Below are 115,343 nucleotides of genomic sequence, written 5' to 3' on the forward strand. Positions count from 1 at the left end.
CGGGGTGGCTGGGCCACCGCGAGGGGGTACACACGATGGCCCAGCCGTTGCCACACGCAACGAACCGGCGGTGACACCAGCCGTTGAACGCGTGCGGCAAAAAGAATCTTATCGCGGTGCGACCAACAAAGCACATTGGAGGCGATAACCAACGCCAACCCGTAAACAACCCATCAGCCCCGCCGAATCGACGGCGAGAAAGGAGAAAGCCACACCAACCAGCCAACCCACAACCAAGGAATTGATGCGCGCACGATTGGAGGCAATGGCGCAACCCCGCGATTCCGATAATCCGGCGGTAGCGGAATTGCGCGCAGCCTTGCGCGATCCGGTCCTTATGGCCGGAGTCGTGGACGAGATCGCCGACACTTGGGATTTCACCCCCGAACAACTGGACACGCTCGCCGTCCTGCTCCGGCGACCTAACAGCTACCGGAAGCCCACCACTACCTAGACACAGAAAGCGCGGAACCCCAGCCAATCTATCCGGCTGGGGTTCCGCGCTATTTATAGTCGATCAGGTTTCGCTCTGCTATTGATCAGGTGTTTCGGGTCTGCCGCCTAATCTACGTACACAATATCAAGCTTGTGCTTAGGTTCGATATGAACCCCGTTGGGGTCGAATCCGCTTCCGCGCCGTCCGGTCGGGAGAATGGTTACCGTCAGCAGCCGGTCAATGATGATTCGCTTATTCGCGACCGGGAGAGCCTCAAATGTGGCGATCGGGTCAACAGCGTTAATGATGTAGGCCAGCGGGTCAGACGAAACCGACGCATTCAAGGCTTCATCAATTTCCGCAATACGCGCCATGCCCGCTTTTGTCCCGGCTTGGACCTGACGACGGGTCCGCAGCTTCAATACTTCATCTGCTGCCAACTGGTCGAGCGCGTCACGAATGCCGGTCCGCTCGGAGCGCAACGCGACCGCGTCAATTTCCGGTGCCGGTTCCTGCAACAACTCGTATGCCTTCGGGTGAGTGAACGCAGCGAATAGCCGTGACTGCACGAACCTGTCCGTATGGGCGACATTGCGGGTCAGGTGGTTACGTGCCTTGCAGCAGTAGCGGGGCAGCCTGCCCGCAACCGTGACCTTCATCCTTACCGGCTTATCGGCATCCGGCGCGAATCCCTGCGCGTCAAGAGGTGTGCATTTGCCGCAACGGTAAACGCCGGTCCCCATCCATTTCTCAGCCGGACCGCCCGGATTGGTGACCCGGTCGGGGTCCGTCAGTTTCAGTACTACCGCCTCGAATACTTCACGCGGAATGATCTCCGGCCACACCGCTTTAACGCCGTCGAGGATTTCACCCTGAAACTTCATCAGTCCGGCATTACGCGGCCGGATCAGAATATCTTTCAAGACTTCCGCCGACCATGGCGCACCCGACACCGTGGACACGTCACTGTCTCGCAGTTCTTCGGCCATGCTCGCGAGGCTCACACCTTGCAAAGCGCGGTACGAAAGATCCTCGATAATGTCATACTCGAAATCAATCGGGGTTTCACCAGCGCTACACGTCCGGCCGCCATGAAACGGGCAAACATACAAATCGTGATCCTCGCCGTCCGGAACCTTTGGCGCACCACCGCAGAAACCAAAGGGACGCTTGCCCCCGCCGAACCTGCCCGCTCTCGCCTGCCGCTCTCGCGCATTGGAAACCCGCCGCGCGGTATCCCGCGACGACTTGTTAGCAACCAGCACCCGAATTTCGGCGTCGAAATTGTCGCGCCCCTTTTCCAACCGCAGAGAGCCAGTGACGGACTCGACCCGAATCGGATAGGGCGAATGCTCGACCAAATCAATCAAATCTTGCAAGTCCCGTGAATCACGGAACGCGCGGTCAAGATCGAGCGCGATCAAAACGGTTGCGCGGCCAGCGGCTAAATCGTCCATCGCCTCCCGCAGGTCCGGCCGCCACACCCGATACTCACGCCGACCATCCGGCAACGTGACAAGGCGCGTCTTATACGCCGACAGCCGGGGATTCTTAATAACCTTCCACACAACACAACCCAGTTCATCGGATTTCTGTTCCATCCGGAAAATCTGATCACCCAACGCCGCCGGAATACCCTCGTCCGTCAGGTCGAGATCCTCGCGGTTATCCGACAGCCGACCCAAAAGAATCGACCGCTCACGCCCATCAGCCCCAGTCAGGTACTCCACGGTGCCCATCCTCTCTCACCTACCGCTCAGCCTATGTGCTCTAACCCGGTGTGGGGCAAGACGGCGGTCGGCCTGCACCGCGTCGCGTACCTGCTCTACACCGAGCGCGAGCGGCTCGGCCGCGGCGGCGTCGTGATCGTCGGGCCGAACAAGTCGTTCCTGTCCTACATCCGCAAGGTCCTGCCCGCGCTGGGCGAGGTCGACGTCCGGCAGATCACGATCGACGAGCTGCTGACGCGGCCCGCGGCCGCAACCGACGAGCCGGCCGCCGAGGCGCTGAAGGGCGACGCCCGGATGGCCGACGTACTCCGCCGTGCGCTCTGGTCGTACGTCGGTACACCGACCGCGGGAGTCCTGTACAGCAAGGGATCCCGGCGGTACCGCGTGCACGAGTACGAGGTGGTCGACATCGTGTCGGACCTGCGCGAGTCGACCCGGTACGCGCCCGGCCGGAACGCGCTCGCGCAGCGGATCGCGCACGTCGTACTGGTCCGGATGGAGGAGCGCGCCGAGTCCCCGGACGACCGCGTACAGGACGCGGTGGCCCGGTCGAAGCCGGTGAAGGAGATGCTGGACGCGGTCTGGCCGCGCGTCGTACCGGAGCAGATCCTGCACCGGCTGTTCGCCGACCCGGAGTTTCTGGCCGCGGCCGCGCCGGACCTCACGGACGAGGAGCGTACGGCGCTGCTGTGGCCGAAGCCGGCCCGCTCGTGGAAGTCGGCGAAGTGGTCGTTCGCGGACACGGTCCTGCTCGACGAGCTCGAGGACCTGATCGAGCGCCGTACCGGATCGCTCGGGCATCTGGTCCTGGACGAGGCGCAGGACCTGTCGGCGATGCAGCTGCGGGCGCTCGGCCGCCGGTGCCGGAGCGGGTCCGCGACGGTGCTCGGTGACCTCGCGCAGGCGACGACGGCGTGGGCCGCGGGTCCGTGGGACCGGGTGCTCGGGCATCTCGGCAAGGACGACGGCATGGTCGCCGAGCTGGACCGGGGGTTCCGGGTGCCGGAGCAGATCATCAACTTCGCTGCGAAGCTGCTGCCCGCGATCGCGCCGACGCTGAGCAAGCCCACCGGGGTCCGCACGGTCGCGAACGCGTTGAGCATCGTGCGCGCCGACGGGTCGACGTACCAGGACCAGATCGTCGCCGAGTGCCGGACCGCGCTGGCCGGGGAAGGTTCGGTGGCGCTGATCGCCGCGGACGACCAGGTCGCCGAGCTGCGGGACGCGCTGACCGCGGCCGGGCTGCAGGCCGCGCTGCTCGGCGAGACCGAGGACGAGATCGACACCGTCCGGCTGGTCTGCGTACCGGCGACGCTGGCGAAGGGCCTGGAGTTCGACTCCGTCGTGGTGGCCGAGCCCGCCCACATCGTCGCCGCCGAGCCACGCGGCCTGCACCGGCTGTACGTCGTACTGACCCGGGCGGTCAGCCGCCTGCAGATCGTCCACGCCGAACCGCTGCCGAGTGCCCTCGCCTGATCCTCGCCCAGCGCTAAGGTCCAGGCATGAGCGTCTTGGTCGTCGTCGCGGTGCTCGCGATCGTGCTGGTCGTGGCCGGGGTCGTCTGGGGGATCGTCGCGCTGGTTCGCCGGCAGGCGTACATCCGCTCGATCCGGGAGCGCGGCTGGAACTTCGTGAACACCCCGACGTGGGATTCCGTGGCGCGGTTGAGCAACCCGCCGTTCGGCATCGGCTTCGACCGGAAGCCGGACGACCAGATCAGCGGGGTGACCGCGGCCGGGCGGTCGTTCCAGGTGATCGAGTACAAGTCGCCGTACTGGTCCGGCTGGGTCGGCATGGTGACGCTGTCTCGCCGGCTGCCCGAGCTGTGGATCACCGGCGGCGAGACCACCCCGCGGTACGGCGTCCTCGCGCAGGCGGTGCCCGCGCCGCCGCAGCTCGGACCCGGGTGGCAGGTCGGCACGATGGATCCGGCGTACGCGCAGGAGACGATGTCGCCGCAGTTGTGCCGGCAGCTGACCGCCCTCGCCGCGGGGCAACCCGGCGTGAACCTCAGCATCGACGGCGACCAGGTCGTCGTCCTCGATCCGCCGCGGAAGGACCTCGACCGGCTCGCGCCCTGGCTGGAGCAGCTCGGTGCGATCGCGACCTCGATCGACAGTACGCCGCTGGACCGGTGGATCCAGCCGGAGCCGGCGCGGCGGCTGACGTTCTACCACCACCCGGACTGGAACTGGATCGGCGTCGACGACAGCCTGCTGCAGTTCGCGCCGGTTCAGCGCGGCGGATCCAACCACCGCACCTCGGATGTGGTGCGCGGCCGGGACGGCGACGGGCCGCCGTTCGTCGCGTTCGAGCACCACTGGACGACGACCCGCACGGAGTCGTACACCGACAGCAACGGCAACACGCAGACCCGGACCGTCACCGAGCACCACTCCGAGCCGGTCCTGGGGTTCCAGCTGCCGGTCCGGATGCCGCCGCTGACCGTCGGGCGCAAGGGGCTGAGCAGGGGCATCGAGTTCGAGAGCGCGGCGTTCAACAAGCAGTTCGCGGTCTTCGCGCAGGACGCGAAGTACGCGTACGACGTGATCCACCCGCGGCAGATGGAGTACCTGATGGCGGCGCAGGGCAGGCCGTTCCGGATCGAGCAGGACTGGGTCTGGTTCTCGCCGGGGGAGCACAGCCAGCCGGCGATCGCGCACTGCTCGCTGTACCTGCGCGGCTTCCTCGGCCGGGTGCCGCGATTCGTCTGGCGCAACCTCGGCCTCCCGGACACGCCGTACCCGGCGATCGAGAGCACGCCCGTGGGCTAGCTCGAGTCTCCCGGCGGGAATGCGGTTGCCTTGAACGTGGTTGGATTCCGGCGTGTTGAATCAACGAACCGTCGTCATTTTCGGCGCCAGCGGTGACCTGAGCTCGCGGCTGTTGCTGCCCGGACTGGGCAGCCTGCTCGCCGGGCCGCGCGCCACGAGCGTACGGATCATCGGGACCGGCCGGTCGCCGCTCGCTCCGGACGAGTGGACCGGCAGGGTGCAGGCCGCCTTCGGCCACGACCTCAGCCCGGCTGCGGCCGAGACGCTGGCGACCACGCAGTACGTCGCCGGTGACCCGACGGATCCGGCGCACCTGCGGGCGCTGCTCGAGCTGGCCGGTCCGGCGCCGGTGTTGTACTTCTCGCTGCCGCCGGCCGTGACCACCGCGATCGTGCAGACCCTCCAAGGCATCGACCTGCCCGCCGGTACGGAGCTCGCGTTCGAGAAGCCGTTCGGGACCGACGCCGCGTCCGCCGCCGAGCTGAACAAGCTGGTCGGCACGCTCGTCCCCGAGGAGAACGTGCACCGCGTCGACCACTTCCTCGGCCGGACCGCGGTGCTGAACCTGATCGGCCTCCGGTTCGCGAACCGGCTGTTCGAGCCGGTCTGGAACGCCGAGCACATCGAGAGCATCGAGATCGTGTACGACGAGACCCTCGGGCTCGAAGGCCGCGCGCAGTACTACGACAACGCCGGCGCGCTCGTCGACATGATCCAGAGTCATCTGCTACTGGTTCTCGCGCTGCTCGCGATGGACGCGCCGGCGACGATGGACGCGGTCGAGGTCCGGAGCGAGATGGCTCGCGCGCTCCGGAGCACGCAGCTGTACGGGTCGACGCCGGAGGCGAGCCGGCGGGCGCGGTACACGGCCGGCGGCAGCGTTCCGTCGTACGCCGACGAGGCCGGGGTGGATCCGGGGCGGGAGACCGAGACGCTGGCGGAGGTGACCGTCGAGGTGGACACGAACCGCTGGGCGGGTGTGCCGATCACGCTGCGGTCCGGGAAGGCGCTCGGGGTTGCGCGCAAGGAGATCGTGGTCAAGTTCAAGCCGCTGCGGCATCTGCCGTCCGGCTTGCACGGCAGTCGCGACGGGGAGACGTTGCGGATCGGTCTGAATCCGGGGGAGTTGTCGCTGTCGGTTCCGGCGCTCGGGGTCGACGGGCCGTACACGATGGGTCAGGTGTTCCTGGACGCGACGCTGCCGTCGTCGCCGGTGCTGCCGTACGGCGAAGTACTGAACGGGATCCTGCGGGGAGACCCGCTGCTGTCGGTCCGGGGTGACGTGGCCGAGCGGTGCTGGGAGATCGTGGAGCCGGTGCTGGACGCATGGCGGAGCGGCGAGGTGCCGCTGGAGGAGTACGAGGCGGGCTCGGACGGTCCGTCCCACTGGGCCAGTTTCGCACAGAATATTGACAAGGTTAAGTAATAGTTCCAATATCCTATCCGATTCGGTTCTCCGGTTTCGCCGAGAAGAAGAGGTCACCGCCATGACCAGATCCGTTCGGACCATGATTCGGGGCAGGGTGTTACGAGCCGCGGTTGCGGGGCTCGTGGTCGCCGGGCTGCTGCCGGCAGGTTTGAGTACGTCGTCAGCAGCACCGGCCACCACGACAAACACCACGGCCACCGCGGCTCCGCTGTCCGGGCCTGCGGGGGACAAGGCCGCCAAGCCCTACATGGGCTGGAGCAGCTACAGCATGCAGGTCTTCAACCCGAACGGCAGCAGCTGGATCACCGCCGACCAGCTGATCAAGCAGTCCGACGCGATGCACGCGAAGCTGCAGCCGTACGGGTACAACTACCTCAACATCGACGCCGGCTGGAACGACGGCATCGACGCGTACGGCCGTCCCACACCGAGCAAGAAGCTCTATCCGAACGGCCTGCAGGCGGTCTTCGACCACATCCACGCGAACGGCCAGAAGGTCGGCCTGTACGCGATCCCCGGCGTCAGCAAGTCCGTCATCGACGCCAAGCTGCCGATCTACGGCGCGCCCGGGTGCACCACCGCCGACCTGCCGGTGCAGCCGCTGCAGAAGGCGGACTACTGGGGGATCGGCTACCGCCTCGACTTCTCGAAGCCGTGCGCGCAGAAGTACATCGACTCGATCGCCGACCTGTTCGGCTCCTGGGGTCTCGACTTCCTCAAGTTCGACAGCGTGACGCCGGGTTCCGGGATCAGCGACCTGTCGCTGGACGCGCGGGACGACGTGAAGGCGTGGTCGCAGGCGCTGGCCCGGCACAAGATCTGGTTCGAGCTGTCCTGGGCGCTCGACATCAACTACGCCGACACCTGGAAGCAGTACGCCAACGGCTGGCGGATCGACTGGGACGTCGAGTGCTACTGCACGGGTACGGCGCTGACCGCCTGGCCGAACATCAACCGGCTGTTCCCGAAGCTCGCCGAATGGTGGCGGCACGCGGGGCCGGGCGGCTGGAACGACCTCGACTCGCTCGACGTCGGCAACGGCTCGATGGACGGCATGACCAAGGACGAACGGCGTACGGCGGCAACGCTGTGGGCGGTGTCCGCGGCGCCGATGTCCATCGGCAACGACATGACCAACCTGGACTCGTACGGCCTCAGCCTGCTGACCAACCCCGAGGTGATCGCGGTCGACCAGGGCCGGGCGTCCGGCGCACCCGGTGTCCACGAAGTCCAACCGGCAGGTGTGGTTCGCGCTGAACGCGGACAACTCGTACACCGTGGCCCTGTTCAACCTCGGCCAGACCGACGCCGACATGACGGTGAACTTCGCGGACCTCGGCCTGAACGGCGCCGCGAAGGTCCGCGACCTGTGGGCCCGCAAGGACGTCGGCACGTACGCGTCCAGCTACACGGCGAGCCAGGTACCGATCCACGGCGCGCGGCTGTTCAAGGTCACGCCGCAGAAGAACTCCGCGATCAGCGTGAACGACGACGACCTGCGGGTCACGTACGACGGCGCATGGCAGCGGAACAACAACTACGAAGTACCCGCCGTCTCGCAGGCGCTGACCGTCGGCGTGACGGATTCGAAGACCGCTGCCGCGAAGACGCTCGACCTGCCGACCCGGACGGTGCAGGTCAACAACAACGACCCGGGCATCGTCTACACCGGCAACTGGAACTACAGCTCCGGACGTGGGCTCGGCGACTACCAGGACGACGTGCAGTGGACGGAGACGAACGGCGACGCGTTCTCGTACCAGTTCGTCGGCACCGGGGTGGACTACGTGACCGAGACCGACCCGGGGCAGGGCGACGTCGACATCTACATCGACGGCCAGCTCAAGCAGACCGTGAGTACGTACCTGGATCCGTCGCAGGGGCACAACAAACCCCAGCAGGTCGTGTACAGCGTCTCGGACCTGCCGAACGGCAGCCACACGATCCGGGCTGTGAAGAAGTCCGGCCAGTTCATGCTGCTGGACAAGCTGAACATCCGGCAGGAGAGCCTGCTGAACCCGGACACCGCGGCGTTCGACAAGAACGCGCCGGCCGACGTGAACGTGACCCTCGGGCGGGACCCGGGTGAACTCGACGGCATCGCGAACGCCGGCAAGGATCTCGTGAAGGGCACCGACTACACCGTCAACGGGAACGTCGTCACGATCGGCAAGGCGTACCTCGCGACGCTGCCGGTCGGGAACGCGGCGCTCGACGTACGGTTCCGCGGCGACTACCGCGACGACATCCACGCCACCAAGGACGACGGGGCATCGGTCAGCCTGACGTTCACCGGTACGAGGGTCGACTGGAGTACGGCGCTCGCACCGGATCAGGGTGACGCCGACGTGTACGTCGACGGCAAGCTGGTGCAGCGGGTGAACCTGCACAATGACGTCCGGGTGACGAACCGGACGGTGTTCAGTGCGACCGGGCTCAAGAACGGGCAGCACGTGCTCAAGATCGTCAAGGTGAACGGTGACGTTCTCCGCAACGACGCGATCCGCTACACGATCGCCAAGTAGGTCGCAAGTTCTCGGGGAACAACCGGGGGTCCACCCCGCGACGCCTCCCCGCCCCCGAGCGAAGCGAGGGGGCGGGGCCCCTGGTTGTTCCCTGAGTCACATCGCTCTGACTGACTGATCAGTCAGTCACTTGTTAACCTTGCCGGGGGGATCGAGCGCGCATCCCTGACGACCGAGTGAGGTGCCGCCTATGTCTTTGAGTGATCTGACCATCCCGCGCCGCCGCGGCCGACGACGGGAAGACTCCCGGCTGGCCGACCATGTCGACCGGCTCGGTGAGGAACATCCGCCGATCCCGCTGGGCGGCGTCGACTACACGATGCAGAAGCCGGGCCTGCTGGCTGAGCGGTTCGGCCCGGTGCTGGCCTACATGACCCGCGTCGAGCTCGAGGTCGAGCGGAATGTGCTCGAGCTGAACATCATGCTGCCCGATCCGCCGGAGGTGGATCGGCACTTCTACGCGGACGTGTGGATGCCGCAGGAGACCCGGCACGGGCAGATCCTGGACAAGCTCCAGGACCTGCTCGGCGTCGAGCCGCACGAGCCGAACCTCGACGAGGTGTCGTTCAGCCTCAAGCTGCTGGGCGCGCTCGGCAAGGTGCCGGGAGTCCAGGACATCAGCCGGATGCTGTACTACCTGACCGGACTGGCCACCGAGCGGTCCGCGGTCCTTGCCTACAACAGGTTCCACGCCGGGCTGGTCGACCTCGGCGAGCGCGCCATCGCCGCCACGGTGGTCGCGCCGATCCGCCGCCAGGAGCCCGGCCACTTCGCGTACTACCAGATGGCCTCGCAGCAGCTGTGGGACCAGCTGTCGGGGTGGCAGAAGTGGCTGACGCGCGGGCTGCGGAAGCGTACGTTCGAAGTGGTAGGGGCCTACAACAAGCTTCAGGTCACCCAGTTCGGGGACGTGATGGACAAGCTGAAGATGAGCGACGGCGGCGAGGCGGAGCTGCGCAAGTACGCCGAGCAGGTCGGGCGCGCCGAACACGATCTGTTGTGGGCACACCGCCGCGGGCTGAAGGTGCCGGACTACGTCTTCAAGTCCCTGAAGCGGTCCGCTGTGCTCGCTGCCGAACGGAAAGGCGACGTCTGGCCCGCCCCGCAACCGTCATGACCGCACCGGCGCACCACCACGGTCCCCGTCATCGGACGCGCTCCACCAAGCGGCAGATCATCGTCGAGACCGCCGAGCGGTTGTTCGCGGAGCACGGGTACGACGCGACGTCGACGGCCCGGATCGCCGCCGAGGCCGGCGTACCGTCGGGGCTGGTGTTCTACCACTTCGCGACCAAGCTCGACCTGCTGCTCGCGGTCGTGCAGGAGCGCCCGGCGCCCGGTGAGGTACTGCGGTCCGCGGCGCGCGGCCGGACGGTGCGCCGGCGGCTGCGGGCGATCGTCGAGACGATGGCCGCCGAGCTGGAGAAGGACCGCGCGGCCCGGATCATCGTGTTCCGGGAGGCGCAGGGCCGGCCGGAGATCGCTTCGCGGGCCAGTGAGACGTTCGCCGAGGCGACCGCGACCGTGGCCGACGTACTGGCCGGTGCCGATGACGTGGTCGCCGACCGGGCCCGGGTGCAGGCGGCCGCGGAGCTGGTGGTGAGCCGGGTGTTCCTGGACACGGTCGCGCTCGGCCAGGTGGAGACGGCGACCAAGCGGCACGCGGCGATGATCGACCTGATCGCGGAATCGCTGACCTGCGGCGTGCGCGTCCAGCGCTGAACGCGCACGCCGGGGTTGATCAGGCCCAGAGGTTTCAGGCCCAGAGGTTTCAGGCCCAGAGGTTTCAGGCCCAGGGGTCGAACGGGATCCCGGACGGCTTGGACGCGTTCAGCAGGTTGCGGAACCGATCGTCCTTGTCGGTGATCTTGATCGTGGCCGACCCGAAGTCGGCGGTCATCAGCGTGTCGCGCAACGACGTACTGGGGTAGCCGTTCCAGCCGACGAGCGGTGGGTAGCGCCAGTCGTGGTAGTGGTTCTCCGGCGGCTCGTCGTTGCTGTTGGCGAGCCGGAAGAAGTGCGTGCTGGCGCCGTCCTTGTGGTACACGATCTTCGGGTGCGAGCCGTCGAACCGGACCTGCGAGCGCGTGTAGGTGACCTGGCTGGAGTGCTGCGTGGTGGTCACGTACTCGACCTGGTTGGTGGCCTGGTTGACCCAGGAGATCACGTGCTCCCAGTCGTGCCGGTGACCGCCGAGGCTGCTGCCCGGCAGGGCCTGGTCCTTCTCGAAGTAGCTGGCGTACACGATCGCGCACCAGCCGTTGTTGCACTTCTCGCGGGAGTAGGTCTGTGAGTTGTCGAGGTCGGACTGGTCGCGGCAGTTGCCGTTCACGGCGCCGGTCGGGTTCAGGCCCGGGTTCAGCGTGCCGTCCGGTCCGATCGCGGGGGTGGCGTAGCAGCCGTCGGTGTCGTAGTCGTACGCCGGCGAGAACGACTGCTCGTACCCGTCGGCGTTCTGTGGGAGGTGCTGCGGCGGCTCGGCGTACGCCATCGCGGCCGAGGTGATCATCAGGGCTGCGGTGCCGAGGACGACGCCGAGCGTTCTTCTGGGCATGGTGCTCCTCACTTATTTCAGGGCGGTAAGGAACCTGCACACAGATCTTAGGACGAGTGAGCGGTCCGTGTGCTGAGCACGGCGAAGGCGACGATCGATACGGCGGTGAGGCAGGCGGGGACGAAGAAGACGTGTGGGAGACCGATGGCGGCGACGCCGATGCCGCCGATCGTGCCGCCGATGGCGGAGCCGAGGGGGATGGCGCTGAGGAAGATGCCGGAGGCGGTGCCGACGCCTTCGGGGTAGAGGCGTTGGGCGATCGTGACGCCGAGAGCGCCGACGCAGGCCCAGAGGCCGGCGGTCAGGGCCTGGCCGAGGAACAGGCCGGCGACCGATGTGCTGAGGGCGTACGTGATGTTGCCGGCCAGGCCCAGTACGGCGCCGGCGGTCATCGCGCGCATCGCGCCGTACCGGTCGGCGAGCCGGGCGACGACCGGGAGCAGCAGAAGTTCGAGCAGCGGCTGGATGCCGATGACGGCGCCGCGGACGGCGTCGGAGACGTGCAGCTGGTCGGCCATGTAGATCGGCAGGTAGCCGAACTTGATCGTGTCGCCGGTCATCGCGAGCACGCACACCGCGGTGAAGACCAGCAGCGGCAGCATGTGGTCGATCCGGCGCCGTTCGGTCGAGGTGTCGCGGTGCGGGTCGTCGTACCGCTCGACGCGTTGCCGGCCGAGCGGGAGCACCTGGGCGAACACACAGACAGCCGTTGCCACCAGCAACGGTCGGAGTCCGAAGACACCGCCGAACCAGCTGCCGAACACCGGTCCGAGGATCCAGCCGGTGGTGAAGGCCATCCGGATCGTCGCGATCACCCGGTTCTCGGTGCGGGTCGGGTGCCGGCTGAGTTCGTCCCGGCAGGCCGCGAACAGCTGCGCCATCGAGCCGCCGGCGACGCTCAACGCGAGCGCGCTGATCACGAACGGCATCCACACCTTGGTCGACGCCGCCATCGCGAGCCACCCGGCCGCACCGATCACCGCGCACACCCGGAACCACAGCAGCCGGTCGTGGCTCCGGTCCGACCAGCGGCCGACCAGGAATCCGGCGCGCGGAGCGGCCAGGTTCGTCACGTAGTACAGCCCGGCCACCGGCAGCGGCGTGTGCAGCTCACGGACCAGGAACAACGTCAGCTGAGGTGTCGCCGCCGACACCCCGATACCGGCGACCAGCAACGACAGGAACGCGGAGCGGTAGAACCGCGACCGAAGGACGATGCCCAGCGCGGACTCGGGGCGGTCGTGCATCCATCAGCTCCAGACGGCCTGGCTGACGGCGACGCCGAGGAAGACGCTGCCTAGCCCGGCGACGATGCTGGCGGTGACGTTGGCGACGGCAAGGAACCGCGCCCGGTCCTCGAACAGCCGGATCGTCTCGTAGGAGAACGTCGAGTAGGTCGTCAGCGCACCGCAGAACCCGGTGCCGACGAACAGCTGGACGCCGTGCGGGAACGCGTTCGACGCCCCGGCCAGGAAGCCGAGGACGAGCGAACCGAGGACGTTCACGCTGAACGTGCCCCACGGGAACATCGAGTCGTGCCGGGCCTGGACGGCGCGGTCGGCGACGTACCGCAGCGGTGCGCCGATCAGGCCGCCGGCGATCACCAGCAGGAGCCGGGTCACCGGTTCCTCCAGGTGATCAGGGCCCGCGTCGCACTCACCGTGCAGCGGACCGCGAGCAGCGCGCCGAGGATGGTCGTGGCGAGGTACAGCAGCGCGGTCCCGGCGTGGCTCCCGGTGACGAGCTGCTGGATGTCGACGGCGTACGTCGAGAACGTCGTGAACCCGCCGAGCACCCCGGTGCCGAGGAACGGGCGGAGCAGCCGCCGCTGGGTGAGGACGTCGGTGACGAGCACCATCAGGATCCCGATCAGCCCGCAGCCGGCGATGTTGATCAGCAGCGTGTTCACGGGGAACCCGCCCGGCGGCGTCGGCCAGCCGAGGCCGATCAGGTACCGCGCGGTGGCGCCGAGTGCGCCGCCGATCGCGATGACGCCGAGGATCGCCGGGTCGTGCGCGCGGCCATCGCGGCCGTCTACCCGCAGGTCTACGTCGGAGTCGACGGCGCCGCGCGGCAGCGGGTTCCCAGGGTGGTGCTCCAAGACAGGCCTCTCCAGCTCGGCCAAATCATAACGGGTCTGCAGCCGGTGCCGTTCAGGTGGACCTGGTGACCCGGACGTGCACGTTCTTCATCAGCGGCTGGTCGCTCTGGGTGCTGTAGTCGCTGGCGGCGATCAGGACGTTCATCTCCGGCATGTACCCGGCCGCGTTCCCGCGGGGCATGCCGTAGCGGAGCGCCCGGTACTCACGGAGCACCCGGGTGGAGCCGTCGCGGGCGATGGCGGTGATGTCGACGAGGTCGCCCTGGGCGAGGCCACGGGCCCGCATGTCCTCAGCGTTCATCAGGATCAGCGTGCGGAGGTTCTTGACGCCGCGGTACCGGTCGTTGTCGGAGTAGATCGTGGTGTTCCACTGGTCGTGCGACCGCATGGTCTGCAGGATCAGCACGTCGTCGTCCGCGGGCCGTATATCCGGGAGGTCCGCGGTGGAGAACTCGGCGCGCCCGCTCTCGGTCAGGAAGACGAGCTCGCGGGCGGGCTGCCGGAGCCGGAAGCCGAGCGGGTGCCGGACCCGGCGGTTGAAGTCCTCGAACCCGTCCAGCGCCCGCGCCATGATGTCGCGGATCCGGTCGTAGTCCTCGACGTACGACGACCACGGGGTCCGGGTTTCCGGCAGCGTGGCCTGGGCGATTCCGGCGATGATCGCGGGCTCGGACAGCAGCAACGGCGACGCGGGGCGTTTGCGGCCGATCGACAGGTGCACCATGCTCATCGAGTCCTCGACCGACACCGACTGCGGGCCGGCGGCCTGGACGTCGAGCTCGGTCCGGCCGAGGCACGGCAGGATGAGCGCCTTCCGGCCGTGGACGAGGTGGCTGCGGTTCAGCTTCGTACTGACGTGGGCGGTCAGCTCGCACGAACGCAGGCCTTCGGCGGTCGCGACGGTGTCCGGTGCGGCGAGCGCGAAGTTGCCGCCCATCCCGACGAACACCTTCACCGACCCGTCCCGCATCGCCGCGATCGTCTTGACCGTGTCGAGCCCGTGGTGCCGCGGCGGCGAGATCTCGCAGGCGGCCGCGAGCCGGTCGAGGAACGTCGTACTCGGCCGGTGGTCGATCCCGCAGGTCCGGTTGCCCTGCACGTTGCTGTGCCCGCGGACCGGCGACGGCCCGGCGCCCTCGCGGCCGAGGTTGCCGCGGAGCAGCAGCAGGTTGACGATCTCGCGGACGGTGTCGACGCCGTGCTCGTGCTGCGTGACGCCGAGGCACCAGCTGATCAGCGTCCGGCGGGACCGCGAGTAGATGGTGGCGGCCCGGCGGATGTCCGCCTCGGTCAGCCCGGACTGCTCGACGAGCTCGGCCCAGTCGGTCTCCTCGCAGATCTTCCGGTACGCCGCGAAGCCGTCGGTGTAGCGCTCGAGGAACACCTCGTCGAGCGCTTTCCGGTCGGTCTCGGCCTCCTCGAGCACCGCCTTCGCGATCCCGCGGAGCAGCGCGAGGTCGCCGCCGACCCGGACCTGCAGGTTCAGGGTGCTGGTCGGGGTCGACTTGTTCAGCGCCATGTCGACGAACTCGTGCGGCACGATCGTCCGGCCGGCGGCGGCCTCGACGAGCGGGTTGATGTGCACGATCTGCGCGCCGCGCCGGTACGCGTCGGACAGCGCGGTCAGCATCCGCGGCGCGTTCGACGCCGCGTTCACCCCGATGACGAGGATCGCCTCGGCGGTCTCCCAGTCCTTCAGGTCCGCCGTACCCTTGCCGGTCCCGAGGGCCGCCTGGAGCGCGCGGCCGGACGCCTCGTGGCACATGTTCGAGCAGTCCGGCAGGTTGTTCGTGCCGTACTCACGCGCGAACAGCTGATAGAGGAACGTCGCCTCGTTGCTGAGCCGGCCAGACGTGTAGAACGCCGCCTGGTCGGGGGAGTCCAGCGCCTGGAGCTGCGTGCCGATCAGGTCGAACGCGGCCTGCCAGCTGACCGGTACGTAGTGGTCCGTCGCCGCGTCGTACACCATCGGCTCGGTCAGCCGGCCGACGTCCTCCAGCGCGAAGTCCGTCCAGCTCTCCAACTCGGTGACGGTGTGCGCGGCGAAGAACTCGCGGCCGGCGCGTTTCGGCGTCATCTCCCAGACGACGTGCTTGACACCGTTCTCGCAGAGGTCGAGCTTGAGGCCGTCGATCGCGTCCGGCCAGGCGCACCCGGGGCAGTCGAAGCCGCCGTTCTCGTGGTTCATCTTGAGCATCGCGCGCGGCCCGGAGGTGATCGCGTGCTCCCGGCCGAGAACCTTGGCCACCGACATCGCCGCACCCCAGCCCGCGGACGGGTGGTGGTAGTCCTTCTGGGACCACTCCGCCTCGGTCGTCGGTCCGTCGCCGCCCTGGTCGCTCATCGTCTCCCGCTCCCTCCGTGCTGCGTCTAGAGACGAGTCTGCACCTGCCGGTCGCCGAGGGCCGAGAGGTTGTCGACACCGACAGCGGGTGTCGTGAGTGGCAACAGGCGGACGGCGTACGCCGCGGCGGCCAGCTCGGACGCCTGACGCGGATCGGTCAGTGACCGCCCGGTCAGCTCCTGGAGCCGGCGCAGGCGGTACCGGATCGTGTTCGGGTGGCAGTGCAGGGCGGCACCGGCCGCCTCCGCGGATCCGCCGTGGTCGAGGTGCGCGTCGAAGGTGTCGAGCAGTACGGCGCGGTCCTCGGCCGGCAACGTCAGCACCGGGCCGAACACCTGCTGCGCGATTCGCCGGCCCTCGCGCGGATCCATCGCCATCATCCCGGCCAGCGGGCTGGAGTCGAACACCTGCACCTCGGCCCGGCCGACCGGCAGCGTGACCAGCGCGGTCCGGGCGAGTTGCAGTGCCCGCGGTGTCTCGGACGGCGAGTCGTACGGCGGACTCACCCCGGTCCGCGCCGTCGCCGACCCCTGCAGCAGGCTGAGGATCGACGGGCCGGAGCTGTCCGGGACCGATACCAGGCCGAGCTGCAGGGCCGGTGTCAGCCGCCAGCCGGAGACCACACCGTGCTCGGCGAGCTGCTGCTCGATCCCGGGCAGACTCTCCTCGGCCAGACCCTTGGTCTCGGCGGCGACCACGACCAGTTGGCTGTTCGGAGGGAACCCCAGCAGCGCGGCTGCCTCCCACGGACCTCCCTGCGGGCCGGGCTGACCGCCCAGCAGCGCCTCGACGAGCGCCGACCGCTGGTGCTGCTGGGCGACCAGGATCGCGGCGGTGGTCGCGCGGTACTCCTCGGTGGCGGCGAGCGACTGCTCGTCGCTCAGCCGCCACAGGACGCTGGCTGCGGTCAGGAGCCCGTCGGCTTCGTCAGGCTCCCAGCTGCGCCGCACGTGCCCGACGAGGCGTTCCCAGAGCACTTCGAAGCCGATGCGGAACGCCTGCAGGACCTCAGGCAACGGGACACTCTGCTCGGCGCGCCGCCGGCCGGTGTACTGCGCCGGCCGGATGTCGAGGGACGTGTCGGGACGCCGCAGTACGCCGATGGTCGTGTGGATGTTTCCTTTGACCGATTTGTGGATCTCGGCGTCCGCCACGACATCCGTGTCCCGGTAGAACGGGATCTTCCGGCGGATCGCCGTACACGTTTCGTCGGTCAACTCGTCCAGGTGCGCGTCCGCCCAGTTCGCGAGTGCCTCAAGTCCCGTCCTGCTCATCGATTGCCTCCCTCGGCCCCACCAGCATGCCCCAACACCAACGACGCCGCCCTCCAGACGTCATGCCGGACCCCGTCGCGCCGGATCGGAATCCGGACCGGACCGAAAAGTTGCCGCTATCGTGGTCTTCGTCCCGTTGACACTGATCGGAACCGCGGCCGGCTACCTCGGCTGGACAGCGGTCAGCCGCCGGTCTGCGGCCGCGCTCAAGGTGGTCGTGCCGGTGGTGCTCGTACTGTCGATGATCCCGGACCTGCTGCTGGCCACCAAGTTCATCCCAGCCACCTCCGGGACGGGCGTCGCGGGCCTGATGCTGATGCACGTGGTCGTGACCGCCGTCGCCGTACCGGCGTACTCGCTCACCTCGCGGGCGGGTGCCTGAGGGAGGCGAACAGGTCGTCCAACGGTGCGCCTGGAGTGCGGCCGTGTTCGACGTACCACTCGCGACCGAGCATCGATCGGAAGAGCCAGCGCGGGAGCTTGAGGAGCAGGCCCAGGGTGCGTGCCCCTTCGTCGGCGCTCGCCTGGCTCGCGTGCGCTTCGAACGACGCGCGCTTCTGCCGGGTGTACCGCCGTACGTCGACCCGATGCGTGATCGCGGCGCTGGGGGCGTAGGCGTGGTCGTACGCCGCCGTGGACACCGCGGGCAGGACGCCGGGGATCGCCGTCACGATCCGGATCAGCCGGCGGATCAGCCGCCGGTCGATCGTCGACTCGAGCACCAGCGGGGTCCCCGCCTGCTCAGCGGCGTACGTGCCGACGGTGTACACCTGCCGGTGATCGGGGTGCCCGTAGCCGCCGGCCGGGTCGTAGATCGTCAGCGCGTCGGCCTGCTCCTCCTGCAGGAGCTCGATCAACGGCTGCGCCGCCTCCGCGGCCGGGAGCGTGCTGAAACCGCCCTCCGCGGGCGGGCCCGACGATCCGGAGTCCTTGAACCCGAACCGCACCACCCGCGCACAGCCGAGCGCGGTCGCGGACCGCTCCAGCTCGTCCCGCCGGAACGCCGCCAGCCCGGGACCGGCGCGGTACGACGAAGCCGACGCACCCGCCTCGCCGTCCGTGGCGACCGCGAGCACGACGCGGTGCCCTTCCGCGGCGAGCCGCGCGAGGGTGCCGCCCATCAGCAAGGCCTCGTCGTCCGGGTGTGCGTGGAACGCCACCAGCGTGTAAGGCCTGGCCATGCCTGCGAGCATGACATGCTGGGTAGAGGGTGGGCCAGTTCTTCTCAGCACCCTCTCAGCACGGGAGCGACAGGCTAGGTAATGATGAACGAGCGAGAACGGCTTTCGGGTTGGCGACGGCGGCTGCTGACGTCCGTCCTGAGTGCGCTGGTAACGGGGGCCCTCGTGGTGTTCCTGCCACGAGCGGTCGGGTCGACCTGGCGTGAGGTGGGCAACATCCTCGCACGGGTGTCGGTCGGGTCGCTGATTCTGCTCGCTGTTGTGTGGCTCGCCGGGTTGTGGGCACATTCGTTCGTCCTGGCCGCGTCCTTGCCCGGGCTGTCGAAGCGCCGCGCGCTCACGCTGAGCCTGACCGGCAGCGCGGTGGCAAACGTTCTCCCACTCGGTGGCGCCGTCGGTACGGCGCTGAACTTCACGATGGTCCGGCGCTGGGGTTTCACCCGGAATGCGTTCGGCAGCTACATCACCGTGACGACGCTGCTGAACGTGGTGTCCAAGCTCGGGGTGATCGCGATCGCGCTCGGCCTGGTGCCGATCCTGCACAGTGCTGCGGCGTTCGGGCCGAGCAGCCTGCTCTTCCTGCCGGTGCCGGTCGCCGTCCTGCTGGGCGTCTGGATCCTCGCCGACGAGCGGGCCGCCAAGATCGTCGGCCGCCAGTTGGACAAGGTGTTCCGGCGTTCGCGTCTCGAGGAACGGCTTCCCCGGTTCCGGCGGACGACGCTGCACCTGATGCGCACCGGCTGGCGGCCGATGACCGGCGGGATGGTCGCGTACCTCGCACTGCAGCTGGCGTTGCTGTGGCTGTGCTTCCAGGTGCTGCACGTTCCGCTCGGCCTGGCGGTGCTGTTCACGGCGCTGGCGGTGGAGCGGTTGCTGACCCTCGTGGCGATCACGCCGGGCAGCGCGGGTGTCGTCGAGATCGGTACGACGGCCGCGCTGGTCGCGCTCGGCGGTGACCCCGCAGGCGTTGCTGCGGGGTTGCTGCTGTTCCGCGGTTTCACGTTCCTGATGGAGATCCCGGTGGGCGGTGTGATGCTGGCGATCTGGACCTCCTTGCAGCGCCGGGCACAGGCGGTGGCGGCATGAGGATCGCGTTGGTCAGCGACGTCTACCTGCCGCGGCTCGGTGGTATCGAGCTGCAGGTGCACGATCTCGCCGTACACCTGATCCGGGCCGGTCACGACGTCACGGTCTACACGCTCAACCAGGGGCGCACCTCCGACGTACCCGTGGTCCGGCTGCCGGCGGTGGCCGGCATGCCGTCGCCGTCGGCGGTTGACCGGCTGCGGTCCGAGCTGCCGTCGTTCGACATCGTGCATGCGCACTCGTCGATCGTGTCGCCGCTGGCCTGGCGGGCTGCCCGGCTGGCGCGGGCCGCGCTGATCACCGTGCATTCGTTGCCCGGGCCGACGATGCCGTGGCCGCTGGCGCAGCTCGATCGGTACGTCGGGAACGTCGGATGGACGGCGGTCAGTGGGGCGGTCGCGAATGTGATCCGCCGAGCGCTGCCGGGGCGTGCGGTCGACGTACTGCACAACGGGGTCGACCCGGCCGCCTGGCGTCCGGCGCAGCGTCCGCAGCACCCGTTGACGATCGTGAGCACGATGCGGCTGGCCCGCCGGAAGCGTCCGCTCGCGTTGCTGGACACGCTCGCGGCGATCCGCGACCTCGTACCGTCGAACGTGCCGCTCCGCGGCGTGATCGCCGGGGCCGGGCCGCGTGAGCGCGCACTCGACGCCCGGCGGCGGGACTTCGCCCCGTGGGTGGAGCTTCCCGGCCGGTTGACGCGGTACGAGTTGCAGCAGCTGTACGCCTCCGCCGACGTCTACCTCGCGCCCGCGGAGCTGGAGTCGTTCGGTGTCGCGGCGCTCGAAGCGCGGTGTGCCGGGCTGCCGGTGGTCGCGATGTCGACGGGTGGCGTCGGCGAGTTCATCCGCAACGGCATCGAGGGGTACCTCGTCGACACGGACCAGGAGATGGCCCGGACCACAGCGGCGCTGCTGACGAATCCCGCGGTCCTGCATCGGCTGCAGCAGTACAACCAGCACACTCTGCCGAGCATGACCTGGGAGCGGGTGATCGCTCAGCATGTGTCGGCGTACCAGTCTCAGCTTGTCCGCAGAGAGGGATCCCTAGCCTCGGCATCATGAGGCGGACCTGGGTCGAGCAGGTGATGGGGATGCCCGTCAGCCTGCTGGCCCGGGGAGAGTACGCGGAGTCCGCCGAGGTGGAGGCTGCGGTCAAGGAGCTGTACGTCGAGCTGAGCGACGTCGACCGGGTGTTCTCGACGTACAAGCCGGACAGCGAGGTCAGCCGGCTGGGGCGCGGCGAGGTCGGGTGGGACGAGGTCGACCCCGACGTCCGCGTTGTCGCCGAGCGGTGCGCTGCGGCGCGGGAGCTGACCGGCGGCCTGTTCGACGCGGACCTGCCGGCCGGCGGGTGGGATCCGTCCGGGCTGGTGAAGGGCTGGGCGGTCGAGCGTGTGGGGGGCCTGCTGCGGGCGGTGGACGGCGTCGACTGGTGCCTGAACGCGGGCGGCGACGTCCTCGTGATCTGCCCGAGCGCGGAGCCGTTCACGATCGGCATCCAGGACCCGCACGATCCGGGCCGGGTGGTCGCGAGCCTGGCACGGACCGGGGGAGCGGTCGCGACCAGCGGTACGGCGGCGCGGGGCGCGCACCTGTACGACCCGCGGACCGGTCGCCCGGCGACGAGCCGGTGGCTGTCGGTCTCGGTGAGCGGGGCCTCGCTGGAGTACGCCGACGTCCTCGCCACGGCGGCGTACGTCGCCGGGGACGGCTGGCCCGAGGTCCTGCTGCCTGGGTACGACGGACTCGGAGTGCTTGCTGACGGCAACCTTCAGGCGACGCCCGGGTGGGGCGTGGCGTGAGCGGGCGGATCCTCCTGATCGAGGATGACGCGGACCTGGCCGGCATGCTCGACCGGGTGCTCAGCGACGAGGGGTACGCCGTGAAGCGCGCCGCGGACGGGCATACCGGCCTGCACGTCGCGCTGACCCGGCCGTTCGACGCGATGATCGTCGACCGGGGACTGCCTGCGGTGGAGGGCCTGGACCTGATTGCGCGGTTGCGCAGCCGGGGCGTCGGTACGCCGATCCTCGTGCTGTCGGCGCGGAACAGTGCCGGGGACCGCGTCGACGGGCTCGACGCCGGCGCGGAGGACTACCTGACCAAGCCGTTCGAGCTGACCGAGTTGCTGGCTCGCGTCCGGGCGTTGCTGCGGCGGCACCTCGATCATGCGGTGCAACTCGCCGTACCGGGTGGCCTGCTCGACCTCTCGACGCGCACTGTCCAGCAGGCGTCCGGCGGACGTGTGGAGCTGTCCGAGCGGGAGGCAGCGCTGCTCGGTCTACTGGCGGCCCGTCCCGGAGTCGTGTTCAGCCGGGCGGACCTGCTGGACCGGGTCTTCGACGATGCGGAGTCCGAGACGGTCGTGGACACGTACGTGCACTACTGCCGACGGAAGCTCGGGCAGGGCGTGATCAGTACGGTGCGCGGCCTCGGCTATCGGCTGGGTGGTCCATGAGCGGCCGGCCGATAGGCGACGAGGTCCTGGTACGGCGTGCGGCGCGGGGCGTCGCCGTACAGGCCGCGGCGCTGGTCGCGCTGGCGATGCTGCTGCTGATCGTGCTGGTCACCGTGGTGATGATCCACGGGCAGTCCGTCGCTGCCGACGACCTGCTCAGGGCCGCGCTCGCCAGCGCGGACGACGTGGTCGATCCGCCGGTGGGCACCTGGCTGGTGATGAGCAACTCGGCGTCACCCGGTCTACCGGACGACCTTCGGCCGGACCTGGAGGCGCTGCGGACCGAGGCCGCCAACCACATCCAGGTGACCACGGTCGAGGACGACGACGGCGAGTACCGGATCGCGACCGGGTTGGTGAAGGGCCGTCCGGTGCAGGCGGTGCTCGACCTCGCGTCCCAGCACAAGGAACAGGCCCGCATGCTGCAGGCGATGGGACTGGCCACGGTGCTGGCGCTGCTGCTCGCCGGGTTGCTCGGCGTGCTGGTCGGGCGTCGCGCCGTACGGCCGTTGGCGCAGGCGTTGACGTTGCAGCGTGCGTTCGTGGCGAATGCGGGACATGAGTTGCGGACTCCGCTGACGTTGCTCAGTACGCGGGCTCAGCTGCTCGGGCGGTCGCTGCATCGCGACGGTGCGAGCGAGCAGGTCCTGGACGACGCGGACGGAGTGGTCCGCGACACGCGGCGGTTGACCGAGGTCGTCGACGACCTGCTCGCGGCCGCCGATCCGCGGCGGGCGGAGGAGCCGGAGCCGGTCGACCTGGTCGTCCTCGCGCAGGACGTCGCCGAGGCGGCGAGTGCGCATGCCCAGCAGGTGGGTGTCCGGGTACGGTCGGCTGCGGATCGTGACAGTGCGCCCGCGCTCGGTTCGGCGAGCGCGATCCGGCGGGCGGCGATCGCGCTCGTTGACAACGCGATCGATCACACGCCTAGTGGTGGTGAGGTGCGGATCGCCGTCCGGAGGGAGCGCCGGGACGTGATCGTGTCGGTCAGCGACACCGGGCCCGGGATCGGTCCGGAGGCGGCGCAGCGGGTGCTGCGGCGGTTCGACTCGAGCGGTCAGCGGCGCGGGAGGGCGCACTACGGGCTCGGTCTGGCGCTCGCGCACGACGTCGCGAACCGGTTCGGCGGGCAGTTGCGGCTGGCGCCGAGCGAGGTCGGGGCGACGTTCGAACTGGTGCTTCCGGCGCTCCGCGAGGACGGTCCAAGGAAGAGCTAAGAATCCGCGGGCATCGTCGGGGGCATGACCCACCGCGGAGCCGCTCCTGCGATCAGCAGGCCGCGGATGCCGCACGTACGGCGCCGGACGCCGCGGACGCCGGCGTGGTGGCGGGACGCGGCCGGCATCGCGTGCTGGGCGAGCGTGCTGGTGGTCGTCGCGCTGTGGGTCTCGGGGCGCGGGCTGCAGAGCCTGCTCAGCGGTCCGGCGGACCTGCTGACGTCACTCGGCCGCCTCACCGGGCTGGTGTCGGCCGACCTGTTGCTCGTGCAGGTGATCCTGATGGCCCGGGTGCCGATGATCGAGCGGAGCTACGGGCAGGACGAGCTGGCCCGGCGGCATCGGCTGGTCGGGTTCTGGTCGTTCAACCTGCTACTCGTACACGTAGTGCTGATCCTGGTCGGATACACGCTCCGCGATCACAACGACCTGCTGCACGAGACGTGGACGGTGGTCACGACGTACGGCGGGATGCTGCTCGCGACAGCGGCGGCGATCGCGCTGACGGTGGTCGTGGTGACGTCGATCCGGGCGGCCCGGAAGGTACTGCGGTACGAGTCGTGGCACCTGCTGCACCTGTACGCGTACGTCGGCGTCGGGCTGTCCGTGCCGCATGAGATCTGGACCGGAGCGGACTTCTCGACGTCGCGGCCGGCGCAGGTCTACTGGTGGTCGGCGTACGGCGTCGCGGCCGGGGCGATCGTGCTGTACCGATTGCTGTTGCCGGCCTGGCGGACGGTGCGGTACGGGCTCACGGTGCGTGAGGTGATCCAGGAAGCGCCCGGTGTGGTGACGGTGCTGATCGGCGGGCGCGAGCTGCATCGGATGCCGGTGCGGGCCGGGCAGTACTTCGTATTCCGGTTCCTCGACGGACCGGGATGGTCGCGCGGGAATCCGTACTCGTTGTCGGCGTCGCCGGCTCCGGATCGACTTCGGGTGACGGCGAAGGCGGCCGGTGACGGCAGCGGTCGCCTGGCGCGGCTGCGTCCGGGAACGCGGGTCGCGGTCGAGGGACCGTACGGGCGGCTGACCGCGGAGCGGCGGGTGACGGAGCGAGTCGCGATGTTTGCCTGCGGCATCGGTATCACGCCGCTGCGGGCGTTGCTCGAGGAGCTCGAGTACCGGCCGGGGGAGGCGGTGCTCGTGTATCGCGCGCACAGTGCCGAGGACCTGGTGTTCCGGGACGAGCTGGAACAGCTCGCACGACGGCGGGGGATCGCCGTGCACTACCTGCTCGGACCACGGTTGCGACGGCGCCGGTCGTGGTTGCCGGACGGTGCGGCGACGTGGTCGGACGAGTACGCCGTACGACGGCTGGTGCCGGGGATCACGGCGTACGACGTGTATGTGTGCGGACCCGACCCGTGGATGGACGCGGTCGCGGCTGCGGTGCTGAAGGCCGGGTTGCCGTCGAACCAGCTGCACCAGGAACGCTTCTCGTGGTGAAAGGAGAACGTGCGTGAGGCGCGGGATCAGACTGCTGATGACGGTGGCGACGACGGCGGTTGTCGCGGTGGCGTTCCGCGCCAGCCTGCAACAGCCCACCACAACCACAGGCGCGGCCGCGGTGGTCAGCTCGACGACGCCTCCGGCCAACCATCACGTCCGGCGCTCCACCCCATCACCCAAGACAAAGCCAACCACCCCGGTGAGAAAGTCGGTTGTGGTTGCAGGCGGTGTGGTGAACACGCAGTACGGCCCGGTGCAGGTGGAGGTTTCTGTTGGCGGCGGGAAGATCGCCAAGGCTCACACCCTGCAACATCCGAGCGGTGACGGACGCACCGACCAGATCAACGGGTACGCCGTACCGCAGCTCGACCAGGAGACCATGACCGCGCAGAACGCGCACATCGACACCGTCTCCGGAGCGACCTTCACCTCCGAGGGCTACCGCCAATCGCTCCAGTCCGCCCTCGACGCCGCCCACCGAGCGGGCGCCCTGTGACCGCCCACTCCCAGCGACTCCGCCGCAACCTCCTCGTCGGCGGCAGCACCGGCGTACTGCTCCTTCTCCTCTTCCTCTACCCAACCAGCATCAACCACGTCGACCATCCGGCGACACCGGCAGCCGCACCCGGAGTCGTGAGTACGTCGGCCGGCGACGTGACGGTGAACGGCACCTCGGCCGGCACCCGGTACGGCCCCGTGCAGGTCCGGATCACCGTCCGCGCCGGCCGGCTGACGGCCGTCGACGCGCTCGTCTACCCTTCGTCCGGTGGGCGGGACCGCGAGATCAGCTCGTACGCGCTGCCGCAGCTCGAGCAGGAAGCGCTTGCCGCGCAGAACTCGCACATCGATACGGTGTCCGGGGCAACATTCACGTCCGACGGGTATCGTCGCTCGCTGCAGTCCGCACTGGACGCAGCGCATTTCCGCAGCGCCGGCTGAGGGCCGCCGGAGTTCGCTGACGGTCCAGCGGGCCGCGTGAAACGTGCCAGACCGGGGTGCTACCTGATAGACACGGGGACCGGTACGTGTTGCGGACAGGGAAGCGGCTTCCGATGGTGATGGCATGGCGGTTCGGCGCCGTTGGCGTGGACGCTGTCATGGCCGTGATCCAGGACCCGGCACAGTTCGCGGACTGGATGGTGGCCGTACCGCCGGAGGTGCGCGCCGGACCGAACTGGCCGCAGAAGGGCAGCGTCGTGCAACGGTACGACGGCCGCGAACCACGCATGCGGCACGCCGAGAACCGGCACCTGACGGTGGCCCTGGTCGAACGCTGGCGTCCGGAGGACGAACTGATCCTCCGGCTGCGCAGCGGTCTCGGCGGGTGGGTCCGGATCTGGATCAAGGTGCAACCGCGTCCGGGCGGCGCGCTGATCGAGGTCCGCGCCGAGCCGCTCACCGCGACCGCCCGCCTGCGCTTCACCGGCGCCTCCCGCGGCCGCGCCGAGGAACGCTGCGTCCAGGTCGCCGAGCGCCTCATCGCGCTGGCCACGACCGAAGAACCCGCAGTGGACTGACTCCGCAACCCAGGGGCTGGCTCTGCATGCAGACAGAACCGCCCCGAGCAGGCTGATTGTGGTCCGTGGCGGAGGTTGTGCGTGCGTGCAGGTCCAACCGTCCGCGGATTCACGCTAAGGGACCAGCACGATCCGTCCGAGCACCTCGCCGGCCTGCAGCTTCCGGTGTGCGAGTACGGCGTCGTCGAGTGGCAGTTGTTCGTGGATGACGATCGGGAGCTGCCCGTCGGCCGCGGCGGCGAACTGCTCGGCGCGGACGGTACGACGGTCCGCGGGCGGCACCGTGTCCGCGCTGAACGTTGCGAACGACAAGGACTTCCGGAAGTTCGCCATCAACGCCGTACCGAGCTCGGCGGGCGGCGGTCCGGTGATCGCGCCGACCGCGACCAGCCGACCGTTCGGCCGCAGCATGCCGAGGAACGACGGCACGTCCGGCCCCGCGACGACATCGATGATCACGTCGTACGCCGAGGGAGCGGCTCCGGCACCCGAGGTCGTACTGCGCGCGCCACCCGAGCGATCCGGCGCGTGCGTTGCGCGGCCGGAGCGATCCAGGACGTGTGTGGCGCCGACCTTGCGCAACAGTTCTCCGCGTTCCGCCGACGAGGTCGTCACCGCCACCGCGGACGCACCTCCCTGGGCGGCGAGGTGGACCGTGAGGATGCCGATGCTGCCGGCCGCACCGCGTACCAGGACGGACTCACCGGGACGGAAGTGCGCATGGGCGAGCCCGAAATGCGCGACGACACCGGAACTCCCGAGCGTCACCGAGCCGGCGGCGGACAGCCCGGGCGGCAATGGTACGACGTCCTCGACCGCGGCGGTCGCCTGTTCGGCGTACCCGCCGCCGAGGCCGGTGAACGCCCAGACCCGCTGCCCGATCCAGGTCCGGTCCGTGTCGGGGCCGACGGCAACCACCGTCCCCGCGACCTCCGATCCGGGCACCAGCCCTTCGCGGAATCCCCAGGCGGACAACGAGCCGCTGCGGATCAACGCGTCGACGCCTCCGACGCCGATCGCCTCGACTGCGATCCGGACCTGGCCGGAACCCGGCTCGGGCGCCGGCAACTCGACGACGCTCAGCCCCTCGGGTCCGCCGAACGTCTTGATAGCCACTGCCTTCACTGCTGTCTCCTCTCGACTCCCTCGAGACTAAGTGGACGCAAGCGTCCGTTTGGCTAGAGTGAGAGCTGTGAATGATCGTTTGCCTCGGAAACTGCGTGCCGACGCGGAGGACAACCGCGAGCGGATCCTGGCGGCGGCCCGCACGTTGTTCGCACGCACCGGGCTGACGGTCCCGATGCGGGACATCGCGCGGGAGGCCGGGGTCGGTCCGGCCACGCTGTATCGCAGGTTCCCGACCAAGCAGGACCTGGCGACCGCGGCGTTCGCCGAACAGGAGCAGGCCTGCCGGCGGATCGTCGAGGACGGGCTGGCCGCGGACGACCCGTGGGAGGGGTTCTGCCTGGTGATCGAGCGGATCTGCGAGCTGCATGTGCACAACCGCGGGTTCACCGACGCGTTTCTGGCGACGTACCCGGAGGCGGTGGACAGTAGCGGGAGTCGCGAGCTGACGTTGAAGTCGGTGGGGATCCTGGCGCGGCGTGCGAAGGCGCGGGGCCGGTTGCGTCGCGACTTCGAGTTGGCGGACCTGGTGATCATGCTGACCGCGCACCGTGGGCTGCACGCGTCCACGCCGGCCGCGCGGCTGGCGGCGTCGCGGCGGTTCGCAGCCCTTACCGTGCAGGCTTTTCAGGCAAATGCCTGAGGCGGTCGTGGAACGTGTCCACGACCGCCTCTCAGCTACGGGCTGCGATCAGCCTTCGTTGTTCAGGTTGTTGACCTGGTTCTTCGCGACGTCAACGCCCTTGTCGATCTGGTCGCCGTACTTGCCGCCGGTCTTCTCGTCGACGAACTCGCCGGCCTTGTCCAGGCCCTCGCCGACCTTGTCCTCGTGACCGTCGATCAGGTCCGCGGCCTTGTCCTTCAGGCCTTCGGCCGCGTCCTTGATGTTGTCGAAAACACCCATGCTCTGATCCCCGATCAGTGTCAGTAGTTGTTGTTGTCGTCGTTCGACGAGCCGGAGCCGCCACCCGAACGCTCGTTGTCGTTGCCGCTGCCGTCCGAGCCGTAGCCGCCACCGGACTCCTGACGCTGGCCGTAGCCGCCACCGTTGGAGTCGTTGGAGTCGTTGCCGGAACCGTAGCTGTTGCCACCGTCGTTCGAGTCGTTGCCCGAACCGTAGCTGCTGCCGCCGTCGCGCGAGTCGTTGCCGGAGTCGTTGCCGTGGCTGCTGCCACCGTCCCGGGAGTCGTTGCCCGAGTCGTTGCCGTAGCTGCTGCCCGAGTCATTGCTCGAGTCACGGCCTGAATCATTGCTCGAGTCACGGCCTGAATCATTGCCCGAGTCACGGCCTGAATCGTTGCCCGAGTCGTCGCGCTGGCCGTAGTCGCCGCCCGACTGGTTGCCGGAGCGGTCGGAGTCGCCGCCCTGGTTGTAGTCGTTGCCGCCCTCGTTGCCGCCGCCGTACGAGTTCCCGCCGGATTCCCCTCCGCTGGAATCCCGGCCACCCTGCTCGCCGTACTGGCTCTCGTTGCGCTGGTCTTCGTCGTAAGGATTGCTCATGCGATATCTCCCCGTGAGATATGAGTTGTCGCCCGCCCGAAGGTGTCGATCGAAGTCACTCGGAACGACTGGGGCGGTCGTGAGCCGGATGGCACCCGCCCTTTCCTACCGGAAGGTATGAGGTCGCGCAAGCACTCCGGTCCCGTGTTTTGCGCGCCTTCACGAACCGGCCACCCGAATCCTCAGCCGCCACTCAGCGCGCTCTCAGGCGAGAGGTCCTTGAGGATTCGGCGCAGCCTGTTGGTGGCGCGGAACTGGAGCTGTTTGATGGCGCCGTCGGTGCGATCCATCGCGGTCGCGGTCTCGTTGATCGACAGGCCGGCGAAGAAGCGCAGCAGCAGGCACTCGCGCTGGTCGTCGGGCAGCCGGCCGAGGGCGGCACGCAGTGCCGCCTCGCCGACGGAGGCGAGCGCGGCCGCTTCCGGGCCGATCGCCTCGTCGACCTGCGGGTCGACCTCGTCGGTGACGATCGCCAGCCGGCTCCAGCCGGAGCGGTGATGGTCGATCACCACGTTCCTGGCGATCGTGACCAGCCAGGCCGCGAAGTTCAGGTGCGCTCGTGGCCGGCGGGCGATCGCGCGGAACGCCCGCAGGAACGTCTCGCTGGTCAGGTCCTCGGCCGCACTCCGCGACGAGGTCTTGCTGTAGGTGTACCGGTAGATCGACGGCAGGTACCGGTCGTAGAGCAACCCGAAGGCCGCTCCGTCTCCCGCTTGCGCGAGCCGGACCAGTTCGTCCTCGTCGTCTTCGGTGTGGACGGTGGCGGTGCGTGCAGCCATGTGTATGGACATGTCCGGCTCACGCACCACCCGGTGCGAATTCATCGATGTGCATGCGCTTCCCAAGCCCCGTTCTCAGTCAGCTACGCCGTGAACATCACGAAAAGATTACCGAAAGTCGCCCATCGTGTCACCACCCTTCCGCTGTGTATCCGGATCCGGCGCGAATTTTGTCGCCGGTACCAAGACACTTTGCCTGCAGCAACAGCAGCGGCCGGAAGCTGCATTGGCAGTGACCGGGTGTGGCCGGTCGGTGCAAGATGGGCGCATGGATCTGTCTCTCGCCACGTCGTACGACGCCTCTCCGGAGGAGGTCTTCGCGATGATCACCGACATCACGTTCCAGGAGCAGGTCTTCGAGCAGTTGCGGGCGCAGTCGTACGGCGTGCAGGTGGGCGACGACGGTGACGACGTCGCGGTACAGGTCCACTGGATGGTCTCCGAGGTGCCGGTCGTCGCGCGCCGGTTCGTCGGTCACAAGCTGGAGCTGGCGCAGTCCAAGCGCTGGCATCGTGCGGGCGTGGACGGTGCCCGGGAGGCCGACGTCGACGGCGGCGTCACCGGCACGGCAGGCGTCGCCGGCGCGACTGTGAAGGTGACCGGTACGACGCGCATCCTGCCGGTCGGGCGCCGCACCACGCAGGCCTTCGACCTGCGCATCACGGCCTCGCTCCCGGTCGTCCGCGGCACGCTCGAGCAGCTGGTCGCGGACGCGGTCCGCGCCCGGCTCGAGAACAAGTTCAAGGTCGCCACCCGCTGGCTGTCCGGGTCCCTCTGACGCCGGTCGGCTCAGGTGAAGGCTGACAGGCCGGTGATCGAGCGGCCGACGATCAGGGTGTTCATCTCGCGGGTGCCTTCGTAGGAGTAGATGGCCTCGGCGTCGGCGACGTAACGGCCGACGTTGTGTTCGAGGAGGATGCCGTTGCCGCCGAGGAGTTCGCGGGCGTAACCGACGGTCTCGCGCATGCGGGTGGTGCAGAACGCCTTGGCGAGGGACGCGTGTTCGTCGTAGGCGACGCCGCCGTCCTGCAGCTGGGACAACCGGGCGCAGAGCGTCGCGGACGCGGTGGTGTTGGCGAGCATCCGGACGAGTAGGTCCTGGACGAGCTGGAAGCCGGCGATCGGCCGCCCGAACTGTTCCCGGTCCCGCGCGTACGCGAGCGCATGCCGGTACGCACCGCGCGCACATCCGACCGACATCCACGCGACCCCGGCCCGCGTCATCAGCAGCACCTTGGCCGTGTCCCGGAACGAGTTCGCCCGCGCGAGCCGGTTCGCCTCCGGCACGCGTACGTCGTCCAGCGTGATCAGCGCGTTCTGTACGACGCGGAGCGCCATCTTGTCCTCGAGCTTCGACGTACTGAATCCAGGCGTGTCCTTCTCGACCACGAACCCCTTCACCTGGCCGTCCTCGACGTCCCGCGCCCAGATCACGGTGAGGTCCGCGAACGTCGCGTTCCCGATCCACTTCTTCCGCCCGTTCAGCACCCAGGTGTCGCCGTCGCGCCGGGCCGTGGTCCGCAGTCCGCGGGACGCCCCGGACCCGACCTCGGGCTCGGTCAGCCCGAACGCGCCGATCAGCTCCAGCCGGGCCATCGCCGGCAGCCAGCGCTGCCTCTGCTCCTCGGATCCGCACAGGTAGATCGACCCCATCGACAGCCCGCTGTGTACGCCGAAGAACGTCGCGATCGACGGGTCCGCCGTACTGAGCTCCATCGCGATCAGCCCGTCGAGCAGGAAGCTCCGGCCGGGGCAGCCGTAGCCCTCGTACGGCGTACCGACGATGTGCAGGTCGCGCAGCGCCGGGATCAGCTCGAACGGGAACGCGGCCCGCGTCCAGTAGTCGTTGATGATCGGCGCGACCTGCTTGTCGCCGAACTCGCGGACCGCGTGCAGCCGCTCGCGGTCGTGCTGCTCGAGCAGCATCTCCAAGCCGTAGAAGTCGATCGGGTCGGTGGTCATGCCAGTCTCCTATAAGTTTGGCGCCTCGGAGCGGTCCAGGAAGTCGGTGACGACGGGCACCAGCGCCGGTGCCTCGGTGACGAGCTCGACGTGCCCGCCGCCGTAGATGTGCAGTTCGGCGTTCGGGATCAGGCCGGCCAGGATGCGGCCGTTGACGACCGGGATGATCGGGTCGTCGTCGCCGGTGAGGACGAGCGTCGGCTGCCGGATCAGCGGCAGGAACGGCAGGCTCGTCCAGCACGCGCCGGCCGCCAGCTGGTACAGGTACCCACGCAGCGAGCCCGCCCGCACCTGCTGGCCGAACACTCTGCGGATCTCCTCCGAGTGCCGCCGCGCGCTGCCGCCGTACAGGTAGCCGGCCATCCCCGCCGCGTACGACGGGTCGCCGAAGCGCCGCGGCGTGATCATCTTGAACAGCGTGCTCGGTCGCCCGGGCACCATCAGTACACCGGTCCCGGTGCTGACGAGCACGAGCCGCCGCACCAGCCGCCGATGCTGGAACGCCAGCTGCTGCGCCAGCGCCCCACCCCACGACAGCCCGAGTACGTCGACCTCCCGGAACCCGAGCTCCGCCAGCATCCGCGCGACGATGCACGCGAGCCGCGGAATCCCGTCCGGCAACAACCCCGCCGGCGAACCGCCCACCCCCGGTACGTCGAACCGGATTACGGTCCGATCGAGCTCGTCCACCACCGGCTGCAGCACCTCGAGCCCGGCACCGATCCCGCAACACAGCACCAGTGGGGTACGCCGTGCATCGCCGAGGCGGACGTCGTACCGGATCTGCCGCCCGGCAACGGTCATCAGCTCCACGTCACGACTCCCGCACGTAGCTGCCGGGCGCATCCTCGATCGGATCGAGGCCGGCTCCACCCAGCGACTTGGGCGCGACCTTCGTCCGCCCACTCCGCCCGGACAGCCACCCGACATAGTCCACCCACCAGGACCCCTGCCCGGTAGTTGCCGTCCGCAACCACTCCTCGGGGTCCTGGGGATTCGCGTCGTTCACCTGATAGGTCGCCTTCGGATTCCCCGGCGGGTTGACCATCGACGCGATGTGCCCGGCCGTCGACAGCACGAACCGGCTGTCACTCCCGAGCAGTTGCGTGCTGCGGTAGCACGACTGCCAGGGGCAGATGTGATCGGTGATCCCGGCAACGACGTACGACGGCACGGTCACCTGGCCGAGGTCGACGGGGGAGCCGAGCATCGTCGCCGCACCCGGTTCGGTCAGCGAGTTCGTCATCGCCTGCTCGACGAACCCACGGTGCAGCGCCGCCGTCATCCGCGTCGTGTCGGCATTCCAGAACAGTACGTCGAACGCGGCCGGCGTCCGCCCCTGCAGATAGTTGTTGACCCAGTAGTTCCAGATCAGGTCCGTAGGCCGCAACCAGGCGAACACCTCGGCCAGCGCCCGCCCGTCCAGGAAGCCCTTCGACGCCGACGACGCGATCGCGGCCGCCGCCATCCGCTCGTCGAGCGCGGCCGACGCGAGTCCCGCCCGGCTCTGATCCAGTACCGATACGGCGAGCGTGAACGTCGCGACCCGGTCGAGTTCGCCGCGATCGGCGAGATGCCCGAGCAGCATCGACGCGAGGATCCCGCCCGAGCAGGTCGCGAACAGGTGTGCGGAGCCGGACCGCGTGATCCGCCGTACGGCGTCCATCGCCGCCAGGATCGCGGCGCCGTACGTGTCGAAGTCCCAGTCGCGGTGCCGGGCGTCCGGGTTCCGCCAGGAGATCGTGAACACCTGCTGCCCCTGCTGGACGAAGTACTCGACCATGCTGCGGCCGGGCGCGAGGTCGACGACGTAGTACTTGTTGATCACCGGCGGGACGATCAGCAACGGCACGGTCCGGACCTTCGCGGTCTGCGGCGCATACTGGATCAGCTCCAGCACCTCGTTGCGGAACACCACCGCTCCGGGCGTGACGGCGACCGTCGTGCCGACCTCGAACGCGCCCGGGTCGACCATGCTCGGCACCCGCGGCGCGGTCGACAGGTCGCGGATCAGGTTCCGGGCGCCGGCCACCGTACTCAGGCCGGCGGTGTCGATCAGCGCCTTCCAGGTGGACGGGTTCAGCACCGGGTTGTTGCTCGGGGCAAGCGCTTCGACGAGGTTGTCGACCACGAAGGTCATCCGCTGCTTGTCCTGCCAGTTCAGTTCCGCGTCGCTGGGCAGAGCTTCGGCGGTCTCGGCCGCGGCCAGGTAGGCCTGGACGATCCGGCGCAGTACCGGGTTCTGCGTCCAGGCGGCATCGGTGAACCGGCGGTCCCGGCGGGACGGTGCCCGGTCCGAGTGGCCGAGCGCGATCTGGCCGAGCTCGCCGGCCAGCTGCGTCGCGCGGTGGCCGAGCGTCCGGGGCCGCGCGGCCAGGCCGGTCGCCATCCGGGCCCAGGCGGCGTTCGGGGCGAAGCGGCGCAGCGGCCCGACCGCCGCGCTGGTCAGCAACAGGTCGAGCGGGGCGGCGAGTTCATCCGCTGCGGTGGTCATTGCAGGGTCCCTTCCGGTACGACGACCTCGCGGCGCTGGATCTTGCCCGTCGGGCCTTTCGGCAAGCCGTCGACGATCCAGACCGCCCGCGGGTACTTGTAGGCCGCGATCCGGCCCTTCACGAAGTCGCGCAGTTCCTCGGGCGTCGCCGTCGTACCGTCCTTGAGCGCGACCGCGGCGCCGATCTCCTCGCCGAGCGTCGGGTGCGGGATGCCGACCACGGCCGCCTCGGCGACCGCCGGGTGCTCGTACAGCACCTCCTCGACCTCGCGCGGGTACACGTTGTACCCGCCGCGGATCAGCAGGTCCTTCTTCCGGTCGACGATGTAGAAGTACCCGTCCTCGTCCTGGCGGGCCATGTCGCCGGTGCTCAGCCAGCCGTCGGCGTCGATGGTGGCCGCGGTCTCCGCGGGCTTGTTCCAGTAGGACTTCATCACGTTGTGGCCGCCGATCTGGATCTCGCCGATGTCACCAGGCTGCACCGGCTTGCGCTCCTCGTCGACGACCCGCATCCGGACGCCCTCGATCGGCGTACCGATCGAACCGGGCTTGCGGACCGCGTTCGGGTGGTTGAACGACGCGACCGGCGACGTCTCGGACAGGCCGTAACCCTCCAGGATGATGCAGCCGAACGCCTCCTCGAACCCGCGCAGTACCTCGACCGGCAGCGCTGCGCCGCCGGAGACACAGCATCGCAAGGTCGAGACGTCGTGTCCGGAGTCCCGCAGACCGAGCATCGCGGCGTACATCGTCGGAACGCCCTCGAAGACCGTGACCTTGTCGCGCTGGATGACCTCCAGGGCCTTGGCGGGGGAGAAGCGCGGGATCAGCGTGAGGGTGGCGCCGTTGGCGATCGCGGCGTTCAGGCCGCAGGTCAGGCCGAAGACGTGGAACAGCGGCAGGCAGCCCATCACCACGTCGTCCGGGCCGATCAGGATCAGTGTCCGGGCGGTGACGGCCTGGTTCGTGTTGAGGCCCGCGTGCGTGAGCTCGGCGCCCTTCGGGCGGCCGGTGGTGCCGGAGGTGTAGAGGATGACCGCGGTGTCGTCGGCGTCGCGGGTGGCCGGGTTCGCGAGCGGGCGGCGTTCGGCGACCTGTGCGCGGAACTCGCCCGGCACGACCGGTACGAGCTGGGCGCCGGCGTCGGTCGCCTCGCCGGTGACCTCGTGCCAGGCGAACAGCACCTTCGCGCCGGAGTCGCCGAGGTAGTACTCGACCTCGCGCCGCTTCAGCAACGGATTCATCGGTACGGCGACCGCGCCGGCCCGGAGGATCCCGTAGAAGATCATCGCGAACTCCGGGAGGTTCGGCAGCATCAGCCCGACCCGGTCGCCGGGCTGGACGCCGTACTCCTGCAGGAGCGTGGCGACGCGGGAGGCCGCGTCGTCGAGGGCGGTGTAGGTGAGGACGTCGTCGTCCAGGCGGATCGCGGGGTGGTCCGGGTACATGGCGGCGGACTCGGAAAGGTTCAGGCTGAGGTTGGTCATCGCGTACTCCGGGGTGGTCGGCTTGCGGTACCTCCAAGATCGGGCCGCCCGCGCCCAAAGGCGATGGGGCGGCGACCAACGTCACGGCGCTCCGGGTGTGCGCACGAACAACGACCCTCTTATGCTCCGAAGATGAGTGCACTCGACGGGCTGGTGGACCGGATGAATGTGCGGGCGGGCGAGCTGGTCGAGGCGATGGCGTCCCGGATCGAGGCCGAGATCGAGTTCTACCGGACCGGTGGGCTGGTGCGCGGCGAGGCGTTGCGGGCGTCGTGTGGTGCGAACTTCCGGTACATGCTCGAGTCGCTGGCCGGTGCCAGTTCCGATCCGGTGTCGGCGCGCGAGACGGGGCGGTTGCGAGCGGAGCAGGGGGCGCCGCTCGCGGACGTGATGGCGGCGTACCGGGTCGGCACGCGGTACCTGTGGGACGCGGTGCTCGCCGAGGCGGCATCGGCCGGGCTGACGGATCAGGTCGTCGTGGAGGCGTCGAGCCGGCTGTGGCAGGTGCAGTCGTCGTACACGGACGCGATGACGGACGCGTACCGCGACGTGCAGTCCCGGCGGTTGCTCGCGCAGGACCAGGAACGGTCCGCGCTCGTCGAGGCGCTGCTCGAAGGGCGGATGCCGGGCGGCGGGACTGTCTGGGAGGCGGCCGAGTTGCTGCGGCTGCCGTACAAAGGCCCGTTCGTGGTCGTTGCGGCCGCGGTACCCGAGGTCGGGCGGCAAGCGCTGCCCGCGGCGGAGGAACGGCTGCGCGCGGTCGGTCTGGCGTCGGCGTGGCGGCTGCTGCCCGAGCTGCAGATCGGCGTCGTCGCCGTGCCGACCGGGCGGCTCGGCGTACTCGTCGACCTCCTCGGCAGGTCCGCGACCGGACGGGTGGGCATCAGCCCGCCGTACGACGAACTCGACGGGACCGGCCAGGCCGTGCGGTTCGCCCGGGTGGCGCTGGGGGGACCGAAGACGGTCACGTTGTTCGACGAGTCACCGCTCACGATGGCGGCCGCGGCGGCGCCGGACGTGATGCAGTACTTCGTCCACAAGGTACTCGGCGGGCTCGACGACCTCGCGCCCGACGACCGCGAGGTACTGCTCGAAACCCTGTCGGCGTGGTCGACCCACCACGGCTCGGCGACCGAGACCGGCGAACACCTCTACTGTCACCCGAACACGGTCCGGCACCGCCTGCACCGCATCGAGGAACGCACCGGCCGATCGCTCACGGACCCGCGCGCCGTGGCCGAGCTTCTCCTTGCTCTGGAGGCGTCCAGGGCCAGCTCGTGATCGCCGAGCGCATCAACTGGGCGGCCGTCGACAGGCTGGCGTCCGCGCTCCAGAGGAGGGACAGCGTACGGCGGCACTCCGGGTGGTCGACGGGGATCGCGGCCACGGGGTAGTCGGGGACCGTCCGGCGGGCGAAGTCCGGGTTGAAACCGATGCCGAGACCGGAGCGGATCAGTTCCTGGATGACCGCGGCCTCGTCGCTCTCGCAGACGATCCGCGGCGTCAGCCCGGTCCCCGCGAACAACCGATCGAGCAGCCAGCGCTGCCACTGGCCCTTGCGCGCGATCACGAACGGCTCGTCGGCGAGATCCTCGACCTTGAGGGATTTGCGTTTCGCGAACGGGTGGTTCAGGTGCGTCGCCACCAGCACCTGCTCGTCGAGCAGTACGGCCGACTCCAGCCCGGCGGTCGGGATCGGCTGGGACGCGACGCAGAGGTCGACGTCCTGCGCGCGCAGCCGGCGCGGCATGTCCTCGGCAGGCACCTGCTGCAGCTCGATCTCGATCGTCGGGTGCGCACGTTTGAAGGCCGCGATCGGCCCGGTCAGCGCGAGGAAGGTCTCGGCCGCGAGCCGGACGCTGCCCGTTCCCTGCGCGGTCGCCTCCGCGACGGCGCGCTGTCCGGCGTCAAGCTCGCCGAGCGCGCGTTCGACGTACCCACGGAACAGGGCGCCGGCCGGGTTCAGCCGGAGGCGGTTCGTGCGGTCGAACAACGGCGTACCGAGCTCGCTTTCCAGGCGCGCGATCGTGCGGCTCAGGGAGGGCTGCGCGACGTGCAGCTCGTCGGCCGCCCGGCTGAGGTGTTCGAGGCGGGCGACGACGACGAACTGGCGGAGCGTGGTGAGGTCCGTCATGCGGCTTCGGTCATAACGGGATAGCGATATTGGTCTTGGACGCTCATAACCTCAGAATCATAGTGTCGAGCCATGATCAGTGGGTGGGTTTTACGCGGACTCGTCACCGCACAGCTCGTGGCGATCGTCGGTCAGCCGGTGTTCGCCGGCGTGTATCTGAGCGGCGACTTCGACGGCCTGCGGATGCACGCGATGGGCGCGAACCTGACGACGTCGATCGGCTATCTGCAGGTGATCGCGGCCGTCGTGGTCTGGGTGCGGCTGCGGCAGGTGTGGCCGTTCGTGGCGTCGCTGGGCGTGGTGGCCGCGGAGACCGTGCAGTACTTCGCGGGGCAGGACGGGGCGCTGTGGTTGCACATCCCGCTCGGCGTGCTGACGGTCGCGGCCGTCGCGATGCTGTTCGTCGCGATCTGGCGTCAGCCGGTGAAGGTGGTCGAACATGCCTGAGCGGATGAGTCGCCGGCAGTTGCTCGGCATCGGGGGAGCGCTCGGTGTCGTCGCGGCCGGTGGGTTGTCGGGCGCGGCGGCGCTGTCGCGGCGTCCGTCGATGACGGGTGCCGTGCTGCGGAGCGCCGTACCGCTGCCACCGGCGTACCAGGTTCCGCTGCCCGTTCCGCGGGTGCTCTCCGGCGCCGATCGGTACGACATCGTGCAACGGGAGGTGACGGCCGAGATCCTGCCCGGTGTGACGACCCGGTTGTGGACGTACGGCGGGTCGTTCCCCGGGCCGACCATCGAGTCGCGCCGCGGCCAGCCGATCACGGTTGCCCACCGCAACGAGTTGCCGGTGCCGTCGGTGGTGCACCTGCACGGCGGCCGGACGCCACCCGCGTCCGACGGGTACCCGACCGATCTCGTCGTACCGGCCGGGTGGAACGACATGGGCCACGGGATGCACGACCCGCGGGCGGTGACGAGCACGGTCACCCGGACGTACACGTACCCGTTGGACCAGCGGCCGACGCTGCTCTGGTACCACGATCACCGGATGGACTTCACCGCGCCGGCCGTCTGGCGCGGGCTGGCCGGGATGCAGGTCGTCCGCGACGACGCCGAGGAGGCGCTCGGCCTGCCGTCCGGGGCGTACGAGCTGCCGCTGATGATCGCGGACCGGGCGTTCGCCGCCGACGGATCGTTGGACTACCCGTCGATCGACCCGACGCTGATGATGCAGCCCGGAGTCAAGGAGCCTTATATCGCGGGGGTTCTCGGTGACGTCGTGCTCGTCAACGGCGCGCCGTGGCCGGTGCGCGAGGTGGACACGGTCCGGTACCGGCTGCGGATCCTGAACGCCTCGAACGCGCGGCACTACGACCTCGAAGCGGTTCTGGACGATGGGCGCCGCCTCGACCTGGTCCAGATCGGCGCCGACCAAGGGCTGCTGCACACCCCGGTCACGCACCGGAACCTGCCGATCGCGCCGGCCGAGCGGTACGACGTGATCCTGGACTTCGGCCGGGTCCCGGTCGGCAGCATGGTACGGATCGTGAACCGGCTGGGCTCCGGGCGGACCCGGGACGTGCTGGCGTTCCACGTCGTACGGAAGTCGGCCGATCCGAGCCGGATCCCGGACGTGCTCTCCGACGACCTGCCGGAGTGGAAGCGGTCGGACGCCGTACGGGTGCGGGACTTCTCGTTCCGGGCCGGGCAGATGGGGGACGGGCACGGGTGGCTGATCGGCGGCCGGCCGTTCGCGCCGGACCGCACCGATGTCACGACGCGGCTCGGGGACGTGGAGATCTGGCGGCTGGTGGCGGACGTCCACCATCCCGTCCACCTGCATCTTGCCGGTTTCCGCATCCTGTCGCGCGACGGGGGTGATCCGTTGCCGCACGACGCCGGGCTCAAGGACACCGTGTCGCTACGGCCGGGGGAGTCCGCCGAGCTCATCACCCGGTTCGACGGCTACCGCGGCCGCTACCTGTTCCACTGTCACAACGCCGAGCACGAGGACATGGGCATGATGGCGAACCTCGAGATCACCTGATCACTCGCGCCAACCCGTCAGGTCGAGAGCCTTCGCGGTGTCGACCCGGAAGCCTAGTTTGACGACGGACTCGGCGCCGGGTGCGAGGTCGAGTTTCCAGGTGAGGACGCCGAGGTCGGTGGTCTCGGCCGGCTGCGGGTCGGCGGTGACAGGCTTGACGGTGATCTCGTGGTCGCGGGCCACCGGGAGCTGGTCGAGGACCGTGATCCTGGCCTGCCGGGGCGTGTGGTTCTCGATGCGCGTCTCGTACTCGACCTGCCGGCGGCGGGTCGAGCCGAGCGTCGCCTTGGAAGCTTCGCGGCGTACCAGCTTGCGCTCGACGCGGATGCGGTCGTCGAGGCCGAGCGCGAGTTCGACGTCCTCGCCCGGCGCCCACAGCGGCAGGGCTGCGGAGCCGACGAAGTCCGCTTCGTGGAAGACGGCGGCCTTGCCGGCCGGGAGCGTGTGGTCGGACGAGTTCACCACGGTGGCGCGCAGATGGACGTCGGTGGAGCGGACCGGCGCGGTGATGTAGTCCAGGTCGGCGTCGAGGTCGATCGCGGCGATGGTCGCGCGGTGGCTCGCTCCGTCGGCCGGTACGGCGACGGGCCGCGGCGGGGTGTAGGTCGCCGCGGTCACGCCCTGCTCGACGGCCGCAGTGAGGTCCGCAAACGCAGACTGCTCCTGCACCCAGCCGGACATGTCCGCATCGGTAGCTGCGTTCTCGCGTCGATCGGCCTGCATACCGAAGCTCGCGACCGCACCCGGCGCGCGCGGCGCCGCGCGCACCGGCACCGGTGGGTGGAAGCGGTCGAGGTACCACGGGTCCAGCTCCGGCACCTTCGCGGTCACGGTCGGCCGGGCGGTCGACAGGCTGAGGTCGCACTCGGGCCAGTCTTCGCCGGTGTACTGCGTGATCAGCCCGTACCAGGTCAACGTCAGCCGATCGCCCTGCAGCCGGACGTCGTACGAGCACGCCCACCCTGCCAGCGGAACGACGTACGACAGCTCGATCTGCACCTCCGCCTCGGCGGCCAGCTCCAGCGCGACGGCGGCGGCCTGCCGGTCCGGTGTGCGCTGCTCGCGCAGTGCCGCGAGTCGACGGTCCAGCGCCCCGAACCGCTGCTCGGCCTCGCGGCGTTGTGCGGCCAGCTCCCGGCGCTTCGCCCGTACGGCGGACAACCGGCCGGCCAGCGACTCCGTGAACCCGCCGAGCTCCGCGTCCGACTCGCCCGACGCCAGCGCCCGTGCGAAGCTGCCGCCGGCCCGCTTCGCGAGCTGCCCGAGGAACGTGTCCAGCTGCTCCTGGACGTCGTCCGCGTCCGCGAGCGCGGCCACCGCGTCCTGCGCCTCGTACCACGACCGCTCGACCTCCGCGACCGACTCGTCCGGCGCCTGTGGATGGTGCCGCGTGATCACGTCCACCCCGAGCACGGTCGCGGGGCCACGCCCGGACACCCGCACGCTGTCGGTCTCCAACGACAGCGGCAGCGGCTCGACGTACACGGTCCGGTCCCCGCCCGGCACGGTGATCACACCGCGCCGGGTGATCCGTGCGCGGTCCGGATAGACGGTCACCGCGACGATCGGAGCATCCACCACGAGTTCGCTCATACCGCCGACAGTAGCCGCCGCCTGTGCGGCTCCAGTGCGACTCCGGTGCGGCTCATGGCCGACCTCGGGTGCGCGGAGCGGCGGAGTTGGCGCATACTTGGACTCAAATGGAGTCTTCACGCGGGACGACGCGTCGTCATCTGTCCACGAGTCCCTTCAAGCAGCGGGTGCCCTCCACGCCGAAGACGTTCGAGGTCGGCGACCGGGTCTCCCACGACAAGGAAGGCGTCGGCCGCATCACCGCGGTCGAGGGAGCCGAAGCCGTGGTCGTCGAGTTCGGCGACGGCCGCCTGCTACGAGTCCCGGCGCCTTTCCAGAAACTCCACGTCCTCTGAGTCCTCCTGGCCCTCCTGTCCTCTGAGTTCTCTGGCGAGGACGGGGACACGGAGGGCGACGACGTGGGGCACGGTGCGTCTGGACCCCGGCATGGTCGATGCTGTGTGCAACCGGTGGTTCGGGTCCGGCGGGTTGTCCGCGCGCACCTGATGCCCCTCGCGTCGCACTACCTGGAGGTCCTGTGTCGTCCAAGTCCCCGAATCCTCATCCGCGCCACCCGGCGGTGCTCGCCGTCGAAGCCAAGCGCGCGGCCGACGTGCAGTTGCGCATCGCGGACGCGATCACGGCGTTCGCCGGCTCGATGGGCTTCGTCTACGTGCATGTCGTGCTGTTCGCGGTCTGGATGCTGCTGGTCGAAAAGAACCCTTGGCCCACCCTGACCCTGGTCGTGTCGCTCGAGGCGATCTTCCTGTCCACCTTCGTCATGATCGGCCAGAACCGGCAGTCGGCGTTCCAGCAGGCCAAGGCCGACCACGACTTCAACCAGTCGGAGCTGGAGCTCAAGACGAACACCCAGTTGACCCGCGAGATCCACGCCCTGACCACAGAGCTGCACCGCCGCGTCGTCGACCCGAACAGCCCTGGTCAGGGCTGAGTCGAGGTTGCCAGCTTCTGCTTCGGAACCGCGACCCGGACCTTCGCGGCGGTGGTGTTCGCCGGGACGGTGATGGTGCCGCCCGACACCCATTCGGTGACGTTGGCGATCATCGTCGCGACCGCCTGCTGCGACGCGGCGTCCGGCTCCGGGACCGCCCAGTTCGACGGGCAACGCCGTACCAGGAAGCATCCGTACGCGAAGGTCGACGCGTTGAGGACCCGGGCACCGGACGGGGCCGTGTAGACGGTCGTGTCCATCGGGGCGGCGCGACCGTTCGTGTGACAGGTCGCGGTGCCGCTCACGAGCGTGGTCTGCCCGGGCTGCTTGTAGAGCCCTGGCCAGACGTTGTCGACCTCACCGGCGATGAACCCGGGCAGCTTGGTACCCATCGGCACGCCTTTGAACAGCCAGCTGCCCGTCGTGGTGAGTGTGCCGGCTGTCACCGCACACACGTAGTCCGCACCGAGCAGCGGCTGCGACGCGTACGCATCGCCCTGGTACCGCCAGGTCGTCGAGTTGTAGCCGTCGGTGTACCGGTCGATGTCCCACGACCGCCGGCTCTCGTCGGTGAACGTGATCAAGCGGTACGCCGTGTTCGCGCCGAGGTTCGCAATGTTCACGCCTTGTGCGATCGCCTGGCTGATCGCGGCCCGCATCCGCAGCGAGTAGTACTCGTCGTGGCCGGGCAGGAACAGCGTCCCAGCACGGCTCTTCAGCTGGCCGCCGTACTGGTCGAGGTCGTTGTCGGTCCAGTACGTGACGTCCAGGCCCTTCGACTCGGCCCAGAACACCAGTCCCTGCTCCAGCGCCAGGTACTGCCCGGAGCCCTGGCCCTCGTCGTACGGACGGTCGAATGTCAGGCGGCCTGAGCCGGACGCGAGGCTCGTGTAGAAGCTCCTGCCGCCGAACCCGTTGTAGGCCTGCCAGGTCGCTGTCGCCTGCTGGATCAGGAGATCGTGCTTGGCGCCGGTGTCGTCCCGGACGGTCAGCGGTGCGTACGTCGCCTGCGTGCCGTCGCTGATCTTGATCAGGTACGTGCCGGGCGTCCAGCTCTTGTCGACCGGAATGCTGAGCGTCTTGGTCCAGTTCGCCGCGGACACCATGTTGAGCGGCTTGCCGTCGGGCGTCGTACCGCCGATGGTCTCCTTCGGCTGCGTGACGGTCGGTACGTTGTCCTGCCGCCAGACTTCCCGCGCGCCGAGGCCGGCGTAGTACCCCATCCGGTAGGCGACGACGCTGACGTTGTTGCCACTCGAGACCTTGAGGTCCACGGTGTCGCCGCAGCTGGCCGAGACCTTCGTCAGGTACGCCGTAATCGTGCCGTTCATGGCGGCCGGGATGACCCAGTCGCCGGTGCCGGGCTTGGCGTTCTCGGCGGTGGTGGTCGGCCAGGTCTGTGGGCAGCCGGTGGGGACGCCGGCGAATGCATCCGCCGCGACGGCAGGCATGGCGGCCGGCGGTGCGATGAACGTCCGCGTGGTGGAGCCGGTCGTCAGTACGGTGCCGGTCGAGGTGGTCGCGGAGACGCTGAACGTCATCGTCCCGCCGTACCGCGACAGCTTCACTCCGTTGACCGGAATGCCCAGACGGGCACCGGCCGCGACGTTGAGCGGAGCCTTCGGCTTCCAGGTCGCGTAGCCGGCGCTGACGGTGAGCGTGCCGTTGATCGTCGTGTACGGGCCGGTCGCGTCGGTCGGCAGCTGCATACGGACCGCGGCCAGGGTTCCTGCGCTGGTGACGGTCGCCTGGTAGATCAGGTTCGTCGTCTGCGCGGGGATGGGGTTGGACGCGACGACCGCGACCTGTGGGGTGTAGCTGCGGAGAGGTTGCAGTACGCCGGCGCCGGACGTGATCACCTGGTTCGCCGTACCCATCGACTTGAAGCCGAGGGTCCACGGGCCGCCGGCCGGAAGCCGGATGCCGTACATCGGGATCGCCAGGTGGGCGCCGACAGCCACGTTGGTGACCCGGGTCGGGCGCCAGCGCAGTACGGTCCGGGTCACCGAGCTGACGGTGCCGTTGATGGACGTGATCCTGCCGGTGGTGCCGGCCGGGATCGCTACCGTGATCTCACGGATCGAGCCTGCCTTCAGCACGGTTGCGCGGTAGGTAAGCGTAGTGGTCCCGTTCGTTGCCTGCGCCGCGGTGACCGAGACACCGGCCGCGGCGGCGTCGGCCTTTCGGTCGACGAACACGAACGCGACGACGGCGAGCACGCAGGCAAGAGCTGCCACGAGCAGCTTGCGGAACATGTGTTTCCCCCCAGGGAAGGACGGACGGCGGTTTCCCCCTGGGCGGAACAGTAGGTAATGAACTGTCGTTTGGACCGTTTCGTTGCCAACCAGAAACCTAAACGGTCCAGACCGCAACAGACCGTACTGACGCCACTCCAGAGCGCGCAGGAATCCCCAACGCTGCAAGGAGTTTCAGCAGTTCCGATACTCCCCAAGACCGATAACCCCGCCCGCACTCAGGCGCCGGCTATGCGCGATAGGGGACTGCCGCGACGGCCGCATCGACGTACGCCTGGAGGTACTCCGCGACGTACGAGTGGTGGTGCTCCGCGGGTACGGCCGATGGTGCTGGGCGGGGTACGGCTGATGGTGCTCCACGACGTACGACCTGGGTCCGTCGGCGACCGGATCCCAGGCCGGCCTCCAGTCCGGTGGCTTAGCCGTCGGCGTGGGGACAACGCAGCCAGCCGTCGCCCAAGCTGCCCGCCCCGTTCAAACGCCGCCGCCGAGCCAGATCGGTCGTATGTCGTCCAGTACGCAAGCCGTCGCCCCACCCGGCACCCTCGGACACCGCTGCGGTGGCGCGGTGATGATGGGCGGGATCACGCTCGGTCCGGTGCTCCGGCCAAACCAGCCCGGAAGCCGGCACTGACGCCGATAACCGGTCGCCGAATAGCACATACAGCAACGCGAGCCTGTGCTCGGCCTCACCCTGGCAGGTCTCCGGCGTCCGCGAGATCGGCACGTGGACGCCCCTCGCGCCGTCAGCGTCGCCGCAGCGACTGCTACTCGGCCCGTCCCGCGATCCCGCTGTTCCTCAAGCAGCCACGACCCCCGGGGATAGTCGATCGCGGATTCACCGAAGGCCGATGTGATGGTTTCCCTTGTGAATAAGGCGATTCGCGGCGCTGGCAGTTTGTAGCTGACGCGGCCAGATCGGGCGCAGCAGGTATGAGGGATCATCGTTATCTGGAGTGTCGTTGATGGTCCGAAGCAGTGTTGTCGGTCGAGGTCGCTTACAGTCCCCTGTCATGCAAACCTGCGAATGTGGCGCCTCAGAGGGCTCGCTCGGTCTATGCATCGACTACTACCATGCGATTTTGGCCGAGGAGCAGGGCGATCCCGAGATGTATCGGCTTCACGCACCGGTCGTCTGTACGTATTTCCTGCAACACCCCGATCGCGCAGCCAGTAAGTATCTGGACGGCCAGTTCCGGCAACTCCAACTACTCCTCGATCGCGGCCTTGACGCGCTATTGAAGGTTGCATCGCACCAAGTCGCGCGTAATCGAGCGGGATCCAGCTACGATCTGGCACCGCTCGCGCCCTATCGGCCGTTGCCGACAAGCGGTCATCCAACCGGGTTCCGCTCTGGCTTCCCGGACCTGCCCTGTCCGGGCGGGAGCTTCGTTGCTAACGGCCACGCGCATACCACGGACTAATCCTGGCGCTCGCTGGCGTCACGGTCACGGCCTGGCTCGAAGTCAGCGGCTGATCAACCAGGTCAGATCGCCACATCGAGGTTCGTCGGCACGTCACCTGCTGACCGCGTCCCCGTCGCACACCGTCCACGCCGTCCACGATGCAACTCCCAGGGCGCCCTGAGAGCGTGTGATGTCTCAGGACTTCGGCGACGGTCGGGGTTTGTTGGTGTGAGGTCCGGGTGGCCTGGCGTTGCCGACGTGGGTTGGACGACATCTACAAACCCAGCGCCCCGACCAATGCCTGCCCGGCCGCGTCACACGCGCGGACGGAGCGTGCGCCGGATCGACTACAAGACCCTCGAATGGACCACACCCCGCGGATTCACCTTCCAGGTCGTCCCCACCGGCACCCACCGAGTTCCTCGCGCGGATGGTTCCTCGGATGAGCCTGACCTTGGCTTAGGACTGGTTGTCTGATGAGGCGGTCGCGGGCCGGAACTACCTTCGCGGACAGCAGCACCACGGCGGCCCTTGCATTACAGCGAGGAGCTGTCGGTGGTCGCCCTCATACTCGGATGTATGAAGGATCCGCTCAGTCGTGTCATCGTCTGGTCGCTGACCTTGTTTGCGGTGCTTGCGACAGGTGCGGCCGCGCTTGCGACGACCCAGGCCTGGGCGTCGCGCCATCGGCCGGACAGTCCTCCGCCGGTGTCAAAGGCTGAGGTTGTCAGCGTGCAGCGGTACGCCGGTGCGCCGCCGGTGATTCTGGTCGTCGGGCCAACCGGTTCGGACGTCGAGGTCGGCGGAACGCAAGACCTGAATCAGCCGTACCCGCTGGAAGGTGACTACATGGACGTGGTCTTCCTCGGCTCAGGCGCCGCGGTCGTCCCGGCCGCCGGGCGGCACGATCACACCGGGTCCAGCACGATCCTGATGGTGGGGATCTGGCTGGGTTGGTGCGTGGTGATCGGGGGCTGCCTGCTGGCTGGGCGTTATCTCCGCGACGCCGGCAGGCCATGGTGGCCGCAGAGGCCCGCGCTGCGCTCGGCTAGGGCGCAGGGCGCCGTCACGAAGCTCCACCAGCGGGAGGATCGTGCCGGGATACCTCGTGCTCGCAGGTAGCCATCGCACGGACGCACACCGCACGGACGCACATCGGGCGGACGAGCAGTTGGTGTCAGGCGGCTGTGGGTACTGCTCCGAGCCGCTCCAGCGCGTCGATGAGCGGGGCGACGTCGTGGACATGAAACGTTCCGGTGCTGTAGTCGGTGACCTGGTGCCATTGGTCGCCGATGACGTAATACACGTGCGGGCTCACAGCACCAGGGCTGGTATTGAAGAATTCGGCGGCACACGCGGCGAGCATGCCCAACGCATTGAGCGCCGTCGCGTCGCGCAGCACGTGGACGAGCATCTTGTCACGAGACGGAAGGGCGACAAGGCAGCCGGATGGAGGATTCTCGACGTGCAGTGAGTCGCGCAGCACCGTGTCGAAGACGAGTGCCCTGGACGCGGTGAACATGCCACCCGTGAGAATGCTCAGCTCGGCACCGCCGAGCCGGAGAGTCTCGACCTCGTCGTGGAGGCGGCGTAGATTCGCCAGGCCGATCCGGGTGGCCTCCGCCAACGACACTCCGAGCCTGTCGACATCGAAGTACATCGCGACAGCGCGACCTGCGTACACGGCGGGCGCCGTGACCAGGCCGGGCACGAACTCCGGTGCGTCCTGGACCATGCCGGGATCGTGGGCGGCCGCGCAGACGAGTCTGAGGTAGAGCTGGTTCTCCAGGTCGTCCGGTGGGGTCAGCAGTTGGTCGATCATCGGCATCTGGTCGAAGTGATCGCTGACCTCGGCGTGCCACTGCTGTCGTGGTAGGCCTGCGACCTTGAGCGCAAGGTTCCCCAGGCCGGCGGTGGGCCCGTCGCCGGCCGGCACGAGAGACCCAGCGCCGTCGTACCGCATCGCGATGCCGCGCCTCGCAACTGCTGCTTCCGCGAGGCGCACCAACCGGGCAGCCTGCTGGACCGTGAGCGGCTTGAGCACCGGATCCGGCCGCTGGTCGTCCGTTGCCTGGCGCCCGCCGTGTGAACGGTTGTTTCTGATAGTCATCGAATCCTCCTTGCCCAAGAACGTACGGCGAGCGAGCCGGGGGCGGCGGATGATTTTGCGATCTGTGGATAAGTCGGGCGGGCCGCAGACTTCGTGGAGCGTTACAACCTCGAGGGGCGACAGCGACGAGGCTCCGCCCGCGTGACGATCGTTCTCCGCGACCCCCTGTAGCTCACGCCGGACGGCCGGAATCCGCTGTGGGTCTCGGCCGTCACACGGTGGTCAGGTCGGTCAGGTCGTTCAGCAGCCACCGATCGCCCTGCCGCTGAACTTCGCCTGTAACCGGATCCGATTCACCGACGCCGGCTGAGAGCGAGCGGAAAGCGGGGGAAGAGCGGCGGGAGAGTGCGGAGGGTGACGCTGAGCGTGTCTTCTCCCGTGGATGGTCCTCGGGACGTAGGAGGGGAGTTACGAATACGCTTCAGCCTGCGCAAGCCGAGCAAGCCGCTGGCGGCGACCGCACCCTTCTACAGCTACGGCGTGCACAAGATCTACGACCAGTACGGCATGCACCGGGTGTTCGACAACCAGTACGGCGGCGCCGGATCCTGGATCTGAAAGGGCGCCGACGGTACCGGCTGTGCCTGGTACAACGCGCAGTACGCCTACAAGGACTACGACCTGACCCCGATCAACTCGGTGAAGTTCGTCAAGGGCTCTCAGGGGGTCGGGGCGCCCGCCGCATCGAGCTTGGACGGTTGTCGGCGGACGACGCGGTCCGCCTGCTGGCGTCGATCCTTGGCGTCAAACGCGCGAACCCCGAGGCGACCGCCGAGCTGGCCGAGGCGTGCGGCTTCCTGCCGCTGGCGCTCCGGCAGGCCGGGGCCAACTGCACGAACCAGCCTTATCCGTCCGTCCAGGACCGGGTGCTGCGGCTCCCGGCACGGATCTCGCCGTGGTCGGGGACGCGCTCAGTTGCCTGGCGTAGCCAGCGCGGTGACGGAGGCTGCGGCGGCTTCGTAGGTGAGCGGCGGTTCGGGGTTCCAGGGCAGCACCTGGCCGGTGACCTCGGACCATGCCGGGATCTCGGCCAGTTTCTCGGCGCTCAACGAGTTCGGCCGCTGGTCGTACAGCAGGAAGTCGGCGGCGTGGTCGCGGGGCAAGTCGGTCCACTTCACGACTTCCCAACCGCCCGCCGTGGTGGTCGAGGTGAACGGGACACCCGCGTCGCGGAGCAGCCGGAGCGAGGGCCAGTACGCCGGGTTCGCGACGTACGCGTCGGTCGGGGTGCCGCCGGAGAGCGCGACGACCTGCTTGTCCGTGGGCAGCTTCTCGAGTGCCGCCGCCAGCGCATCGGCGGGGTCCGCGACGTCGGCGCCCAGAGCCGTCGCGAGTTCGTGGAAGCGGTCGATGACCGACGGGAGGGTCCGGTCGCCGGCGATGCCGATCAGTACGACCGGCGCGACGTCGGCGATCACGTCGGCCGAGACGCCGTACACCTCGCCGCCGTACGTGACGCTGACGATCAGGTCCGGGCGCAGTTCCGCGATCAGGTCTGTGTCGACGGTGTCACCCGAGCCGACGTACGGCGCGTCCACACCGGCGACCGGTGCCGATCCGGTGTCGGCGTGGTGCTGTGAACCGAAGTACCCGACGACCGGTACGCCGAGTGCCGCCAACGTCTGCGCGGCCTGCGCGTAGGCCAGGATCCGGGTCGGGCGGGCGGCTGCGGTGACGTGCTGCTGCCGGTCGTCGTCGAAGGACCAACCGTCGACTGCCATGCGGTCTCCTACCTGCTCGTGAGCTCGAAATGTCCCGAGCCCATCATGACCGAGAGGCCGCGTCAGGAAACGTTGCGTGACCAGCCCGTGGAACACACGCCCGGCACCTCGGCGGTGAGGATGCCTTCCTTTGTCCGGGGCCGGCGCTAACGTCGGACGCATGAGTTACGCGGTGCGGATGCTGACCGAGGAGACCTGGCCCGCCTTCGCCGAGCTGGTGGAGGCGAACAACGGGGTCTGGGGCGGCTGCTGGTGCATGGGGTTCCACGTCAAGCTCGGCAAGGACCGGACCGCCGAGCAGAACCGGGCCGGCAAGGAGCAGCTGGTCCGCGAACGGCGGACGCACAACGCGCTGGTGTTCGACGGGGACGGGTGCCTCGGGTGGTGTCAGTTCGGTGCGCCGGAGGAGCTGCCGGAGATCAAGAGCCGGCGGCTGTACGAGAAGGAGCTGGTCGCGCTGCCCGACTGGCGCATCACCTGCTTTTTCACCGGTAAAGGGCTCCGCGGTCGCGGCGTCGCGGACGCCGCGCTGGGTGGGGCGCTCGCGGAGATCGCGCGCAACGGCGGTGGGGTCGTCGAGGGGTATCCCGAGGAGACCGACGACCGCAAGGTGTCCGGGTCGTTCCTGCACACCGGGCCGATGGCCGCGTTCGAGGACCACGGGTTCACCCGGACGCGGCGGATCTCGCCGCATCGCTGGGTGGTGACGCTGACCGTCTAGTTCTGTTGTTCGACGACTGTCTCGTCCTGGAGCGGCTTGCGTTCGCGTCTGCGGGGGAGCATCGCGGCGGGTATCAGCGTGAGCAGGACCAGCGCCCACGCCACCCAGTAGGTGTGCGCGAACGACGAGGCCGCGTCGACCAGGCCGCGGCCGACCGCGGCGGGGTCGAGGTGCAGCTGGGCGACGTTCTCCGGGCGGGTGTTGGTGAGGATCGCGGCCTGCGTCTCGCGGAGTCCGCCGTTCAGGCCGGGGATGTTCTGGGTGCCGGGGATGATCGGGGAGTTGTTCAGGTGGTTGGTGAGGATGACCGACATCGTCGCGACACCGCAGGACGACGCGATCTGCTGGGTGATGTTCAGCAGCGTCGACCCGCGGGCGACCTGCGATCCGGCCAGCGTCCGCAGCGCCGAGGTGAACAGCGGCATCATCGTGCCGCCCATCCCGAGCCCCATCACCACCAGCATCGCGATGATCACGCCGTACGGCGTGGTGGAGGTGATCTGGGTGAGCCCGAACATGCCGACCACGATCAGCGCGATCCCGAACGGGACGATCCGCCCGATCGGCAGCTTGTCGACCAGCCGGCCGGCGATCGGCATCGTGATCATCGCGCCGAGACCCTGCGGTGCGACCAGCAGGCCCGCGTGCAGCGTGGACTCGCCGCGGATCTGCTGGTAGTACGTCGGGACCAGCAGCAGGCCGCCGAAGAACGCGGCGCCGAACAGGAACATCGTCGCGATCGAGACCGTGAGGTTGCGGTCCCGGAACAGCCGGAGATCGAGCAGCGGATGCTCCGGCCGGAACGAGTGGAAGACGAACGCGACCATCAGGACGACGCCGGCCAGCATCGACACCCAGACCCGCGGTGCGCCGAAGTCGCCGTTCTTCGCCGGCAGCGAGGAGACGCCGAACAGGAACAGCGCGAGACCGGGCGACATCAGCGCGACGCCGAGGAAGTCGAACGACTCCGACCGCTGGGCGTGGTCCCGTTCCAGCGCGCGCCACGCGTAGATGAGCGCGATCACGCCGAGGGGCAGGTTGATCAGGAAGATCCAGTGCCAGCTCGCCACCTGGATCAGCCAGCCGCCGAGGATCGGGCCCAGGATCGGGCCGAGCAGCATCGGTACGCCGAGAATCGCCATCAGCCGGCCCATCCGGTGCGGACCGGCGGCGCGGGTCATGATCGTCATCCCGAGCGGCATCAGCATGCCGCCGCCGAGGCCCTGCAGAACCCGGAACCCGATCAGCATGTCGATGCTGGACGCGGTCGCACACAGCGCAGACCCGGCGGTGAACAGGAAGATCGCGGTCATGTAGAGCCGCTTGGTGCCGAACCGGTCCGCCGCCCAGCCGGTCAGCGGGATCACGGTCGCGAGCGCGAGCGTGTACGCCGTGACGGTCCACGCGACGGTCGAGTACGCCACCGGGCTCTGCGGCGTACCGAACTCGTCCTGGAACGTCGGCAGCGCGACGTTGACGACCGTGATGTCGAGGATCGACATGATCGCCCCCAGCACCACGACGCCGGCGATCTTCAGCACGGCCGCGTCGATGTTGTCGGGATACTTCGGGACGTCCGGCTGGGTCGCAGACTCGCTCACGATCGGTCCCCCCTCGGGCAGGCTTCTCCTCCCTGCCGAGAGTACGCGCCTCAGCGGGGGAGCAGATCGGCGTCCTGGAGCTGCTGCCAGATCTCGGACTGGTCGACGACGGCGACGCCGAGCTTCTCCGCCTTGGTGAGTTTGGATGCGCCGACGTCCGCGCCGGTGATCAGCAGGTCGGTGCTCGCCGACACCGACGAAGCGATGGTGGCGCCGGCCTTCTCACACAGTCGCTGGAACGCCGGGCGGGCGACCTTCTCGCCGGACCGCGGGTCGCTGATCGCGCCGGTGACCACGACCGTCTTCCCGGCCAGCGGTGCACCGGCGGCGACCACGGGCGGCAGGTCCTCCTCGCGGACGTCGAGGGACACGCCGGCGGAACGGAGCCGTTCGAGCTCCGGGCGTAGCCGGGTCAGGTGCTCGATCAGTGAGGCGGCGACCTTCGGGCCGATGTCCTCGACCGCGACCAGCCCGTCCACACCCGCGTCCGCGACCTCCTCCAGCGAGCCGAACCCGGCGCGGCACAGGCGGGCCGCCGTACCCTCCGAGGCCATCGGGATCGCGAGGCCGATCAGCGCGCGGCGCAGGCCGACCTGGCGGCTGCCGTCGATCGACTCGATCATCCGGGCCGCCGACACCTCGCCGATCCGGTCGAACTCGAGCAGCCGCTCGGCGGTCAGCCGGTAGAAGTCCGACGGGTGCTCGAGGATGCCGGCGTCCGAGAGCCGCTCGATCCAGACCCCGCCGATCGCATCGATGTCCGCGGCCGCGCGGGACGCCCAGTGGATCAGCCGCCGCACGGTCTGGGCCGGGCACGAGACGTTGGTGCAGAACAGCTCGCGGCTGTTGCCCTGCTCGATCAGCGGCTGCTCGCAGGACGGGCAGACGGCCGGCGGCTCGATGTCGCGCTCGGCGCCGGTGCGCTTCGAGGCGTCGAGTACGCCGGCCACGAACGGGATCACGTCACCGGCCCGGCGGACCAGGACCGTGTCGCCGATCTTGATGTCGCGGGCGCGGATGACCTCCTGGTTGGCGAGCGTCGCGCGGGTGACCGTCGTACCGCCGACGAAGACCGGCTCGAGCCAGGCGACCGGCGCGACCTTGCCGATCTTGCCGACGTCCCAGACCACGTCCAGCAGGAGCGTGGTCTTCTCCTCGGCAGCGAACTTGTACGCCAGCGCGCCGCGGGGCGAGCTGGACCGGGTGCCGGCGGCGGCGAACGCGTCCCGGTCGGCGAGCCGTAGTACGGCGCCGTCGAGGTCGTAGTCCAGGTCGTTGCGTTGCTGCTCGATCGCGGTGATCGCCTGCTGGGCCGCGTCCGCGTCCGCGCAGTGCCGCATGCCGGCGACGGTGAAGCCCATCGTCTGCAAGGCCCGCTCGAGGTCGGCGTCGGTGTTCTCCCGCTCGGTCAGCAGGTCGAACGCGAGGAACTGCAGGCGCCGCTCGGCGACCGTGGCCGGGTCCTTCGCCCGGAGCGTGCCGGCCGCCGCGTTCCGGGGGTTGATCAGCGGCTTGTCCGGATGGGCGGCGTTGTACGCGGCGAACGTCGAGCGCAGCATGACCGCTTCGCCGCGGACCTCGATCCGGTCCGGTACGTCGAGGCGGTCCGGGACACCGTCCGCGAGCGCTCGCACCAACGGAGTGACGTCGTCACCGGTGGTCCCGTCGCCGCGGGTCACCGCGCGGGCGAGCTGACCGTGCTCGTACACGAGCGCGAGCGAGAGCCCGTCCAGCTTCGGCATCACGACCACCGACTGCCCCGGGAACCGCGCGAAGAACGCCTCCACCTGCTCCGGCCGGGTCGCCTTCTCCAACGACAACATCGGCCGCGAATGCCGCACCGGCGCATGCAGCACCGTCGGCGCGCCGACCTGCTCCAGCGGATTCGGATCCGGCGTCAGCTCCGGGTGGCTCGCGATCAGCCCCCGCAGCTCGTCCTCCACCGCGTCGTACTCCGCGTCAGCAACCACCGGCGCACCGCGGTAGTACGCATCCCGCAACCCGGCAACCCGCGCCGCCAACTCCTGAATCCGCTCCCCAACATCCACGCCGAGGACCCTACCGGCCCCAGCCGACAACCCAATCCCGTCACGGCCGACCGCAGCACTTCGACCGCATTCGTTGCAGTTGACACGGTGTCAGGTGGCAGAGTCCGGGGCGTGATGATGGAGATCGGAGAGTTCGCCCGCCTGGGCGGCGTGTCCGCGCGGATGCTCCGGCACTACGACCGGATCGGCCTGCTCACCCCGGCCCGCGCCGAGCCGAACGGCAGGCGCTGGTACGACGAGAAGCAGCTCGCGCGGCTGCATCGGCTGGTCGTGCTCAAGGGGCTGGGCTTCGGGCTCGACGAGGTCGGCGTACTGCTGGCCGAGGGCATCGGTGCGGAGGAGCTGCGCGGGATGTTGCGGCTCCGGGAGGCCGAGCTCGAGCGCCGGGTGCGGCACGACCGGCACGCGCTGGACCGGGTGACGGCGAGGCTCCGGCTGATCGACGAGGAGACCCGGATGAAGGTACAGCTCAAGCACCTCGACGCGGTGACCGTTGCCGCGCTGTCCACCACCGTTCCGCGTGACAGCGTGGACCTGGAATCGCTGTTCGGTGCCGGGCCTGGAGACCCGTCGGCTTCCCGCGAAGACCGTTGCCTCGACGATCCATCAGGGGCCGATGTCCGAGCTGCCGTACGCCGTCCTGCGCGACTGGGCCGGTGAGCGGGACCTGGCCTGCTGGCGGCACCAGTACCTGGAAGCCGACGGCGACGACCAGGCCCACTGGATCGTGGAGCTCCAGCTCGAGCTCGCCGACGACCACGCCGTCTGACCCGCTGCGCCGCGCGGATCTGCCGTAACGTCGTGGATGGACAATCCATCACGAGGGAAGCCGCCCATGCTGAAAGTTCTTCGTGTTGTTGTGGTGACGTGTGTCCTGCTGGCCGGGGTGACCGGCCCGGCGGTCGCGTCGACGAACGCTGCGTCGGATCCGGCGCGTGCGGCGTTGCGGGGGATCGTGGAGAACGTGGCCGGGGCCACCGGCAAGCGGTACGCCGTGAAGGACGACGCCGGTCATGTGATGGACACGGTGAAGATCATCCAGGACTCCACCGGCGGGTACCTGGCGGTCTCCCACCATCTTGCCGCCGACGGGCACTTCCGGGTGAACCTGGCAACCTCCACCGACCTGCTCAACTGGCACTGGGTGCGCGAGCTCGCCGGCAGCAACACCGGGCCCGCCTCGCAGCCGACCATCATCCAGGCGTCGAACGGTGGATTCGTCCTCGCGTGGGAGCAGGAGCAACCCGGCGGCGGCAACAACCACCTCGCCTTCCGGTACTTCGCCAGCCGCGCGGACCTCCTCGCCGGGAACGTCGGCCGCTCGTACGACGCACCCCGCCGGCTCTCGTCCTGCGCGGAAGGTACGCCGAACATCTACAGCGTCACGCTGTCGCCGGACATCGACCACTCGACGATCGACATCGGCGGCCACTACTGGTGGAACTGCGACCGCGACCGCCAGCAGCGTGGCACGCTGACCAACTTCAGCTCCTGGTCCACCAGCGCGCAGCCGAACTTCGACAACGCGCTGCTCTACTGGGGTGTCGGCGGCAACATCGGCGACCGCGACAACACGACGTACGGCGGGTACCGGTTCGGGCTGATCGAGGGGCAGTACACGAAGGGCGACTTCGGATCCTGGCGGACGTTCGTGTACGACTACCAGACCGGCAACGCCGACCGGACCGCGATCACGACCGACGGCGGCAGTACGGCGTTCGCGAATCCGGCCATCACCAACCTGAAGGCACCGGACGGCCGGCCCGCGATTGTCGTTACGCTGTTCATCCCGGGGGAGGGCGCGGCGCCGGGGGAGTCGGGCGAGCTCATTTATTACAAGACATACTGATTCAGGACACGCCGACGGTTCTCAGGGTTCTCTCAGTGATCGCTCGCAAGGATGACACTCGTCCTGCTCAGCGCGCGCACAGGAGAGGCAGGCAGCATGGGTGGGCCGAGGCCGAGGTTCAGCGTGGTGATCCCCGCGTTCAACGAGGAGCGGTTGATCGCGGAGTGCCTGCGATCACTTGCCCGGCAGGACTTCGCCGGCGGGTACGAGGTCATTGTCGTCGACAACAACTGCACCGACCGGACCGCGGAGATCGCCCGGAGCTGCGGCGCGATCGTCGTCCCTGAGGAGACGCCCGGAGTGTGCGCGGCGCGGCATCGCGGGACCCTGTCGGCGAACGGCGAGATCGTGGTGTCGACCGATGCCGACACGGTGTTCGGGACCGGTTGGCTCGCGGGGATCGACCGGACGTTCCGGCAATGCGCTGGGCGGGTCGCCGTCGCCGGTCCCTGCCGGTACCCCGAGGGGCCGTGGTGGGGCAAGGTGTACGCGCGGATCCTGTTCGAGGCGGTGTATCTGACGTACCGGGTCACCGGGCGGGTCGGGTACGTCACCGCGACGAACATCGCGTTCCGCAAGGACGCCTGGTCCGGGTACGACCTGACCGGCACGCAGGGCGCCGACGAGCTGGGGCTGCTCCGGCAGCTGCGTTCACGCGGCAAGGTCGCGTTCGACCGCGGCAACCCGACCCTGACGTCCGCGCGCCGGCTCGCGCAGGGCCTGACGTACAACGTGATCGTGTCGTTCCTGTACTACTACGCCCTCGCCGTCACGCTGAACCGGCTGGCGGGGCGGACCGTGATCGGCACCGCACCGTGCTTCCGGACCGACCGGCGCTGGCCGGCGTCGCGGCGGTACCGGACGCGGGTGCTCGCGATCGGCTGGCTGGTCGCGGCCGCGGCGGCGACGGTACTGACGGACCGGTTGATGGACGGCTGATCCGTCGGGCAACGAAAACCCTTGCGGGGGTGGCGGCCGGCATCGGTACGGCGTACTGGCTGACGATGTCGCCGTACTCGCAGCTGTTCGGGTCGTTCCCGTACCGCGGGCGGCGCGACGGTCGGACGGTCGCGTGACGTTCGATGACGGGCCGAACGAGCCGTACTGCGGTACGCGGACCGCGCGGCTGGGGTCCGCGGGGCACGTGATCGGGCTGCACGGGTATACGCCCGGCTGGCCGTCCGCGTCACCCGCCCCGGCTCGATGCTGATCTTCCACGACGGCCGCGACGGCAAGGGCGGCCCGAGAGCCGCCACCGTCGACTCGGTCAAACTCGTCGTCAACGCCCTCCGCACCAAGGGCTACACCTTCACCACGGTCGACAACCTCCTCGGCATCCCGTCGTACCACTGAACCCCGTTGTGCATTACTGCGTGAAGCGGCAGGATTGGTGCCACAATCACGCAGGAGGAGGGTGGTCCGCAGTGGCTGCGAAGTGGGAGTTCGTGCTCTGTGATGCGCTCGTCAAGGTGCACCCGGTGCGGGAGCCGCGGGCGGTGGCGACGGGGACGCGGTTTCAGGCGTTCCTCGGGGAGGCGGCGTCGTTCCAGCTCGCGTACCGGCCGCCGATGGTGCCGGAGTTCCGGGATCCGAGTCCGCTGCAGGTGCGGGTCGAGGGTCCGGCCGCGGACCTGGTGACGGTGTCGAGTGTGGACCTGGTGCCGTGCTCGTTCCTCGCGCTGCCGGGGCACGACGACGGCTACGAGTTCGACGAGCCGGGGCTGTACCCGGACCTCCTGCGCCCAGTCCCGAACGGCGAGGCCCCGACGAGGTTCGGCAGCTGGGCCGCGCTCTGGTTCGACGTCCGTACGACGGATCCCGCGCGGGCCGGCGTCCACGAGTTCGAGATCGTGATGCTCGCGCCGGACGGTGCGGAGCTGCATCGGGTGCCGGTCTCCGTCGAGCTCACCGGGATCGAGCTGCCGCCGCTGGACATCGTGTCGAGCCACTGGATGCACCTCGACGCGCTCGCGGATCACTACGGCGTCGAGGTGTTCGGCGAGGAGCACTGGGCGATCGTCGAGCGCTTCATGGCGTCCGCCGTGGAGATGGGTGCGACCTCCCTGCTCGCACCGGTCTGGACGCCGCCGCTCGACACCGCGGTCGGTTCGTACCGGACCGTCGTACAGCTGATCGACATCACGACGGCGGCCGACGGGTACGTGTTCGGCTTCGACCGGTTGCGGCGCTGGCTCGACGTGTGCCGGCGTACCGGGATCACCGGCGTCGAGGTCGCGCACCTGTTCACCCAGTGGGGCGCGAGGGCCACGCCCGGCATCGTGGTGAACGAGAAACGGGCCTTCGGCTGGGACGTCCCGGCGACCGACGCGCGGTACAGGGACCTGATGCAGGCGCTGCTCCCCGCGCTGCAGGCGGTGCTCGACGAGGAGTGGGACCGGGAGTACGTCGTCTTCCACATCTCCGACGAGCCGTCGGGGGAGGACGGCCTGGCGAGCTACCTCGACGCGAAGGCCGTCGTCGCGGATCTGCTGAAGGGCTGGACGGTCGTCGACGCGCTCAGCGAGCACTCGTTCTACACTTCGGGCGCCGTCGCATTGCCCGTCGTCGCGACCGACCACGTCGAGCCGTTCCTCGCCGAGCGGCCGGAACAGCTGTGGGTCTACTACTGCGTCAGCCAGGACCGCGACGTCGCGAACCGCTTCATCGGGATGCCGTCGGCCCGCAACCGGGCGATCGGCCACCAGTTGTTCGCCTCCGGCGTGGACGGCTTCCTGCACTGGGGTTTCAACTTCTGGTACACCTGGCACTCGATCCGCCGCATCGACCCGTTCGCGGACACCTCCGCCGGCGGCGCGTTCCCGTCCGGCGACCCGTTCGCCGTCTACCCGGGTCCGGACGGTACGCCGTGGCCGTCGATCCGGCACCGCGTCTTCGCCCAGGCCATGTGGGACCACCGGGCCCTGCAGGCCATCCGCACGACCCACGGCAACGCCGCCGCCGTGGAGATCGTCGACCCCGATCACACGCTGCGTTTCGACCGCCCCGTCCTGGATCCGCTGCACTACTACGAGGCACGCCGGCGGATGGTGGAGGCGCTGACAGCTGGGCGGTGACAACCTCCGCGGGTACGGCGGAGTCCTTCAGTCGTGAGGGACTTCGCTGACCGGCGTCGTACGCGTCCCATCGCGGTCGTGCTCGCACTGACGGTGATCGGGGCGATCCTGCCCGGCGTCGGACTGATGGTCGGCGGGCGGCGCAAGCTCGGTGCGTTCGTGCTGGCGGTGAGCCTCGCGCTGATCGGGGCCGGTGTGTACGTCGGGATCGCCCGGCCGACCGCGGCGGTGGCGCTGGTCGTGTCACCGCGCAAGCTGGTGATCGTCGCGGCCGGGCTGGTACTCGTCGGACTCGGATGGGTCTGGGTCGTGGTGGCTTCCCATGAGCTGGTCCGGCCGCTCACCATGAAGCGGGTGCCGCGGCTGGCCGGGGCGTTACTGGTCGGCGTGCTGTGTTTCGCGATCGCCCTGCCGACGACCGCGGGGGTGACGGCCGTACTGTCGCAGCGGGACCTGATCGGCAGCGTGTTCCTGCCCGGCCTGGACTCCCGGAGCGCGACGCGGCCGACGGTGAACGTGCGTGATCCGTGGGCGAACCGCCCGGAGCTCGACATCCTGCTGCTCGGCGGTGACGGCGGCGCGAACCGAACCGGCATCCGCACCGACAGCGTGGTCGTCGCGAGCATCGACACGCGCACCGGGGCGACGCACCTGATCTCGCTCAGCCGGAACTGGATGCGGATGCCGTTCCCGGTGAACTCCCCGCTGCACAAGGTGTATCCGGACGGGTTCTGGGATCCGACGCTCGGGGACGTCGAGCAGCCGGAGTACTACCTGGACGCGATGTACGACAACGTACCGAAGGCACATCCGGGGATCCTCGGGCCGACCGACAACGAGGGCGCCGACGTACTCAAGGAGTCCGTCGGCGCCGCGGTCGGGCTGCCGATCGACTACTACGTACAGCTCAGCGTCGTCGGGTTCGAGAAGATGATCGACGCGCTCGGCGGCGTGACGGTGAACATCAACTACCCGGTGCCGATCGGCGGCGACTACGGCATCGGTCCCGGTACCCGCGGTCCGCGGAAGCCGTCCGGGTACCTCGAGCCTGGGCCGAACCAGAAGCTCGACGGGTACCACGCGATGTGGTTCGCCCGCGGCCGGTACGGGCTGGACGACCCGTCGCGGCAGGCGCGGCAGCGGTGCACGATCCAGGCCCTGGTGCACAGCGCGAACCCGGCGACGGTGGTCACGAGGTACCAGCGGATCGCTGCCGCCGGCAAGCAGTTGCTCCGCACCGACCTCCCGCAGGAAGTGCTGCCCGCGCTGGTAAAGCTGGCCGTGAAGATGAAGCACGCCGCGATCACGAACGTCGACCTGGACGCCGCCAGGAACTTCCCGACCGGCCGCGATCCGAACTACCCGGCGATCCGGGCACTCGTACAGCAGGCACTGCATCCGGTCAGCCACCCGGGCAGCCACTCGGCGAGCACCCGGCCCGCCTCTCCGTCCACGCCGAGCCTCGCCCAGCTCTGCGCCTACCATCCGAACTGATTTCACGGATTGTCACGCCTTCGTGTCGTACTGTAACAGTACTGTTCACTGAAGGAGGCTGTCGTGGAATCACCCAGTCCTGCTGCTCGAATCGGTGCGGAGTTTCTCGGGACGTTCTGGCTGGTGTTCGCCGGGTGCGGTGCGGCCGTGCTGGCCGGCGTCGTGCTCACCCCGGACAAGGTGCCGGTCGGCATCGGCTATCTCGGTGTCGCGCTGGCGTTCGGCCTGACGGTGCTGACGATGGCGTTCGCCGTCGGTCACGTCTCCGGCGGGCATTTCAATCCCGCGGTCACGATCGGCCTGGCGGTCGCCAAGCGGATCGAGTGGAAGTGGGTCCCGACGTACATCGTCACCCAGGTCGTCGCCGGTACCGTGGCCGGCGCCATCCTGCTGGTCATTGCCAACGGCAAGCAAGGCTTCAGCGCCGTCGACAGCGGCTTCGCCAGCAACGGGTACGGCGACCGGTCGCCCGGCGGGTACTCCCTGCTGGCCTGTGCGGTGGTCGAGATCGTGCTGACCGCCTTCTTCCTGTACGTCATCCTCGGCGCGACCGACGACCGGGCGCCGAAGGGGTTCGCCCCGATCGCGATCGGGCTCAGCCTGACGCTGATCCACCTGGTCGGCATCCCGGTCACCAACACGTCGGTCAACCCGGCCCGCTCGCTCGGCGTGGCCTGGTTCGCCGGTGGCGCGGCGCTCGGGCAGGTCTGGTTGTTCATCGTCGCCCCGATCGTCGGGGCCGCGATCGCGGGCGTGAGCTACGCCGCGATCACCGGCGCCCGCGTCGGGGAAGAGGTCGACCTGGGGGTTGCGAACAACCCGTAAACGCGTCAGCCGAGCCTGGTCCACTGTTCTAGGACCACGAGCGTCTTCGTTCCGGCGATCCCGTCGCCGGAGCGGAGCTTGCTCACCACCCGGCGCAGGTCGTCGACGCCCTCGACCCGGATCCGTACCAACGCGTCCGGGTCACCGGCCAGCGTCAGCACTTCCTCGACCTCGGGGATCTGCGCGACGAACTCCATGATCTGCGCGAGGTCGAGGTCGTCGGCGAAGTGCAGCTCGGTCATCGCCTCGATGCCGGTGGCGATCCGGCCGTGGTTGATCTTCACCGTGTAGCGCTCGATCACGCCGAGCTTCTCCAGCCGCGCGATCCGGCGCTGCACGGGCGCCACGGTGAGCCCGACCGCGGCTGCGATCTCGCGCAGCGGCCGGCGGGCGTTGTCCCGGAGCAGGTCGAGGATCACGCGGTCGGTACGGTCGAGGGTCGCCTGGTCGGTCACGCAACAAAATGTACGCCGGACAGTGGGTATGTTGCGCCCGCGGGCGGTGGACCGGCGTACCGGTTGCGAATTGTCGCCAAACTGGACGACCAGTGTTGTGACCCCGCCCACCAGGCCTCACGCTCGGGGCAACCGTCGCCGACCCTGGGAGAACCATGACCGAGTTGCTCGATCGCCCGGTCGGCACGCCGGCGCCGTACGACCTCGGCGACCGTTTCCGTACGGCGGGGCCGCCGACCTTGCTGACCGGCGTCCAGGCGATCGCCCGGCTGCTCGTCGAGCACCGCGCGCTCGACCGGCGCCGCGGGCTGCGGACCGCGTCGTTCGTCTCCGGTTACCAGGGCAGTCCGCTCGGCGGCCTGGACAAGCTGCTCGGCGGTATGCCGGACGTCCTCGACGCGAACGACATCCGGTTCGTCCCCGGCCTGAACGAAGAGCTCGCCGCCACGTCGGTGTGGGGGAGCCAGATCGAGCTGCCGCTCGGCACCGCGACCCACGACGGCGTCACCGGTTTCTGGTACGGCAAGGGCCCCGGCGTCGACCGCGCCACCGACGCGCTGCGGCACGCCAACCTGTACGGCGTGAACCCGCGCGGCGGGGCCGTCCTCCTCGTCGGCGACGACCCGGCGTCGAAGTCCTCGACCGTACCGGCCGTCAGCGAGCGCTCCCTGGCCGCGCTCGGTATCCCGGTGCTCTTCCCGCGGAACGCCGCGGAGATCGTGACGCTCGGGCTGCACGCGATCGAGCTGTCCCGGACGACCGGCTGCGTGGTCGCGCTCAAGATCGTCGCGGACGTCGCCGACGGCGCCTGGGTGGTCGACGCGGCCGCAGCCGACGTATGCCCGGTCGCGCCCGCGATCGAGTGGGACGGCAGACCGTACAGCTACCAGCAGCGCCCGATGATCATCCGCCCGGACGCGATCGTCCGCGCCGAGGCCGACCTGGTCGGCCCGCGGACCGAGCTCGTCCGGGCGTACGCCGTGGCGAACGGACTGGACGTCCTGGACGTGGACCCGGCCGCCGCGCGGGTCGGGTTCGTTGCCTCGGGCAGCTGTTACGACTCGATGCGGCAGGCAATGACCGACCTGGGCGTCACCGACGAAGCGCTCGCCCAGGCAGGGATTCGGGTACTGCGTCTCGGCCTGATGAGTCCCGTTGCCGCAGGCACCATTCGCTCGTTCGCCGAGGGCCTGGACCGGATCGTGGTGGTCGAGGACAAGACCGCGTTCGTCGAGACCCAGGTCCGCGAGATCCTCTACGGTACGCCGGACGCGCCGCAGATCCTCGGCAAGCGCGACGTGTCCGGCCGGATGCTGATCCCCGCCGACGGCGAGCTCACCTCGGGCCGCCTGCTCGGCCCGCTCCGGCAGGTGCTGCAGGACCTGGTCGCGATCACTCCGCCCGCCCCGCAGCGGACGCAGCTCCCGCTGCTGTCGACCAGCCGGTCGGCGTACTTCTGCAGCGGCTGCCCGCACAACCGCTCGACGGCGCTGCCGGAGGGCTCGATGGGCGGCGGCGGGATCGGTTGCCACGCCATGGTGACGATCTCCGACCGCGAGGACAGCGCGGTCACCGGCGTCACGCAGATGGGTGGCGAGGGCGCGCAGTGGATCGGGCAGGCCTGGTTCACCGACGCCGGGCACATCTTCCAGAACGTCGGCGACGGTACGTTCTTCCACTCCGGGCAGCTCGCCGTACAGGCATGTATCGCCGCCGGCGTGAACATCACCTACAAGCTGCTCTACAACGAGGTCGTCGCGATGACCGGCGCCCAGGACGCCGAAGGCGCGCTCACCGTGCCGCAGCTGACGCACAAGCTGCGAGCCGAGGGCGTGCAGAAGATCATCGTCTGCGCCGAGGACCCGAACCGGCACCGCCGCCGCGATCTCGCGCCCGGGACGCTGCTGTGGGACCGCGACCGCCTCGACCAGGCACAGCGCATGCTCCGGGACACCTCCGGTGTCACCGTGCTGATCTACGACCAGCACTGCGCCGCGGACGCGCGCCGGCAGCGCAAGCGCGGCAACCTGCCCGCCCGTACCCAGCGCGTCGTGATCAACGAGGCTGTCTGCGAGGGGTGCGGCGACTGCGGTGTGAAGAGCAACTGCCTGTCGGTGCAGCCGGTCGAGACGGAGTACGGGCGGAAGACCCGCATCGACCAGACCTCCTGCAACACCGACTACAGCTGCCTCGACGGGGACTGCCCGTCGTTCGTGACCGTGGAGACTGCGTCGACCCGCAAACGTACGTCGTTCCCGGAGCCGCCGCAGGTCGTCCCGAGCAACGCCGAAGAGCGGGTGACCGGTACGCAGAACGTCTTCATGGTCGGTATCGGCGGCACCGGCATCGTCACGGTCAATCAGGTACTGGCGACGGCCGCGCTGCGGGCCGGGTACTCCGTCGAATCTCTCGACCAGACAGGCCTGAGCCAGAAGGCGGGACCGGTCACCGGCCACCTGCGGTTCGCCGACGGCGAGCTGGAGCCCGCCAACCGGCTCACGCCCGGCTCCGCGGACTGCTTCCTCGGCTTCGACCTGCTCACCCTCGCCGAGGACCGGAACCTTGCCTATGGCAACAGTGCGCTGACCCGGACCGTCGTCTCGACCAGCCGGACCGCGACCGGCGCGATGGTGTACGACCCGGACGTCCGGCATCCCGACGAGGCCGGCCTGCTGGATCGGGTCCGCACCGCCACCGCCGAGCTGTTCGACTTCGACGCGCTCGAGGCCGCCGAGCGGATCTTCGGCAACACCCTCGCGGCGAACTTCCTGCTCGTCGGCGCGGCGTACCAGACCGGTGCCCTGCGGCTGCCGGCGGCCGCAATCGAGGAGGCCATCGAGATCAACGGGACTGCGGTCGCAGCGAACATCGCCGCCTTCCGCTGGGGCCGGACGGCGGTCACCGCCCCCGCCGCGTTCCGTGCACCGGAAGCTCCGACCTCGGTCCGTGAGGTTCCCGCCTCGGTCGCCTCCTCCGGTCTCGAAGGCGAGGTACTGCGGCTGGTCGCCCAGCGCGCCACCGACCTGGTCGCCTACCAGAATGTCAAGCTTGCGGATGCGTACGTCGACGTGGTCGCAGGGGTCGCAGCCGCCGAGCAGGCCGTGACCACGGAGACCAGGTTCAGCGAAGCCGTCGCGCGGAACCTCTTCAAGCTGATGGCGTACAAGGACGAGTACGAGGTCGCTCGGCTCCTCACCGACCCCGGGTTCCTCGCGACGACGGATGGTCCGGTCTCCTTCAAGCTGCACCCGCCGATCCTGCGGGCGTTGGGCCGCAAGAAGAAGCTCTCCTTCGGCCCCCGGACCCACGGTGCTCTGCGCGCCCTGGCCCACCTGAAGCCTTTCCGCGGCACCCGCGCCGACGTGTTCGGGTACGCCCACGTCCGCAAACTCGAGCGCGCCCTGCGGGATCACTACCGCGCGCTGGTCATCGACCTGGCCGGCACGCTCGACACCACGTCGTACGACCGCGCTGTCCAGTTGGCCGAGCTCCCCGACCTGATCCGCGGTTACGAGACCGTGAAGCTCCGCAACATCGAGCGCTACACCGCTGCTCTGCAGGACCTCGGCGCTGAAGTGGGGCCCGCTCTTCGTCCCTGATGAGAGCCCGTTCGGTCAGAGGTCATGTCTACGTTGCCTGCAGGACGCCGGAAGGTGTTTGGTTTCCCACATGACTGACGCCGCAATTACCGCCATCACCAGGAGGGGTCTGTTGACCGCAGCCGGTGCGGGGACGATCGTCGCCTTGGCGCCGATCAGCTTCGCCGCTGCCGCGACCGGCTCGAAGACCCAGGTGGTGGAGGGACATATCGCACCAGGGCCGACGGACTTCGTGTACCTGCCGGTCAACGTCCCGCGAGGTGTGCAACAGATCTCGGTGAGCTACAGCTACTCCAAGCCTGCGGTCCCGTCCGGTACGCCGGGGAACTCGTGCGACATCGGGATCTTCGACGCGCGGGGCTTCGACTTCAACGGGTCCGGGTTCCGCGGCTGGTCCGGTGGTTTCCGTACTGCTTTCAGCATCAGTCGTACCGAGGCGACCCCGGGGTACCTGCCCGGTGACGTGATGCCGGGGACCTGGCACGTCGTGCTCGGCCCGTACCAGGTGGCGCCGCAGGGCCTCGACTACCACGTCGAGGTCACGCTCACGTACGGCGACCCGGGCGCGGCGTACGTACCGGCGTACCCGCCGACCCGGGCGAAGGGCCGCGGCCGGGACTGGTACCGCGGCGACTGCCACCTGCACACCGTGTACTCCGACGGACGCAACCAGCCCGCGGACGTGGCCGCCGGTGCGCGGGCGGCCGGGCTGGACTTCATCGTGTCGACCGACCACAACACCAGCGCCTCGCACGGCGCGTGGGGTCCGCTCGCCGGCGACGACCTGCTGATCGTGACGGGCGAGGAGGTCACCACCCGCAACGGGCATTGGCTGGCCCTCGGTACAAAGCCGGGCCAGTGGCTGGACTGGCGGTTCCGGTCGCGCGACGGCGTGTTCGACCGCATCCAGCAGCAGGTCCACAAGGCCGGCGGGCTGTGCGTGTCGGCGCACCTGTACTGCCCGTGGATCGCGAGCGAGTGGAAGTTCGGGTTCGAAGGACTCGACGCCACCGAGGTGTGGACCGGCCCCTGGGGCTGGGACGACGACGCCGCGGTCTCGACCTGGGCGAACCTGCTGGCCGCCGCGGTCCGGGAGAAGAAGCCGTGGCTGCCCGCGATGGGCAACAGCGACGCGCACAACCCCGGCAACGTCATCGGCCTGCCGCACAACGTGGTGCTCGCCGACGACCTGTCCAAGGACGCGGTCCTCGCCGGTCTGCGGGCCGGGCGGTCGTGGATCGCCGAGTCCTCGAAGGTCTCGCTCGACTTCACCGCGACCTCGGCGTACGGCCGGAAGGCGGGGATCGGTGAGCGGCTGGCGGCCCAGCCCACGGAGCAGATCACCGTCAGCGCGAAGGTCAGCGGCGTACCGAACGGCACTGTGCGGATCCTCACCGACGAGGGGCAGATGCTGCAGAGCAGCCTCGACGGCACGGGCGCCGGCACCGTCACCTGGCTGACCACGCCCCTCAGCGCCGCGTTCGTCCGCGCCGAGATCCGGCACCCGCTCGCCGACGGCACGCCCGGCCACACCTCGATGGACCCGGCTCTGACGTTCGGCCCGATGGCCGCACTCACCAACCCGATCTTCCTCGGACGCCGCTAGTACTACAGCCGGACTTCGTGATGTCGCCCCGGTCCGGACGTGCAGCACTCAGCAACCGGTGGCCGCCGTCCAGGATCAACCGCCGGCATCGGCGCCCGCCGCCAGTGCAGCGGGGTTGGTGAGTGCGGGAGATCCGCCGGGGACCGTGTCCGCGGATCCCGGCGCTGCTCCGGCACCATTTCGGCACGGCGAGTTGGGGAGGATTTCCCGCCCGATTCGGCACAACATCCTCCCCAACCCGGACCTACGTCCGGCCGCGAGCTCCGCCGTCCACCCACGCGGTGGGGTGTGTAGCGGCGAGCTGGTCTACCGCTGCTGCGCCACCCTCGTCGCCGTCACCAACGCACGAGAATCAACCACACCCACCACAACCACGCCACCGCGCCCGCCAGGCCCACCGCCCACCGAATCACCGGCAGAACGCTACCCGGACAGCGCTCCGGGGCCTTCGAGGAGTTCGGCCAGGCGGAGCGGCGTACGGTCCTCGAACATCGGGCCGATCAGTTGTACGCCGACCGGCAGACCCTCGGGGGAGCGGCCCGCCGGGATCGCCGTGGCCGGGAGGCCGGGCATGGTCGCGACACCGGCCCAGACGAGCTGGTCGAAGTACGGGTATTGGACGCCGTCGATGTCGAGGGACCGGGCGAGGGAATCGGGGTTGTGGTCGTGCGGGAACGCGGGCGTCGGGGTGATCGGGCACAGCACGACGTCGAACTCGGCGAAGAGCTGCCGCCAGGCGTGCCGGTGGGCTTCGCGGCGGGCGTCCGCAGCCATCCAGTCGCGATGGCTGATCGCGATGCTCCGCAGCCGCGTCGCGTCGAGGCTCTGGTCGTTGGCGTCCAGGCCGGCGGCGAGGGTCTGCAGTTGCCGGTACATGTCGATGGGGAAACGCGCGCCCGCGCCGGAGAAGTGCAACTGGGAGTAGACCGTCGCGGCCTCGGCCAGATCGGGCAGGAGAGGACTGTGGCGTTCGACTCGCGCTCCGCCGGCTGTGAGGGCGTCGACGACCCGCTTCAGGCCTGCGCGTACGGCGGACCCGGTCGGGATGAGCGGATGCTCCTCGACGACCAGGACCCGGAAGTCCGACAGCTGCTGATGGCGGGCGGGTGGCAGCTTCAGGTTGTACGCCACCCCGTGGGTCAGCGGGTCCGGCCCGGCCATGACGTCGAGGAGGAGGGTGAGGTCTCTGGCGGAGCGAGCCATCGGGCCGACCACGGCCAGGTCGAGTTCGGTCGGCCAGGCCGGCCCGGGCGGTGGCACCATTCCGCGGTTCGGCGCGAGCCCGAGGGTCGGCTTGTGTGCGTAGACACCGCAGAAGTGTGCGGGCGTGCGCAACGAACCGGCGATGTCCGAGCCGATCGACAGTACGCCGAATCCGCACGCCAGCGCTGCCGCCGATCCGCCGGACGAGCCGCCCGCCGTACGCGCGCGATCCCACGGGTTGTTGGTAGTGCCGTAGATCTCGTTGAAGGACTGCACATCCTGCAGGCCCAGCGGCACGTTGGTCTTGCCGAGGATGACCGCGCCTGCGGCCTTGAGCCGTGACACCTGCAGCGCGTCTTCGGCCGGCAGATAGTCCCGGTACGCCGGCAGGCCCCAGGTCGTGGGCAGCCCGACGACGTCGTACGACTCCTTGACGGTCACCGGAAGACCCAGCAACGGCTGTTCCGCGCCGCGTCGCCTGGCGTCGTCGGCACTCTCTGCGGCAGACCGCGCGCGGTCGAAGTCCGTCACACAGATCGCGTTGATCGCCTCGTCGTCCCGCTCGATCCGCGCGATCGCTTCGTCCGTCAGCTCGGCCGACGTGACCTCACCGGCACGCAACGCGGCGAGGAGCTCTTCTGCTGTAGGAAAGTCCACGAATCGGACCGTACAGACCTGTCGTCGGAGCCACGAAACCCTATTTCACGCAACTGTCCTGTAGTGAAGGCGGACGGCCCCGCCGATGTCCGTATGGACCGAGAGCAACTCCAGGCGGGTAGCCGGCTCGCCGACGCCGAGCGGCGAGCCGTCCGTGATCGACGGAGTACCCACGCCGCCGATCAGGGCGGGCAGGACGGTGACGTGCAGTTCGTCGATCAGATCTGCTCGCAGTAGTGCGCCGTTGAGTCCGCCTCCTGCGGTCGACAGCACGCACGTGATGCCGAGCTCGGTACCCATTGCCGCCATCGCCTCGGCCAGCTCGACCCGGTTGTCGCCGGCAACGAGGTAACAGATGCGCTCCCGGCGGAGGTACGCGAGATAGTCGACTGGCGTCGACCGCGACACCAGGACCAGTACGTCCCAGTTCTCGTGGTCTTCCGTCCAGCGCACCCGCCCGCGGCTGTCCACGGCCGTGAACCACATGTGCGGCGGCGACACCAGTCCGATGATCTCCGGCGGCAGGAAGTGTTCGTACAACTCGGCGGCGTCCCCGTCGTACGCCGGGAGCCCGTCCGGCGTCTCGTCCTCGGCGACCAGGCTGCCACTCCCTTCGAGGATCGCGTTGCAGCCGTACTGCGCCCTGACCACCTCCAGGATGTCGACCGGATCAGCGGCCTGCGGAGTGATCGCCGCCCACAACTCCGAACTCGGCCGACGCATCAGCAACGCATCACGAGCAAGCGCAACCTTCCCGTCGACACTCGCACCCACACTCACCACCACACGTGGCCGTTCAGCCATCGCCGCCTCCTGAACTCGCCGGACATCGGTCGTCAAGCTCTACCAGGGCCCACCGACAGAAGAACCTCACCGGCCGAGCTGTCCCGTGGCCTAGAGTCGTTGTCATGAGTTCGCTCGAGTCCTGGGCTCTGAGGAGCCACACTGCTGACGGGACCACCCACCCGACGTACCGCAAAGGCAGCGGGCCGGGTGTGATCGTGATTCACGAGATCCCCGGCATCACGCCTGCCGTGCTCGAATTCGCCGAGGGAGTCGTCAGCAGCGGTTTCACCGTCGTGATGCCGTCGTTGTTCGGGCGGCCTGGAGCAGCGGCGACCGTGCTCGAGTCGGTGCGCAGTATCGCCAGTATCTGCGTCAGCAGAGAGTTCAGCATGTTCGCGCTGGGGCGCACGACGCCGGTCGCCGGCTGGCTGCGCTCGTTGGCCAGGGAGTTGCACGAGGAGCTGGGCGGGCCGGGCGTAGGCGTGGTCGGCATGTGCATGACCGGAGGGTTCGCGCTCGCGATGCTGGCAGATGCTCCGGTCGCGGCGCCGGTTCTCGCACAGCCTGCCTCGCCGGCGCCGCTCGGCAAGGCTCGTGGGGCAGACCTCGGGCTGAGCCCGGCCGACCTGGCATCGGTCAAGGCGAAGGTCGCCGCGGGATGCCAGGTGCTGGGGCTGCGCTACAAGGACGATCCGGCCGTCGGCACTCGGTTCGACACCCTGCGGCGTGAGCTCGGCGCGAACTTCATCGCCGTGGAGTTCCCCGGGCGGAAACACGCGACCCTGACCGAACACCGCCAGCAGGCCGGTGTGGACCGGGTCCTCAGCTTCTTCGACGAGAAGCTGAAGGCAGCGCACAAGTAGGCGACTGAAGGTCTGTAGTTGCCTGAGGCAATATCCACAGGGTCGTCGCGATCGCGTGGATCTGTGGATAACATTTTTCCTTGTTTTGAAGGGGATCCGGCTTTGAAAACTGTCGGAGGCCGTGTCTAGAGTTTGGGCATGGAAGACCTCGGCGAGCGGCCACCCGAGCTGATGAGCGAGCACGAACTCGTCCGCGCCCTCGACGACGCCGACGCCGACCTCGCCCGCCGGCAGACCCGCCGCCTGCGCATCATCGCCGCCCTCGACAACACCGGCCACGCCGAAAAGACCGGCGCCCGCAACACCACCCAATACATCCAGTACCGCTACCGCCTCGACCACTACCGCGCCCACCGCGACGTCCACCTCGCCCGCGCCCTACCCAAATACCCCGCCGTCACCGCCGCACTCCCCGCAGACCTCCCTGGGGACCTCACCGCCGACGTCGTACTACGCCCCGCCCAAGCCGAAGCCATCATCCTCGAACTCGAAAAAACCCCCAACACCGTCCCGGCCCCCGACCTGGAATGCGCCGAACGCGAACTCGCCGCCCTCACCCACCTCCCACCCGCCGAACTCCGCAAAGCCACCGTCGCAGCCCGCAACATCCTCGACACCGACGGCCCCGAACCCGAAGAACACAAAGCCGCCGCCCGCGAAACCCTCACCCTCGCCTCCATCGACCGCGGCGTGAAATTCAAGGGCTACCTCGCCAACGAAAACGCCGAACTCCTCCGCACCCTCATCACCACCGGAGCCCGCCCCCACAAAACCCTCGACGGCACCCCCGACCCCCGCTCCCGCGAAAAACGCCAAGCCGACGCCCTCACCACAACCCTGACCCTCGCCGCCACCGCCCTCGACGCAGGCACCCCACCCCCCACCATCCCCCGCCCCACCCCAAACACCCCCAACCCAAACACCCCCACCACAGCAGACCCCCGCACCGCACCAACCCCCACGAACAACGCGTCCACACCCAACCCGGCCCACGATGCAACCGCCGACCCGGGGAACTGGACGCCAACCCGTATACACGGCACCGGTGCCACGGCGACGACTCCCGCAGGTGCTGGTGTGACAACCCGCTCGGCTGATGACGTGGTACCTGGGTTCGGGGCCAAGGCGAACATCACCGTCACCATCGACCTGCAAGACCTCAAAGCAGCCACCGCCGACGCCATCGGCCAAACCGTCAACAGCAACGGCCTGTCCGCAGCCACCATCCGCCGCCTCGCCTGCGACGCCAACATCATCCCCATCGTGCTCGGCTCACAGTCCGAACCCCTCGACGTCGGCCGCCGCGAACGCCTCGTCACCAAAGCCATCCGCCGCGCCCTGAACACCCGCGACCGCGGCTGCGTTGTCTGCGCAGCCCCACCCGTAATGTGCGACGCACACCACCTCATCTCCTGGATAGACGGCGGCCCGACAGCCCTGTCAAACCTCGTCCTGCTCTGCCGCCGGCACCACACCGACCTCCACGCCGGCCACTGGAACATCACCATCACCAGCAACACCGTCCACGTCGCCCGCCCCACCTGGGCCGACCCACCACCCCACCCAGGCCCACCCCCGGACACCGCATCACCACCAGCACCACCACCTGCACCAGTACCGACACCACCACCTGCATCACCACCTGCACCTGCACCGGCACCATCACCGGCACCACCTGCATCACCGCCGGCACCATCACCGGCCCCGGCCCCGGAATCACCACCCGGCCACTCCGGCGCCGGTCGAACGCCCACGGCCGACGTACGTCTCGATGGACGAGGCGAGGACCGCGCACCCGCGCCCCAACCGTCCACAGCCCCGCGAACGGACAGCCAAGACCAGGAAGGCTTGCGCGCCGCAACATATCTGGCGATCTGGGGCGAGCCCCCGCCACCCGACTACCAGGACAATCCACGACGCGGGCACGCGGAGTTCACGCCCGTCGATCCCTGGGGCGGGACCGCCGATGCTACGCAAGCCCCCAGCCACCTCGCTGACCCGCGCGACGTCACCCCCGAACACCACGCGGACGGCTGTACTGAGCCATGCGCTCGTCCTGCCTCTCCGGGTCTCCTTGTGTCGGTGGGACCGAGCGACCCGTAGCGCTGGGTGGATGTTGACGGGGAGCGGCTCGCGAGGGGGTAGGCGGTCCACGGCCACGGCGCTGGTGGCCGAGACGCGCGAGCTGCCCGGCGTCGCGATGAACCGCGCCCTCGATCTGCTCGCTGTTGCGGCAGCTGTCCGTGGCGTCGTGGTTCGGCGCGCGCGCAGTTGCGCGTGGTGGGCGCGGCTTCGGCGTGTTCGGCGCACACGATCGGTGGCCGGGCGGTCCACTCGGCGGGGGACGGTGAAGGATTGCGGGGCCGCGTCGATGGTGATCGCGGATGGGTGCAGGGGGTGCGTGGTTGCGCCTCGGTTCGGCGCGTACTTCGGCGTTCGGAGTCAAGTCTCTTGAACGTTCGGAGTCAAGTCTCTTGAAGTGGTGTACGGCGTTCGATCCTGCACAATGCCGGAGGGGCTGACCAAGTGTCTTGACGAGAGGCGGGTGCGCCGTGACGTCCAGAGGAAGTGGTCGCCGCGCCGCCGGTGCTCGAACTACTGCAGTGCGCCGGCCGGACGGGCGCGTCGTTCAGCGAGTGCTCGGCGGGGCAGACCGTCGAATGCGCGCAGCGCGGCCAGGGAGAGCAAGCCGCCCCGGAACACTACAATCCCCGGCTGCGGCACCTGCGGCACCTGCGGCACCTGCGGCACCTGCGGCACCTGCGGCACCTGCGGCACCGGCGGCACCTGCGGCACCTGCGGCACCTGCGGCACCTGTGGCACCTGGGGCACCTGCGGTGCGCGGTGGGTACGGGGTACGGCGTGGGTGCCGAGGGGGCTCGATGTCGAGCTGGGGGGTCCTCATCGCGGCGTGTGTGGTTTGTGGGAAATGAGTGCGACCGACCGGCGGGAACACATCTTCGACACCATCGAGTGTGCGGCGCGGGTCTGCGTGCGTTGCGGGTGCCGCGTGCTCCGGCACGGCGTACAGCATGAGGCAAGCTTTACTGCTGCGCGCCGGCCGGACCGGTACGGGCGTGGTCCGTGATCGTGCCTGATCCTCGGTGCGTACTTGTCGCTGGATCTGGCGGCCGTTGGCGGTGGACTCCTGCTGCCGCGGTGACAGCCGTACCGCTCGGAATGCTGCTCGCGGGTTGTCCGGAGTTGACACTTCGGTGCGGAGATCTTCGCCAGTCGGTCACGGTTTGTTAAGACAAAGTGGCGTGCTCTGGCAACGTTGCCAGAGGCAGCATTGCCCGGGGCGGCGCTGTGAGGATAGCGTTCGCCAAATTGCCGCTGCGCGTGCTGAGCGTGGCGCTCGATCAGGAGGCTTGTGTGAAGCTCACGTCTGCCGTCGGGGTCACCGCGGCGATCGCCGCCACGGCCATCGGCCTCGCCGGATGTGCTCAGAAGAGCACCGGCTCTGCGGACACCGGTGGGGATTCCGGGACGAAGACCGTCCGGGTCTTCCTCAGCGGCGACACCAATGTCCAGACGCTGTGGGAGAAGGACCTCGCCCCGGCGTTCGAGAAGGCGAACCCGGGCTACAAGGTCGACGTCACCCTCGACCTGCACGGTGAGCACGACGCCCAGACGATGGCGAAGCTGGCGAGCTCGGTCGCGCAGAAGAAGGATCCCGGGTTCGACGTCGTCGACGGCGGCTTCGTGGCCAAGGCCTCGGCCGCGAACCTGCTGCAGCCGGTCGACGCGAGCAAGATCCCCGCACTGTCGGACATTCCGGCGGACGTCGTGAAGGCCGGCGGCACGGGCGGTATCCCGTACCGCGGCTCGTCGGTCCTGCTGGCGTACGACACGAAGACCGTGCCGACACCGCCGAAGACGCTCGACGAGCTGCTCGCGTGGGTCAAGGCGAACCCGGGCAAGTTCACGTACAACTCGCCGAAGTCCGGCGGCTCGGGCGGCGCGTTCGTGGCCACGGTGCTCGACAAGTACGTGCCGGCCGACGCGCGGGAGAAGATGACGGTCGGGTACGAGAAGGACCTCGAATCCAACTGGGACAAGGGTTTCGCCGAGCTCAAGGGCCTGAACCAGTACGTGTACCAGAAGGGCGTCTACCCGAACGGTAACCAGCAGACGCTGGACCTGCTGGCCCACGGGCAGATCTCGATGGCCCCGGTCTGGTCCGACCAGTTCACGACCGGTGTCGCCAACGGCGCGATCCCGGCGACCGTCAAGGCCGCGCAGATCTCCGACCCGTCGTTCACCGGCGGCGCGGCGTACCTCGGCATCCCGGCGAACACCCCGAACGGCGACGCCGCGCTGAAGCTGGTGAACTTCGTCCTCGAGCCGGCCCAGCAGGCCTCGATCGTCAAGGACATCTCGGGCTACCCGGCGATCTCGTCGGACAAGCTGCCGGCCGAGGTCGCGGCGAAGTTCGCGAACGCCGACACCCGGAACCTGCGCAAGGGCTACTACGACCAGATGGGCAAGGACCTCAACAAGCTCTGGGACGAGAAGGTGCCCGGCAAGTGACCCGCGCGCGGGAGGGGCAGACCCGCGGCCTGTTCATGGCGCTGCCGCCGATCGTGCTGATCGCGCTGTTCATCGGGTTCCCGATCGTGCTCGCGTTCGGCTTCAGTTTCGGCTTCACCGGCGGTCTCAACAAGACGATCGCGCTGATCGGCCAGAACGTGCATCACGCGAGCGGCGGTACGCCGACGTTCGGCGCGTACGCCGATCTCTTCTCGGACCAGCGCTTCCTCGGCGACCTGGTCGTGACGGTCGTCGTCACACTCGTCAGTACCACCGTCGTCATCCTGCTCGCGACGACGATCGGGCTGTACCTGAAGTGCCGCGGCGGCGTCCTGGGCAAGGTGCTGTCCGCGCTCGCGGTGATCCCGCTGTTCATCCCGGTGGTGATCGCGTCCTGGGCGATCCTCGGGTTCTACTCGGCCGACGGGTTCCTGCGCAGCGTGGCGGCGCAGTTCGGGGTCGAGTTCCCGATCTGGTCGTTCACGATGGTCACGGTGATCATCGGCTCGGTGTGGACCTCGCTGCCGTTCGCGACGTTGCTGGTCTCGTCGGGGCTGCAGGCCGTGCCGCAGGCGATGATCGACGCCGCGCGGGACGCCGGCGCCTCGTTCTTCCGGGTCGTCACGTCGGTACTGGTTCCGATGGCGGGTGTACCGATCGTGATCGCGACGACGTTCACGGCGATCGGTACGCTCGGCTCGTTCACGGTGCCGTACTTCACCGGCCCGAACTCGCCGAACATGCTCGGCGTGGACATGTCGAACTACTTCTCGGCGTTCAACCAGCCGCAGCAGTCGGTGGTGATGGCGTTCGTGGTGTTCGCGATCGCGTCCGGGATCGCCGCGGTGTACGTGTGGGCGAACTTCCGCTCGGCCAAGGAAAGCGGGGCGGTCTGATGGCCGAGGCAACAGCCGGACCCACGGCGGTTCCGGGGGAGGGCGCGGTGCGGATTGCGCGGCGCGCGGTCAGCGGCGCGGTCGCGACGATCTTCGCGCTGGCCCTCGCGATCTTCATCATCGGTCCGCTCGGATGGCTCGCGGTGCACGCGTTCGCGAAGAGCTGGACGTACCCGAACCTGCTGCCCGACGGCTGGACCCTGCACTGGTGGAGCGTCGTGTCGCAGGACCACGCGCTCGGGGTCGCCGTACAGAACTCGTTGTTCTTCGCACCGATCACGGTGCTGGCCTCCGCGGTGGTCTGCCTGCCGGCCGCGTACGCGTTCGCGCGGTTCTCGTTCCCGGGCCGCCGGTTCTTCCTGATCGGGCTGTTCGCCGCGAACGCGTTCCCGAAGATGGGGCTGTTCGTGTCGCTGGCGGCGCTGTTCTACGCGCTCAACCTGATGAACACGATCCTCGGCATCCTGATCGTGCACGTGCTCGGCACCGTCGTGTTCATGACCTGGATCCCGGCCGCCGCGTTCGCCGCCGTACCGCGCAGTCTCGAGGAGGCCGCGCGGGACGCCGGGGCGTCGAAGCTGCGGACCTTCTTCAGCGTGACGCTGCCGATGGCGCTGCCGGGCATCCTGGTGGCGGCGATCATGAGTTTCCTCGCGTCGTTCGACGAGGCGCAGGGCACGTACCTCGTGGGCGCACCGGACTACATGACGATGCCGACCGAGATGTACAGCCTGGTGCTCAACTATCCGACCCAGGTGGCGGCGGTGTTCTCGATCCTGCTCGCCATTCCTTCCGTCGCGCTGCTGCTGGCCGCGCAGAAGCACATCGTCGGCGGCCAGCTCGCCGAGGGCTTCCAGATCAAGTAGAGGCACCGTGACCACCAACTCAACTGTGACCACTGCGACCGAGGTAGCCGCCGGGCGGGCCGCGGCCGGGCTCGAGATCAGCGGTCTGCACAAGTCGCTCGGCGGCCGGACCATCATCGACAGCCTCGACCTCACGGTCGAGGCGGGCGAGCTCGTCTCGCTGCTCGGGCCGTCCGGCTGCGGCAAGACCACGACGCTGCGGATGATCGCGGGCTTCCTCACCCCGGACGCGGGCTCGATCCAGGTCGGCGGCCGCGAGGTCGTACGGCTCGGCCCCGAGCGGCGCCCGAGCGCGATGGTGTTCCAGAACTACGCGCTCTGGCCGCACATGACGGTCGCGAAGAACGTCGGCTTCCCGCTCAAGCTGCGCAAGCTGCCCAGGAAGGAGGTCGCCGACCGGGTCGACGCGGCGCTCGCGCTGGTCAACCTGATGCACCACAAGGACTCGCGTCCGGCGCGGATCTCCGGCGGCGAGCAGCAGCGTACGGCGCTGGCCCGCGCGCTCGTCCAGGAGCCGGAGCTGCTGCTGCTCGACGAGCCGCTGAGCAACCTCGACGCGAAGCTGCGGGTCAAGGTCCGCGAGGACATCCGCGAGATCCAGCAGCGGCTCGGCATCACCACCGTCGTGGTCACGCACGACCAGGAGGAGGCGATGTCGATGTCGGACCGGATCGCGGTGATGAACGACGGCCGGATCGAGCAGTTCAGCACCTCCGTGGATCTCTACAGCACGCCCGCGACCGAGTTCGTCGCGACGTTCATCGGGAGCCTGAACCGGTTCGAGGGACGGATCGAGGCGGGCCGGATCGCGAGCGGTTCAGGAGTCGTCGGAATCCGTCCGGAGGACGTCCGGTTCTCGGCCGACGGTGCTGACGACAAGGATGGCTGGGTGCCGGCGACGGTCGAGCGGGTGGTGCCGCGCGGGCATTTCGCGGAGCTGTACGTCAAGCGCGAGGACGCCGAGCTCCGTGCGTACGTCACCGGCGCGTTGCCACCGGTCGGAGCGCGCGGGCACGCGCGGGTCGAGAAGTGGCTCGAGTTCGAGGACGGCAAGCTCGTACGTCGGGGGTCGGCATGTTGATCACTGCGCACCGAGGCGACGTCGAGCGGTACCGGGAGAACACGCTCGCCGCGGTCCGTTCCGCGGTCGAGAACGGTGCCGACCTGGTCGAGATCGACGTCCGCGTCACCCGCGACGGCCGGGTCGTACTCCTGCACGACGCGACGCTGGAGCGGCTGTGGGGAGTTGACCGCGCCGTCTCCCAGGTGGACTGGGCGGAGGTCTCGGGGCTCGGCGACGGAGACGACCGGATTCCGCTGCTCGCCGATGCGCTCGCGGTTGTCGCCGGTACGTCGGCGACGCTGCTGATCGACATGTCGGACCCGGATTGTGCCGCGCCGGCCGTTGCCGTCGTACGCGAGGTGCCGAACGCGCGTGTCGCGTGGTGCGGGGACGTCGACGCGATGCGGACGGTTCGCGAACTCGCTGCGGATGCGCGGATCTGGTTGCCGTGGGACCGGCGCGATCTCCCGCCGGCGGACCTCGTCGCGGCGCTGCGGCCCGACGTCGTCAACTCGGCGTACATCTTCCTCAGCCCCGCGCTCGTCGAGGCGGCGCACGCGGCGGGCGCGCGGATGGCCTGCTGGACGGTCGACGACGAGGACGCGATGCGCTGGGTGCTTGCCACCGGCGCGGACGCCGTGACGACCAACCGGCTGCGCGTCCTGCAGGGAGTCGTTGCCGAAGGCCCCGAGTCGTGGAGCGCCGCGCCCCGGCCGGCGCTGCTGACGTACGACGAGCTGGAAGCGGCCGTGGCGGTTGCGCACGAGTTGGCGCGCTGGGCCGTCGACTACACGAGCAGCGCCGAGCTCGGCGTGATCCGTACCAAGGCGCACGCGGCGGACCACGTCACCGCGGTGGACGTCGCGGTCGAGCAGCATGTCCGCGAGGTCATCGCCGAGCGCCTGCCGGGTCACCTGGTGGTGGGTGAGGAACTCGGCGGCGTCGCGCAGCCCGGTACGCCGTGCTGGTACGTCGACCCGGTGGACGGTACGGCGAACCTCGCGAACGGGATGCCGTGGACGGCGTTCTCGCTGGCCCTCGCGATCGACCGGGAGCCGCTCGTGGCCGTGGTCGGCGACGCGTGGCACGGGCAGGTGTTCGGGGCCGTCGCGGGGCGCGGGGCCGAGCGGGACGGCGTACGGCTTGAGCTGCCGCCGGCCGAGAGCGCGAGCCTGACCGGGACGATGGTCAGCACCGAGCTACTGGGTCATGAGACCTGGCCGGGCATGGTCGAGTTCTTCGACGCGCTGCGGGACCGCTTCTGCACTGTCCGTGTCATGGGGTCGGGAACGCTTTCGCTGACAGGTCCTGCTGCGGGCCGCGGAGCCGGATCGGTCATCGAGCGCTTCAGCCCGATCGACCACTTGGCCGCCGCGCTGATCGTCCGCGAGGCAGGCGGCGTACTCCTCGACGACGCCGGGAACGAGACCGTTTGGCCTACTGCCGGAGGGATTCTCGCGGCACGTCCGGAGTACGCGGCCGAGCTGTACGCCGTGTGGAGTGCTGCCCGCGGGTGACGGATTGCCCTGTGCAATGCTTGACGTCGATGTCGGACATGGGTGGGATGGCGCCACTGACCTGGGCTTCGTTCCTGGGCAGCTGGCGGGTTGCGCCGGGCTGGCTCGCGGTGGCCGTGGTGCTCGCCGGCGGGTACTGCGTTCTGCGCGTCCGCGGGCGCGGTCGATCGACGGTGCGGGTCTGGCGGGCGGCGTCGTTCGTCCTCGGCTGCGTGATTCTCTGGGTCTGCGTGGCGTCCGGGATCGGCGCGTACTCGATGTCGGTGTTCTGGATGCACATGGTGCTGCATCTGACGCTGATCATGGTGGTCCCCGTGCTGCTGGTCCTCGGGCATCCGATCACGGTCGCGCTCGAGTCCGCTTCCGCCGACCGGCAGTCCCGCGCGCGGCGGCTGGTGTCGTCGCGACCGATGGGCCTGCTCACGCATCCCGCGGCCGGGCTGGCCATCTACACGCTCGTGATCGTGGTGACGCACCTGACCGGGTTCATGGACCAGATGGTGATGCATCCCTGGCTGATGACGGGCGAGCAGGTGCTGTACGTCGTCGCCGGGTACCTGTTCTTCCTGCCGTTGCTGGGGGAGGAGCCGCTGCACTCGGATCCGGGGTACCTGCTCCGGCTGGTGCTGTTCCTGATCGCGATGTTGCCGGACACCGTCGTCGGCATCGTGCTGCTGCAGACCACCCGCGACCCGTTCCCGATGATGATGGAGATGCATCCGAGCTGGGCGCCCGCGCCGTTGACGGACATTCACACCGCCGGCGGACTGATGTGGGCGGTGGGGGACGGCCTGATGATGTTCGCTGCCGTCGGGCTGATGATCAGCGTCGTCACGTCACCGGCCAAACGCGACCGGATGACCGGCAGCTGGCTGGACGCCGTACGCCGTACCGTGATCGCGACCGAGGTGGGCGCCGATCCGAAGGACCAGCTCGATCCGGACAGCGACGAAGCCCACGAGGCGTACAACCGGATGCTGCAGCGGCTCGCCGGCGAGCAGAAGAAGCGCCCCTAGGACTCGGGCTTGGGCATCGGGGCCTCGACGCCGACCTTGCCGCCGGTGCCGGTCGCCGTAGAGGCCTGGTTGTGCAGGCCGGCCAGGTTGGCGACGGCAGGATGCGTGCGGCCCATCGGTCCTGCGGCGAGCGCCGTGAACAGGTTGAGCGTCACCTTCCGGGCGAAGTCCACCGAGGGCTGGTTCACGTCGAACTGCGGGTCCGGGCCTTCCAGCGCACGGACCCACTCGATGGTCCCGGTCCCGAACACGCCGGCTCCGGACGGCGTCGTGTAGTACGTCGAGTCCGCGACCGTGTGCCTGACGCCGCAGGTGGTCGGCGAGTGGGCGACGACCTGCAGGTTCGCGGGCGTCCCGGCGATCGGGTACGCGCGATCCGCCTCGTCGCCGATCAACCCCTGGTACGCCGACCCGACTCCGGCGCCGGTACCAGCGAACAGGAAGAAGTTCGGGTCCAGCACCGTGTACGGGCCTTTCGCCGGAGCGCACTCGTAGAGGGTCCCGGTGAGCGAGTTCTCCGGGTAGGAGTGCGGTGCCGCGCGCCAGTGGACGGTGGTGTCGGGAGAGTTGTGGTGTGGGTCCAGCGCCGCGTCCTTGTAGCCGAACATGACGCGGTTCGGCCCGTGTGGGTCGGCGCCGTACCGGACGCGCCAGAACACCGAGTTCGCTCCCATGAACGCCAGGTTCGTCCCTGCGTCGCGCGCTCGCGTGACGGCCGCACGCGCCGGCAGGGTCCAGTACTCGTCGTGCCCGCCGAACACGATCGCCCGCGCGCCCGTGAGCAGTCCCGGGTCCGCCAGCAGGTCGACGCTGGTCGCGTACGCCAGCCGTACGCCGCTGCGCTCCGCGACCTGAACCAGTGGGTCGTACTCGTTCAGCACCCCGCGGGCGCCGTCGAAGTCGTACGGGCGATCGAAGGTCACCATCAGCGATCGCCTGGTCGCGAGGCGGTGCGGGCCGTGGTACAGCGAGTACCCGCCCCAGGCGTTGTACGCCTCCTCGGTGTTGACCGCGTCGACGATCAGGACCGCACCGCGAGCGCTGTCCGAGCGGACCACGAACGGGACGTACTTCGCCTTGCCGTTCGCCCCGCGCAGCAGCAGGAGATAGCTGCCGGCCGGCCATCCCTTGGTCTGAACGGTCAGCGAAGGAGTCCAGTTGATCGCGGAGACCATCCGGTCCGCGGTACGGAGCGGCTGCGGCTGAGCCTTGCCCGGAATACTCGCCGACGTCCAGATCAGCTTCGCGCCGGCACCGCCGTACCACCCGACCCGGTACGCGTGGACGGTGAAGGCGCCCACGGACGAGGTCACGAACAGCCGGAACGCCTGACCACTGCGAACGCTCACGTGATCGGCGTACCCCGCAAGCTCCATCGGCCCGGCAACCTGCTTGTCCAGGATCTGCCAAGGCTGGCGCCCCCAGCCGATGGCGGCCTCGTTCTGCTCCGGACCGACATCCACTTGCCCTTGCCCGGAGCCACCCGACGGTCCCTGGCAGCCGCACAAGACCGCCACCGCCGCCACACCTACGGCCAGCAGCCTCGCACCTCTCAACCAGCACCTCCCGAGTCCGGCAAGCATCGTAGACACCACTCTATGAGCAAACGCTGAGACCCGGAGCCGACGCGTAAGCTGCCACAGTGACTGGGGAGTCCGATTTCGACGAGGTCGTCGACCGCCGTACGTCGAACTCGATGAAATGGGCCGGTGGCAACCAGTGGTTCCCCCGCAGCACCGCCTTGTCAGGAGGACGTCCGTGACCGATCAGCGTTTCGAAGTACAGAACCGGGCCGAGGAATCCAGGTACGTCCTGATCGACCACGAGTCCGGTGGGGTGATCGGCGAAGAGGACTACGTCGACGTGACCGCCGATGCCGGCGTCCAGCGCGTGCTCTTCCATACCGGCGTCTCCGACGAGTACAGCGGCCAGGGCCTCGCCTCCCGACTCGTCCGCGCAGTCGTCGACGACGTCATCGCTCAGGGCTACGCCATCGTCCCCGTCTGCCCGTACGTCGCCGCCTGGCTGCCGAAGCACCCCGAGTACGCCGACCACGTAGTCAAGCCCCGCCCCGAACATCTCCGCGCCGTAGCTGCCCGCGAGAAGTAGCGGCTATGGCGGGCTGGTCCGACGAGGATATCCGCGATCAGGGCGGGAACTCGGAGTTGGGTCTGCGGGCGGCGATGCCGGCGCCGCGTGCCGCGGGAGTTCGGCGATTTCTTCGGAGGCGTCGGCCCGGCCCGGATCGATCCGCGAGCGACCGACCAGACGGCGTCCGCCTGGACCCCAACTGAGGACTGCACCGTCCTCAGGGCTTCCAGTGGATGACCTGGCCCCGTTCGACGAGCCGGGACTGCAGCGCGGGGATGTCGACGTCCTGTACGTCGGTCCGCGCCCGGACGGACTGCACCGCAGCGACTGCCGCGGATTCGGCCAGCACACAGAAGACCGGCTCCATCCGGGTCGCCGCGTATCCGATGTGTGTCGCGGACAGGCAGACCGGGACGAGCAGGTTGCCGCAGTCGGCGGCCTTCGGCGTGATGGCCCGGTACGGCACGGGATACGGCCGGCCGGTTCCGAGATGCCCGCCGATGAACATGTCGCCTTCGGTTGCGACACCGAGCTGCCCGGTGGTGGTGTCACGATGCGGAATCCGTCGTACCGGATAGACGTCGACCCCGAACAGGGCCAGTCCGACGCTGTCGCCAGGGTCCGACAGGTTGGCCACGTCCGCTTGTGTGACGGTGTAGGCGCCGTCGAGCCGGCGGGACACCCGCACGTACAGCTGCGGCGGCCATCCCTCGGTGTCCGGGAACACGCTCGCATCGAGCCCGTACGCGGCGGTCTCCGCGCGGAACTCAGCGGGTACGGCGGGATCGGTCGACAGGAAGTGGTGAAGCCCGCGCAGATAGTCGATGTGATGCCGCCAGACCCGCGCCCGGGTGTCCCAGTCGCCGTCCTGGTAGTCGCGGCTCATGCCGACCGGTGCGTTGGTGATCAGGGAGGCTCGCTGGTAGTTGTACTCGCCCGAGTTGAGCCAGCCGGGGAAGATCCCGCGCAGCGCCTCGAGGTCGGTCCCGAGGTGAGCGACGTACCGCCGTACGAGCTCGTAGTCGTCGGCCGAGTAGTTGCCGGGCGGAGTGATGGGCCGGCGGGCAGCGGGATCGGTGGTCACGTAGAAGCGGAAGTTGTACGCCTGCGCGTAGTCATCCGCCGCTCCGACCGGGTGACCGTGGTCCGGGTCGAGCAGCGGGAGCAGTCTGCCGCCGACACAGGGGTCGATCGGCGTCCAGTTGGTGACCGGCCTTACACCGGCGAGCTCCTCGCCGAAGTCCTCCTGGGACTCGCGCCCGGTGCGGTAGGGGACGCCGGCCAGCGCCATCAGGTCGCCTTCGTACGACGCGTCGATGAAGACCTCTGCCCGTACGTCGAGGTCCGGCACCGACTCGTTCGCCGGCAGCGGAACACCCCAGCGGTCGGGCGTCGAGGTCTCCAGCTGGATCGCGGTGATGCGGTTGCCGTCGCGGCTCACCGCGCGGGCGCGGCGCTCGAAGTACACCTCGATCCCCGCGTCCGCGATCCACTGGTGGAAGGCACGCAGGACGTCGTGCGGGTGCTCACCGAAGCCGAAGACCGCGTCCCTCGTCAGACCGCCGACCGCGACGGGGATCGGGCAGTCCTGCCGGGGTTTGATCCCTGCGCTGAGCATGCCGCCGAGCCACCGGCCAGGCTCGATCAGTACGACGGACGCACCTTCCTGATGCGCGGTGATCGCAGCGACACAGCCGGCGGGAGTGCCGCCATAAACACAGACATCGACCATGGCATGCACTCTGCCGCTGCACCTACCCCCTGTGGCATAGCCAATCTGAACGTGTGCATGTACTTTCTTGCCATGCTGACGCTCGACGGCTATCTGCTCGCGCCACGCCGGGAGCAGTTCAGCCTCGCCGTCGACACCTATGAGACCTGGAGCCTGCTCCTGCCCAGGAGCGGCGCATTCGCCTTCGAAGTCACCGGTGTACCCCGTGGAGTGGCGACGTTCGGGGACATCGTCATCTGCCCGCCCGGCGGTGCGCTGAGGCGCCGGATGCAGCTCCCCACCGCGTTCCTCCACGCCCGCTTCAGCACCGAACTAGCTCCACCGGCCGGGCGCACCCGACTCCATGACCTCGACCGGCTGCGTGCGGACCTGGAGATGCTCGACGACCACACCGAGGTGATCGCGACACACATCGTCACCGACCTCGTACTGATGGCACTACGCGCTCATCGCGAAGTCCCCGGCGACGAGTTGGTGCGCCAGGCAACGGCCTACCTCCACGACCACTTCACCTCGCCGGACCTCTCCCTGGGAGACCTGGCTGACCTGCTAGGCATCAGCCCCGCCCAGCTCTCGCGCCGCTTCAAAGCCACCCACGGCGTCACCCCGGTCCACTACCTCCGCCGCACCCGCGTGCGCAAGGCCCGCGAACTGCTCACCGAGACCAACGAGACCCTTCGAACAATCGCCGAACGCTGCGGCTACCGCAGCTCCTTCTACCTCAGCCGCGTCTTCACCAACCAGACCGGCCAGTCCCCATCCCACTACCGCCATACCACCAGAGTCTGAGGCCGTTCCGCGACAGCCGCGCGCACTCGGGCCGGGCGAGGGTAACTCGTGGACCGGCCCGAGGTGGGGCTGTTGCGCGGTGACCTACTCCGCGAGTTTGGCGATGGCCTGGGCCCAGAGGAAGTACTTGTTGGTGCCGAGGTCCCGGACGGTGACGATGTTGAACGCTGCTTTGAGGTGTTCGGCGTCGCCATCGCTGACGCCCTGGAGAGCTGCCACCGGCGCGTCCGCCAGCTCCTCGAGCGCCTTGGTTTCGTACGCCTTGTCCAACTTTGCATCCATCGCGGACATGTTCGCGTCCTCTCTCGGTCGGAAGTGTCGTCCTCAACGTAACGGCACCCACCTCACCAAGGCCAACAGCAACACCCAACCTGTGAACCAGCTGAGCGGGCGCCGGATGCAACCATCTTCGCGTCCGCAGGCGTGTCTAACCCGGTACCGAGGATGAGGAGGACAGATGAGTGATCGGGACGCCGCATTCGAGGCGTACTTCGCGGCACGTTCCGACGCCATGCGTGGCACGGCGTACCTGCTGTGTGGCGACTGGCATCGCGCGGAGGACCTCGTCCAGCAGACGTTCACGAAGATCTATCTGGCCTGGCGGCGGATCCAGCGGCACGAGGCGATGGACAGCTACACCAGGCAGACGCTCGTACGTACGTTTCTGTCCGAGCGGCGCCGGGGGTGGTTCCGGCACGAGTCGGTCGGGTCTCCGGAGACCGATCGGGCGGCGCCGTCGTCCGGCCTCGCCGACGAACGGCTCGTGCTGCTCGAGGCGCTCGGGAAGGTGCCGCCGAGGCAACGCGCCGTACTGGTCCTGCGGTACTGGGAGGACCAGTCCGTCGATCAGACAGCCGCATTGCTCGATTGTTCGGCAGGAAATGTCAAGAGCCAGGCGGCGCGCGGGCTGGCGACGCTGCGCGGTCTGCTGGAAGAGGAGAGGGTTCGATGAACGAAGAGGATCTCAACGAGGCATTGCACGACGTGATGGTGCGCAGCAGCCCGCCGCCGTCGATGGATCCCGCGCACGCTCTGGACCAGGCCCGCCGGGCGCGCAAGCGGCGTACGACGGTGTTGGCCGGGGCCGCCGCCGTGACGCTGGTGGTCGGCATCGGGGCCGGTTCCGTCCTGGTCGCGAACTACGCCGGTAGCCGGCCGGCCGGCCAGATGGTGGCGGGCGGACCCAGCACGACGCAGTCGGGGCCGACGACACAGCCAGTGGCTACGCCGCGGCCGGCCTCCACCTTGGTGCCGCCGACGACGCGGAAGTCCGGTGACCCGTGGCCGGAGGGCCAGGTCGACCGTACGGCGACAGCGGGGCCTCGCGCCGTACGGGCCGTGACGTTGATGCGCGACCTGACCTCGGCTGTCCCGCCGGGCTTCAGCTCACCGGACCTGAAGTACCCGGACGGTAGCTCGATGAGATGGCCGCAGGCCCAGTACGCGTCCAGCGACGGGGAGCAGGACTATTGGGAGTACCAGGCTGCCATCCCGGTGCAGCAGAACGATCGGGTCGGCAGGTTGCTGGTGCAGTCGACCACGCCCGACGGGAAACCGGCGACGACCCCCTGCACGATGGCGCAGAAGTTCTGGGGTGGGACCGGTACCTGCGCTGTCATGGACGTCGGCGGCAAGAAGGTCGGCGTGCTGACCACCAACGGACGCGGCAGCTACGACCAGTGGGCCGCCTACCGGTACGACGACGGCACCGTTGTGATCCTCGCGCAGGCCAAGATGGGCGCCGGCCCGGGACGATCGCCGCTGACGCAACCGGTGTTCACGCCCCGCCAGCTGGCCGAGCTCGTGACGTCGCCGAAGTTCAAGATCAGCACCTGATCTAGGTGAGTCGGATGTTTATCGGTATACGACTGGCGTCAGGATGGATCGTGACCGCTCTGGTTCCGACAACCTGAAGAAGAGGGCACAGTGATGCTCGATCCCGTCGTCGACAAAGGTCCGCTGACCGAGACCGACCGCTTCATCTTCGAGTCGTGGGGCTACTTCGTGATCCCCAACGTCCTGACGAAGGACGAGGCCGCCGAGGCGTACGACGTTTCGCGCCGTCTGCACGAGAACCGCGACCGCGAGTTCGGGCAGATCGGCCGGACCTACGAGAGCGAGCCGGTTCTGGAGCGGCTCATGGATCATCCTGACGTCCTTCCGAAGGTGCAGGGTCTGCTCGGCGACCGTTTCGTGCTGCAGGCCGGCTGGAACACGATGCAGCCGGCGCACGCGGGGAACGGTGGTTGGCACCAGGACGGATCGTCCGCCTTCGACTTCAAGGACCTGGGATACCCGGTTCCGTTGCTTCAGCTCCGCGTGTCGTATCTGCTCACCGATCAGACTGTGCCCGGCATGGGCAACATGGAGCTGATCCCCGGCAGCCACCGCTCGCGGGTCGGTCTCCCCGATTCGATTCGCAAGAGCAAGGGCGACATCGCGATCGGCCATGTCGTGTGCGCCGAGGCCGGGGCTGCGCTGGTGTTCCACAACGGCGTCTGGCACCGAACCTTCCGCCACGACGGCGACCACGACCGCTTCACAACCCACTACGTCTACAGCCCACCATGGGTCCGGCCGGCCGACCGTCTCAGCAACGACCCAGAGTTCCTCGAGCGCACCACACCCCTGAGGCGCGCACTGATGGGGGAGTTCGCAAGGCCGGACGCCCCGTTCGGCGCGAACTACGACCCACTCCCAATCTGACCCACAAATCGCTTCCCGCGGCACCGGCCTCCCTCGAGCACGGAGGCCGGTGCCGCGCCGAGGTAGTTGCCTGAACCGGGCGCTATTTCCACGTCTCGAATCTGGCTGACCTGTCGAGTAGTGGACTGTAGAGTGAGCCAGATTCACCTGGCGATGGTTGCGGATCAGGCCCGATGAATCGTCCGATCGTGCCAGTCGTCGAGGGCTGCGAAGGAGGAATTGTGGGACGTTTCGACCGTCACCGCGGTTACCTGTTGATCATCTGCGCACTGGCCCTCGGGCTGGTGGCCGGTACCAACCTGACGGCGACTGCCGCGCCCGGACGGGTGTCGCAGTTCTCGCCTGGTGCAGCAGGGGCCGGCGATCCGTACTTCCCCGAGATGGGCAACGGCGGCTACGACGTCAGCCACTACGACATCAGGCTCGCCTTCGACCCCAGGACCAAGGCGATCAACGCGACCACGACGATCCTTGCCAGAGCCACGCAGAGTCTCTCCCGCTTCGACCTGGATTTCCAGGGACCGCTGAAGATCAGCAAGCTCACGGTCAACAGGCGCGACGCATCCTTCATCCGCAGAGATACGCAGGAGCTGGTGATCACCCCGCCACACGGACTGTGGCGAGGCAGCACGTTCGTCGTCTCGGTGACCTACGCGGGCGTCCCGCAGAAGATCGACGACCCGGCGCTGGGACTTTCCGGCTGGGTCGCCACCAAGGACGGCGCGGTCGCACTCAACCAGCCCATCGGCGCGGCGACCTACTACCCGGTGAACGACACGACCGACGACAAAGCGACGTACACCGAGACCATCACCGTGCCGACCGGACTCACCGTGCTGGCGAACGGTGAACCCGGTCCGACCACCAAGCACAACGGCCGAACCACCTTCCGTTGGCACATGAACCAGCCGATGGCCAGCGAATTGGCCATGCTCGCGATCGGGAAGTACAACGTCACCCGCAGCGTGACGGCCGACGGCCTCCGGAACATCACCGCGATCGGTACGTCGATCGACACCGTGGCCGGTCAGGGCAAGGTGTTCAACAAGACCACCGCGCAGATCGTCCAGTGGGAGTCGTCGTTGTACGGGCGCTATCCGTTCGACTCGACCGGCGGCATCCTCGCCGACGTCGGCGTCCACTACGCCCTGGAGACGCAGAGCCGACCGGTGTACGACCAGCGCACCAGCCGCGTCGACGGTGACCTGCTCGCCCACGAACTCGGCCACCAGTGGTTCGGCGACAGTCTCAGTCCGGTGCACTGGTCGGACATCTGGCTGAACGAAGGCTTCGCCACTTACTCGGAGTGGCTCTACCAGGAGAAGTTCAACGGCACCCCGGTGGAACAGAGCTTCGCGGACGCCTATGCCAACGAGAAGGACTGGAGCGGCGCGGTGGCCGACCCCGGGCGGGACCACATCTTCGACGACCTGGTCTACAACCGCGGCGCGATGACGTTGCGGGCGCTCCGCCTGAAGATCGGTGACCGCGCCTTCTTCCACGTGCTCAAGCAGTGGCCGGCGACCTACCGGCACGGCAATGTCTCGACGCAGACTTTCATCCGGTTCGTCGAGCGACTGACCCACCGCGACCTCGGCACGTTCTTCCACACCTGGCTCTACCAACCAGGCAAGCCGAAGCTCTGACCATCCGAATGGCGCCCACCCCGGGGGCTCGGGTGGGTCAGGACGGGCCGACCCAGCTCTGGTTGCGGGTTCCGACGCAGTCGTAGATCTGCAGTTGGCGGCCGTTGGTGAAGTCGGCCTCGGGTAGGTCCAGGCACCGCCCGGAGGCCTGGTTGATGAGTGAGCCGAAGTTGCCTTGGCGCCACCTCTGGTTGCCGCCGCCTGAGCAGGCCGCAACGTGCACCAAGGTCAGGTTCGCCGTCTGGCCGGACGGCACCTGCAGACAGACGCCTCCTGTTTTCAGCTCTCCGGCGCTGTCGAGACTCCAGGTCTGATTGGAGTTCGCCAGGCAGGACCACAGCTGGACGTTGCCGCTGGCAACATCGCGATCGACGCAGAGATCCTGGCGCGTGGTCGACGCGATGGCGCCGGCGGGAGCCGTGCCCTCGGGGGCGGGCGTCCAGGTTGAGCCGATGGGGGAGAAGCTGAGTGAGGTGAGTGTGACCGCACCACCGACGGCGTACAGGTGAAGCCCGAGGCTTGCGGGGGAGGAGTCGAAGGCGACGTTGTCGCTCACGACGGTCTTGCCGTCGTTGCCGAAGACCTCCAGTTGCCCACGGTCCACGAGAAGCCTGATCGTGACGTGGTTCGAGATCGGTGGCATCGGCGCGCCGTACAGGGTCTGCGCCGCAACGCCGTACGCGACAGTGCGATCGCTCGATCCGTCCGAGCGCGCGTGCAGGCGGAGTCCGAACTCCGAGGCGGTCGCGCCGGTCAGGTCGAACTGTGCGCTGATCTCGTACGTGTCGGCCGAGCTGCCGCTGAGTGGATCGGTCGCCGGATCCGTCGTGATCCTGCGCGTTCCCCAGGTCTGCGTCGACGTACGGATGGTAGCGATCTCACTGACCGGATTGCGGGTCAGGCGGATGCCCTCCGGATAGGTCTTCAGAGCGAGCTCGACCGGGAAGGACGCGTTACCGGTCCAGGTCACGCCGGCGTTGCTCGGCTGCCAGCCCAGTTGGACGATGCGGCCGTTCGGCAGTTGGTTGAAGGTCTGGGACGCGTACCAGGTGGACGGTGGGAAGGCCGCGCCGGAGACTCCTTGTTCCATCCGCTGCTGGGTCGCCGAGTCCGCGACGAACAGTCCGTTCGCGTCGAGTGAGCCGGTGACGTACTCGCCGCTGGCATCCTGGAGGACCCACTTCTGGGCGTTGGCGTTCCCGTCGACCGGCAGTTGGTAGAGGTCGGGACATTCGACGAACCAGCTGGCCGAGTAGGCGCCGCGATAGGTCCAGTCGAGCAGATTCGTCGAGGTGTAGAAGGCGGCGCCGGTCCCGGCCCGGAACGTGACGAGTTCCCAGCGGCTGTGCTGCGGGTCCCACTGCACCTTGGGGTCTCGGCTCTCGACCGGATCGGTGATGACCTTCGCGCCGCCGTTGTACATCTGGAAGGTCTTCGCCCCGTCGGTCGAGTACGCGATGCTGACGCCGTTGGTGTTGGTGAACAACAGGATCGGGTCGTCGGACCCGACCTTCAACCCGGTCACGTTGTTCACGTCGACCCAGCCCGATCCCGACCAGAGGGTGCCGCTCTGTACGCCGGGTTCGAGGGCGATCGGTTGCTGCGTCCAATGCACCAGGTCCGTGCTCGTCGCGTGTCCCCAGTGCACTGCGGCGTCCCAGCTGAGCCCGTGGGGATTGTGCTGGAAGAACAGGTGGTACACACCGCGGTAGTACAAGGGGGCGTTGATGTCGTTCATGAATCCGTTCTGCGGGCTGAAGTGGAACTGGCCGCGGAACGGTTCGGTGTAGTCGGTCGCGGCGTACGGATACTCCGGATAGTCCGACGGCGAGCCGGCCACGGCGGCGGGGATCGCCGTCAGGCCGGTCAGCGCGAGAACCGCAGCCAAGAAGACGGCGAGCCGGGTCATGGCGTGGCCCGGAACCCGTACGTCGCTCCGCTCAACGCCTGGAACTCCGCGGTGGTGCCGCAGTCGAGGACCTTCGTGCTGACCGTCGATCCGTCGAGTACGACGGTGTGTACGGCGACGTTCGCGGCCGTGTGATTGGTTGCGACGTAGTTGTTGCTCCCCGACTTCACCAGGACCATCGTCGGGGTCGCTCCGGACGGCGTGATGTTCGCGGCCGGTACGTCGAACGAGAAGTGGTTGCCGACCACGGTGTTGCCGCTGCCGTTGAGCTGCACCAGGCCGAACAGATCGTCGAGCCCGTTGTTGAAGCCGGTCATCGCGGGGAACGACTCGGGGACCCGGAGAAAGTGGTTCGACCCGATCAGGTTGTTGTGGCAGGCGCCTTCGCACTGGATCATCCCCGGATAGAAGGCGTGCAGGCGGTTCGCGCTGATCGTGTTGTTCGTGCTGTTCTTCAGGTGCACCGAGCTCTTGCCCCGGGGGAAGATGTTGTTCCCGGAGACGATCAGGCCGAAGTGGTTCTCGGCGAAGATCGAGAAGCCGACGTAGCCGGCGCCGATCATGTTGTCGTTGACCATGCTGGCCTGCCCGGAGCTGACGAGCTCGATGCAGCTGCCGTTCTCGCAGATGAAGTTGCCTTGGATGTGCAGTGCGTCGGCGTCGGTGATCACGATCCCGCGCTCCAGGTAGATGATCCCCAGGCCCCGGATCCGCAGCGAGTCGGTGGCCGTGGTCGATCGGATCCCGATCTTGCCGTTGAGGTAGCTGTTCTGGTTCGGTGTGAACGAGACGCCGTCCAGGCAGAAGTCCAGCAGCTCGATCGAGCTGAGCCGGGGGAGGCCGCTGCGGCTGATCAGGATGGCCTCGGCGTTGCCGTCGGAGTTCTCGACCCGGATCCGGCTGCCACCCGGCCAGATCTCGTGCCAACCGGAGGTGTCGCCGGAGTTGTACCGGATGCTCGACGACGTGAAGCCGTGTCCGGATCCCTTGAGTTGCAGGTAGCTGACGTCGATGACGATCCGGGTCTTGAGCGAGTAGTCGCCCGGTGGGATGTAGATGACCGCTCCGGGCTTGGAGGCTTGCGCCGGCTGGTTCGTCTTGATGTCGGCGATGATGCTGTTCACGATCGCGCCGATGTCGGTGTACGCCGTGGTCGATGGGCTGCCGGGGATGGTCCAGGTGGTGACGTCGTAGATCGTCGAGGGCATGATCTTCCCTTTCGTGAGGTGAGCTGCGGTGGGTCAGAGCACGCCGAGGAGCGTGTTGTGCGGTCGCGGCGCCGGGTCCGCGGCCAGGGCCGCAGCCGCCGGCGTAGTCGGCAGTTGGAGGTAGCCCGCGGCGCTCACGGCGGCCGCGGCTGCCAGGAAGACCCGGCGCGAGAGACGTGCGTCCGGAGGGGTGGAGGAGTTCACGGCGGCTCCTTCTCGAAGGTGCCAAAAGGTTTTGGCAGAGCGGAACTGATCCGAAGGTAGGACTGCGGTCAGGCGGCGGCAAGATCGTCGCCGATGCCAAAAGGTTTGGCACCTGTTTGGCGGAAGTTTGGCGTTGACCGACCGGCACCGGCGGGCAAACACTGCTGCCAAGACGTTTTGCCAAAACGTTTAATCACAAGCTTGGAACGGAGTCGGAGCATGAAGCTTCGCAGTACGAGCGGTCGTCTCCGGACCGCGATGGCCGGCATCGCCGTAGCGACGAGCGTGATCCTGGCAATCGCCGGATGCGGTGCCGGTGGAAGCTCGGCGGGCGCCGCCGGCAAGCTCACCGTCCTGGTGGAGGGTGGCGGAAAGGCGGAGCTCCAGCCGATCGCCGATCTCTACAAGAAGCAGACCGGTACGACGATCGACCTCGTCGAACTGCCGTACGACGGTCTCTACGACCGGATCCAGACCGAGCTCGGATCGGGCAAGACGTCGTTCGACGTCGCGGCGCTCGACGCCATCTGGCTGAGCGCCTTCTCGGCCGGTGTCTCGCCGCTCGACGACCTTTTCACCGACGACGTGAAGCGCGATCTGTTCCCGGGCCTGGTGACCGAGGCACAGGTCGGCGGGTCGTACGTCGGGATGCCGGTCTGGACGAACTCCGAGATCCTGTACTACCGGAAAGATCTCTTCGACAGCCCGAAGGAGAAGGCTGCCTTCCAGGCGAAGTACGGGTACGCCCTCGTGCCGCCGACCAGCTGGAAGCAGTACAAGGACGTGGCCGCGTTCTTCACCCGCGACACGAACGGCGACGGCCAGACCGATCTGTACGGCACCGATGTGAAGGGTGCGGTCGAGACGGAGTGGCTGGCCACGGTTTCGCAGACCGGCGAGAAGACGATGGTTCTGGATCCGAAGAGCGGCAACGTCACCATCGACGACGCCGATCACCTGGCAGCGTTGAACTTCTACACCAGCCTGTTGCCTTACGCGCCACCCGGCGCCGCGCAACTCGACTGGGCCGGCGCTCAGAACCTCTTCTACCAGGGCAAGCTCGCGATGATGCGCTTCTGGGGACATGCCTATACCCAGACCCCGGCCAACGCCAAGGTCAAGGGCAAGATCGGTGTCGCTGCGATGATCGCAGGCCCCGGCGGCATCGCCGGCGTACCCGGCGCCTGGTACCTCTCGGTGCCGAAGGCAACCACCAAGCAGGCCGAGGCCAAGAAGTTCATCGCCTTCGCCTACGCGCACAACGACCTCTCGATCAAGACGTCGTTGGGCCTGGTGGCACGGATCTCGGCGTTCGAGTCGCAGGCCGGCGTCGCCGGGCACGAGAACTACCCGGCGATCCTCACGACGCTGAAATCTCCAGCGACGATCGCGCGGCCGGCCACACCGAAATGGCAGGAGATCGTGACGTCGGTGCTGACGCCGATGCTGCAGAAGGCGGTCGCCAAGGGCGCGGACAACGCGGCACTGCTGAAACAGGCGAAGGTTCAGATCCAGGCGATCGTCAAGTAGACCGACTCCGAAGGACACTCCTGTGCGCCTCACCGACCGCCGGTTCGCGCTCGCACTGATCGCGCCGGCCGCCTTGTTCCTCGCCGCCTTCGTGGCGTGGCCACTGCTCAGATTCGTCTCGAACGGGTTCTACCAGATCTCGCCGATCGCCGGCGGCCCGCGGCGGTTCGTGGGTTTCGGGAACTTCGCGACCGCGTTCGGTTCGGCAGCGTTCCAAGGAGCGGCACTGCGGACGATCGTCTACACGGCCATCGTGGTCGCGCTCGAATTCACCTTCGGGCTTGCCGTGGCGTTGCTCTTCGCGGCGCTCGGCAGCCGGTCGGCAGTGTTCCGGACAGTGTTCATGTACCCACTCATGGTCGCCCCGGTGGTAGCCGGCATCCTTTGGCGATTCCTGCTCATCGACAACTTCGGCATCCTCAACGAGCTGCTCCGCCGGGCCGGACTCCTGCACAGCACGGACCAGATCTCCTGGCTGAGCAATCCGAAGATCGCCCTGTTCTCGGTGGCGCTGCCGGACATCTGGCTGACGACGTCGTTCATCACGCTCGTCCTCTTCGCGGGACTGCAGAACGTGCCGGGTGACGTCATCGAGGCCGCTCGGATCGACGGCGTGCGGTTCCCGACGCTGCTGTTCCGGATCATCCTGCCGCTGCTGCGACCGGTGATCGCGGTGGCGCTGATCGTTCGCGGCATCGATGCGGCCCGCGCGTTCGACATCATCCTGATCCAGACCAGCGGCGGGCCACAGGACAGTACGACGACCCTGAGCCTGCTGATCTACCGCACGATGACGCGGAACGGCGATCCCGGTCTGGCCAGCGCGATGGGCACCGTCTATCTGATCGGGATGCTCGTGGTCGCCGCGGTCGCCATCTTCGCCATCTGGCGGCCCGGGGGTGATCAGGCGTGAACGGCCTCGAGACCCGTCGCGGCCCGAAGCGCGTCATCCTGTGGGGCGCGCTGGTCGCCGTACTGGTGCTGTACGGATTCCCGTTCGGCTACCTGCTGCTGACGTCGTTCAAGACGCCGCTCGACGCGATCGCCGTACCGCCCCAGGTGTTGCCGTCGCAGTGGACGCTCGCCAACTACGTCGCCGCGCTCGGCAAGGAAGGCGTCGTACCTGCGCTGATCAACAGCGTCGGAACCGCGGTGCTCAGTACTGCGTTCTCGCTCGCGCTCGGGGTCCCGGCGGCGTACGCGATCACCCGGTACCGAACGCCGAGCGGGCGGATCTTCGTGGTCGCGGCGCTGGTCACCCGGATGGTGCCGACGATCGCGGTCGGGGCGCCGCTGGTCGAGACGATGCGGCGGCTCGGCATCTCGGACACCACGATCGGGTTGGCGATCGCCCACACCACGATCTCGCTGCCGCTGTCGATCTGGCTGATGTCGAGCTTCTTCGAGGCGGTCCCGGTCGAGCTGGAAGAAGCCGCCAAGGTCGACGGCAGCGATCGGCTGCAGGCGCTCCGGCACGTCGTACTGCCGGTCGTTTCCGGCGGCTTGGCGGTCACGGCGATCTTCGCCTTCCTCGCGTCCTGGAACGAGTTCCTGTTCGCACTGCTGCTGACGTCGGTGCGGGCCCAGACCACGCCGATCGTGATCGCCAACTTCCAGACCCAGTTCGGCCTCGACTGGGGCGGAATGACCGCGCTCTCGGCGCTCTACTCCGTCCCCGTCATCCTGCTCACCCTCGCACTCCAGCGGCACATCGTCGCCGGCCTGACCCTCGGCGCCGTCAAGGGCTGACAGCACCACACAACCTCGGAGAAGATATGGAATTCTGGCAACCCAACAGTCCGCTCGGCGGCCTGGCCCACGTGAAGTCCGGCCGGTCGCGGCGCGAGTCGAGCTGGGACCGCAGTGGCGGCAACCGGGACTTCGCGGTGGTGCCCGCGGGGGAGACCTTCGTGATCGCCGACATCAGCGGGGCGGGACGTATCGAGCACATCTGGCTGACCACGCGGTGCTACTCGGAGAAGTACCTGCGCAAGCTCGTCATCGAGATGTTCTGGGACGGGGAGGAGAACCCGAGCGTACGAGCGCCGCTCGGCGACTTCTTCGGCGTCGGGCACGCGGTCGCGAAGCATTACATCTCGCTTCCGCTGAACGCCGTGTTCGGCCCACGGCGGGGTCCCAAGGGGCCGTTCGCGGCCGCGATGAACTGCTACTTCCCGATGCCGTTCGGCAGTCACGCGAGGATCCAGATCCGCAACGAGAGCGATCAGCCGATCGAGAACCTCTTCTACTACGTCGACTACGAGCTCAGCGAGCAGCCGATCCCGGACGACGTCGCGCGGTTCCACGCGTACTACCGCCAGGAGAAGCCGACGACCGCCGTACGTCACACCACCGATCTCGAGAGCCCGGCGCCGTGGGACCTGCCGGGGACGAACCTGACCGGGGATGACAACTACCTGATCCTCGATGCGACCGGCACGGGGCATTACGTTGGCTGCGTGCTCAGCATCGACAACTTCGACGCCTCCAACCAGGAATTCACCTGGCCGGGCGAGGGCGACGACATGTTCTTCATCGACGGGGAGGTCTGGCCGCCCTCCTTGCACGGGACCGGTACGGAGGACTACTTCGGCGCCGCCTGGGGATTCCCCAGTGGCGAGTACGCCGGCCCCTACCACGGCATCACGCTCGGTGCGAGCCCGCAGGAGCACTTCGGGCTGTGGAGCATGTTCCGCTGGCACATCGAGGACCCGGTCCGGTTCGAGAAGAGTCTGCGGGTGTCGATCGAGCACGGGCACGCCAACGATCAGGGGAACGACTACTCGAGCGTCGCGTACTGGTACCAGTTGGGCGATCACGCGCCGCATGCCGAGCTGGCGCCGGTCGAGGAGCGGCTACCGCGACGATGGCCGGAACACGGCCTCTGGGACGAGTGAGGTCGGGCCGATGAGCGGGGCAGACGAGGAAGCGGTCACACCAAAGGTGGGCATCCGGGACGTTGCGCGTGCCGCGGGGGTGTCCGTCACGACGGTTTCGCACGTGCTCAACGAGACGCCGCACACCCGAACGAGTGAGGCGACCCGGGACCGGGTGCGTTCGATCGCCCGGGACCTGGGGTACACCCCGAACCGGCTCGCCCGCGGGCTGCGGACCCGCGCGTCGGACATGATCGGCCTGCTCACCGAGGAGATCGCGACCACCCCGCACGCCGGCCGGATCATCCTCGGCGCGCAGGAGGAAGCGAGTCGGCACAACCTCACGCTCGCGATCATCAACTCGCATCTCGACGCCGGCGCGGACGCCCGCCGCGCCGACGCCCGGGCGCTGATCGAGCGTCAGGTCGACGGCATCATCTACGCCACGGTCTTCCACCACGAGGTGTCGGTGCCGCGCGAACTGCGCGCGGTGCCGGCGGTGCTGATAGGAGCTCTGGACCGGCAGGGCGTCGTACCCGCCGTTCTACCGGACGAGGCCAGTGGGGCGGCCGATCTCATTGCCCTGCTGGCCGACGCCGGGCACCGACGCATCGCGTTCGCGAACTCGAGCATCGAGGTCCCGGCCACCCAGGGCCGCCTGGTCGGGTACCTCCGCGGTCTCGAGCAGGCAGGCATCCCGCGTGACGACCAACTGATCGCCTCGGGTGTATCGGAGGCCGGCGGCGGCTACACGGCCAGCCTCGACCTGCTCGATCGAGCCGATCGGCCGACCGCGATCTTCTGTTACAACGACAGGATGGCAATGGGCGCTTACCGCGCCGCCCAGGAGCTCGGCCTGCGAGTTCCCGATGACGTGTCGATCGTCGGCTTCGACGACCAGGCGCCCATCGCGGCCAGCATCCACCCAGCCCTCACCACCGTCGCCCTACCCCACTACGAGATGGGCGCCTGGGCAGTCGCCACCCTGACCCGACTGATCCAGAGCAGCAGCACCGCGTGGTACCGCTCAACCCACCCCACCTTGCTACCCTGCCCGATCGTCGTCCGCGAATCCGTTGCCCAGATCAACCATTGACAGCGGGTTCCCCAGCACAAGAAGGCAGACATGCGTCCGCGATTTCATTTCACCGCGCCGCGCGGATGGATCAATGATCCCCACGGCATCACCTACCGCGACGGCCAGTACCACCTGTTCTACCAGCACGTCCCTGAAGGCCTGGAGTGGGCACTTGATTGCCGCTGGGGACATGCGCTGTCTCCAGATCTGTTCTCCTTCGAGACACTGCCGATCGCGATCGGGCCGGGCGACGGCGACGACGGGGTCTGGACCGGCTGCCTGGTGACTGACGACGCAGGTGAAGACAGGATCTTCTACACCTCGGTCGAGCAACCGGGGATCGGCGTCGGACGTGTGCGTATGGCGACGCCGATCGACGCCCGATGGATCAACTGGCGGAAAGGCCTCGTGGTGGCCGAGGCGCCGGCCGGCGTCGAACTGTTCGCCTACCGCGATCCGTTCGTCTTCCGGGACGGCACCCAGTGGCGGATGTGGGTCGGCGCCGCCCTCAAGGACGACAGCGCGGCAGCGCTCTCCTATGTATCCGACGATCTCCGGCAGTGGGCGTACGACGGTGTCGCCGCGCGGCGGTCGCGGAAGGACCGAGATCCGGTGTGGACAGGTGCGCTCTGGGAATGCCCGCAGCTTCTCGAGATCGATGGCCGGCACGTGATGATCACCTCCGTCTGGGACGACGACGTACTGCACCACGTCGCGTACGCGATCGGCGTACACCGCGATGGCAGATTCGACGCCGAGACGTGGGGCCGGCTGACCTTCGGCGAGAGCCACTACGCGCCGTCGTACTTCCGCGACGCCGACGGCCGCGCGTGCGTGATGTTCTGGTTGCGGCATGTCGGCGACGCGACGGCAGGCTGGAACGGGGCACACAGCATTCCCTACGTCCTGCGCATCGACGGTGGCCGGCTCGTCGTGACACCACACCCCGGCCTCGCGGTGCATCGACGGCCGTCCTCGAGCGAGCGCCGGATCCAGGGCCTCGCCGCCGAGCTCAGCTGGACCGGCACCGAGCTCACGATCTCCTCCGGCGATCAACCCGTCGCCTGCATCACCGTGACAACGTCTGAATTGACCCTACGAGTCGCCGGAGCATCCTGGACAATGCCGCACGAGCCCGGACCGGTACACATCATCCTCGACGGCCCAGTCATCGAGATCGCAACGCACTCGGGCCTCATGGCCGCCGCAATCGCCCCGACGGCCAATGAACTTGTCCTCACCGCCGACGGGGACCTGCACCACCTCTCCGCACTGCAGCACGACTAGCCGCAGCACAACCGGAATCGCCGGCTCCGTGCCCGCGATCACGAGTCGGCATCAGCTGCCATCAGGCGAATGCGACCGCTGTACGAAGCGCCAGGTCTGCAAGTGAGCTACCAACCACGAGACCAGTGAAGCCATCAAAGAGCCCTGCTCAGTGGGGCCACCTGAGTTGGTGTCCGAGGGCTGATCCCTTTCAGCGCGCATTGTTGATACCCGTTCAGTCGAGCATGCCGCGGCCCAGCCAGTCGTCGGCGTCCTGTACGCCGGGTAGGGCGAAGAAGTAGCCGCCGCCGAAGGGGGAGATGTAGTCGACCAGGGGTTCGTCGATGAGGAGAGTCTGTACGGCGACGAACTGGCGGTCGAGGTCGGCGTTGAAGCAGATGAAGATCATTCCCTGGTCGAGCTGGCCGTTGGGCTCGATTCCGGCGCTGTAGTTGAAGCCGCGGCGCAGCATCCGCCGGTCGTCGGCGGTGCCGTCGTGGGGGTTGGCGAGGCGGGTGTGGGCTGTCAGCGGGACGGTGTTGCCGTGTGCGTCCCGGTAGTAGCTCGGGAGTTGGAACTCCTCCTGGCCGGCGACGCGTTCGCCCGGGCGGCCGGACAGCGGTGCACCGGTGTTGCGGTCGCGGCCGAAGATCCGTTGCTGCTCGTTGATCGAGATCCGGTCCCAGAACTCCACGAACATCCGGATCAGCCGGACCACGTGATACGAACCGCCGGTCACCCAGTCCGGTTCGTCGCCGCCGGCCTTGGTCCACACCAGCTCGTCGAGCAGGTCGGGCCGGTGGAGGATCTCCTGGTTGGCCGTGCCGTCCTTGAAACCGAACAGGTTGCGGGGCGTCCCGCTCGGTCGCGGCGGGCTGGTGAAGCCTTCCAGCTGCCACAGCACCTGCAGGTCGGCGCGGGTCGCGCGCATCAGGATGCGCAGCGCGTGCAGCACGGTGTCGCGGTGGTCGGCGCAGATCTGCAGCAGCAGGTCGCCGTCGCAGCGGTCGGGGTCGAGCGCGTCGTTCGGGAACTCGTCCATCGCGCGCAGCCGGGCCGGTTTGACGTCGGCGAGGCCGAACCTGTCGTCGAACAGGCTTGCACCGACGCTGACCGTGACGGTGAGACCGTCGGGCACTGTGCCCGGGCCGAGCACGCCGTTCTCGTACGGCGTCGACACGAGACCGTCGTCGCTGCCGCGTCCGGTCGGCGCGTCGCCGCCGGAGACCAGGTACCGGATGGTCGCCGTCAGCGTCTGGAACATCTGCCGCAGCCCCGGCCGGTCGGCCGCGGTGACGAGGAACGCGACGACGATCGCCGCGTGCGGCACAGGGTCGAGGATGCCGGCCTGGTAGCTGCCTTCGAACGGCCGCCCGGATGGTACGGCGATGTCCGGTACCGCAATGTCGTGGTCAGTCATGGGTGATCGGGCCTCGGTCGCGGGTGGCGTTGCGCGGGTCGAGGACGGCCGCGGTGTGGGAGAGCAGTTCGACGCTGTGCTGCACGGCCGCGTTGACCGCGGCCCGCTGCCGGGCGGACAGCGCCGCCAGCCCGACCCAGCCGTCTTCGTGGTGGTGGCTGCGGATGAGGTGTTGGGTGAGCTGGAGCTGCTCGTCGGTCTGCTGCAGGTACGGGTTCTGCTTGCGCAGGAGAGGTCGCAGCGGGTCCAGCGCCTGCCAGACCCCGGTGATGTTCGCGTCCACGGTCGCCAGCTCGGTCTGGCTGCCGGCGTCGCCGATCCCGTTCAGGTCCCACTGCAGCGCGTCCTCGAGGATCTCGTGCGCCCGGCGGCCCATGTCGATCGGCGTGATCGCGTTCGGCAGTGCGAGCTCGTCGGCGAGTTGCCCGACAGCCTCGAGCAGCGCGTCGACGTACGGCGTGATCGTCGCCGCCGGCCGGTCGCGCCACAGCATCGCTTCGATCTTGCGGAAGCCCGCGAAGTCCGCGTCGGCGAGGCGGTCTCGCGCGATGCCGCGCGGCGGGTCGGCGTTGATGTCGTCACCGGTTTCCTCGTACGCGCGGTAGGCGCCGCCCAGCGTCTCGTACGTGAGGTGGGCGATCAGCCAGTCGCGTCGGGCGGCCGCCGCGTCGCCGGCTTGCACGTCGTGCCGTAGCTGCTCGACCTGGCGGGTGAGCGTGGGCAGCCGTCCGGTGATCCAGCCGACGTAGGCGTTGATCGGGATCCGCAGGTCGAGGCCGGTCACGGGGACGATCCCGTGTACGTCGTACGGCAGCGGATCACCGGTGACGACGACCGGCCGGCTGTACTTGATCGTGTAGTCGGTGATGCAGACCCAGCGGTACGTCCCGGGCGGCACCGATGCCGTGACGGCACGGCTGACGCCGCGGCCGAAGTGCTCGACCTCGAGATAGATCCGCTCGGTCGCCGGATCCTCCAGGTAGACCTCCGCGCCGGCGCCCTCGTTGTTGACGAACACGAAGTCGTAGCGACCCGCCGGTCCGCCGAGCCAGTTGTCGATGCCGTACGGCGAGCCGACGACCAGCTCTATCGGCTGCGGCCGGCCCGACGGCAGTGGTGGTGCGACCGCCGAGGCCGTGCTACTGCTCACCTGGCCCACGCTGGACGGCGGTTGTGAACACCTTCGATGGTGCCGCCAACGCAGCGGTGAACAGCGGGTGACCGGCCGCGCAGGTCGAGATCACGAACCCTCTGAGTCTTCAGGGAATGTTCATGACGCGATCCTCGCGAGGTCCGGACCTTTGGCAGTTGACTTTGGGGGAATCCCCGCCACGAGAGATTAGGTAGCAAACCTATGTCTGACAACGATTCGGCATCCGCGGACGGCAGCAGGGCGGCCACGGAGCGCAACCGGATCAGCCGGCGCCGGCTGATGCAGGCCGCAGGCGCCGCGGGCGCCGTTGCCGCCACCGGGGGGCTGACGTCCCCGGCCTCCGCCGACGCGGTCGCACCGGCTGCCGCTGCGACTGAGTCGGCCGCGACCGCCGTCGGCACGACCGGCTCGACGACGGCGCAGCACACGCGTCGTACCGGCACGATCAAGGACCTGAAGCATGTCGTGATCGTGATGCAGGAGAACCGGTCGTTCGACCACTACTTCGGCACGCTTGACCTGGCCGGCGCGCGCGGCTTCGGCGACAAGCAGGTGCTGACCTGGCAGAACGGCCAGACGATCTACTACGACCCGAACAGCCGCGCCGAGGGCTACTTGCTGCCGTACCACGCCGACAGCCTGAAGTACAACGCGCAGAACACCAGCGCCCGCAACCGGTACTTCATGGAAGCCGACGTGCCGTGGCACCACGCGATCGCCAAGGCGTACACCATCGGCGACCACTACTTCTGCTCGCTGGACACCAGCACCAGCCCGAACCGCATCATGATGTGGGCCGGCACCAACGACGCGGCCGGCACGCAGGGCGGTCCAGTCATCAACAACAACGGCGACTACGGCTACGCCTACAAGTTCAAGACGTACCCGGAAACGCTGCAGGATGCCGGTGTCAGCTGGCAGATCTACGTCAACAACGACACCGACGACGCCTTCCTGGGCGACTACACGGACAACACCGTGCGTTCGTTCGCGGCGTTCGACCCGAAGAACGCGAACCCGGAGAACACCCTGCCCCGCAAGGGCCTTCTTGCCCGCGGCAACGTGGTGTACGCCCACACCACGCAGCCTGCCGGCATCAAGAACGACACCTCGAACGTCGACTACGTGCTGCGGGACTTCATCGCCGACTGTGCGTCGGGGGACATCCCCGAGGTGTCGTGGGTCGTCGCGCCGGCCGCGTGGACCGAGCACCCGACGTACGCCCCGAACAACGGCGCGGTCTACACCGACCGGGTGATCCAGGCGGTGCACGACAACCCCGAGCTGTGGGAGTCGACACTGATCATCCTGAACTACGACGAGCCCGACCACGCGAACCGCATCGGTGAAGGCGGCTTCTTCGACCACGTCGTACCGCCGATCCCGGAGGCCGGTACGGTCGGCGAGCGCGCGCCCGGAATCAAGCCCGGCATGGGCGGTCGGGTGCCGTTCGTGCTGGTCTCGCCGTGGACCCGTGGCGGCTTCGTCAACTCCGAGGTCTTCGACCACACCTCGACGATCCAGCTGATCGAGGACTGGACCAAGAGCCTCGGCCGGCCGGCGATCTGCGCGAACATCAACGACTGGCGGCGCAGCGTCTCCGGCAACCTGCTCTCGGCGATCGACTTCGGCAACTTCGACACGTCGTTCCCGAAACTGCCGAAGCCGGCCGACCTGCTGAAGTCCGTCGTTGTGGACGCCGGTTTGCCGGCCGTACCCCAGCCGGCCGTCGGCGCGCAGGTAATGCCGACCCAGCCGATCACCGGCAGGGCGAAGCGGAGCCCGCTGACGTTCCAGCCCAACGGCGTCCTCGTCGAGAACCCCGCGACCGGGACCGCGACCGCGACCTTCACCGTCGAAGGCGGACCCAACGGCAAAGCAGTCAGCCTGGTCGGGCTGGCCGACAAGTACGTGCCCGCCCTCGTCGGCGCCGAGCCGCTCGGCATCGGCCAGGACGCGCTGCCCCTCACGGCCGGCAACGGCCGGCCGAAGTCGTACACCTGGGACACCAAGACAACGAACGGCAAGTACGCGTTCACGTTCTACGGCCCCGATCACTTCATCCGGTCCTTCGCCGGCACCCTCGTCCCGGCCAACGACCGGACCTCGGCCCAGCCGCGGGTCGACGTCCGGCTGGTCAAGGCGCACGGGCGGTCGGCTGCGAGTGTCGAGTTCACCCTGTCCGCCATCGGCCGCCGGTCAGTGACGTACACGCTGACCGCGAACGACTTCGCCGGGAAGAAGACGACGATCGTGGTGCCCGCCGGCAAGCACGGCGTCATCACCTGGCCGACCGAGGACGGCTACTACGACGTGATCATCACCGCGAACGAGTCCGCAGACTTCAAGCAGCGGTACGCCGGCCGCGCCGCGGAGAAGTGATCCTTGCGCCCACTCTGTTGAGCTGCTCGCGGATGTGCCCGCCTTCCTACCGGATCGCGGGCACATCCGCGATCCGGTAGCGCCCTGTCGCACTGACGACAGGCTGAGGCGGCTGCGAGGTGTCAGTCCTGGGTGCCGTCGGTGGGGAAGGCCGGGGGTGCTTGCAGGTCGTGGGCGCGGAACAGGACGGCATGCTCGACGCCCATGGCCTTACCGCCCATCGCCGCGAACATCGGGATGATGTCGGCGGGGGCCGGGTGCCAGGGGAGCGCGGCCAAGTACGCGGCGTGTGCCTCGAGCGAGGCGACGCCCTTGCTGAGTGGTTCACCGGTAACGTCGACGCCGTGGGTCGCGGCGCCGGCGAGGCCGGGGACGAGGTACCAGCGAGGTGAGTGCGGCTCGAGGTGCTCGTCGTCGATCTGCTCGGGGAAGACCCAGCGGTTGCCCGCGTCCCGGATCGCGTCGAGGGTCGCGAGCCCGGCGGCCCGGTGGTCGGCCTGGTCGAAGCCGAACGGCGTCTCGACGTCGTAGCCGACGCCGAGCACGACGTCGGGCTTGAACCGGCGGATCTCCCGGCAGATGTCGCGGCGCAGCTCGAGGCCGCAGACGAGCACGCCGTCCGGATGCTCGAGGACCGTCAGGTGCGTGACGCCCACGACGTCGCACGCGGCCTGCTGCTCGGCAAGCCGCAGCCGAGCCGTCTCCTCGGGCGGATTCGGCATTCCGGCCTCGCCGCGGGTGAGCAGCAGGTACCCGACCTCGATCCCACGCGCAGTCCACCGAGCGACGGCGGCAGAGCTGCCGTACTCCATGTCGTCCGGGTGTGCGACAACGCACAACACCCGCTGAAAGGACTCTTCAGGCAACGCCGCCAACGTCATACAAGCATCCTTACACCCCCTGAGTCCTCATCGCGGTACGCCGACACCGACCGAACGGCGCGCCGCGGTGGAGGTGCCGAGCCGGTAGCGAGATCTACGCCGTAGAAAGTTCCCGCGGCAGCCCGGCGTGGATGGGACCACGCGCAGCACGCGCACTGAGAAGCGAAGCGACCGCAGGCTCGCTCCATGCAAGCTGGTGTCCGAGGACGAACACGCACCTTAACCACACGCCTCGAGCTCGACCCGGACCCTGTCGGCCGAACCCCGTAACCGCTGAATTCCAGCAGAGGTCGATCACCGTTTGCCGATGATGCGCGAAAGCTCTTACTGGTAAGGGATAGCCACCGAGAGACGAGCCGCGGTCGGCTCCCTGGACGACACCGCCGTTGTCGTCGCCGGAACAGCCGGCACCCGGATCTCCTGAACGGACACGGCGAGCCAGTCGGCTCGGCTCGGAGGCCCGGCTACAGCTTATGAATCCGCGCGCTCACACCGCTTCGAAGGCGACAGGTCAATCCGACGCCGGAGTCGGACCTGCGCCGATCGATAGCAGCAGTCCCGCGGCTGTTGATGTCCCGCAGACCGGCTGAGACCAGATCCGCTACGGCGGCCTCCGACGTTCCTATCAAGGCTGCAGCGTCCCGGCAGGTGTACTCGCCAAGCCCGACCAAGGCGATGGCGACTCGCTGCTGACCGGCGATCAGCTCGGCCATCGTCGTCGCAGCGGAGCCCTCGGCGTCCCTGAGCCAATCGCTCAATTCGCCGGCGCGTCTCTCATCGGCTGACCCCAGCCGAAGGCAACGCGCGTAGGTGAGCCTGGCCAACTCATGGCGCAGGCTGACACCCAGCCGGGTCGCGTCGGTTCGCGTGCAGGCGTCAACGATCACGTCCACGACCACCGACTCCGCGTCGTCATGATCCCCGAGGATCGAGCACGCCAACTGGAACAGTGCGGCGCCGTGACGGTCGCACACCGCCCCCGCCGCACCGAGGTCGCCCCACATCGCGAGCGAGAGCAACAGGCGCTCGTCGGCCGGCCAATCCAGGTTGTCACGTCCGGCGCCCGAGTCTGGCTGATGGTCGTGGTCGTGGTCGCGCCTCAGAAACATCGGGCCCAACTCCCTGGCTTCAGTACTCAGTTGGAGTACCGCCAGGGTCTTGGGCAGCAGCACACCCATCCACGGTCCGCGACAGGTGCTGTAGTTAGGACGGTACAGCCTTCCCGCCGACTTCGCGTCGCGCCGGAAGCCTGGGTTCCGGCAGGCCTTCAACGGCTCGGCCAACACCACCACCGATGCGGGGACGGTTTTGCACCCAGAACGGTATGTGTTCTGGAGGATGTGTGGAGGGACATGTCGGACAGTTGATGGCTGTGGCTCGTTGGTGGGTCATGGCGGATCTGGTGGTTCCGATGGAGGTTGGCCGCCGAGACGCGGGTCGCGGTTCCGGGCGTATCGCCGACTGGGATCCACGACTCGGCGGCCCGGTCCGTACGAACTTGATCCGTGGCCGGGGTCTGCTGACAGTCCCCATCGAGTCCGGGACCTTCGGCCCTACTGCGGCGCCCCGCGCTGGACGATCGTGGGTTTGTCGATCGTTGGGAGAGCCTCATGAGCACGCAAAGTCATTTCGACCGCTCCCGGCTCGAGATGGTCAGTCCGGCAGATTGCCTGCGTCTCCTCGGGTCGGTCCCGCTGGGACGGCTCGTCTATACGTCTGGCGGGCTCCCTGCCGTCCGGCTGGTCAACTTCGTCCTGGACGACGACACCGTCGTGCTCAGCACTGCAAGCGGTGACAAGCTCCGGGCCGCGGAGCGTGGTGACGTGGTCGCCTTCGAGGCCGACGACGTAGACCTCGAGCGTCACGTCGGCTGGACAGTGACTGCCATCGGCCACCTGTCGGTCGTCCCCGCAGAGGAGATCGAGGTGTTCCGCCACAGCCTCCCGTTGCATTCCTGGCTGCCGGTGGACGCCCCGTACCTGCTCAGATTGGGGATCGAGTCGGTCGACGGACGGCGGTTGCTCCCCTGGGCGCAGCGTCCCGAGTCCAGGAGTTCATTCCGGCGGTAACTTTTCGGAGTACGTTGGAGCCGTGGCTGATGGCTCGCGGGCCGAGCGAGGGAGCTGGGACGAAGGGGCACTGGAGTACGCCGGGCTGTCCCGGGTCCGTCTCGATGCCCTCCTGCAGGAACTCCTCGGCCGGGTCGACGAGATCATGGACACCCAGGAGCGACTGCACGCCCTGCTCGACGCGGTCGTCGGCATCGGCGCCGACCTCGACCTGAACGGCACCCTGGACCGGATCGTGACCGCCGCCTGCGAACTGGCCGGAGCCCGGTACGGCGCTCTCGGCGTGGTCGGGCCGGACGGCAAACGGCTCGTCCGCTTCATCACCCACGGGGTCACCGACGAGCAGATCGCCGCGATCGGCCCGTACCCCGAAGGTCACGGCATCCTGGGTCTCCTGATCGAGCACCCTGAACCGATCCGTTTGCACGAGCTCGCCGAACATCCCCGGTCGTATGGCTTCCCGGCGAACCATCCGCCGATGAGGAGCTTCCTCGGCGTCCCGATCCGGACCCGCGAGCAAGCCTTCGGCAACCTGTACCTGACCGAGAAGACCGGCGGCGCCGACTTCACCGAGGACGACGAGCGCACCGTCACCGCACTCGCGACCGCCGCCGGGGTGGTGATCGACAACGCCCGGCTGTACGCCGACAGCGAGCAGCGCCGACGCTGGCACGAGGTCACCGCCGAGATCACCCAGCTGATGCTCGGCGAGTTCGAGCCCGAGCAGGCACTCCAGCTGATCGCCCGGCGAGCCCGCGAAGTCTCCGGCGCACAGGTGGCAGCAGTGCTGCTCGCCGCAGGCCCCGACCTGGTCGTGCGCGCCGTCGACGGACCACCGGAGTTCCACCAGTTCCTCGGCCGCCATGTCCCGGCCGATCTTCCCGTGCTCGGCAACGCGACCACGAGGTCCGAGCAGGTGGTGATCGAGGACCTGGCGCAGCTGCTCAAGGACGCCGGCGGACTGGCCGGGTTCCCCGAAGCGGCGAATCTGGGGCGGACAACGATGGCTCCACTGCCCGCAGGTGGCTCCGGCACTGGCGGTCTGCTCGTGGTCGCGATGGACCAAGGGCCGAACCCGCGAGTGTCCGAGGGTGCGGACCTGATCCGGATGTTCGCCGGGCAGGCCACCCTGGCCCTGGAACGCGCCCAGGCGCAGCATGACCGCGACACGCTCGCCGTGCTCGAGGATCGCGATCGGATCGCCAGGGATCTGCACGACCTGGTGATCCAACGGCTCTTCGCCACCGGACTGCAACTGCAGGGCATGCATCGGCTCGCCCACCCCGAACATCAGCAACGTCTCAGCCGGGCGGTCGACGACATCGACATGACCATCCACGACCTCCGCGCCGCGATCTTCGAGCTCCAGCAGACACCGGGCGCCAGCTCGCTGCGCAGTGACCTCCAGGCGCTGGTCGCGGTGTACGCCGAACCGCTCGGGTTCAGGCCTCAGCTGATCTGCACCGGCCCGATCGACACCGTCGTGCCGGCCATTGTCCGGCCGCAGATGCTGGCGACGGTCCGCGAAGCGCTGTCCAATATCGTCCGCCATGCCCAGGCGTCGCAGGCGACGGTCGAGGTCTCGGTCGGCTCGGGTGCGGTGGTGGCCCGGATCTCCGACGACGGCGTCGGCATCGGCTCCAGCACCCGCAGCAGCGGCCTGCGTAACCTGACCGACCGTGCTCAGGCGCTCGGCGGAGCCACCCAGATCAGCGACAACGAGCCCCATGGCACTGTGATCGAGTTCAGGGCACCGATCGGCGACTGACTGCCGAACGGCCTCCCGAGTCGGGACTCTTGCCCGCAGCGCCAACCTCCTCCCGGGCGGGACGATGAAGTATCACAGTGGGAGGCCCGATGTCTGACCAGCAATTGCCTGCGGACCACGTCGACACCTTGCTCGGAGCGGCCATTGCCGCGCCCAGCATGCACAACACCCAGCCCTGGCGGTTCGAGGTGGACGGGCACGTTGTGGACCTTTTCCTCGACGGCTCGCGTACCTTGCCGGCTGAGGACCCCACCGGCCGGGCGATGCGGATCTCGGCCGGCGCGGCGATCTTCAACCTGCGCTGCGCGGCCTCCGCTCTGGGGTACAGCACCTGGTACGGCTTCGCGCCGTACCCGGAAGAGCCCGGGCTGCTGGCCCGCATCGTCATCGAACCGACGAACGCACCGGACGACGAGCTGGCCGACCTCGCCGCCCAGATCCCGCGCCGGCACACCGATCGCCGCCCGGTCGACAGCACGCCGTTGGCGGAGCAGACCCGCGTCGCTCTGATGCTGGCGGCGTACTCCGGCGGCGCCGAACTGACCTGGCTGGGCGAGCCGGAGGTCGACAGCGTGGTCGACCTGGTGCTCGACACCGACCTGCGCGAGATCAGCGACTGGCATCGCCGCACCGAACGCGCCCATTGGGTCGGTGGTGAACGCAGCACCGACGGCATCCCCAGCTCGGCGCTCGGACCGCGATCCACCACTTACCCAGGAGCCGTTCGCGAGATGGCCACCCGGCCGGTCGACCACCTCCGCGCGCAGGCGACCTTCGAAGCCCGCCCGGACCTCGCCGTACTGTCCACGGACCGCGACGAGCCGGCCGACCAGGTCACCGCCGGCGCAGCGCTCGAACGAGTCCTGCTGACCGCGACCCGAGCAGGCCTCAGCGCGTCGTTCCTCAACCAGCCACTCGAGTTCGAAGACCTGCGTCGCAGGATCCAGAACCTCACGCTGCGGCCGGGACACGCCCACATGATCATCCGCTTCGGCCAAAGCCACCCCGGCACCGCGACCACCGCCCGCCGACCGATCGCCGACTTCCTTCCTCCCGACGAGCAGTCATGACCAGCAAGTTGCAGCCCGGGATCGACCGGTGGGAGGCCGAACTGTCCCCACATTGCGGAGAGCAGCAGGTCCGACCACTGGTACGTCGAGGAGCGCCGCCGGGCAGAAGCGCGGTGCACGCTCACCGCCTACCGCGGCGGCACCCTGCCAATCTTCACCAGCCGTACGACGCGATCGTCGCCGACGAGATCACCCACCTCGTCGATCGACTCGAAGAACTCCGCGACGACCTCTTCCGGACCGTCCATCCGCCCAGCTCCCACCAGGAGATCGCCGAAACCCTGGCCGCGCTCCGCGCCCTCACCCGCGTGGCCCTCCGTCTTGAGCGGACACCTCAAGACGCCGCGATGACGGTAGGGGCGCGGCCGGTATGTACCACAGAGCAACACTGGACGAGTGGCCACCTTGGCCGCTCAAGCGAAGGAAGTGCACCATGACCCTGTTCCTGATCATTCTCGCCGTCGTGATCCTGATCGGACTGTCGTTGTCCGTCCGGATCGTCACGCAGTACGAGCTCGGGGTGCTCTTCCGGCTGGGCAAGGTCAAGGAGGTGAAGAACCCGGGGCTGACGCTGATCGTCCCGCTCGTGGACATCCTGCGGAAGGTGTCACTGCGGATCGTCACGATGCCGATCCAGTCGCAGGGCATCATCACCAAAGACAACGTGAGCGTCGATGTATCGGCCGTCGCCTACTACCGCGTCGTCGACGCGGTCAAGTCGGTCGTAGCGATCGAGAACGTCGAGGCCGCGATCAATCAAATCGCTCAGACCACGCTGCGCAAGGTCGTTGGCCAGCACACCCTGGACGAGACCTTGTCGGAGACGGACGTCATCAACGTCAACATCCGCGAGATCCTCGATGTGGCCACCGTCGAGTGGGGTGTGGTGGTGACGCTGGTCGAGTTGAAGGACATCCAGCTGCCCGACAGCATGAAGCGCGCGATGGCCCGTCAGGCCGAGGCGGAGCGGGAGAAGCGCGCCAAGATCATCTCCGCCGAAGGCGAGGCTCTCGCGGCCGCCGCGCTCGGGGACGCCTCCGACACGATGATGGCGCACCCGCTCGCATTGCAGTTGCGCAACCTGCAGAGCCTGGTCGAGATCGGCGTCGACAAGAACACTACGGTGGTGTTCCCAGCGCCGCTGATGAGCACGATCGGCGAACTCGGCGCCTTCCTGAGCAGGGAAGCCGCGGCCGCCGTACCGATCCCCAAGACGACGCCTGTCGCCGTCCCGGTCCCGGAGGCCACGACCAACGGTTCACCCGTCATCGCTGGAAAGTAGCCAGGTCGCGGACCCACCAGGGCGATGGTGGCGACTGTGGTCGTCAGCTTGGCTGAGGTGGGTCCGCCGCGGCGCGAGCGTGCTGGTTGCGTTCGCTGTGGACTAGCTGGTCCTGCCCCAGATCGCCGGCACCGAGCTGCTGGGAAGGTGCTCGTGGATGCTCCGGGCGGACCTGACCGGGTTGGGGATCAGCCATCTGATGCCGGGCGGTGGCGCGACGGCCACGACGGTGTGCTGCCGATGGCTGGTGGCCGGCGGCGTCAGCACGGAGTATGCCACCGTCAGCGTGGCCGTCGGATCGATGCTGACGCTGGCATTGGTTGACTCGCGTCGGAGCTTCCGTACTGGTCGCTGTACATGAGCGGTCACGGCTGGTCAGACGCGTGCTGAGGTTCTGCTTCGAGGGCTACCAGTACGGTTCGGGGGACGGGTCGAGGTCCGGGCCGCGGCCTTCACCGAACTTGTCGGATGCCTCGGTGAGGACGCCGGGTTCGGTCAGCAGGCGGGCCGGCCTGACTGCGGTCTCACTACCCCCGGCCGGAGGGTTCCGCAGAGCCTCGTCTCGGGCGTTTGAAGCCCAGCGGATCCCCGAGTCGCTAGCTCTGTTCCCGTCGCTGCTCGTTGATATGCAGAGCTTCGGCGAGTTGGTCTTCCAAGATGATGATCCGGCAGGCTGCTTCGAGCGCGGTTCCCTGGTCGACGAGCTCACGAGCCCGGGCCGCGAGGCGCAGCTGGTAGCGGGAGTACCGGCGGTGGCCGCCCTCGGAACGTTGCGGGCTGATCAGCTTCGCCTCGTCCAGGCTCCGCAGGAATCCGGGCGTAGTGCCGAGCATCTCCGCGGCTCGGCCCATCGTGAAGGCGGGGTAGTCGTCATCGTCGAAGTGGGCCGGCCCATTGGGCTGGGATGTGCTCATCGGAGTCTCCGTGTACAGATCTGGGGTCATCGAACCTCCATGCCGAAGGGCCCCGGTGCCGAAGCACCGGGGCCCACGGGTTGTTGGATTGTCACCATCTACCGGCCGTGAGGCCGACCTTGCATGTCCGCAGCGCGCCATGTGGAGGCCATCGCTGCGTGGATCGCTGATTGCGTAACCGAAGACCACCTTCCAATCCGATGGAGCTACGGCACCCGCCCGGCGAAGTACTGGCACTGGCGGGCGATCCGACGGCGTAATCCGTTCCCTTCTCTCTCGAACAACTACTACTTACTGTTACCTCAACTACAAACAGCAACTACAACTGCGCATTGCTACTGCGGGTACGGAACTGCGAAGAACTACTGCGACTACTAGCTGCTTACTGCGACTTCAACTGCGAACTGCCACTTCGATCCGTCAAGCCTGGAACCCCGCTCAACCACTGGCTCCACAGACTCTGACCTTGGCGTGAAACCCGAGCCCCTTCACTGATCGGCCCGGCGGAGTCCGCCGTCGTACCTACTGCACAACCTTGGACAGATCGGTAGCTGTCCACGTCAGCTTCGCTGTTCTTCTCTGTCAACACCAGGAACATTACACAGCCGAGGGTGCAATGTCTACTCCCGTCATCACAGATATTGGGTGTGTCTTGGATCAGCTTCGGAATGCGGCTCGCGGGACATGCCGAGGACGGCCGATCGCCGGGTCTGGGTCCGTTTGGTGCGGAGGAAGGTGAGTGTGAGGTCGACGCCTTCGATCTCGTCCAGGCGCGGGAGCATCTTCGGGTTGAGGGTGACCACGGGCATCGGCTTGACCTCTCGGCCCTCGGGCACTGGCGGCGTGGGCCGCGCCGGTAGGGGAGCGCCGGGCGCTGGTCATCTGCTGGAGGAACTCGCGCGGGTCAGGGCTTCATGCGCGTCGCGTTTTCGGTGCGGCCATGGCGATCCGACGACTTGAGTGCCCGATCGGGGCGCTGGTGGCCGAGTTGGCGATGTCGGCTGCCGCGGCCGGGGAGGCCGTGCTGAAGTAGCCGGCTCGGCGACGGAGGTGACGTCGGCGGTCGGGCCGCGGTGGTCGCGAGACGGCCTCGGCGGCGCCGTAGAAGATCCGCTTGCCGGCCTCGATCAGCATCAGATAGCTGATCACCATGGCGATCAGCGCGGCGAAGAACGCGCCAGGAAGTGGCTGGAAGCCCAAGGCGTGCGCGATCGGCGTCGCGGGCAGGACCGCACCAACCGTCACAACGCCCAACGCCGCAAGGGTCAGCGGCAAGCTGGGGTGACTGCGGAAGAACGGGATCCGCCGGGTCCGGATCGCGAAGATGACCAGAGTCTGGGTGGCCAGCGATTCGACGAACCAGCCGGAGCGGAACTGGGCGGGACCCGAGTGGAAGACCCACAGCATCACCCCGAAGGTGAGGAAGTCGAACACCGAGCTGAGCGGACCGAAGAAGATCATGAACCGGCGGATGAACCGGATGTCCCAGTGCGAAGGGCGCCGCAGCTGGTCGTCGTCGACGTTGTCAGTCGGAATGGCGAGCTGGCTGCTGTCGTAGAGCAGGTTGTTGAGCAGGATCTGCGATGGCAGCATCGGCAGGAACGACAAGAACAGCGATGCCCCTGCGGCCGAGGCCATGTTGCCGAAGTTGCTCGAGGTCCCCATCAGCACGTACTTGATCGTGTTCGCGAAGATCCGGCGTCCCTCCGCTACCCCGTCAGCGAGGACGTCGAGGTCTTTGTCGAGCAGGATCACATCCGCGGCGTCCTTGGCGACATCGACCGCGGAGTCGACCGAGATCCCCACATCGGCCGCGTGCAGGGCGAGCGCGTCGTTGACCCCGTCACCGAGGAACGCCACCCCACCGCCGCTGCGTCGGCGGGCCCGGACGATCCTTGCTTTGTGTTCGGGGCTGACCCGCGCGAAGACAGTTGTCGTCTCCACAGCCGTGGCGAGCTGAGCGTCGTCGAGGGCGTCGATGTCGGTACCGGTGAGAGCCGGGCGCGATCCCAGGCCGAGGTCATGGCAGACCTTCTGAGCGACCGCCGCGTTGTCACCGGTGACGATCCTGACGCTGATTCCGAGATTCGCCAGTCGCTGGAGTGCGTCGGCAGCGTCGAGTTTCGGCGGGTCCAGGAACACCAGCAGGCCGACCAGTCGCAGACCGTCCTCGTCTGCTGCCGTCAGCGTGTCCTGCGGGTGGTCGAGTTGCCGGATCGCGACCGCGACGACCCGGTTCCCGTCGGCGAATTCGGCCTGCAAGGAAGCTTCGGCCGCAGCCGGCACATCAAGGCAGCGAGCCAGAACGGACTCCGGCGCACCCTTGGTGATCAACTGCAGCCTGCCGTCCGGATCCTTGACGAGCACGGAGACCATCTGCCGTTCGTGATCGAACGGCAGGACCGTGACCTGGGTGAAACCCGCCGGTACGGCGTGCTGTGCGCCGGCGGCGGCCGACGAGTCCCACAGGGCCTGGTCGAGCGGGTTTCCGCCCACCCCCGGCCCAGTGGACGAGGCGTTCTCGGTGCACAGCAACCCCCACCGCAGGACCGCGTCTGGTTCGTCGTCGCCGGCCGGCACCGCGCGCATGAAGTCGATGCGGCCCTGGGTGAGCGTCCCGGTCTTGTCGGTGAACAACGTGTCGATGTCACCGAGATCCTCGATGCAGACCAGCCGTTTCACCAAGACCTTCAGCCGGCTCATCCGTCGCGACCCCGCCGCCAGACTGGTGGAGACCACAGCCGGGAGCAGTTGAGGAGTGATGCCGACCGCGATCGCCAGGGAGAACAGCAAAGCGTCGAGGATCGGCTTGTGCAGCGCGAGGTTCAGCCCGAAGATCACCGTCGTCAACACGGCGCCGACGTACACGAGCAGCATCGAGAACTTCGCCAGGCCGACCTGGAACTCGGTGTCGAGCGGATGCGTGTTCAGGCCGGCGGCGATCTTGCCGAACTCGGTCCGCGGTCCGGTGCTCACCACGACGCCGGTTCCGCTGCCTGAGTGCACGACCGTGCCCATCAGAGCGCAGCAGGACAGTTCGGCCAGGGGGCTTCCGGCGTCGACCGCGTCGGTCGATTTGGTGACCGGCAAGGATTCGCCGGTCAGGACGGACTCATCGCACTGCAGCCTGTTCACC

Annotated in this window: 104 protein-coding genes and 1 pseudogene (1 of these 105 running past the window's edge); 65 read left to right on the plus strand and 40 right to left on the minus strand. The window is 68.6% G+C overall.

Going from position 1 to position 115,343, the window contains the following annotated elements; all coding sequences use genetic code 11:
* Positions 1-561: 561 nt before the first annotated feature.
* Positions 562-2,175: a recombinase family protein gene (locus JOF29_RS17400; RefSeq protein ID WP_209695222.1), complete on the minus strand. Its 1,614-nt coding sequence runs from the start codon at positions 2,173-2,175 to the stop codon at positions 562-564.
* Between the two features lie 24 nt (positions 2,176-2,199).
* Here JOF29_RS17400 and JOF29_RS17405 point away from each other — a divergent pair, with 24 nt between their 5' ends.
* The 7 genes and pseudogenes from JOF29_RS17405 (at position 2,200) to JOF29_RS44565 (ending at position 10,616) form a co-directional block, all read left to right on the plus strand.
* Complete coding sequence (locus tag JOF29_RS17405; protein WP_245357642.1) at positions 2,200-3,642, plus strand: HelD family protein; 1,443 nt, start codon at positions 2,200-2,202, stop codon at positions 3,640-3,642.
* Positions 3,643-3,668: 26 nt separating this feature from the next.
* Positions 3,669-4,940: a hypothetical protein gene (locus JOF29_RS17410; RefSeq protein WP_209695223.1), complete on the plus strand. Its 1,272-nt coding sequence runs from the start codon at positions 3,669-3,671 to the stop codon at positions 4,938-4,940.
* Between the two features lie 52 nt (positions 4,941-4,992).
* Positions 4,993-6,366 (plus strand): glucose-6-phosphate dehydrogenase, encoded by a 1,374-nt coding sequence (locus JOF29_RS17415; protein ID WP_209695224.1) that lies wholly within the window; start codon positions 4,993-4,995, stop codon positions 6,364-6,366.
* 340 nt (positions 6,367-6,706) lie between these two features.
* Positions 6,707-7,504: pseudogene (locus JOF29_RS45975) on the plus strand (glycoside hydrolase family 27 protein); the annotation flags it as partial.
* An 82-nt stretch (positions 7,505-7,586) separates the two neighbouring features.
* Positions 7,587-8,894 (plus strand): X2-like carbohydrate binding domain-containing protein, encoded by a 1,308-nt coding sequence (locus tag JOF29_RS45365; protein ID WP_307863419.1) that lies wholly within the window; start codon positions 7,587-7,589, stop codon positions 8,892-8,894.
* Between the two features lie 190 nt (positions 8,895-9,084).
* The gene (locus JOF29_RS17430; protein ID WP_209695226.1) at positions 9,085-10,011 is read left to right on the plus strand and encodes a GTP-binding protein LepA; all 927 of its coding nucleotides are present in this window, start codon (positions 9,085-9,087) and stop codon (positions 10,009-10,011) included.
* Complete coding sequence (locus JOF29_RS44565; RefSeq protein ID WP_209695227.1) at positions 10,008-10,616, plus strand: TetR/AcrR family transcriptional regulator; 609 nt, start codon at positions 10,008-10,010, stop codon at positions 10,614-10,616. Before JOF29_RS17430 ends, JOF29_RS44565 begins: the two co-directional genes overlap by 4 nt.
* A 64-nt stretch (positions 10,617-10,680) precedes the next feature.
* Here JOF29_RS44565 and JOF29_RS17440 read toward each other — a convergent pair whose 3' ends face one another.
* From JOF29_RS17440 to JOF29_RS17465, 6 genes are read right to left on the minus strand one after another with little or no spacing between them, the layout of a single operon-like run.
* Positions 10,681-11,448 (minus strand): NPP1 family protein, encoded by a 768-nt coding sequence (locus tag JOF29_RS17440; RefSeq protein WP_209695228.1) that lies wholly within the window; start codon positions 11,446-11,448, stop codon positions 10,681-10,683.
* Positions 11,449-11,495: 47 nt separating this feature from the next.
* A complete protein-coding gene (locus JOF29_RS17445; protein WP_209695229.1) occupies positions 11,496-12,695 on the minus strand; it encodes an MFS transporter in 1,200 nt (399 codons plus the stop codon).
* A gap of 3 nt (positions 12,696-12,698) precedes the next feature.
* On the minus strand, positions 12,699-13,070 hold the full coding sequence (gene crcB / locus JOF29_RS17450; RefSeq protein WP_209695230.1) for a fluoride efflux transporter CrcB: 372 nt from the start codon (positions 13,068-13,070) through the stop codon (positions 12,699-12,701).
* Positions 13,067-13,549, minus strand: coding sequence for a fluoride efflux transporter CrcB (crcB, locus tag JOF29_RS17455; RefSeq protein WP_209695231.1), 483 nt, complete (start codon positions 13,547-13,549; stop codon positions 13,067-13,069). The genes crcB (JOF29_RS17450) and crcB (JOF29_RS17455) overlap by 4 nt, the downstream gene beginning before the upstream one ends.
* A gap of 52 nt (positions 13,550-13,601) precedes the next feature.
* A complete protein-coding gene (locus JOF29_RS17460; protein WP_209695232.1) occupies positions 13,602-15,893 on the minus strand; it encodes an FdhF/YdeP family oxidoreductase in 2,292 nt (763 codons plus the stop codon).
* A 26-nt stretch (positions 15,894-15,919) separates the two neighbouring features.
* Positions 15,920-17,167, minus strand: coding sequence for a PucR family transcriptional regulator (locus JOF29_RS17465; RefSeq protein ID WP_209695233.1), 1,248 nt, complete (start codon positions 17,165-17,167; stop codon positions 15,920-15,922).
* Positions 17,168-17,303: 136 nt separating this feature from the next.
* Between JOF29_RS17465 and JOF29_RS17470 the strand changes: the two genes are divergently transcribed.
* The gene (locus JOF29_RS17470; protein WP_209695234.1) at positions 17,304-17,549 is read left to right on the plus strand and encodes a hypothetical protein; all 246 of its coding nucleotides are present in this window, start codon (positions 17,304-17,306) and stop codon (positions 17,547-17,549) included.
* On the opposite strand, the gene JOF29_RS17475 is transcribed toward JOF29_RS17470, so the two are convergent.
* Positions 17,527-18,348 (minus strand): PIG-L deacetylase family protein, encoded by an 822-nt coding sequence (locus tag JOF29_RS17475; RefSeq protein ID WP_209695235.1) that lies wholly within the window; start codon positions 18,346-18,348, stop codon positions 17,527-17,529. The two genes, JOF29_RS17470 and JOF29_RS17475, sit on opposite strands and share 23 nt — an antisense overlap.
* An 84-nt stretch (positions 18,349-18,432) precedes the next feature.
* Here JOF29_RS17475 and JOF29_RS17480 point away from each other — a divergent pair, with 84 nt between their 5' ends.
* From JOF29_RS17480 to JOF29_RS17520, 9 genes are all read left to right on the plus strand, one after another.
* Positions 18,433-19,434: a lysylphosphatidylglycerol synthase transmembrane domain-containing protein gene (locus tag JOF29_RS17480; RefSeq protein ID WP_209695236.1), complete on the plus strand. Its 1,002-nt coding sequence runs from the start codon at positions 18,433-18,435 to the stop codon at positions 19,432-19,434.
* Positions 19,431-20,498 (plus strand): glycosyltransferase family 4 protein, encoded by a 1,068-nt coding sequence (locus JOF29_RS17485; protein WP_209695237.1) that lies wholly within the window; start codon positions 19,431-19,433, stop codon positions 20,496-20,498. The genes JOF29_RS17480 and JOF29_RS17485 overlap by 4 nt, the downstream gene beginning before the upstream one ends.
* Entirely contained in the window at positions 20,495-21,238 is a 744-nt protein-coding gene (locus tag JOF29_RS17490; protein ID WP_209695238.1) for an FAD:protein FMN transferase, read from the plus strand. The genes JOF29_RS17485 and JOF29_RS17490 overlap by 4 nt, the downstream gene beginning before the upstream one ends.
* Positions 21,235-21,894 carry a response regulator transcription factor gene (locus tag JOF29_RS17495; RefSeq protein WP_307863421.1) on the plus strand — a complete coding sequence of 220 codons (660 nt, stop codon included), beginning with the start codon at positions 21,235-21,237 and terminating at the stop codon, positions 21,892-21,894. Before JOF29_RS17490 ends, JOF29_RS17495 begins: the two co-directional genes overlap by 4 nt.
* Positions 21,891-23,111, plus strand: coding sequence for a sensor histidine kinase (locus JOF29_RS17500; RefSeq protein WP_209695239.1), 1,221 nt, complete (start codon positions 21,891-21,893; stop codon positions 23,109-23,111). Before JOF29_RS17495 ends, JOF29_RS17500 begins: the two co-directional genes overlap by 4 nt.
* Positions 23,112-23,135: 24 nt before the next feature.
* Positions 23,136-24,557: a ferredoxin reductase family protein gene (locus JOF29_RS17505; protein ID WP_209695240.1), complete on the plus strand. Its 1,422-nt coding sequence runs from the start codon at positions 23,136-23,138 to the stop codon at positions 24,555-24,557.
* A gap of 13 nt (positions 24,558-24,570) precedes the next feature.
* Positions 24,571-25,056 (plus strand): FMN-binding protein, encoded by a 486-nt coding sequence (locus JOF29_RS17510; RefSeq protein WP_307863423.1) that lies wholly within the window; start codon positions 24,571-24,573, stop codon positions 25,054-25,056.
* On the plus strand, positions 25,053-25,499 hold the full coding sequence (locus JOF29_RS44570) for an FMN-binding protein (protein WP_307863424.1): 447 nt from the start codon (positions 25,053-25,055) through the stop codon (positions 25,497-25,499). Before JOF29_RS17510 ends, JOF29_RS44570 begins: the two co-directional genes overlap by 4 nt.
* A 158-nt stretch (positions 25,500-25,657) precedes the next feature.
* A complete protein-coding gene (locus tag JOF29_RS17520; RefSeq protein WP_209695241.1) occupies positions 25,658-26,077 on the plus strand; it encodes a hypothetical protein in 420 nt (139 codons plus the stop codon).
* A gap of 114 nt (positions 26,078-26,191) precedes the next feature.
* Here the strand turns inward: JOF29_RS17520 and JOF29_RS17525 are convergent, their stop codons facing one another.
* The gene (locus JOF29_RS17525; RefSeq protein ID WP_209695242.1) at positions 26,192-27,202 is read right to left on the minus strand and encodes a zinc-binding dehydrogenase; all 1,011 of its coding nucleotides are present in this window, start codon (positions 27,200-27,202) and stop codon (positions 26,192-26,194) included.
* Positions 27,203-27,269: 67 nt separating this feature from the next.
* Between JOF29_RS17525 and JOF29_RS17530 the strand changes: the two genes are divergently transcribed.
* On the plus strand, positions 27,270-27,845 hold the full coding sequence (locus tag JOF29_RS17530) for a TetR/AcrR family transcriptional regulator (RefSeq protein ID WP_209695243.1): 576 nt from the start codon (positions 27,270-27,272) through the stop codon (positions 27,843-27,845).
* Positions 27,846-27,893: 48 nt separating this feature from the next.
* Here the strand turns inward: JOF29_RS17530 and JOF29_RS17535 are convergent, their stop codons facing one another.
* The 3 genes from JOF29_RS17535 to JOF29_RS17545 all read right to left on the minus strand — a co-directional run bounded on the left by JOF29_RS17535 (position 27,894) and on the right by JOF29_RS17545 (position 29,481).
* The gene (locus JOF29_RS17535) at positions 27,894-28,106 is read right to left on the minus strand and encodes an antitoxin (RefSeq protein ID WP_209695244.1); all 213 of its coding nucleotides are present in this window, start codon (positions 28,104-28,106) and stop codon (positions 27,894-27,896) included.
* Between the two features lie 20 nt (positions 28,107-28,126).
* On the minus strand, positions 28,127-28,702 hold the full coding sequence (locus tag JOF29_RS17540) for a hypothetical protein (RefSeq protein WP_209695245.1): 576 nt from the start codon (positions 28,700-28,702) through the stop codon (positions 28,127-28,129).
* Between the two features lie 182 nt (positions 28,703-28,884).
* Complete coding sequence (locus tag JOF29_RS17545) at positions 28,885-29,481, minus strand: sigma-70 family RNA polymerase sigma factor (RefSeq protein ID WP_209695246.1); 597 nt, start codon at positions 29,479-29,481, stop codon at positions 28,885-28,887.
* A gap of 268 nt (positions 29,482-29,749) precedes the next feature.
* Here JOF29_RS17545 and JOF29_RS17550 point away from each other — a divergent pair, with 268 nt between their 5' ends.
* Entirely contained in the window at positions 29,750-30,259 is a 510-nt protein-coding gene (locus JOF29_RS17550) for a DUF2505 domain-containing protein (RefSeq protein WP_209695247.1), read from the plus strand.
* 11 nt (positions 30,260-30,270) lie between these two features.
* Here the strand turns inward: JOF29_RS17550 and JOF29_RS17555 are convergent, their stop codons facing one another.
* The 4 genes from JOF29_RS17555 to JOF29_RS17570 are packed head-to-tail and all read right to left on the minus strand — an operon-like array spanning position 30,271 to position 35,424.
* Positions 30,271-31,443: an acyl-CoA dehydrogenase family protein gene (locus tag JOF29_RS17555; protein WP_209695248.1), complete on the minus strand. Its 1,173-nt coding sequence runs from the start codon at positions 31,441-31,443 to the stop codon at positions 30,271-30,273.
* A gap of 9 nt (positions 31,444-31,452) precedes the next feature.
* Complete coding sequence (locus JOF29_RS17560) at positions 31,453-32,247, minus strand: alpha/beta fold hydrolase (protein WP_245358977.1); 795 nt, start codon at positions 32,245-32,247, stop codon at positions 31,453-31,455.
* 10 nt (positions 32,248-32,257) lie between these two features.
* On the minus strand, positions 32,258-33,937 hold the full coding sequence (locus tag JOF29_RS17565) for a PHA/PHB synthase family protein (protein ID WP_209695250.1): 1,680 nt from the start codon (positions 33,935-33,937) through the stop codon (positions 32,258-32,260).
* Complete coding sequence (locus tag JOF29_RS17570; protein ID WP_209695251.1) at positions 33,934-35,424, minus strand: long-chain-fatty-acid--CoA ligase; 1,491 nt, start codon at positions 35,422-35,424, stop codon at positions 33,934-33,936. The genes JOF29_RS17565 and JOF29_RS17570 overlap by 4 nt, the downstream gene beginning before the upstream one ends.
* A gap of 132 nt (positions 35,425-35,556) precedes the next feature.
* Between JOF29_RS17570 and JOF29_RS44575 the strand changes: the two genes are divergently transcribed.
* Complete coding sequence (locus JOF29_RS44575; RefSeq protein WP_209695252.1) at positions 35,557-36,705, plus strand: PucR family transcriptional regulator; 1,149 nt, start codon at positions 35,557-35,559, stop codon at positions 36,703-36,705.
* Here JOF29_RS44575 and JOF29_RS17580 read toward each other — a convergent pair.
* Positions 36,641-37,558, minus strand: coding sequence for a LysR family transcriptional regulator (locus JOF29_RS17580; RefSeq protein ID WP_209695253.1), 918 nt, complete (start codon positions 37,556-37,558; stop codon positions 36,641-36,643). The two genes, JOF29_RS44575 and JOF29_RS17580, sit on opposite strands and share 65 nt — an antisense overlap.
* A 72-nt stretch (positions 37,559-37,630) precedes the next feature.
* Here JOF29_RS17580 and JOF29_RS17585 point away from each other — a divergent pair, with 72 nt between their 5' ends.
* Both JOF29_RS17585 and JOF29_RS17590 read left to right on the plus strand, forming a co-directional pair.
* Positions 37,631-38,005: a hypothetical protein gene (locus tag JOF29_RS17585; protein WP_209695254.1), complete on the plus strand. Its 375-nt coding sequence runs from the start codon at positions 37,631-37,633 to the stop codon at positions 38,003-38,005.
* A complete protein-coding gene (locus JOF29_RS17590) occupies positions 37,998-39,545 on the plus strand; it encodes a multicopper oxidase family protein (RefSeq protein ID WP_209695255.1) in 1,548 nt (515 codons plus the stop codon). The genes JOF29_RS17585 and JOF29_RS17590 overlap by 8 nt, the downstream gene beginning before the upstream one ends.
* Here JOF29_RS17590 and JOF29_RS17595 read toward each other — a convergent pair whose 3' ends face one another.
* Entirely contained in the window at positions 39,546-41,138 is a 1,593-nt protein-coding gene (locus JOF29_RS17595) for a DUF4139 domain-containing protein (RefSeq protein WP_209695256.1), read from the minus strand.
* A gap of 107 nt (positions 41,139-41,245) precedes the next feature.
* Between JOF29_RS17595 and JOF29_RS17600 the strand changes: the two genes are divergently transcribed.
* Both JOF29_RS17600 and JOF29_RS43245 read left to right on the plus strand, forming a co-directional pair.
* Positions 41,246-41,473, plus strand: a complete 228-nt coding sequence (locus tag JOF29_RS17600; protein WP_209695257.1) for a CarD family transcriptional regulator — start codon at positions 41,246-41,248, stop codon at positions 41,471-41,473.
* A 182-nt stretch (positions 41,474-41,655) separates the two neighbouring features.
* Complete coding sequence (locus tag JOF29_RS43245) at positions 41,656-42,069, plus strand: DUF1003 domain-containing protein (RefSeq protein ID WP_209695258.1); 414 nt, start codon at positions 41,656-41,658, stop codon at positions 42,067-42,069.
* Here the strand turns inward: JOF29_RS43245 and JOF29_RS17610 are convergent.
* On the minus strand, positions 42,060-44,324 hold the full coding sequence (locus JOF29_RS17610) for a N,N-dimethylformamidase beta subunit family domain-containing protein (RefSeq protein ID WP_209695259.1): 2,265 nt from the start codon (positions 44,322-44,324) through the stop codon (positions 42,060-42,062). The genes JOF29_RS43245 and JOF29_RS17610 overlap by 10 nt on opposite strands.
* Before the next feature lie 1,013 nt (positions 44,325-45,337).
* Here JOF29_RS17610 and JOF29_RS17615 point away from each other — a divergent pair.
* The gene (locus JOF29_RS17615; RefSeq protein WP_209695260.1) at positions 45,338-45,748 is read left to right on the plus strand and encodes a DUF5946 family protein; all 411 of its coding nucleotides are present in this window, start codon (positions 45,338-45,340) and stop codon (positions 45,746-45,748) included.
* A 561-nt stretch (positions 45,749-46,309) separates the two neighbouring features.
* Positions 46,310-46,852 carry a hypothetical protein gene (locus tag JOF29_RS17620; RefSeq protein WP_209695261.1) on the plus strand — a complete coding sequence of 181 codons (543 nt, stop codon included), beginning with the start codon at positions 46,310-46,312 and terminating at the stop codon, positions 46,850-46,852.
* 55 nt (positions 46,853-46,907) lie between these two features.
* Here JOF29_RS17620 and JOF29_RS17625 read toward each other — a convergent pair whose 3' ends face one another.
* Complete coding sequence (locus tag JOF29_RS17625; RefSeq protein ID WP_209695262.1) at positions 46,908-47,840, minus strand: DUF1444 domain-containing protein; 933 nt, start codon at positions 47,838-47,840, stop codon at positions 46,908-46,910.
* A gap of 366 nt (positions 47,841-48,206) precedes the next feature.
* On the opposite strand from JOF29_RS17625, the gene JOF29_RS17630 reads away from it, so the two are divergent.
* Positions 48,207-48,398 (plus strand): hypothetical protein, encoded by a 192-nt coding sequence (locus JOF29_RS17630; protein WP_209695263.1) that lies wholly within the window; start codon positions 48,207-48,209, stop codon positions 48,396-48,398.
* Positions 48,399-48,751: 353 nt separating this feature from the next.
* Here JOF29_RS17630 and JOF29_RS17635 read toward each other — a convergent pair whose 3' ends face one another.
* A complete protein-coding gene (locus JOF29_RS17635) occupies positions 48,752-49,561 on the minus strand; it encodes an ABC transporter substrate-binding protein (RefSeq protein WP_209695264.1) in 810 nt (269 codons plus the stop codon).
* Between the two features lie 160 nt (positions 49,562-49,721).
* Here JOF29_RS17635 and JOF29_RS17640 point away from each other — a divergent pair, with 160 nt between their 5' ends.
* Complete coding sequence (locus JOF29_RS17640; protein WP_209695265.1) at positions 49,722-50,282, plus strand: GNAT family N-acetyltransferase; 561 nt, start codon at positions 49,722-49,724, stop codon at positions 50,280-50,282.
* Here JOF29_RS17640 and JOF29_RS17645 read toward each other — a convergent pair.
* Both JOF29_RS17645 and ligA read right to left on the minus strand, forming a co-directional pair.
* Positions 50,279-51,883, minus strand: coding sequence for a DHA2 family efflux MFS transporter permease subunit (locus JOF29_RS17645; protein WP_209695266.1), 1,605 nt, complete (start codon positions 51,881-51,883; stop codon positions 50,279-50,281). The genes JOF29_RS17640 and JOF29_RS17645 overlap by 4 nt on opposite strands.
* Before the next feature lie 50 nt (positions 51,884-51,933).
* Complete coding sequence (gene ligA, locus JOF29_RS17650) at positions 51,934-53,931, minus strand: NAD-dependent DNA ligase LigA (RefSeq protein WP_209695267.1); 1,998 nt, start codon at positions 53,929-53,931, stop codon at positions 51,934-51,936.
* A gap of 114 nt (positions 53,932-54,045) precedes the next feature.
* Here ligA and JOF29_RS17655 point away from each other — a divergent pair, with 114 nt between their 5' ends.
* From JOF29_RS17655 to aqpZ, 9 genes are all read left to right on the plus strand, one after another.
* The gene (locus tag JOF29_RS17655) at positions 54,046-54,591 is read left to right on the plus strand and encodes a MerR family transcriptional regulator (protein ID WP_245358987.1); all 546 of its coding nucleotides are present in this window, start codon (positions 54,046-54,048) and stop codon (positions 54,589-54,591) included.
* Positions 54,548-54,700 (plus strand): hypothetical protein, encoded by a 153-nt coding sequence (locus JOF29_RS17660; protein WP_209695269.1) that lies wholly within the window; start codon positions 54,548-54,550, stop codon positions 54,698-54,700. Before JOF29_RS17655 ends, JOF29_RS17660 begins: the two co-directional genes overlap by 44 nt.
* Before the next feature lie 66 nt (positions 54,701-54,766).
* Entirely contained in the window at positions 54,767-55,780 is a 1,014-nt protein-coding gene (locus JOF29_RS17665; RefSeq protein WP_209695270.1) for a hypothetical protein, read from the plus strand.
* A 96-nt stretch (positions 55,781-55,876) separates the two neighbouring features.
* Positions 55,877-56,719 (plus strand): glycosyltransferase family 2 protein, encoded by an 843-nt coding sequence (locus tag JOF29_RS17670; protein ID WP_209695271.1) that lies wholly within the window; start codon positions 55,877-55,879, stop codon positions 56,717-56,719.
* Positions 56,720-56,852: 133 nt separating this feature from the next.
* Complete coding sequence (locus JOF29_RS17675; RefSeq protein ID WP_209695272.1) at positions 56,853-56,990, plus strand: hypothetical protein; 138 nt, start codon at positions 56,853-56,855, stop codon at positions 56,988-56,990.
* On the plus strand, positions 56,984-57,133 hold the full coding sequence (locus tag JOF29_RS17680) for a hypothetical protein (RefSeq protein ID WP_209695273.1): 150 nt from the start codon (positions 56,984-56,986) through the stop codon (positions 57,131-57,133). Before JOF29_RS17675 ends, JOF29_RS17680 begins: the two co-directional genes overlap by 7 nt.
* Positions 57,134-57,204: 71 nt before the next feature.
* Positions 57,205-58,854, plus strand: coding sequence for a DUF4091 domain-containing protein (locus JOF29_RS45370; RefSeq protein WP_209695274.1), 1,650 nt, complete (start codon positions 57,205-57,207; stop codon positions 58,852-58,854).
* A gap of 33 nt (positions 58,855-58,887) precedes the next feature.
* The gene (locus tag JOF29_RS17690; RefSeq protein WP_307863427.1) at positions 58,888-60,348 is read left to right on the plus strand and encodes an LCP family protein; all 1,461 of its coding nucleotides are present in this window, start codon (positions 58,888-58,890) and stop codon (positions 60,346-60,348) included.
* A 63-nt stretch (positions 60,349-60,411) separates the two neighbouring features.
* Entirely contained in the window at positions 60,412-61,173 is a 762-nt protein-coding gene (gene aqpZ, locus JOF29_RS17695; protein WP_209695275.1) for an aquaporin Z, read from the plus strand.
* Positions 61,174-61,178: 5 nt separating this feature from the next.
* Here the strand turns inward: aqpZ and JOF29_RS17700 are convergent, their stop codons facing one another.
* Positions 61,179-61,628 carry an Lrp/AsnC family transcriptional regulator gene (locus JOF29_RS17700; RefSeq protein ID WP_209695276.1) on the minus strand — a complete coding sequence of 150 codons (450 nt, stop codon included), beginning with the start codon at positions 61,626-61,628 and terminating at the stop codon, positions 61,179-61,181.
* 155 nt (positions 61,629-61,783) lie between these two features.
* Between JOF29_RS17700 and JOF29_RS17705 the strand changes: the two genes are divergently transcribed.
* Positions 61,784-65,227 carry an indolepyruvate ferredoxin oxidoreductase family protein gene (locus JOF29_RS17705; protein ID WP_209695277.1) on the plus strand — a complete coding sequence of 1,148 codons (3,444 nt, stop codon included), beginning with the start codon at positions 61,784-61,786 and terminating at the stop codon, positions 65,225-65,227.
* 112 nt (positions 65,228-65,339) lie between these two features.
* Positions 65,340-66,833: a CehA/McbA family metallohydrolase gene (locus JOF29_RS17710; RefSeq protein WP_209695278.1), complete on the plus strand. Its 1,494-nt coding sequence runs from the start codon at positions 65,340-65,342 to the stop codon at positions 66,831-66,833.
* Positions 66,834-67,256: 423 nt separating this feature from the next.
* Here JOF29_RS17710 and JOF29_RS17715 read toward each other — a convergent pair whose 3' ends face one another.
* Both JOF29_RS17715 and JOF29_RS17720 read right to left on the minus strand, forming a co-directional pair.
* Complete coding sequence (locus JOF29_RS17715; RefSeq protein WP_209695279.1) at positions 67,257-68,693, minus strand: amidase; 1,437 nt, start codon at positions 68,691-68,693, stop codon at positions 67,257-67,259.
* 45 nt (positions 68,694-68,738) lie between these two features.
* Positions 68,739-69,497 (minus strand): RibD family protein, encoded by a 759-nt coding sequence (locus tag JOF29_RS17720; RefSeq protein WP_209695280.1) that lies wholly within the window; start codon positions 69,495-69,497, stop codon positions 68,739-68,741.
* 104 nt (positions 69,498-69,601) lie between these two features.
* On the opposite strand from JOF29_RS17720, the gene JOF29_RS17725 reads away from it, so the two are divergent.
* Both JOF29_RS17725 and JOF29_RS44580 read left to right on the plus strand, forming a co-directional pair.
* A complete protein-coding gene (locus tag JOF29_RS17725; protein WP_209695281.1) occupies positions 69,602-70,342 on the plus strand; it encodes a dienelactone hydrolase family protein in 741 nt (246 codons plus the stop codon).
* A gap of 138 nt (positions 70,343-70,480) precedes the next feature.
* Positions 70,481-72,445 (plus strand): HNH endonuclease, encoded by a 1,965-nt coding sequence (locus tag JOF29_RS44580; protein WP_209695282.1) that lies wholly within the window; start codon positions 70,481-70,483, stop codon positions 72,443-72,445.
* A 492-nt stretch (positions 72,446-72,937) separates the two neighbouring features.
* On the opposite strand, the gene JOF29_RS43265 is transcribed toward JOF29_RS44580, so the two are convergent.
* Entirely contained in the window at positions 72,938-73,156 is a 219-nt protein-coding gene (locus JOF29_RS43265) for a hypothetical protein (protein WP_245357643.1), read from the minus strand.
* Positions 73,157-73,717: 561 nt separating this feature from the next.
* On the opposite strand from JOF29_RS43265, the gene JOF29_RS17740 reads away from it, so the two are divergent.
* From JOF29_RS17740 to JOF29_RS17765, 6 genes are read left to right on the plus strand one after another with little or no spacing between them, the layout of a single operon-like run.
* Complete coding sequence (locus JOF29_RS17740; RefSeq protein ID WP_209695284.1) at positions 73,718-74,875, plus strand: extracellular solute-binding protein; 1,158 nt, start codon at positions 73,718-73,720, stop codon at positions 74,873-74,875.
* Positions 74,872-75,771, plus strand: a complete 900-nt coding sequence (locus JOF29_RS17745; protein ID WP_209695285.1) for an ABC transporter permease — start codon at positions 74,872-74,874, stop codon at positions 75,769-75,771. The genes JOF29_RS17740 and JOF29_RS17745 overlap by 4 nt, the downstream gene beginning before the upstream one ends.
* A gap of 47 nt (positions 75,772-75,818) precedes the next feature.
* Complete coding sequence (locus tag JOF29_RS17750) at positions 75,819-76,637, plus strand: ABC transporter permease (protein WP_209695286.1); 819 nt, start codon at positions 75,819-75,821, stop codon at positions 76,635-76,637.
* 25 nt (positions 76,638-76,662) lie between these two features.
* Entirely contained in the window at positions 76,663-77,718 is a 1,056-nt protein-coding gene (locus JOF29_RS17755; RefSeq protein WP_209695287.1) for an ABC transporter ATP-binding protein, read from the plus strand.
* Positions 77,712-79,217: an inositol monophosphatase family protein gene (locus JOF29_RS17760; RefSeq protein WP_209695288.1), complete on the plus strand. Its 1,506-nt coding sequence runs from the start codon at positions 77,712-77,714 to the stop codon at positions 79,215-79,217. Before JOF29_RS17755 ends, JOF29_RS17760 begins: the two co-directional genes overlap by 7 nt.
* Positions 79,218-79,246: 29 nt before the next feature.
* The gene (locus JOF29_RS17765) at positions 79,247-80,233 is read left to right on the plus strand and encodes a cytochrome c oxidase assembly protein (protein WP_209695289.1); all 987 of its coding nucleotides are present in this window, start codon (positions 79,247-79,249) and stop codon (positions 80,231-80,233) included.
* Here JOF29_RS17765 and JOF29_RS17770 read toward each other — a convergent pair.
* Entirely contained in the window at positions 80,230-81,696 is a 1,467-nt protein-coding gene (locus JOF29_RS17770; RefSeq protein ID WP_209695290.1) for a N,N-dimethylformamidase beta subunit family domain-containing protein, read from the minus strand. The two genes, JOF29_RS17765 and JOF29_RS17770, sit on opposite strands and share 4 nt — an antisense overlap.
* A gap of 295 nt (positions 81,697-81,991) precedes the next feature.
* On the opposite strand from JOF29_RS17770, the gene JOF29_RS17775 reads away from it, so the two are divergent.
* Positions 81,992-82,342, plus strand: coding sequence for a GNAT family N-acetyltransferase (locus JOF29_RS17775; protein WP_209695291.1), 351 nt, complete (start codon positions 81,992-81,994; stop codon positions 82,340-82,342).
* Positions 82,343-82,541: 199 nt separating this feature from the next.
* Here the strand turns inward: JOF29_RS17775 and JOF29_RS17780 are convergent, their stop codons facing one another.
* Positions 82,542-84,056: an FAD-dependent oxidoreductase gene (locus JOF29_RS17780; protein WP_209695292.1), complete on the minus strand. Its 1,515-nt coding sequence runs from the start codon at positions 84,054-84,056 to the stop codon at positions 82,542-82,544.
* Between the two features lie 72 nt (positions 84,057-84,128).
* Between JOF29_RS17780 and JOF29_RS17785 the strand changes: the two genes are divergently transcribed.
* The gene (locus tag JOF29_RS17785) at positions 84,129-84,845 is read left to right on the plus strand and encodes an AraC family transcriptional regulator (RefSeq protein ID WP_209695293.1); all 717 of its coding nucleotides are present in this window, start codon (positions 84,129-84,131) and stop codon (positions 84,843-84,845) included.
* A gap of 84 nt (positions 84,846-84,929) precedes the next feature.
* Here the strand turns inward: JOF29_RS17785 and JOF29_RS17790 are convergent, their stop codons facing one another.
* Entirely contained in the window at positions 84,930-85,127 is a 198-nt protein-coding gene (locus JOF29_RS17790; protein ID WP_209695294.1) for a hypothetical protein, read from the minus strand.
* 175 nt (positions 85,128-85,302) lie between these two features.
* Between JOF29_RS17790 and JOF29_RS17795 the strand changes: the two genes are divergently transcribed.
* The 4 genes from JOF29_RS17795 to JOF29_RS17810 all read left to right on the plus strand — a co-directional run bounded on the left by JOF29_RS17795 (position 85,303) and on the right by JOF29_RS17810 (position 89,197).
* A complete protein-coding gene (locus tag JOF29_RS17795) occupies positions 85,303-85,797 on the plus strand; it encodes a SigE family RNA polymerase sigma factor (RefSeq protein ID WP_209695295.1) in 495 nt (164 codons plus the stop codon).
* Positions 85,794-86,681, plus strand: coding sequence for a hypothetical protein (locus JOF29_RS17800; protein WP_209695296.1), 888 nt, complete (start codon positions 85,794-85,796; stop codon positions 86,679-86,681). The genes JOF29_RS17795 and JOF29_RS17800 overlap by 4 nt, the downstream gene beginning before the upstream one ends.
* 93 nt (positions 86,682-86,774) lie before the next feature.
* A complete protein-coding gene (locus JOF29_RS17805) occupies positions 86,775-87,551 on the plus strand; it encodes a phytanoyl-CoA dioxygenase family protein (protein WP_209696191.1) in 777 nt (258 codons plus the stop codon).
* 221 nt (positions 87,552-87,772) lie between these two features.
* On the plus strand, positions 87,773-89,197 hold the full coding sequence (locus tag JOF29_RS17810) for a M1 family metallopeptidase (protein ID WP_209695297.1): 1,425 nt from the start codon (positions 87,773-87,775) through the stop codon (positions 89,195-89,197).
* A gap of 37 nt (positions 89,198-89,234) precedes the next feature.
* Here the strand turns inward: JOF29_RS17810 and JOF29_RS17815 are convergent, their stop codons facing one another.
* From JOF29_RS17815 to JOF29_RS17825, 3 genes are read right to left on the minus strand one after another with little or no spacing between them, the layout of a single operon-like run.
* The gene (locus JOF29_RS17815; protein WP_209695298.1) at positions 89,235-91,106 is read right to left on the minus strand and encodes a ricin-type beta-trefoil lectin domain protein; all 1,872 of its coding nucleotides are present in this window, start codon (positions 91,104-91,106) and stop codon (positions 89,235-89,237) included.
* Entirely contained in the window at positions 91,103-92,314 is a 1,212-nt protein-coding gene (locus JOF29_RS17820) for a NosD domain-containing protein (protein WP_209695299.1), read from the minus strand. Before JOF29_RS17820 ends, JOF29_RS17815 begins: the two co-directional genes overlap by 4 nt.
* 33 nt (positions 92,315-92,347) lie before the next feature.
* The gene (locus JOF29_RS17825) at positions 92,348-92,518 is read right to left on the minus strand and encodes a hypothetical protein (RefSeq protein WP_209695300.1); all 171 of its coding nucleotides are present in this window, start codon (positions 92,516-92,518) and stop codon (positions 92,348-92,350) included.
* A gap of 219 nt (positions 92,519-92,737) precedes the next feature.
* Between JOF29_RS17825 and JOF29_RS17830 the strand changes: the two genes are divergently transcribed.
* The 6 genes from JOF29_RS17830 to JOF29_RS17855 are packed head-to-tail and all read left to right on the plus strand — an operon-like array spanning position 92,738 to position 99,289.
* On the plus strand, positions 92,738-94,048 hold the full coding sequence (locus JOF29_RS17830; protein WP_209695301.1) for an ABC transporter substrate-binding protein: 1,311 nt from the start codon (positions 92,738-92,740) through the stop codon (positions 94,046-94,048).
* A gap of 22 nt (positions 94,049-94,070) precedes the next feature.
* Entirely contained in the window at positions 94,071-94,961 is an 891-nt protein-coding gene (locus tag JOF29_RS17835) for a carbohydrate ABC transporter permease (RefSeq protein ID WP_209695302.1), read from the plus strand.
* Positions 94,958-95,797: a carbohydrate ABC transporter permease gene (locus tag JOF29_RS17840; RefSeq protein WP_209695303.1), complete on the plus strand. Its 840-nt coding sequence runs from the start codon at positions 94,958-94,960 to the stop codon at positions 95,795-95,797. The genes JOF29_RS17835 and JOF29_RS17840 overlap by 4 nt, the downstream gene beginning before the upstream one ends.
* Positions 95,798-95,823: 26 nt before the next feature.
* A complete protein-coding gene (locus tag JOF29_RS17845; protein WP_209695304.1) occupies positions 95,824-96,945 on the plus strand; it encodes a glycoside hydrolase family 172 protein in 1,122 nt (373 codons plus the stop codon).
* Positions 96,946-96,955: 10 nt separating this feature from the next.
* Positions 96,956-98,020 carry a LacI family DNA-binding transcriptional regulator gene (locus tag JOF29_RS17850; RefSeq protein ID WP_209695305.1) on the plus strand — a complete coding sequence of 355 codons (1,065 nt, stop codon included), beginning with the start codon at positions 96,956-96,958 and terminating at the stop codon, positions 98,018-98,020.
* Positions 98,021-98,050: 30 nt separating this feature from the next.
* The gene (locus tag JOF29_RS17855) at positions 98,051-99,289 is read left to right on the plus strand and encodes a glycoside hydrolase family 32 protein (protein WP_209695306.1); all 1,239 of its coding nucleotides are present in this window, start codon (positions 98,051-98,053) and stop codon (positions 99,287-99,289) included.
* Positions 99,290-99,503: 214 nt separating this feature from the next.
* Here the strand turns inward: JOF29_RS17855 and JOF29_RS17860 are convergent, their stop codons facing one another.
* Together JOF29_RS17860 and JOF29_RS17865 are read right to left on the minus strand one after the other, a co-directional pair.
* A complete protein-coding gene (locus JOF29_RS17860) occupies positions 99,504-100,688 on the minus strand; it encodes a Dyp-type peroxidase (RefSeq protein WP_209695307.1) in 1,185 nt (394 codons plus the stop codon).
* The gene (locus JOF29_RS17865) at positions 100,681-101,838 is read right to left on the minus strand and encodes an EfeM/EfeO family lipoprotein (protein ID WP_209695308.1); all 1,158 of its coding nucleotides are present in this window, start codon (positions 101,836-101,838) and stop codon (positions 100,681-100,683) included. The genes JOF29_RS17860 and JOF29_RS17865 overlap by 8 nt, the downstream gene beginning before the upstream one ends.
* A gap of 204 nt (positions 101,839-102,042) precedes the next feature.
* Between JOF29_RS17865 and JOF29_RS17870 the strand changes: the two genes are divergently transcribed.
* Positions 102,043-104,223 (plus strand): alkaline phosphatase family protein, encoded by a 2,181-nt coding sequence (locus JOF29_RS17870; RefSeq protein ID WP_209695309.1) that lies wholly within the window; start codon positions 102,043-102,045, stop codon positions 104,221-104,223.
* Positions 104,224-104,345: 122 nt separating this feature from the next.
* On the opposite strand, the gene JOF29_RS17875 is transcribed toward JOF29_RS17870, so the two are convergent.
* Both JOF29_RS17875 and JOF29_RS17880 read right to left on the minus strand, forming a co-directional pair.
* Positions 104,346-105,104: a PIG-L deacetylase family protein gene (locus tag JOF29_RS17875; protein ID WP_209695310.1), complete on the minus strand. Its 759-nt coding sequence runs from the start codon at positions 105,102-105,104 to the stop codon at positions 104,346-104,348.
* 464 nt (positions 105,105-105,568) lie between these two features.
* Positions 105,569-106,282, minus strand: coding sequence for an RNA polymerase sigma factor (locus JOF29_RS17880; protein ID WP_209695311.1), 714 nt, complete (start codon positions 106,280-106,282; stop codon positions 105,569-105,571).
* Positions 106,283-106,714: 432 nt separating this feature from the next.
* On the opposite strand from JOF29_RS17880, the gene JOF29_RS17885 reads away from it, so the two are divergent.
* From JOF29_RS17885 to JOF29_RS17905, 5 genes are all read left to right on the plus strand, one after another.
* Positions 106,715-107,173: a pyridoxamine 5'-phosphate oxidase family protein gene (locus JOF29_RS17885; protein WP_209695312.1), complete on the plus strand. Its 459-nt coding sequence runs from the start codon at positions 106,715-106,717 to the stop codon at positions 107,171-107,173.
* 22 nt (positions 107,174-107,195) lie between these two features.
* Positions 107,196-108,941 carry a GAF domain-containing sensor histidine kinase gene (locus tag JOF29_RS17890; RefSeq protein WP_209695313.1) on the plus strand — a complete coding sequence of 582 codons (1,746 nt, stop codon included), beginning with the start codon at positions 107,196-107,198 and terminating at the stop codon, positions 108,939-108,941.
* Positions 108,942-109,030: 89 nt separating this feature from the next.
* Entirely contained in the window at positions 109,031-110,011 is a 981-nt protein-coding gene (locus tag JOF29_RS17895) for an Acg family FMN-binding oxidoreductase (protein ID WP_209695314.1), read from the plus strand.
* A gap of 433 nt (positions 110,012-110,444) precedes the next feature.
* Positions 110,445-111,293: a slipin family protein gene (locus tag JOF29_RS17900; RefSeq protein WP_209695315.1), complete on the plus strand. Its 849-nt coding sequence runs from the start codon at positions 110,445-110,447 to the stop codon at positions 111,291-111,293.
* A gap of 157 nt (positions 111,294-111,450) precedes the next feature.
* A complete protein-coding gene (locus JOF29_RS17905) occupies positions 111,451-111,654 on the plus strand; it encodes a hypothetical protein (protein ID WP_209695316.1) in 204 nt (67 codons plus the stop codon).
* A gap of 235 nt (positions 111,655-111,889) precedes the next feature.
* Here the strand turns inward: JOF29_RS17905 and JOF29_RS17910 are convergent, their stop codons facing one another.
* From JOF29_RS17910 to mgtA, 3 genes are all read right to left on the minus strand, one after another.
* Entirely contained in the window at positions 111,890-112,207 is a 318-nt protein-coding gene (locus tag JOF29_RS17910; protein WP_245357646.1) for a helix-turn-helix domain-containing protein, read from the minus strand.
* 632 nt (positions 112,208-112,839) lie between these two features.
* Complete coding sequence (locus JOF29_RS17915; RefSeq protein ID WP_209695318.1) at positions 112,840-113,016, minus strand: hypothetical protein; 177 nt, start codon at positions 113,014-113,016, stop codon at positions 112,840-112,842.
* A 103-nt stretch (positions 113,017-113,119) separates the two neighbouring features.
* A protein-coding gene (gene mgtA, locus JOF29_RS17920) for a magnesium-translocating P-type ATPase (protein ID WP_209695319.1) crosses the window boundary here: on the minus strand, positions 113,120-115,343 show its 3' portion. 515 nt of this gene lie beyond the right edge of the window; the window shows 2,224 of its 2,739 coding nt (coding positions 516-2,739); its start codon lies beyond the right edge, outside the window — the gene reads right to left on this strand; its stop codon occupies positions 113,120-113,122.

The organism is Kribbella aluminosa, assembly GCF_017876295.1.
Taxonomy (GTDB): domain Bacteria; phylum Actinomycetota; class Actinomycetes; order Propionibacteriales; family Kribbellaceae; genus Kribbella; species Kribbella aluminosa.

Coding starts and splice junctions, on each gene's coding strand:
- JOF29_RS17400 (WP_209695222.1), bottom strand. CDS start 2,175: ATGGGCACCGTGGAGTACCTGACTGGGGCTGATGGGCGTGAGCGGTCG.
- JOF29_RS17405 (WP_245357642.1), top strand. CDS start 2,200: ATGTGCTCTAACCCGGTGTGGGGCAAGACGGCGGTCGGCCTGCACCGC.
- JOF29_RS17410 (WP_209695223.1), top strand. CDS start 3,669: ATGAGCGTCTTGGTCGTCGTCGCGGTGCTCGCGATCGTGCTGGTCGTG.
- JOF29_RS17430 (WP_209695226.1), top strand. CDS start 9,085: ATGTCTTTGAGTGATCTGACCATCCCGCGCCGCCGCGGCCGACGACGG.
- JOF29_RS44565 (WP_209695227.1), top strand. CDS start 10,008: ATGACCGCACCGGCGCACCACCACGGTCCCCGTCATCGGACGCGCTCC.
- JOF29_RS17440 (WP_209695228.1), bottom strand. CDS start 11,448: ATGCCCAGAAGAACGCTCGGCGTCGTCCTCGGCACCGCAGCCCTGATG.
- JOF29_RS17445 (WP_209695229.1), bottom strand. CDS start 12,695: ATGCACGACCGCCCCGAGTCCGCGCTGGGCATCGTCCTTCGGTCGCGG.
- JOF29_RS17460 (WP_209695232.1), bottom strand. CDS start 15,893: ATGAGCGACCAGGGCGGCGACGGACCGACGACCGAGGCGGAGTGGTCC.
- JOF29_RS17465 (WP_209695233.1), bottom strand. CDS start 17,167: ATGAGCAGGACGGGACTTGAGGCACTCGCGAACTGGGCGGACGCGCAC.
- JOF29_RS17475 (WP_209695235.1), bottom strand. CDS start 18,348: ATGGCCAGGCCTTACACGCTGGTGGCGTTCCACGCACACCCGGACGAC.
- JOF29_RS17480 (WP_209695236.1), top strand. CDS start 18,433: ATGAACGAGCGAGAACGGCTTTCGGGTTGGCGACGGCGGCTGCTGACG.
- JOF29_RS17485 (WP_209695237.1), top strand. CDS start 19,431: ATGAGGATCGCGTTGGTCAGCGACGTCTACCTGCCGCGGCTCGGTGGT.
- JOF29_RS17490 (WP_209695238.1), top strand. CDS start 20,495: ATGAGGCGGACCTGGGTCGAGCAGGTGATGGGGATGCCCGTCAGCCTG.
- JOF29_RS17500 (WP_209695239.1), top strand. CDS start 21,891: ATGAGCGGCCGGCCGATAGGCGACGAGGTCCTGGTACGGCGTGCGGCG.
- JOF29_RS17505 (WP_209695240.1), top strand. CDS start 23,136: ATGACCCACCGCGGAGCCGCTCCTGCGATCAGCAGGCCGCGGATGCCG.
- JOF29_RS17520 (WP_209695241.1), top strand. CDS start 25,658: ATGGCCGTGATCCAGGACCCGGCACAGTTCGCGGACTGGATGGTGGCC.
- JOF29_RS17535 (WP_209695244.1), bottom strand. CDS start 28,106: ATGGGTGTTTTCGACAACATCAAGGACGCGGCCGAAGGCCTGAAGGAC.
- JOF29_RS17540 (WP_209695245.1), bottom strand. CDS start 28,702: ATGAGCAATCCTTACGACGAAGACCAGCGCAACGAGAGCCAGTACGGC.
- JOF29_RS17545 (WP_209695246.1), bottom strand. CDS start 29,481: ATGGCTGCACGCACCGCCACCGTCCACACCGAAGACGACGAGGACGAA.
- JOF29_RS17550 (WP_209695247.1), top strand. CDS start 29,750: ATGGATCTGTCTCTCGCCACGTCGTACGACGCCTCTCCGGAGGAGGTC.
- JOF29_RS17555 (WP_209695248.1), bottom strand. CDS start 31,443: ATGACCACCGACCCGATCGACTTCTACGGCTTGGAGATGCTGCTCGAG.
- JOF29_RS17560 (WP_245358977.1), bottom strand. CDS start 32,247: ATGACCGTTGCCGGGCGGCAGATCCGGTACGACGTCCGCCTCGGCGAT.
- JOF29_RS17565 (WP_209695250.1), bottom strand. CDS start 33,937: ATGACCACCGCAGCGGATGAACTCGCCGCCCCGCTCGACCTGTTGCTG.
- JOF29_RS17570 (WP_209695251.1), bottom strand. CDS start 35,424: ATGACCAACCTCAGCCTGAACCTTTCCGAGTCCGCCGCCATGTACCCG.
- JOF29_RS44575 (WP_209695252.1), top strand. CDS start 35,557: ATGAGTGCACTCGACGGGCTGGTGGACCGGATGAATGTGCGGGCGGGC.
- JOF29_RS17580 (WP_209695253.1), bottom strand. CDS start 37,558: ATGACGGACCTCACCACGCTCCGCCAGTTCGTCGTCGTCGCCCGCCTC.
- JOF29_RS17585 (WP_209695254.1), top strand. CDS start 37,631: ATGATCAGTGGGTGGGTTTTACGCGGACTCGTCACCGCACAGCTCGTG.
- JOF29_RS17590 (WP_209695255.1), top strand. CDS start 37,998: ATGCCTGAGCGGATGAGTCGCCGGCAGTTGCTCGGCATCGGGGGAGCG.
- JOF29_RS17595 (WP_209695256.1), bottom strand. CDS start 41,138: ATGAGCGAACTCGTGGTGGATGCTCCGATCGTCGCGGTGACCGTCTAT.
- JOF29_RS17600 (WP_209695257.1), top strand. CDS start 41,246: ATGGAGTCTTCACGCGGGACGACGCGTCGTCATCTGTCCACGAGTCCC.
- JOF29_RS17610 (WP_209695259.1), bottom strand. CDS start 44,324: ATGTTCCGCAAGCTGCTCGTGGCAGCTCTTGCCTGCGTGCTCGCCGTC.
- JOF29_RS17615 (WP_209695260.1), top strand. CDS start 45,338: ATGCAAACCTGCGAATGTGGCGCCTCAGAGGGCTCGCTCGGTCTATGC.
- JOF29_RS17620 (WP_209695261.1), top strand. CDS start 46,310: ATGAAGGATCCGCTCAGTCGTGTCATCGTCTGGTCGCTGACCTTGTTT.
- JOF29_RS17625 (WP_209695262.1), bottom strand. CDS start 47,840: ATGACTATCAGAAACAACCGTTCACACGGCGGGCGCCAGGCAACGGAC.
- JOF29_RS17635 (WP_209695264.1), bottom strand. CDS start 49,561: ATGGCAGTCGACGGTTGGTCCTTCGACGACGACCGGCAGCAGCACGTC.
- JOF29_RS17640 (WP_209695265.1), top strand. CDS start 49,722: ATGAGTTACGCGGTGCGGATGCTGACCGAGGAGACCTGGCCCGCCTTC.
- JOF29_RS17655 (WP_245358987.1), top strand. CDS start 54,046: ATGATGGAGATCGGAGAGTTCGCCCGCCTGGGCGGCGTGTCCGCGCGG.
- JOF29_RS17660 (WP_209695269.1), top strand. CDS start 54,548: ATGTCCGAGCTGCCGTACGCCGTCCTGCGCGACTGGGCCGGTGAGCGG.
- JOF29_RS17665 (WP_209695270.1), top strand. CDS start 54,767: ATGCTGAAAGTTCTTCGTGTTGTTGTGGTGACGTGTGTCCTGCTGGCC.
- JOF29_RS17670 (WP_209695271.1), top strand. CDS start 55,877: ATGGGTGGGCCGAGGCCGAGGTTCAGCGTGGTGATCCCCGCGTTCAAC.
- JOF29_RS17680 (WP_209695273.1), top strand. CDS start 56,984: ATGCTGATCTTCCACGACGGCCGCGACGGCAAGGGCGGCCCGAGAGCC.
- JOF29_RS17705 (WP_209695277.1), top strand. CDS start 61,784: ATGACCGAGTTGCTCGATCGCCCGGTCGGCACGCCGGCGCCGTACGAC.
- JOF29_RS17720 (WP_209695280.1), bottom strand. CDS start 69,497: ATGGCTGAACGGCCACGTGTGGTGGTGAGTGTGGGTGCGAGTGTCGAC.
- JOF29_RS17725 (WP_209695281.1), top strand. CDS start 69,602: ATGAGTTCGCTCGAGTCCTGGGCTCTGAGGAGCCACACTGCTGACGGG.
- JOF29_RS44580 (WP_209695282.1), top strand. CDS start 70,481: ATGGAAGACCTCGGCGAGCGGCCACCCGAGCTGATGAGCGAGCACGAA.
- JOF29_RS17760 (WP_209695288.1), top strand. CDS start 77,712: ATGTTGATCACTGCGCACCGAGGCGACGTCGAGCGGTACCGGGAGAAC.
- JOF29_RS17765 (WP_209695289.1), top strand. CDS start 79,247: ATGTCGGACATGGGTGGGATGGCGCCACTGACCTGGGCTTCGTTCCTG.
- JOF29_RS17780 (WP_209695292.1), bottom strand. CDS start 84,056: ATGGTCGATGTCTGTGTTTATGGCGGCACTCCCGCCGGCTGTGTCGCT.
- JOF29_RS17785 (WP_209695293.1), top strand. CDS start 84,129: ATGCTGACGCTCGACGGCTATCTGCTCGCGCCACGCCGGGAGCAGTTC.
- JOF29_RS17790 (WP_209695294.1), bottom strand. CDS start 85,127: ATGGATGCAAAGTTGGACAAGGCGTACGAAACCAAGGCGCTCGAGGAG.
- JOF29_RS17795 (WP_209695295.1), top strand. CDS start 85,303: ATGAGTGATCGGGACGCCGCATTCGAGGCGTACTTCGCGGCACGTTCC.
- JOF29_RS17800 (WP_209695296.1), top strand. CDS start 85,794: ATGAACGAAGAGGATCTCAACGAGGCATTGCACGACGTGATGGTGCGC.
- JOF29_RS17805 (WP_209696191.1), top strand. CDS start 86,775: ATGCTCGATCCCGTCGTCGACAAAGGTCCGCTGACCGAGACCGACCGC.
- JOF29_RS17815 (WP_209695298.1), bottom strand. CDS start 91,106: ATGACCCGGCTCGCCGTCTTCTTGGCTGCGGTTCTCGCGCTGACCGGC.
- JOF29_RS17820 (WP_209695299.1), bottom strand. CDS start 92,314: ATGCCCTCGACGATCTACGACGTCACCACCTGGACCATCCCCGGCAGC.
- JOF29_RS17830 (WP_209695301.1), top strand. CDS start 92,738: ATGAAGCTTCGCAGTACGAGCGGTCGTCTCCGGACCGCGATGGCCGGC.
- JOF29_RS17845 (WP_209695304.1), top strand. CDS start 95,824: ATGGAATTCTGGCAACCCAACAGTCCGCTCGGCGGCCTGGCCCACGTG.
- JOF29_RS17850 (WP_209695305.1), top strand. CDS start 96,956: ATGAGCGGGGCAGACGAGGAAGCGGTCACACCAAAGGTGGGCATCCGG.
- JOF29_RS17855 (WP_209695306.1), top strand. CDS start 98,051: ATGCGTCCGCGATTTCATTTCACCGCGCCGCGCGGATGGATCAATGAT.
- JOF29_RS17860 (WP_209695307.1), bottom strand. CDS start 100,688: ATGACTGACCACGACATTGCGGTACCGGACATCGCCGTACCATCCGGG.
- JOF29_RS17870 (WP_209695309.1), top strand. CDS start 102,043: ATGTCTGACAACGATTCGGCATCCGCGGACGGCAGCAGGGCGGCCACG.
- JOF29_RS17875 (WP_209695310.1), bottom strand. CDS start 105,104: ATGACGTTGGCGGCGTTGCCTGAAGAGTCCTTTCAGCGGGTGTTGTGC.
- JOF29_RS17880 (WP_209695311.1), bottom strand. CDS start 106,282: ATGGGTGTGCTGCTGCCCAAGACCCTGGCGGTACTCCAACTGAGTACT.
- JOF29_RS17885 (WP_209695312.1), top strand. CDS start 106,715: ATGAGCACGCAAAGTCATTTCGACCGCTCCCGGCTCGAGATGGTCAGT.
- JOF29_RS17895 (WP_209695314.1), top strand. CDS start 109,031: ATGTCTGACCAGCAATTGCCTGCGGACCACGTCGACACCTTGCTCGGA.
- JOF29_RS17900 (WP_209695315.1), top strand. CDS start 110,445: ATGACCCTGTTCCTGATCATTCTCGCCGTCGTGATCCTGATCGGACTG.
- JOF29_RS17905 (WP_209695316.1), top strand. CDS start 111,451: ATGCTCCGGGCGGACCTGACCGGGTTGGGGATCAGCCATCTGATGCCG.
- JOF29_RS17910 (WP_245357646.1), bottom strand. CDS start 112,207: ATGAGCACATCCCAGCCCAATGGGCCGGCCCACTTCGACGATGACGAC.
- JOF29_RS17915 (WP_209695318.1), bottom strand. CDS start 113,016: ATGCCCGTGGTCACCCTCAACCCGAAGATGCTCCCGCGCCTGGACGAG.